The 102,808-nt window shown below is 62.2% G+C and carries 104 protein-coding genes, 2 tRNA genes, 5 pseudogenes and 2 riboswitches (1 of these 113 cut by a window edge); of the genes and pseudogenes, 51 read left to right on the top strand and 60 right to left on the bottom strand.

Annotated features, from left to right (window positions below):
* Window positions 1-154 (bottom strand): annotated as a pseudogene (locus ATY75_RS18700) (helix-turn-helix domain-containing protein); the annotation flags it as partial.
* A gap of 263 nt (window positions 155-417) precedes the next feature.
* Complete coding sequence (locus ATY75_RS18695) at window positions 418-2,568, bottom strand: mechanosensitive ion channel family protein (RefSeq protein ID WP_088938713.1); 2,151 nt, start codon at window positions 2,566-2,568, stop codon at window positions 418-420.
* Window positions 2,569-2,882: 314 nt separating this feature from the next.
* Here ATY75_RS18695 and ATY75_RS18690 point away from each other — a divergent pair, with 314 nt between their 5' ends.
* The gene (locus ATY75_RS18690) at window positions 2,883-3,404 is read left to right on the top strand and encodes a PAS domain-containing protein (RefSeq protein WP_088938712.1); all 522 of its coding nucleotides are present in this window, start codon (window positions 2,883-2,885) and stop codon (window positions 3,402-3,404) included.
* Window positions 3,405-3,477: 73 nt separating this feature from the next.
* On the opposite strand, the gene ATY75_RS18685 is transcribed toward ATY75_RS18690, so the two are convergent.
* Together ATY75_RS18685 and ATY75_RS18680 are read right to left on the bottom strand one after the other, a co-directional pair.
* Complete coding sequence (locus tag ATY75_RS18685; RefSeq protein WP_088938734.1) at window positions 3,478-3,855, bottom strand: hypothetical protein; 378 nt, start codon at window positions 3,853-3,855, stop codon at window positions 3,478-3,480.
* Window positions 3,856-3,932: 77 nt separating this feature from the next.
* Complete coding sequence (locus ATY75_RS18680) at window positions 3,933-4,598, bottom strand: hypothetical protein (protein WP_088938711.1); 666 nt, start codon at window positions 4,596-4,598, stop codon at window positions 3,933-3,935.
* Window positions 4,599-4,884: 286 nt separating this feature from the next.
* Here ATY75_RS18680 and ATY75_RS18675 point away from each other — a divergent pair, with 286 nt between their 5' ends.
* Window positions 4,885-5,490, top strand: a complete 606-nt coding sequence (locus ATY75_RS18675; RefSeq protein WP_088938710.1) for a TerC family protein — start codon at window positions 4,885-4,887, stop codon at window positions 5,488-5,490.
* A gap of 34 nt (window positions 5,491-5,524) precedes the next feature.
* Here the strand turns inward: ATY75_RS18675 and ATY75_RS18670 are convergent, their stop codons facing one another.
* Genes ATY75_RS18670 through metG form a run of 3 tightly spaced genes read right to left on the bottom strand, consistent with a single transcriptional unit; the run spans window position 5,525 to window position 8,691 of the window.
* Window positions 5,525-6,349 carry an MBL fold metallo-hydrolase gene (locus ATY75_RS18670; protein ID WP_088938709.1) on the bottom strand — a complete coding sequence of 275 codons (825 nt, stop codon included), beginning with the start codon at window positions 6,347-6,349 and terminating at the stop codon, window positions 5,525-5,527.
* 4 nt (window positions 6,350-6,353) lie between these two features.
* Entirely contained in the window at window positions 6,354-7,136 is a 783-nt protein-coding gene (locus ATY75_RS18665; RefSeq protein ID WP_064838514.1) for a TatD family hydrolase, read from the bottom strand.
* 4 nt (window positions 7,137-7,140) lie between these two features.
* Window positions 7,141-8,691, bottom strand: a complete 1,551-nt coding sequence (gene metG / locus ATY75_RS18660) for a methionine--tRNA ligase (protein WP_088938708.1) — start codon at window positions 8,689-8,691, stop codon at window positions 7,141-7,143.
* Between the two features lie 234 nt (window positions 8,692-8,925).
* Here metG and ATY75_RS18655 point away from each other — a divergent pair.
* Window positions 8,926-9,713 (top strand): annotated as a pseudogene (locus ATY75_RS18655) (sulfite exporter TauE/SafE family protein).
* Between the two features lie 106 nt (window positions 9,714-9,819).
* On the opposite strand, the gene ATY75_RS18650 reads toward ATY75_RS18655, so the two are convergent.
* The 4 genes from ATY75_RS18650 to ATY75_RS18635 all read right to left on the bottom strand — a co-directional run bounded on the left by ATY75_RS18650 (window position 9,820) and on the right by ATY75_RS18635 (window position 14,146).
* The gene (locus ATY75_RS18650; protein WP_064838517.1) at window positions 9,820-10,845 is read right to left on the bottom strand and encodes a DNA polymerase III subunit delta'; all 1,026 of its coding nucleotides are present in this window, start codon (window positions 10,843-10,845) and stop codon (window positions 9,820-9,822) included.
* An 8-nt stretch (window positions 10,846-10,853) separates the two neighbouring features.
* Entirely contained in the window at window positions 10,854-11,534 is a 681-nt protein-coding gene (gene tmk / locus ATY75_RS18645; protein ID WP_064838518.1) for a dTMP kinase, read from the bottom strand.
* Between the two features lie 132 nt (window positions 11,535-11,666).
* On the bottom strand, window positions 11,667-12,824 hold the full coding sequence (locus ATY75_RS18640; protein WP_280950607.1) for a D-alanyl-D-alanine carboxypeptidase family protein: 1,158 nt from the start codon (window positions 12,822-12,824) through the stop codon (window positions 11,667-11,669).
* 227 nt (window positions 12,825-13,051) lie between these two features.
* Window positions 13,052-14,146 carry a septal ring lytic transglycosylase RlpA family protein gene (locus tag ATY75_RS18635; protein ID WP_088938707.1) on the bottom strand — a complete coding sequence of 365 codons (1,095 nt, stop codon included), beginning with the start codon at window positions 14,144-14,146 and terminating at the stop codon, window positions 13,052-13,054.
* A gap of 452 nt (window positions 14,147-14,598) precedes the next feature.
* Here ATY75_RS18635 and ATY75_RS18630 point away from each other — a divergent pair.
* Window positions 14,599-14,801, top strand: a pseudogene (locus ATY75_RS18630) (hypothetical protein).
* A 33-nt stretch (window positions 14,802-14,834) separates the two neighbouring features.
* Here the strand turns inward: ATY75_RS18630 and ATY75_RS18625 are convergent.
* Complete coding sequence (locus ATY75_RS18625; protein ID WP_190241380.1) at window positions 14,835-15,161, bottom strand: GYD domain-containing protein; 327 nt, start codon at window positions 15,159-15,161, stop codon at window positions 14,835-14,837.
* Between the two features lie 258 nt (window positions 15,162-15,419).
* Between ATY75_RS18625 and ATY75_RS18620 the strand changes: the two genes are divergently transcribed.
* Window positions 15,420-15,509: transfer RNA gene (locus ATY75_RS18620), tRNA-Ser, on the top strand.
* Window positions 15,510-16,005: 496 nt separating this feature from the next.
* Here ATY75_RS18620 and ATY75_RS18615 read toward each other — a convergent pair.
* Entirely contained in the window at window positions 16,006-16,434 is a 429-nt protein-coding gene (locus ATY75_RS18615) for a hypothetical protein (RefSeq protein ID WP_245317596.1), read from the bottom strand.
* A gap of 303 nt (window positions 16,435-16,737) precedes the next feature.
* On the opposite strand from ATY75_RS18615, the gene ATY75_RS18610 reads away from it, so the two are divergent.
* The gene (locus ATY75_RS18610) at window positions 16,738-17,130 is read left to right on the top strand and encodes a hypothetical protein (protein ID WP_245317595.1); all 393 of its coding nucleotides are present in this window, start codon (window positions 16,738-16,740) and stop codon (window positions 17,128-17,130) included.
* A gap of 73 nt (window positions 17,131-17,203) precedes the next feature.
* Here the strand turns inward: ATY75_RS18610 and ATY75_RS18605 are convergent, their stop codons facing one another.
* The gene (locus ATY75_RS18605; protein WP_245317594.1) at window positions 17,204-18,631 is read right to left on the bottom strand and encodes an MFS transporter; all 1,428 of its coding nucleotides are present in this window, start codon (window positions 18,629-18,631) and stop codon (window positions 17,204-17,206) included.
* A 134-nt stretch (window positions 18,632-18,765) separates the two neighbouring features.
* On the opposite strand from ATY75_RS18605, the gene ATY75_RS18600 reads away from it, so the two are divergent.
* Entirely contained in the window at window positions 18,766-19,659 is an 894-nt protein-coding gene (locus ATY75_RS18600) for a LysR family transcriptional regulator (RefSeq protein ID WP_088938731.1), read from the top strand.
* A 117-nt stretch (window positions 19,660-19,776) separates the two neighbouring features.
* A complete protein-coding gene (locus ATY75_RS18595; RefSeq protein WP_088938704.1) occupies window positions 19,777-20,001 on the top strand; it encodes an alkylphosphonate utilization protein in 225 nt (74 codons plus the stop codon).
* Here ATY75_RS18595 and ATY75_RS18590 read toward each other — a convergent pair.
* From ATY75_RS18590 to ATY75_RS18580, 3 genes and pseudogenes are all read right to left on the bottom strand, one after another.
* Window positions 19,988-20,194: pseudogene (locus ATY75_RS18590) on the bottom strand (transglutaminase family protein); the annotation flags it as partial. The gene ATY75_RS18595 and the pseudogene ATY75_RS18590 sit on opposite strands and share 14 nt — an antisense overlap.
* A complete protein-coding gene (locus tag ATY75_RS18585; RefSeq protein WP_348627412.1) occupies window positions 20,122-20,976 on the bottom strand; it encodes a transglutaminase family protein in 855 nt (284 codons plus the stop codon). The pseudogene ATY75_RS18590 and the gene ATY75_RS18585, both read right to left, overlap by 73 nt.
* A 444-nt stretch (window positions 20,977-21,420) precedes the next feature.
* The gene (locus ATY75_RS18580) at window positions 21,421-21,576 is read right to left on the bottom strand and encodes an entericidin (RefSeq protein WP_088938703.1); all 156 of its coding nucleotides are present in this window, start codon (window positions 21,574-21,576) and stop codon (window positions 21,421-21,423) included.
* A gap of 663 nt (window positions 21,577-22,239) precedes the next feature.
* Here ATY75_RS18580 and ATY75_RS18575 point away from each other — a divergent pair.
* Complete coding sequence (locus ATY75_RS18575; protein ID WP_064838524.1) at window positions 22,240-22,494, top strand: GlsB/YeaQ/YmgE family stress response membrane protein; 255 nt, start codon at window positions 22,240-22,242, stop codon at window positions 22,492-22,494.
* Window positions 22,495-22,570: 76 nt separating this feature from the next.
* Here ATY75_RS18575 and ATY75_RS18570 read toward each other — a convergent pair whose 3' ends face one another.
* On the bottom strand, window positions 22,571-22,852 hold the full coding sequence (locus ATY75_RS18570) for a hypothetical protein (protein ID WP_003586381.1): 282 nt from the start codon (window positions 22,850-22,852) through the stop codon (window positions 22,571-22,573).
* 220 nt (window positions 22,853-23,072) lie between these two features.
* Here ATY75_RS18570 and ATY75_RS18565 point away from each other — a divergent pair, with 220 nt between their 5' ends.
* The 5 genes from ATY75_RS18565 to glp are packed head-to-tail and all read left to right on the top strand — an operon-like array spanning window position 23,073 to window position 28,531.
* On the top strand, window positions 23,073-24,965 hold the full coding sequence (locus ATY75_RS18565; RefSeq protein ID WP_088938702.1) for a peptidylprolyl isomerase: 1,893 nt from the start codon (window positions 23,073-23,075) through the stop codon (window positions 24,963-24,965).
* Window positions 24,966-24,973: 8 nt separating this feature from the next.
* Window positions 24,974-25,990 carry an anthranilate phosphoribosyltransferase gene (gene trpD / locus ATY75_RS18560; protein ID WP_088938701.1) on the top strand — a complete coding sequence of 339 codons (1,017 nt, stop codon included), beginning with the start codon at window positions 24,974-24,976 and terminating at the stop codon, window positions 25,988-25,990.
* A gap of 9 nt (window positions 25,991-25,999) precedes the next feature.
* Window positions 26,000-26,812, top strand: coding sequence for an indole-3-glycerol phosphate synthase TrpC (gene trpC, locus ATY75_RS18555; protein ID WP_088938700.1), 813 nt, complete (start codon window positions 26,000-26,002; stop codon window positions 26,810-26,812).
* A gap of 1 nt (window position 26,813) precedes the next feature.
* The gene (gene moaC, locus ATY75_RS18550; protein ID WP_088938699.1) at window positions 26,814-27,311 is read left to right on the top strand and encodes a cyclic pyranopterin monophosphate synthase MoaC; all 498 of its coding nucleotides are present in this window, start codon (window positions 26,814-26,816) and stop codon (window positions 27,309-27,311) included.
* Entirely contained in the window at window positions 27,308-28,531 is a 1,224-nt protein-coding gene (gene glp / locus ATY75_RS18545) for a gephyrin-like molybdotransferase Glp (protein WP_088938698.1), read from the top strand. The genes moaC and glp overlap by 4 nt, the downstream gene beginning before the upstream one ends.
* Window positions 28,532-28,549: 18 nt before the next feature.
* Here glp and ATY75_RS18540 read toward each other — a convergent pair whose 3' ends face one another.
* The 5 genes from ATY75_RS18540 to ATY75_RS18520 form a co-directional block, all read right to left on the bottom strand.
* Entirely contained in the window at window positions 28,550-29,209 is a 660-nt protein-coding gene (locus ATY75_RS18540; RefSeq protein WP_088938730.1) for a 50S ribosomal protein L11 methyltransferase, read from the bottom strand.
* A 333-nt stretch (window positions 29,210-29,542) separates the two neighbouring features.
* Window positions 29,543-31,543: a DEAD/DEAH box helicase gene (locus tag ATY75_RS18535; RefSeq protein ID WP_088938729.1), complete on the bottom strand. Its 2,001-nt coding sequence runs from the start codon at window positions 31,541-31,543 to the stop codon at window positions 29,543-29,545.
* 99 nt (window positions 31,544-31,642) lie between these two features.
* On the bottom strand, window positions 31,643-33,499 hold the full coding sequence (locus ATY75_RS18530) for an adenylate/guanylate cyclase domain-containing protein (RefSeq protein ID WP_088938697.1): 1,857 nt from the start codon (window positions 33,497-33,499) through the stop codon (window positions 31,643-31,645).
* A gap of 4 nt (window positions 33,500-33,503) precedes the next feature.
* A complete protein-coding gene (locus tag ATY75_RS18525) occupies window positions 33,504-34,022 on the bottom strand; it encodes a FecR domain-containing protein (RefSeq protein ID WP_088938728.1) in 519 nt (172 codons plus the stop codon).
* A gap of 124 nt (window positions 34,023-34,146) precedes the next feature.
* Complete coding sequence (locus ATY75_RS18520) at window positions 34,147-35,292, bottom strand: citrate synthase (RefSeq protein ID WP_190241379.1); 1,146 nt, start codon at window positions 35,290-35,292, stop codon at window positions 34,147-34,149.
* A gap of 83 nt (window positions 35,293-35,375) precedes the next feature.
* On the opposite strand from ATY75_RS18520, the gene ATY75_RS18515 reads away from it, so the two are divergent.
* The gene (locus tag ATY75_RS18515; RefSeq protein WP_088938695.1) at window positions 35,376-36,464 is read left to right on the top strand and encodes a citrate synthase/methylcitrate synthase; all 1,089 of its coding nucleotides are present in this window, start codon (window positions 35,376-35,378) and stop codon (window positions 36,462-36,464) included.
* 39 nt (window positions 36,465-36,503) lie between these two features.
* On the opposite strand, the gene ATY75_RS18510 is transcribed toward ATY75_RS18515, so the two are convergent.
* The 5 genes from ATY75_RS18510 to ATY75_RS18490 all read right to left on the bottom strand — a co-directional run bounded on the left by ATY75_RS18510 (window position 36,504) and on the right by ATY75_RS18490 (window position 41,300).
* Window positions 36,504-36,974, bottom strand: coding sequence for an SRPBCC family protein (locus tag ATY75_RS18510; protein WP_088938727.1), 471 nt, complete (start codon window positions 36,972-36,974; stop codon window positions 36,504-36,506).
* A gap of 74 nt (window positions 36,975-37,048) precedes the next feature.
* On the bottom strand, window positions 37,049-38,677 hold the full coding sequence (locus ATY75_RS18505; RefSeq protein ID WP_088938694.1) for a CTP synthase: 1,629 nt from the start codon (window positions 38,675-38,677) through the stop codon (window positions 37,049-37,051).
* A 144-nt stretch (window positions 38,678-38,821) separates the two neighbouring features.
* The gene (gene secG / locus ATY75_RS18500; protein ID WP_088938693.1) at window positions 38,822-39,364 is read right to left on the bottom strand and encodes a preprotein translocase subunit SecG; all 543 of its coding nucleotides are present in this window, start codon (window positions 39,362-39,364) and stop codon (window positions 38,822-38,824) included.
* A 140-nt stretch (window positions 39,365-39,504) separates the two neighbouring features.
* Window positions 39,505-40,275, bottom strand: a complete 771-nt coding sequence (gene tpiA, locus ATY75_RS18495; protein WP_088938692.1) for a triose-phosphate isomerase — start codon at window positions 40,273-40,275, stop codon at window positions 39,505-39,507.
* A gap of 125 nt (window positions 40,276-40,400) precedes the next feature.
* Window positions 40,401-41,300: a phospholipase gene (locus ATY75_RS18490; protein ID WP_088938691.1), complete on the bottom strand. Its 900-nt coding sequence runs from the start codon at window positions 41,298-41,300 to the stop codon at window positions 40,401-40,403.
* Window positions 41,301-41,519: 219 nt separating this feature from the next.
* Here ATY75_RS18490 and parE point away from each other — a divergent pair, with 219 nt between their 5' ends.
* The 3 genes from parE (at window position 41,520) to ATY75_RS18475 (ending at window position 46,286) form a co-directional block, all read left to right on the top strand.
* Window positions 41,520-43,628, top strand: a complete 2,109-nt coding sequence (parE, locus tag ATY75_RS18485; protein ID WP_088938690.1) for a DNA topoisomerase IV subunit B — start codon at window positions 41,520-41,522, stop codon at window positions 43,626-43,628.
* Between the two features lie 185 nt (window positions 43,629-43,813).
* Window positions 43,814-44,953 carry an esterase-like activity of phytase family protein gene (locus tag ATY75_RS18480; protein ID WP_088938689.1) on the top strand — a complete coding sequence of 380 codons (1,140 nt, stop codon included), beginning with the start codon at window positions 43,814-43,816 and terminating at the stop codon, window positions 44,951-44,953.
* A gap of 115 nt (window positions 44,954-45,068) precedes the next feature.
* A complete protein-coding gene (locus tag ATY75_RS18475; RefSeq protein ID WP_088938688.1) occupies window positions 45,069-46,286 on the top strand; it encodes an AI-2E family transporter in 1,218 nt (405 codons plus the stop codon).
* 66 nt (window positions 46,287-46,352) lie between these two features.
* Here the strand turns inward: ATY75_RS18475 and ATY75_RS18470 are convergent, their stop codons facing one another.
* Window positions 46,353-46,811 (bottom strand): GNAT family N-acetyltransferase, encoded by a 459-nt coding sequence (locus ATY75_RS18470; protein ID WP_088938687.1) that lies wholly within the window; start codon window positions 46,809-46,811, stop codon window positions 46,353-46,355.
* A gap of 128 nt (window positions 46,812-46,939) precedes the next feature.
* Between ATY75_RS18470 and ATY75_RS18465 the strand changes: the two genes are divergently transcribed.
* Window positions 46,940-47,350 carry a hypothetical protein gene (locus ATY75_RS18465; protein WP_064838541.1) on the top strand — a complete coding sequence of 137 codons (411 nt, stop codon included), beginning with the start codon at window positions 46,940-46,942 and terminating at the stop codon, window positions 47,348-47,350.
* A gap of 12 nt (window positions 47,351-47,362) precedes the next feature.
* Here the strand turns inward: ATY75_RS18465 and ATY75_RS35100 are convergent.
* The 5 genes and pseudogenes from ATY75_RS35100 to ATY75_RS18440 all read right to left on the bottom strand — a co-directional run bounded on the left by ATY75_RS35100 (window position 47,363) and on the right by ATY75_RS18440 (window position 50,516).
* Window positions 47,363-47,656 (bottom strand): annotated as a pseudogene (locus tag ATY75_RS35100) (type II toxin-antitoxin system RelE/ParE family toxin).
* Window positions 47,653-47,961, bottom strand: coding sequence for a type II toxin-antitoxin system RelB/DinJ family antitoxin (locus tag ATY75_RS18455; RefSeq protein ID WP_088938686.1), 309 nt, complete (start codon window positions 47,959-47,961; stop codon window positions 47,653-47,655). Before ATY75_RS18455 ends, ATY75_RS35100 begins: the two are co-directional and overlap by 4 nt.
* A gap of 107 nt (window positions 47,962-48,068) precedes the next feature.
* A complete protein-coding gene (locus ATY75_RS18450; RefSeq protein ID WP_064838544.1) occupies window positions 48,069-49,214 on the bottom strand; it encodes a DUF2336 domain-containing protein in 1,146 nt (381 codons plus the stop codon).
* 106 nt (window positions 49,215-49,320) lie between these two features.
* The gene (locus ATY75_RS18445; protein ID WP_088938685.1) at window positions 49,321-49,932 is read right to left on the bottom strand and encodes a flavin reductase family protein; all 612 of its coding nucleotides are present in this window, start codon (window positions 49,930-49,932) and stop codon (window positions 49,321-49,323) included.
* Window positions 49,932-50,516, bottom strand: a complete 585-nt coding sequence (locus ATY75_RS18440; protein ID WP_088938684.1) for a nitroreductase — start codon at window positions 50,514-50,516, stop codon at window positions 49,932-49,934. The genes ATY75_RS18445 and ATY75_RS18440 overlap by 1 nt, the downstream gene beginning before the upstream one ends.
* Before the next feature lie 113 nt (window positions 50,517-50,629).
* Between ATY75_RS18440 and ATY75_RS18435 the strand changes: the two genes are divergently transcribed.
* Complete coding sequence (locus ATY75_RS18435; protein WP_088938726.1) at window positions 50,630-51,730, top strand: hypothetical protein; 1,101 nt, start codon at window positions 50,630-50,632, stop codon at window positions 51,728-51,730.
* A gap of 191 nt (window positions 51,731-51,921) precedes the next feature.
* On the opposite strand, the gene thrS is transcribed toward ATY75_RS18435, so the two are convergent.
* The 5 genes from thrS to ATY75_RS18410 all read right to left on the bottom strand — a co-directional run bounded on the left by thrS (window position 51,922) and on the right by ATY75_RS18410 (window position 58,174).
* Window positions 51,922-53,928, bottom strand: coding sequence for a threonine--tRNA ligase (gene thrS / locus ATY75_RS18430; protein ID WP_088938683.1), 2,007 nt, complete (start codon window positions 53,926-53,928; stop codon window positions 51,922-51,924).
* Window positions 53,929-54,068: 140 nt separating this feature from the next.
* Complete coding sequence (locus ATY75_RS18425; protein WP_088938682.1) at window positions 54,069-56,669, bottom strand: SEL1-like repeat protein; 2,601 nt, start codon at window positions 56,667-56,669, stop codon at window positions 54,069-54,071.
* Window positions 56,670-56,784: 115 nt separating this feature from the next.
* A complete protein-coding gene (locus ATY75_RS18420; protein WP_064838550.1) occupies window positions 56,785-57,312 on the bottom strand; it encodes a DUF1697 domain-containing protein in 528 nt (175 codons plus the stop codon).
* Between the two features lie 5 nt (window positions 57,313-57,317).
* On the bottom strand, window positions 57,318-57,722 hold the full coding sequence (gene yidD, locus ATY75_RS18415) for a membrane protein insertion efficiency factor YidD (RefSeq protein ID WP_088938681.1): 405 nt from the start codon (window positions 57,720-57,722) through the stop codon (window positions 57,318-57,320).
* A 5-nt stretch (window positions 57,723-57,727) separates the two neighbouring features.
* A complete protein-coding gene (locus tag ATY75_RS18410) occupies window positions 57,728-58,174 on the bottom strand; it encodes an iron-sulfur cluster assembly scaffold protein (protein ID WP_088938680.1) in 447 nt (148 codons plus the stop codon).
* A 310-nt stretch (window positions 58,175-58,484) separates the two neighbouring features.
* On the opposite strand from ATY75_RS18410, the gene folE reads away from it, so the two are divergent.
* The 3 genes from folE to ATY75_RS18395 all read left to right on the top strand — a co-directional run bounded on the left by folE (window position 58,485) and on the right by ATY75_RS18395 (window position 60,668).
* A complete protein-coding gene (gene folE / locus ATY75_RS18405) occupies window positions 58,485-59,099 on the top strand; it encodes a GTP cyclohydrolase I FolE (protein ID WP_064838553.1) in 615 nt (204 codons plus the stop codon).
* Between the two features lie 25 nt (window positions 59,100-59,124).
* Window positions 59,125-59,577 (top strand): phosphoribosyl-AMP cyclohydrolase, encoded by a 453-nt coding sequence (gene hisI / locus ATY75_RS18400; RefSeq protein ID WP_088938679.1) that lies wholly within the window; start codon window positions 59,125-59,127, stop codon window positions 59,575-59,577.
* A gap of 128 nt (window positions 59,578-59,705) precedes the next feature.
* Window positions 59,706-60,668: a patatin-like phospholipase family protein gene (locus tag ATY75_RS18395; protein ID WP_064838555.1), complete on the top strand. Its 963-nt coding sequence runs from the start codon at window positions 59,706-59,708 to the stop codon at window positions 60,666-60,668.
* Window positions 60,669-60,746: 78 nt separating this feature from the next.
* On the opposite strand, the gene ATY75_RS18390 is transcribed toward ATY75_RS18395, so the two are convergent.
* Window positions 60,747-61,175, bottom strand: coding sequence for a CBS domain-containing protein (locus ATY75_RS18390; RefSeq protein ID WP_007629157.1), 429 nt, complete (start codon window positions 61,173-61,175; stop codon window positions 60,747-60,749).
* Between the two features lie 91 nt (window positions 61,176-61,266).
* Window positions 61,267-62,058, bottom strand: coding sequence for a rhomboid family intramembrane serine protease (locus tag ATY75_RS18385; RefSeq protein ID WP_088938678.1), 792 nt, complete (start codon window positions 62,056-62,058; stop codon window positions 61,267-61,269).
* A 293-nt stretch (window positions 62,059-62,351) separates the two neighbouring features.
* On the opposite strand from ATY75_RS18385, the gene ATY75_RS18380 reads away from it, so the two are divergent.
* From ATY75_RS18380 to ATY75_RS18345, 7 genes are all read left to right on the top strand, one after another.
* Complete coding sequence (locus ATY75_RS18380) at window positions 62,352-62,969, top strand: PAS domain-containing protein (RefSeq protein ID WP_064838557.1); 618 nt, start codon at window positions 62,352-62,354, stop codon at window positions 62,967-62,969.
* Between the two features lie 123 nt (window positions 62,970-63,092).
* Entirely contained in the window at window positions 63,093-63,704 is a 612-nt protein-coding gene (locus tag ATY75_RS18375; RefSeq protein WP_064838558.1) for a PilZ domain-containing protein, read from the top strand.
* Between the two features lie 208 nt (window positions 63,705-63,912).
* A complete protein-coding gene (pip, locus tag ATY75_RS18370) occupies window positions 63,913-64,887 on the top strand; it encodes a prolyl aminopeptidase (RefSeq protein ID WP_088938677.1) in 975 nt (324 codons plus the stop codon).
* 364 nt (window positions 64,888-65,251) lie between these two features.
* Window positions 65,252-65,854, top strand: a complete 603-nt coding sequence (locus ATY75_RS18365) for a transglutaminase-like cysteine peptidase (RefSeq protein ID WP_088938676.1) — start codon at window positions 65,252-65,254, stop codon at window positions 65,852-65,854.
* A 201-nt stretch (window positions 65,855-66,055) separates the two neighbouring features.
* Complete coding sequence (locus tag ATY75_RS18360; RefSeq protein ID WP_088938675.1) at window positions 66,056-66,841, top strand: hypothetical protein; 786 nt, start codon at window positions 66,056-66,058, stop codon at window positions 66,839-66,841.
* Window positions 66,842-66,977: 136 nt separating this feature from the next.
* Window positions 66,978-68,537, top strand: a complete 1,560-nt coding sequence (locus tag ATY75_RS18350; protein ID WP_088938674.1) for a D-alanyl-D-alanine carboxypeptidase — start codon at window positions 66,978-66,980, stop codon at window positions 68,535-68,537.
* A gap of 113 nt (window positions 68,538-68,650) precedes the next feature.
* Window positions 68,651-68,926 (top strand): hypothetical protein, encoded by a 276-nt coding sequence (locus ATY75_RS18345; RefSeq protein WP_003586322.1) that lies wholly within the window; start codon window positions 68,651-68,653, stop codon window positions 68,924-68,926.
* Window positions 68,927-68,973: 47 nt separating this feature from the next.
* Here the strand turns inward: ATY75_RS18345 and ATY75_RS18340 are convergent, their stop codons facing one another.
* Both ATY75_RS18340 and ATY75_RS18335 read right to left on the bottom strand, forming a co-directional pair.
* Window positions 68,974-69,411 (bottom strand): DUF1489 family protein, encoded by a 438-nt coding sequence (locus ATY75_RS18340; protein ID WP_003579422.1) that lies wholly within the window; start codon window positions 69,409-69,411, stop codon window positions 68,974-68,976.
* A 215-nt stretch (window positions 69,412-69,626) separates the two neighbouring features.
* A complete protein-coding gene (locus tag ATY75_RS18335; protein WP_088938673.1) occupies window positions 69,627-69,953 on the bottom strand; it encodes a helix-turn-helix domain-containing protein in 327 nt (108 codons plus the stop codon).
* 135 nt (window positions 69,954-70,088) lie between these two features.
* On the opposite strand from ATY75_RS18335, the gene ATY75_RS18330 reads away from it, so the two are divergent.
* Window positions 70,089-70,946 carry an NAD(P)H-binding protein gene (locus tag ATY75_RS18330; RefSeq protein ID WP_088938672.1) on the top strand — a complete coding sequence of 286 codons (858 nt, stop codon included), beginning with the start codon at window positions 70,089-70,091 and terminating at the stop codon, window positions 70,944-70,946.
* Window positions 70,947-71,110: 164 nt separating this feature from the next.
* Here the strand turns inward: ATY75_RS18330 and ATY75_RS18325 are convergent, their stop codons facing one another.
* Window positions 71,111-72,514 (bottom strand): L-serine ammonia-lyase, encoded by a 1,404-nt coding sequence (locus ATY75_RS18325; protein ID WP_064838563.1) that lies wholly within the window; start codon window positions 72,512-72,514, stop codon window positions 71,111-71,113.
* Window positions 72,515-72,708: 194 nt separating this feature from the next.
* Here ATY75_RS18325 and ATY75_RS18320 point away from each other — a divergent pair, with 194 nt between their 5' ends.
* Together ATY75_RS18320 and ATY75_RS18315 are read left to right on the top strand one after the other, a co-directional pair.
* The gene (locus ATY75_RS18320; RefSeq protein WP_065092341.1) at window positions 72,709-73,473 is read left to right on the top strand and encodes a DUF599 domain-containing protein; all 765 of its coding nucleotides are present in this window, start codon (window positions 72,709-72,711) and stop codon (window positions 73,471-73,473) included.
* Window positions 73,473-74,483, top strand: coding sequence for a DUF1624 domain-containing protein (locus ATY75_RS18315; protein WP_088938671.1), 1,011 nt, complete (start codon window positions 73,473-73,475; stop codon window positions 74,481-74,483). Before ATY75_RS18320 ends, ATY75_RS18315 begins: the two co-directional genes overlap by 1 nt.
* Here ATY75_RS18315 and ATY75_RS18310 read toward each other — a convergent pair whose 3' ends face one another.
* Window positions 74,484-74,876 (bottom strand): MerR family DNA-binding transcriptional regulator, encoded by a 393-nt coding sequence (locus tag ATY75_RS18310; protein WP_064838566.1) that lies wholly within the window; start codon window positions 74,874-74,876, stop codon window positions 74,484-74,486.
* Window positions 74,877-74,940: 64 nt separating this feature from the next.
* Complete coding sequence (gene mgtE / locus ATY75_RS18305; RefSeq protein ID WP_088938670.1) at window positions 74,941-76,356, bottom strand: magnesium transporter; 1,416 nt, start codon at window positions 76,354-76,356, stop codon at window positions 74,941-74,943.
* Window positions 76,357-76,598: 242 nt separating this feature from the next.
* Here mgtE and ATY75_RS18300 point away from each other — a divergent pair, with 242 nt between their 5' ends.
* From ATY75_RS18300 to ATY75_RS18290, 3 genes are all read left to right on the top strand, one after another.
* On the top strand, window positions 76,599-77,093 hold the full coding sequence (locus tag ATY75_RS18300; RefSeq protein ID WP_065092343.1) for a peptide deformylase: 495 nt from the start codon (window positions 76,599-76,601) through the stop codon (window positions 77,091-77,093).
* Window positions 77,094-77,207: 114 nt separating this feature from the next.
* Complete coding sequence (locus ATY75_RS18295) at window positions 77,208-77,738, top strand: BON domain-containing protein (protein ID WP_088938669.1); 531 nt, start codon at window positions 77,208-77,210, stop codon at window positions 77,736-77,738.
* 326 nt (window positions 77,739-78,064) lie between these two features.
* The gene (locus ATY75_RS18290; protein ID WP_065092344.1) at window positions 78,065-78,430 is read left to right on the top strand and encodes a hypothetical protein; all 366 of its coding nucleotides are present in this window, start codon (window positions 78,065-78,067) and stop codon (window positions 78,428-78,430) included.
* A gap of 58 nt (window positions 78,431-78,488) precedes the next feature.
* On the opposite strand, the gene ATY75_RS18285 is transcribed toward ATY75_RS18290, so the two are convergent.
* Both ATY75_RS18285 and lipB read right to left on the bottom strand, forming a co-directional pair.
* Window positions 78,489-79,133 (bottom strand): methyltransferase, encoded by a 645-nt coding sequence (locus ATY75_RS18285; RefSeq protein WP_065092345.1) that lies wholly within the window; start codon window positions 79,131-79,133, stop codon window positions 78,489-78,491.
* 154 nt (window positions 79,134-79,287) lie between these two features.
* Entirely contained in the window at window positions 79,288-80,007 is a 720-nt protein-coding gene (gene lipB, locus ATY75_RS18280; protein WP_088938668.1) for a lipoyl(octanoyl) transferase LipB, read from the bottom strand.
* Window positions 80,008-80,188: 181 nt separating this feature from the next.
* Here lipB and ATY75_RS18275 point away from each other — a divergent pair.
* From ATY75_RS18275 to sugE, 9 genes are all read left to right on the top strand, one after another.
* Window positions 80,189-80,273: transfer RNA gene (locus ATY75_RS18275), tRNA-Leu, on the top strand.
* A gap of 98 nt (window positions 80,274-80,371) precedes the next feature.
* Window positions 80,372-81,328, top strand: coding sequence for a DMT family transporter (locus ATY75_RS18270; RefSeq protein WP_190241378.1), 957 nt, complete (start codon window positions 80,372-80,374; stop codon window positions 81,326-81,328).
* Between the two features lie 97 nt (window positions 81,329-81,425).
* Window positions 81,426-82,130, top strand: coding sequence for a hypothetical protein (locus tag ATY75_RS18265; protein WP_088938666.1), 705 nt, complete (start codon window positions 81,426-81,428; stop codon window positions 82,128-82,130).
* Between the two features lie 122 nt (window positions 82,131-82,252).
* The gene (locus ATY75_RS18260; RefSeq protein ID WP_088938665.1) at window positions 82,253-84,262 is read left to right on the top strand and encodes an acetyl/propionyl/methylcrotonyl-CoA carboxylase subunit alpha; all 2,010 of its coding nucleotides are present in this window, start codon (window positions 82,253-82,255) and stop codon (window positions 84,260-84,262) included.
* Between the two features lie 91 nt (window positions 84,263-84,353).
* Window positions 84,354-85,481 carry an S-(hydroxymethyl)glutathione dehydrogenase/class III alcohol dehydrogenase gene (locus ATY75_RS18255; RefSeq protein WP_088938664.1) on the top strand — a complete coding sequence of 376 codons (1,128 nt, stop codon included), beginning with the start codon at window positions 84,354-84,356 and terminating at the stop codon, window positions 85,479-85,481.
* Window positions 85,482-85,487: 6 nt separating this feature from the next.
* The gene (locus tag ATY75_RS18250) at window positions 85,488-85,808 is read left to right on the top strand and encodes a hypothetical protein (protein ID WP_088938663.1); all 321 of its coding nucleotides are present in this window, start codon (window positions 85,488-85,490) and stop codon (window positions 85,806-85,808) included.
* A gap of 138 nt (window positions 85,809-85,946) precedes the next feature.
* Complete coding sequence (locus ATY75_RS18245) at window positions 85,947-86,417, top strand: GNAT family N-acetyltransferase (protein WP_088938662.1); 471 nt, start codon at window positions 85,947-85,949, stop codon at window positions 86,415-86,417.
* A gap of 10 nt (window positions 86,418-86,427) precedes the next feature.
* Entirely contained in the window at window positions 86,428-86,892 is a 465-nt protein-coding gene (locus ATY75_RS18240) for a YaiI/YqxD family protein (protein WP_088938661.1), read from the top strand.
* A gap of 163 nt (window positions 86,893-87,055) precedes the next feature.
* On the top strand, window positions 87,056-87,370 hold the full coding sequence (sugE, locus tag ATY75_RS18235) for a quaternary ammonium compound efflux SMR transporter SugE (protein WP_064838579.1): 315 nt from the start codon (window positions 87,056-87,058) through the stop codon (window positions 87,368-87,370).
* A 41-nt stretch (window positions 87,371-87,411) separates the two neighbouring features.
* Here sugE and ATY75_RS18230 read toward each other — a convergent pair whose 3' ends face one another.
* From ATY75_RS18230 to crcB, 7 genes are all read right to left on the bottom strand, one after another.
* Entirely contained in the window at window positions 87,412-87,804 is a 393-nt protein-coding gene (locus ATY75_RS18230) for a DoxX family protein (RefSeq protein ID WP_064838580.1), read from the bottom strand.
* 140 nt (window positions 87,805-87,944) lie between these two features.
* On the bottom strand, window positions 87,945-89,477 hold the full coding sequence (locus tag ATY75_RS18225; protein WP_088938660.1) for an acyl-CoA carboxylase subunit beta: 1,533 nt from the start codon (window positions 89,475-89,477) through the stop codon (window positions 87,945-87,947).
* A gap of 51 nt (window positions 89,478-89,528) precedes the next feature.
* The gene (locus ATY75_RS18220; protein WP_088938659.1) at window positions 89,529-89,987 is read right to left on the bottom strand and encodes a hypothetical protein; all 459 of its coding nucleotides are present in this window, start codon (window positions 89,985-89,987) and stop codon (window positions 89,529-89,531) included.
* A 67-nt stretch (window positions 89,988-90,054) separates the two neighbouring features.
* Window positions 90,055-90,840, bottom strand: a complete 786-nt coding sequence (locus tag ATY75_RS18215) for an ATP12 family chaperone protein (protein ID WP_088938658.1) — start codon at window positions 90,838-90,840, stop codon at window positions 90,055-90,057.
* A 9-nt stretch (window positions 90,841-90,849) separates the two neighbouring features.
* Window positions 90,850-91,503 (bottom strand): HAD-IA family hydrolase, encoded by a 654-nt coding sequence (locus ATY75_RS18210; RefSeq protein WP_088938657.1) that lies wholly within the window; start codon window positions 91,501-91,503, stop codon window positions 90,850-90,852.
* Complete coding sequence (locus tag ATY75_RS18205; RefSeq protein ID WP_088938656.1) at window positions 91,500-92,492, bottom strand: RluA family pseudouridine synthase; 993 nt, start codon at window positions 92,490-92,492, stop codon at window positions 91,500-91,502. Before ATY75_RS18205 ends, ATY75_RS18210 begins: the two co-directional genes overlap by 4 nt.
* Window positions 92,493-92,586: 94 nt before the next feature.
* Entirely contained in the window at window positions 92,587-92,964 is a 378-nt protein-coding gene (crcB, locus tag ATY75_RS18200) for a fluoride efflux transporter CrcB (RefSeq protein WP_088938655.1), read from the bottom strand.
* A 121-nt stretch (window positions 92,965-93,085) separates the two neighbouring features.
* Between crcB and ATY75_RS18195 the strand changes: the two genes are divergently transcribed.
* Entirely contained in the window at window positions 93,086-93,352 is a 267-nt protein-coding gene (locus tag ATY75_RS18195) for a hypothetical protein (protein ID WP_088938654.1), read from the top strand.
* 74 nt (window positions 93,353-93,426) lie between these two features.
* Here the strand turns inward: ATY75_RS18195 and ATY75_RS18190 are convergent, their stop codons facing one another.
* Window positions 93,427-94,443, bottom strand: a complete 1,017-nt coding sequence (locus ATY75_RS18190) for a copper chaperone PCu(A)C (RefSeq protein WP_088938653.1) — start codon at window positions 94,441-94,443, stop codon at window positions 93,427-93,429.
* Between the two features lie 71 nt (window positions 94,444-94,514).
* Window positions 94,515-94,895: a hypothetical protein gene (locus ATY75_RS18185; RefSeq protein ID WP_088938652.1), complete on the bottom strand. Its 381-nt coding sequence runs from the start codon at window positions 94,893-94,895 to the stop codon at window positions 94,515-94,517.
* Between the two features lie 158 nt (window positions 94,896-95,053).
* Window positions 95,054-95,143: riboswitch (glycine riboswitch) on the top strand.
* 3 nt (window positions 95,144-95,146) lie between these two features.
* Window positions 95,147-95,228, top strand: a riboswitch (glycine riboswitch).
* Between the two features lie 78 nt (window positions 95,229-95,306).
* Here ATY75_RS18185 and gcvT point away from each other — a divergent pair.
* The 5 genes from gcvT (at window position 95,307) to ATY75_RS18160 (ending at window position 101,511) form a co-directional block, all read left to right on the top strand.
* Complete coding sequence (gene gcvT, locus ATY75_RS18180; protein WP_088938651.1) at window positions 95,307-96,443, top strand: glycine cleavage system aminomethyltransferase GcvT; 1,137 nt, start codon at window positions 95,307-95,309, stop codon at window positions 96,441-96,443.
* Window positions 96,444-96,466: 23 nt separating this feature from the next.
* Window positions 96,467-96,829 (top strand): glycine cleavage system protein GcvH, encoded by a 363-nt coding sequence (gene gcvH / locus ATY75_RS18175; protein ID WP_088938650.1) that lies wholly within the window; start codon window positions 96,467-96,469, stop codon window positions 96,827-96,829.
* Window positions 96,829-99,693, top strand: coding sequence for an aminomethyl-transferring glycine dehydrogenase (gene gcvP / locus ATY75_RS18170; protein ID WP_088938649.1), 2,865 nt, complete (start codon window positions 96,829-96,831; stop codon window positions 99,691-99,693). Before gcvH ends, gcvP begins: the two co-directional genes overlap by 1 nt.
* Window positions 99,694-100,028: 335 nt before the next feature.
* Window positions 100,029-101,066, top strand: coding sequence for a GH25 family lysozyme (locus tag ATY75_RS18165; protein WP_088938648.1), 1,038 nt, complete (start codon window positions 100,029-100,031; stop codon window positions 101,064-101,066).
* 139 nt (window positions 101,067-101,205) lie between these two features.
* The gene (locus ATY75_RS18160; protein WP_088938647.1) at window positions 101,206-101,511 is read left to right on the top strand and encodes a flagellar basal body rod C-terminal domain-containing protein; all 306 of its coding nucleotides are present in this window, start codon (window positions 101,206-101,208) and stop codon (window positions 101,509-101,511) included.
* Window positions 101,512-101,580: 69 nt separating this feature from the next.
* Here ATY75_RS18160 and sufA read toward each other — a convergent pair whose 3' ends face one another.
* The 3 genes from sufA to ATY75_RS18145 form a co-directional block, all read right to left on the bottom strand.
* Entirely contained in the window at window positions 101,581-101,973 is a 393-nt protein-coding gene (gene sufA / locus ATY75_RS18155) for a Fe-S cluster assembly scaffold SufA (RefSeq protein ID WP_003586280.1), read from the bottom strand.
* A gap of 96 nt (window positions 101,974-102,069) precedes the next feature.
* Window positions 102,070-102,450, bottom strand: a complete 381-nt coding sequence (locus ATY75_RS18150; RefSeq protein WP_064838595.1) for an SUF system Fe-S cluster assembly protein — start codon at window positions 102,448-102,450, stop codon at window positions 102,070-102,072.
* 12 nt (window positions 102,451-102,462) lie between these two features.
* Window positions 102,463-102,808 carry the 3' portion of a cysteine desulfurase gene (locus tag ATY75_RS18145; protein ID WP_088938646.1) on the bottom strand. It continues 896 nt past the right edge of the window, so the window shows 346 of its 1,242 coding nt (coding positions 897-1,242); its start codon lies beyond the right edge, outside the window; the stop codon is at window positions 102,463-102,465.

Genomic DNA, 102,808 nt, shown 5'->3' with positions numbered 1-102,808 from the left:
TCCCGGTCATAGGCCTGCAGCAGCCGATGGACCTGACTTCGACTGAGGTCGAGCCGTTCGGCGGCCTGCACAACGCTCAGGCGTTCGTCACGGATCTTCTGGATGAGTTCGAGGCGATGCAATTCTTCTGCGACATAGTGATCATAAAGGACATGACGACTCCGACCGCTCATGGTCTCGACCAGGCTGAAGGTCGTCATCCTTGCTCCCGACATTGGCATTGACCAGTTGTCGAGAGGCGAGATTGTCGCATCTCTAACTGGCCCAACTGTCGCATTACTAAATAGCCTCTACACATAAAGATCACATAATATAGATTATGGAACATAAAGATGTCATTTGATTACAAAGGCATACCGTCGTCCGCCTTATAGCCCACCCTTTTAAAGCGGAAATTTAGCCTGTGGCTCGCCGATGCTATTCCTGAGGTGTCGGGATGACTTTGGATGGCCTTTGTAATTCCGCCGCGGCGGCGGAAGCCGTTGCATCTCCGGTCCCGCTGGAGACATGAACCGTCGGGGTTGCGAACTGGATCCCTTTTTCTGCGAATGTCTTCTTCAGCATGGCAAGAGCCTTCCGGCGAACGCCGAATTGTTCGCCAGGTTTGGCCATGAATTTCAGCCGAATTTGCACACCGTAATCGGCCATCTGCTCAATTCCCTGCATTTTCAAGGGCTCGATGATATTAGGCCCGAGTTCGGCATCCTCCAGAAGCTCGACGCCGATGCGCTTGATGGTCTTGCGGACCTCCTCAAGGTCGCTGTCATAGTTCAGGGTAAGCGTGATGATGTCGATCACCCAGTCGCGGCTGAGGTTCTGCACCGCGCCGAGTTCGCCGAAGGGAACGATGGTGACCGGACCGCGATGGTGTCGCAGGCGGATCGATCGCAGCGAGAAACCTTCGACCGTCCCTTTGTATTTCGCCGCCTGAATGTATTCACCGATGCGAAAGGCATCGTCGAACAGATAAAAAACGCCGGAGATGATGTCCTTGACGAGTGTTTGCGCACCGAAGCCGACGGCGATGCCGACGACGCCGGCGCCCGCCAGCAGCGGTCCGATCTGAATACCGACGGCATCCAGGATCATCAGGAAGCCGACAGCCCCGATCGCCAGAAACAACACATTGCGAAGGATGGGAAGCAGCGTATTCAACCGCTGACGGCGGCGCGCGTCGGGTCCGTCCTCATGCCCCGCCTGCGCACTTCTCGACGCCAGCGCCATCTGACTGTCGATCAGCGTGCTTGCGAGCTTCCAGATGACGTCGGTCACCAGCAGCACGATAACGATGCGGATTCCTGCGCGGATCAACCGTGTGGTCACCGTCTCGGCTGCGGCAAGGTCACTGAGATTGACATTCCACGAACGGGCAATAAGCAGCGCGGCGACCACGATGAGCCCGTTGCGCAACGTCTGCATGATGACGACAGACCATCCGACGATGGCCGGATCTTCGACGGCGTGCTCGCCGCCGGACCGTATAATGCGGCCAATGATATCCCGAGCCACGGAAACGGTCAGCGGCAGAAGCGTCATGACGATCAACGTCCAGAATGCTCCGCGCAGCCCTGACACCCATAACAGCCACGACAGCACGATGCTCGCGCTGAAGCCGACACAGACCAGCCGGTTCACCGACGGCCCATCTGAACGAAAATGCCGCAGCCAGATCATGGCGATCAGCGCGATTGAAACGACACCGAGCCACGCCGCGGTAAAGAGGTCGACCAGGATGGGTGAAGTCCCGATGGTCTGGAACACTTCGATGACGGCCCAGCCAGCCGCCAGCACGGCGACGATTGCAAGCAGCCAGCGGTACCAGAACCAGGCAAGCGAGGTGACAAGCGTCAGAAGCCGCATATGCGGCAGCCGGGCGCCGGGCGCGATGACAATGCGGCCCACAAGCACGCCGAGGCGCACCATCAGCGCCGCGGACAGCAGAATGAGCGCAATATCGCGAAACACGGCAGGCCAGGGAAAGAGGATAAACGCGCCGAGGCTTCCGATCAGGTAGCCGACCAATGCCAGAAGCCCCATTGCAAGCCGGCTCGCATGCAGCTGGATCCGCTGCCGGACGGTGTCGGCAGGCGCATTCAGCACAAAATGAAGAAGCCCTCGCCCGGACCACCAGGCAAGGCGTTGCGCAGCGAATCCGCCTGCGACGAAGAGTGAGACCGCCAAGATCAGGCCGAGAGGGTCGATATGATTATCCGTTTGGACGGTCTGGACAGCCGCCCGGATATGCCCGGGAAGGGTCGGGACTGCATCGACGAGCGTCAGCAACCTCTGGCGCAAATCCTGTAGTGAGGTGGCAATCGACTGCGGCGCCGGCTGTTGAGGGGCAGCCATCGGCTGCGCCGGTTCCTGATTGCCGGGAACGATCCGATTGACCAGCGCCCGTCCAGAATCATCGTTCGGCACTTCGATGATAACCCGGATTGGTGGCGACGGATTCGACGATTCGGCCGCTGCGGTGGAACGCACGCTCCAAACCAGAAGCGCCGAAAATACGGCCGCAAGGAATAGCGAAATTTTGCCGAGGGAATGACGATCGTCGTTGATGCCCATGTACCCGTGGTCCCCGAAAAGCTGCCGTCGCTATTGCCGGCCGATAAAGCGCCGCACTTTGTGAAGGGTCGCACGATCAACGTCAATCGGCGACCGTCTGGGGAACGCAGACAGTGTTTTTGCCCCAACGCTCCCTGCCCGCGCATCGCCTCCGCCCCTCGCCTCACTGGGCGCGAAGATCGGCAACGTCGATATTGCGTCCGTTCGAAACGAGACTAAGATCTGAGGGCGAGATGGTCGATCGCCCTGTCATTCATCGAGAGCCGGGTGACGGGGACAACCGGCGGCTTTGGCGCTCAGACTGGGGATGCAAAATGAACCTTGTCAACGGAGCTTTTGGAGCACCCGACTTTCTGTCCGAGGAGCCCGGTATCTTCACATGGGATTTGGCGACTGACACGGTTTATGCGGATTCGGCGCTGGCAAAGCTTTTTGGTCTTGACCCGGAACAGACCATTGCGGGGCTGCCGATCATAAAATACCTCGACCGGATTCACCCGGACGACAAGCCATCCGTGGCCAAGGCGATTTCAGACTCGGTGATCACCGGAGATCCCTACCGCCATGACTATCGGGTATTTGATGGCAGCGGGCAAGTGGTCGCCGTGGCTGCCTTCGGCCGCTGCTTCCGGGATGAAGCCGGAAACCCGTCGCACTATGCGGGCATTGTATTTCCGACGAACGATCAGAGCCAGCAAGACGAACTGTCTGCCCACTGCAGAGCTGCACTGAAAATCGCGCAGTCATCCGGTCTGCAGACGACGGCCGATGCGCTTGAAGCCATTCTGAAAGAGCTTGCCACGCCGATGCCTTCCGACGTCACGCCGGTTCATTGATTTCGTTGCACGCCGTGGGGTCGATGCCCCTGCTCTTATGCCCTGTGATGGCCCGCGAATCCCGGCGAGCCGGTCATCGCCGTCCCGCCTCTGAGAGATGACCGGCATATCCGGCAAGCATGCCCCCCAGCGGGACATTTTGCACCAGCCTGGCTGCGATGAAGGTTGCGCAGATCGCCGCAGCAAGCTTTGCCCAGGGATAGCTGCCGAATTGGACATGGGCGCTTGCATCGACCGATGTGGCCTTGGCCTTCAGCGCCGCCTCGGCGTCCTCGCGCAGCACGCCTATGCGAGCCCTCAGCAGCCTCAGTTCCTGCTGCAGGGCGTTCATATCCCGGTCGGCTTTTTCACGTGCGGTTTCCAGCGGGGCATCGGCAAAAGGCGGTTCACCCTCACCGATCAGTTCATCGGGGTCGGGAAGGCGGCCGTCGCGATTGATGGATGATTGCATGGACATATCCTCGAATAACAAGCCAGATATATGAAGGCCCGGCAACGCAGCCGGGTTCTCCAATGCGCGTCAGGGGATCAGTGGTCACGCCGGAAACCCTGGCTCTGCTTCGAGCCGCCTTGCGACTGGTTTTGCGATTGGCGATCGGCATCGTTCGATGGCGAAGCAGCGCCGGCGCTATAGGTGTAGGCCCGCACCTTGGCGCTGCCATGCGTGGCATCTCGCGTCGCAACGGGTCGCGTATCGTCAAATGCGCTCTCGGACACAGCGAGATCATCCGATGCTTTGCCGCCGGAGGATTGGCCGGCAAAACCGGTATTGGATGCGCCTTGCTGCCTGTCCTCCAATGACCAGAGGTCTGCCCGTTCATCCATGTCGATGCTGCCCTCGTCGTCCAGAATATCGTGCACGGTTTCATAGAGCGCGTCGTCGATATCGTTGACCTGGACGAGGAAGCCGCCTCGCCGCAGCCCTTCTGCATAGACCGCCCGATCCTCGTCGGGGAAGAAGAAGTCGGCCAGCGCGTCGAAGAAGCCGCTGCGGTCGTCGCTCATCGTGCCGGCGGTTTTTCCATCCGCCTCATATCCCGGCATCAACCGAATTCTCGCAACCGGGACGCCGGCGTCTTCGAGACGGGAGACGGCGGATTCGGCTTCCGATCGGCCGTCGAAAAATGCGGTAAGGCTGCCGCCGCCCGTCGGGCTCGAAAAGGCTGGATTGGTATCGTTGTAAATGCTGCTCATGGGAATCTCCTCTCGATGCATAGGCCCACGCCGTCGATCCGCGGGCTGGTTTCCTGATCAGAAAAACAGGTGGATGAGAGGAATGTTCCAAGCCCATGCGCGGGAGATGTTGGCGGCATCAGCCGCACCGCTCGCCCCGGCATCGGCGGCTCTCCAATATCGAAATAAGGAACGTTTTGGCGTCAAGGATCGTTGTCCGGCGCCACCGCAATTCAAAGCGCCGTAGCGGTTGACGTCAAACCTTCGAGACGCTAGCACGGCTGTTGACGCATTGGGGATATTTCATATGGACATCTTTACGGCAGCCGGCCTGACGGCTTTGCTGCAGGTCATTGCTATCGACCTTGTTCTTGCCGGCGACAACGCCGTGGTTATCGGTCTTGCCGCTGCCGGCCTCGAGGCCACGCAGCGCCGAAAGGCGATCATCGTCGGCATAGCGGCCGCGACCATCCTGCGTATTCTCTTTGCCAGCGTTGCGGTCTATCTGCTCGCGATCGTCGGTCTGCTGCTGGCCGGCGGGCTTCTGCTCCTCTGGGTTTGCTGGAAGATGTGGCGTGAGCTTCGCGCCGGCCACGGCGAAAACCACGAAGCGGTGGGCGCCGAAGGCGCGCCTAAAAAGACCTTTTTCCAGGCGGCGACCCAGATCGTCATCGCCGACGTCTCGATGTCGCTCGATAACGTGCTCGCCGTTGCCGGGGCCGCGCGCGAACATCCGAGCGTGCTGATCATCGGTCTTGCCCTGTCGATCGCGCTGATGGGCATCGCCGCCAACCTGATCGCCCGGTTGCTCAGCAACCATCGCTGGATCGCCTATGTCGGCTTGCTGATCATCCTCTACGTCTCGCTCGACATGATCTATCGCGGCGCCGTCGAGATTATGCCCTACATGTAGTGATTTCAGGCCCGATCATGCTCTGGGTCGGGGCTCAAGCCCCGATCCTGACCTCGGTTTCGAAACTCATCTGATCATAGGCCGGCACCACATGGTCCGGCGTCTCGGCGATCACAGCGTCGTAATCGAGCGGCGTGTGCATATGGGTGAGGATCGCCCGTTTCGGCTTCAGCCGGCCGATCCAGTCGAGCGACTGTTCCAGCGACAGATGGCTCGGATGATAGGTATATTGCAGCGCGTCGATGATCAGCACATCGAGGTTCTGAAGCTTGTCGACGGTCTGCGGCGGGAAGTCGCTGATATCGCTGCAATAAGCCACATCGCCGATCCGAAAGCCGAGCGAGTGGATATCGCCGTGCTGCTGAATATGCGGATGAAACTGTATCTTGCCGCCGGGGCCGCGGATTTCGATGGGGTCGTCAAGGTTTTCGATGACAACAGGCAGCACGATCGGCGGATAATTGCTGCCCGGCGGCGTTTCCAGGCAATAGCCGAAGGCTTCCCGCAGCCTGTCCATCGTATATTGATCGGCAAAGATCGGCACCCGGCGGCGGGTGTTGTGAAAATAGCCGCGCAGATCGTCAATGCCGTGAATATGATCAGCATGCGGATGGCTGTAGAGCACGGCATCGACATGGTCGGCCCCTGCCCTGATCATCTGCTCGCGAAAATCCGGCCCGGTGTCGATGACGACGGTGGTGACGCCGCCATCCGGCGCAAATTGCTGCACCATGAAGGCGGCGCGGGTGCGCCGGTTCTTCGGATTGTCGGGATTGCAGGCGCCCCAGTCGCCGGTAATGCGCGGCACGCCCGGTGACGACGAACAGCCGAGAATGGTGAAGCGCCGCCGGTAGAGCACGCTCTCAGACCCTCGGCATCTTCGTAAACAGGCGCAAAGCGTTCTCCGTCGTGATCCGTGCGACCTCCGCGTAGGAAAGGCCGATCGTCTCGGCGAGCACCTCGGCGGTGTTGACGACATAGGAGGGTTCGTTGCGCTTGCCGCGCCAGCGCTTCGGCGCCAGATACGGCGCGTCCGTTTCCACCAGCAGCCGATCCAGAGGGATCGTCCTGGCGATGTCGCGCAGCTCTTCCGACTTCGGGAAGGTCAGGATTCCCGAAAAGGAGACGTAGCCGCCGAGCTCAACGCCGGTGCGCGCCAGCTCCGGGCCTGCCGAGAAGCAGTGCAGGATGAAGGGGAAGGCCCCCTTCCCCGTCTCCTCGGTCAGGATTGCCGCCATGTCCTCATCGGCACTGCGGCTGTGGATGACGAGCGGCAGCCGGGTCTCGCGCGCCGCCGCGATGTGCCGGCGGAAGCCGGTCTGCTGGTCCTCGGGCTTCTGCGTATCGTAGAAATAATCAAGGCCGGCCTCGCCGATCGCCACCACCTTCTCATGGGCATTGGCAAGGCGCACCAGCTCTTCCGTCTGGATATCCAGCTCTTCGTCGGCATTGTTCGGATGCGTGCCGACCGAGCAGAACACCGAGGGATATTTCTCGGTGATCGCAAGCAGCCCGTCGAGCTTGCGCACCCGCGTCGAGATCGTCACCATCTGCTTGACGCCGGCCTGGTGGGCGCGCGTAACGATCTCGTCGCGCTCCGCCTCGAAGTCGGCGAAATCCAGATGGCAATGCGTATCGATCAGCACAGCCTCAAGCCTCCGGAGCCACGTATCGCGGGAAGACCGGCGTTGGCGGTTCGAGCGGCGTTCCGGCAACAAGACGGCCGGATTCACCCAGAGCGGCGAAGTCGCGCTTGTCGTCGGCTGCTGCGACCAGATCGAGCAGCTTCCCCGATGAATCTGGCATGAAGGGCTGCAGCAGAATGGCGATCTGGCGCACCACTTCGGCCGTGACATAGAGCACCGTGCCCATACGCTCGGGATCGGTCTTCTTCAGCGCCCACGGCGCCTGGCCGGCGAAATAACGGTCCGTCTCGGACACGACCGCGATGATCGAGGCAAGCGCCCGGTGGATCTGCTGCTTGCTCATGTCCTCGCGCGTCGACGCGTGCAGCGCGTCGGCCTGCGCCAGCATCGCCTTGTCCTCGTCGGTCAGCGGCCCGCATTCCGGGATCTTGCCGTCGCAGTTCTTGACGATCATCGACAGCGAGCGGCTGGCGAGATTGCCGATGCCGTTGGCAAGGTCGGAGTTGATGCGCGTACCGATCGCCTCTTCGCTGTAGCTGCCGTCCTGGCCGAAGGATACTTCGCGCAGGAAGAAGTAGCGCACCTGGTCGAGGCCGAAATGGTTCACCAGGTTGACGGGATCGACGACATTGCCGAGCGACTTCGACATCTTCTCGCCCTTGTTGAGCAGGAAGCCGTGGGCAAAGACCCGCTTCGGAAGCGGCAGCTTTGCCGACATCAGGAAGGCCGGCCAGTAGACGGCGTGGAAACGGATGATGTCCTTGCCGATGATGTGCACATCCGCCGGCCAGTATTTCGCCCGCGGGCCGTTCCTGTCCTCGATATAGCCCGTGGCGGTAATGTAGTTGGTCAGTGCGTCGACCCAGACATACATGACGTGGGACGGATCATTGGGCACCTTGATGCCCCAGTCGAAGGTCGTGCGCGAGACCGAAAGGTCTTTCAAGCCCGATTTAACAAAGGAGATCACCTCGTTGCGGCGCTCGGCCGGACCGATGAAATCGGGATTGGCTTCGTAATGGGCCAGCAGCTTCTCCTGGTATTCGGAGAGCTTGAAGAAATAGCTTGCCTCTTCAACCCACTCGACGGGCGTGCCCTGCGGTCCGTAGCGCACGCCGTCGGCGCGCAGCTCCGTCTCGTTTTCCTGGTAATAGGCCTCGTCGCGCACCGAATACCAGCCGGCATAGCTATCCTTGTAGATGTCGCCATTCTCGGCCATCAGGTTCCAGATGTTGCGCGACGTTTCGTGATGGCGTTCCTGCGTGGTGCGGATGAAGTCGTCGTTCGAGGCGTTCAGCAGCTTGGCCATCGCCTGGAATTCGCCGGAGTTGCGGTCGGCGAGCGCCTGGGCGGTAATGCCCTCGGCGCGCGCCGTCTGCTGCATCTTCTGGCCGTGTTCGTCGGTGCCGGTCAGGAAGAACACGTCCCTGCCATCCAGGCGCTGGTAGCGCGCCATCGCATCCGTCGCGATCAGTTCATAGGCATGGCCGATATGCGGCTTGCCGTTCGGATAGGAAATCGCGGTGGTGATGTAGAAGGGTGTCTTGTCTGTCATGGCGGCCAATGTCCGGCTAACTCTATAAAAATGGTCAGCCGCTCTTAGCGCATGTCACCGTCAAGCGAAACATCAAGTTTCGCCACCATCAATGATTTCCGGGACTGAAGGGTCGTGAACTTGACTCGGCTTCTGCCGCAATCTACCCGTCATGGAAAAGAGGGCGGGACAGAACGAAGTGCCAGTTTTCATCTACCGGGATAGTCGTGGCCGCGCGCCGTCGGAGGCGCTTGATTGACATTCGAGCCTCTCTATTCGCTTTCGGGCCTCTTCGTCGGCGCGCTTGTCGGAATCACCGGTGTCGGTGGCGGTTCGCTGATGACGCCGCTGCTGGTGCTGCTCTTCGGCGTCCACCCCGCAACCGCCGTTGGCACCGATCTTCTCTATGCGGCGATCACCAAGACCGCCGGCACCGCCGTCCACGGCATGCACGGGCGCGTCAACTGGAAGATCGTCGGCAGTCTCGCAATCGGCAGCGTGCCGGCCGCTTTGCTGATGCTGTGGCTGCTGGCAGGCGTCGATCGCAAAAGCATCGGGGTCACCAATACGATCACCACGGCGCTCGGCTGGCTACTTGTCATGACCGCGATCATGCTGGTCTTCCGAGGTCCCATCCTCGAGATGGCGCGCCGCGCCATCGGCGACCGCACGCCGCCGCAGCCGAGAACCATTCTTGCCCTCACCGTCATTCTTGGATTCCTGCTCGGGGTCCTCGTCACCCTGACCTCGGTCGGTGCCGGCGCCTTAGGTGTGACGATCCTGCTGATCCTTTATCCCAGGCTCGACGTGCGCGAGATCGTCGGTTCCGATATCGTCCATGCGGTGCCGCTGACCCTGATCGGCGGCACCGGCTACTGGCTGATCGGTGAAATCGACTGGCCGATGCTGTTTGCCCTGCTCATCGGCTCCATCCCCGGCATCATCATCGGCAGCCTGCTGGCGCCGAGGCTACACGAACGCACCATCCGCATCGTCTTGCCGCAACACTTGCCGTCGTTGCAGGCAAGCTCTTGGCCGGCTGAACACAGCATCGGGATTTAAAATTTAATGCATGTCGCCCGGAAGTGTGCAGCGGTTCCGGGATAACGACATGCATAACGCTAAGGATTGAAGCGCGATGCGACGCGCTTAGAGACCCGGCTGCTTGATATCGGCGAGAATGCTGATGATCGTCTGTTTGCGGTCGAGGTTATAGGCATCCGAAATGGTCAGCCGCTCGGTGATCTCGGAATAGAGGCGCGCCAGCCGTTCCGCAGCAGCGATCTGCCCCTCGCCTGCCGCCGCGCGCGCCCGGTTCATGATATCGTCGCCGACATGGCTGACGAAGAAATCGAAGATCGTGTCGCTTTCTTTGCCCGAAAGCGCGTCGGCCAGCCGATGCATGGCCTTGCGGGCCGTCGGTCCTTCGGCCAACAGCATCTCGCCATAGGCGGCGATGATCTCTCCGCCGCCGTAGTTCAAAAGTTTCAGCGCTTCGCCGACGCTGCCCTTGGCAGCCGAAAGCACCGCTCCGCCCTCGCCGGATATACCGAGATGCGCAAGCGCCGCCATCAGCGCATCGTCGGCAAGCGGCGCCAGTTTCAGCGGCAGGCAGCGCGAGCGGATCGTCGGCAGCAATCGTCCCGGCGCATGCGAGAGCACCAGGAACAGCGCCCGCTTCGGCGGTTCCTCCAGGATCTTCAGGATGGCGTTGGCCGCATTGCGGTTCATGTCGTCGGCCGGATCGATGATGACGATCCGCCAATTGCCGGTGCCCGAGGTCTGCGAGAAGAATTTGCCGGCGCGGCGAACCTCGTCGACGGTGATCGCCGACTTCACTTTGCCGGTCTTTTCATCCACCGGACGGGCGAGATGCAGCAGATTGTGCGAGGCGCCTGAAGTGATCTGCCGGCTGACGGAAGAGGCAGGATCCGGATCGCCGATCGTCTCCGGCGCCGTGGCCGGATCGGGATGCGACAGCACGTGATTGGCGAAGCGGAAAGCAAGCGTCGCCTTGCCGATGCCCTCCGGCCCCTCTATCAGGATGGCGTGATGACCCTTGCCGGATCGGTAGGATTGCGCAAGGAAGGCCTCCGCCTCCTCGTGGCCGAACAGCCTGGTATTTTCCCCCGGCCAGATGGCGCCGTCGAGCAGTCCGGGCCTTTCCTCACTCATAACAGGCTTCACTCATGATGGGCGGCTTCCGGCGTGCGGGTGCGGCCTACCCGCGACAGCAGTTGTTGAACGATCGCCTGAATCTCGGCGGCGATCGCCTCTTCGCTCTGCATGGCGTTGATCACGTGACAGCGCTCCGGCTCGCGGGCGGCGATATCGAGAAAGGCTTCGCGCCGCTTCTCATGGGTTTCGAGCCGCTCTTTCTCGAAGCGGTCGGGCGCGTCGGCGGCAGCGCGCTTCTGCGCCCGCTCCAGTCCGATCTTGGCGGGGATGTCGAGGATCACGGTGCAATCCGGCATCACGCCGTTGATGGCGATGCGCTGCAGCGTCTCGATGAAATCGGGCTCGAGATTGCCGGTGACGCCCTGGTAGACGCGGGAGGAATCCATGAAACGGTCGCAGAGCACGATTCTGCCGGCGGCCAGTGCAGGCCGGATCACCTCTTCGACATGGTCGTTGCGTGCCGCCGCAAAAAGGATCGCCTCCATCCGCGTGCCGAAGGCTTCGGCGGCCCCCGACAGCAGCACGTGGCGCACCGCCTCGGCACCCGGCGATCCGCCCGGTTCCCGCGTCACCAGCACATCGTGGCCTTCGCCCTTCAGCGCCTCGGCGAGCCGGCGAATCTGCGTGGATTTCCCAGCGCCCTCCCCGCCTTCAAACGTAACGAACAGTCCCGCACCGGATGACAATGACAACTTCCCGCATTCCAGGCGCCGCACGCGCCTTGCCTCTTCTATCTATCCGAAGACAGCAGGAAGGAAAACCTTTCGCCGCGGCGACATATTCACCTTTCCCGGCAAATTGCATCGCAAAGCCGGCATTCAGCCGGGCGCGGACTTCTCCCAGAGCCAGGAGAAAAGCAGCGATTCCCCAAGTTCCAGCATGGCGTCGACAGCCCGGCTGCTGAGCGAGCCTTCGCCGACCGCCTGCACCGTATAGAGCGGCACCTCCCTGAGCAGCCGGCTTCCCGCGAAAATCCTGAGCGTGCCTGCCTGGGTATCTGGTGTCACCGGCGCCGTCAGCGGCCAGCGATAGATGATGCGCGCCGACAGCCGGTCGGGATTGCTGATTGGGATATAGACGCTGACCGGCGCTTTGGCCACGAGATCGACGGTGCGCGACATGCCGCCATAGACGCTGGCGGCACCGATCACTTCATTTTCGGCGAAGATCTGCCGGTTCTCGAAGGCCGTCAGCCCCCATTCGAGCACGCGCTTGGCCTCCTCCGTCCGCTCCTTGTCGGAAGCGATGCCGGCAAGCGCCAGAAACAGCCGCCTGCCGTCCCGCTCGACCGACGCGACGATCGAGTAGCCCTCGCCCTCGGTAAAGCCGGTGGCCAGCCCGTCCGCGCCGAGATCGAGCCCGAGCAGGGGATTGCGGTTGCGCTGGAAGATCTTGTTCCACTCGAAATCCGGCTGCGCAAAATAGGGATAGAGGTTCGGATAGGACTGCTGCAGGGCGGTGGCCAGCGTCACCATCTCCCGCGCCGTGACTTTGCTCTTTCCGTCGGGAAGGCCGGTGGAATTGCCGAACTCGGCCTTCTCCATGCCGAGCTCACGGGCGCGCCGCGTCATCGACACGGCAAATTGCTGCTCGCTTCCGGCCATGCCTTCGGCAAGGATGATGCAGCTGTCATTGGCACCCTGGATGGCGACGCCTTTGATGAGGTCCTCGACGCGCACGCGCGATTTGAGGCTGGCAAACATCGTTGCCGTCCTCGACGGCGCACCGCCGGTTCTCCAGGCATATTCGGAAACGGGATATTCGGTATCGAAGGTGATCTGGCCCTTCGTCACCGCATCGAAGACGAGATCCATCGTCATCAGCTTGGCGAGCGAAGCCGGCGAAAAGCCCTGATCCTCGTTCTTGGCGAGAAGCACCGTGCCGGTGGCCGCCTCGATCATATAGGCCTGCGCCGCCTTGGTGGCGAAACCGGCGGCCCCGCTATCGGCCGCAAGCGCTCCGGTGGTCAACGGGATGAGGCATGCCAGAGCAATTCCAGCAAAAGTGCGTAGCGCTTTTGCGTCCGGAATTGCGGTGAAAACGAGAGATTGAGCAATTCCAGCAAGAGTGCGCAACGGTTTTGCGTCCGGAATTGCTGTGAAACAAAGGCGAAGCACAGGCTTCAGCATCGGGTGTTTCCATCGATCGAGCGGCGTGTCGTCTGAAGGTTAGAGCGAGAGGAAATCCGATGCAATCGCCGCGCTCAGCGTGCGGCGAATTTGGCCTGATGACGCTTGGCCGAAGCAAGAATCGACTCCTGCGTCAGCCCGTCATTGCGCGCCATCACCGCGTCGAAGGCGAGATCGACGGTCACCGTCTTCACGTCCTCGTTCTGGTAACCGAGCGCAAGCGAGCCCAGGGGCCGTTCGTAGGGCATGGGACCGATCTCCGGCAGCACGACCATCTGATCGAAGGCTTGCGGGGCATTGTTGGCGGACGCTGCCGCCGGCGCCACCAGGATATGGGCGCCCGGAGCAGGAGCGGCTGCAGCATTGTAGCGCGCGCTCGGCGTCGAGCCGGCATAGGAGGTCGCCGACATCGGTACCGGCACGTTGGCCGGCGTTTCGTAATCCTCCGAACTCTGCAACTGGTCGCGGGTGATCTTCCGGCTGTTGGAGGCGACCATCACGCCGGTTGCGATCTGGCCTTCCGGATTGACGCCGGGAATGCGGCTGCCCTTCGGCACATAGGAGGCCATCAGATAGGGCATGTCGTGGCCGTCCATGCGGGCGCGGCCGACATATTGCACACGCACCTTGCCGGTGCCGCTGTGCTGCAGATCCAGCATATCGGCGGTCTTGTTCGAAAGGTCGATGATGCGGCCTTCGTGATAGGGGCCGCGATCGTTGACGCGCACGATGACGGAAGAACCGCTTTCGAGATTGGTGACACGCGCATAGCTCGGCAGCGGGAAGGTCGGATGGGCGGCGGAAAGATGCATTTGATCGTAGACTTCGCCGTTCGCCGTCAGCCGCCCGTGAAAGGCCGAGCCGTACCAGGAGGCGACGCCGACCTTGTTATAGGCAAAGTCTTCCTTCGGATAATACCATTTGCCCTTCACCTCGTAAGGATTGCCGACGATGTAACGGCCGCCGCCCTTGGGAATATTGTTGCCGGTGGCGACCCGCGGGCTCGCCTTCACGCCATATTCGGATTCGGAGAAATATTCTTTGCCGTGGGCTTTCTTCTTCGGCACCGCCTGCGTCGTGCCGCACGCCGCAACCGTAGCACACATCGCCGATACCGCCAGCCACCGTGCTATCGTCGCGAAAGACACCGCCCCGTATCCCAATTTCATATGTCCCACGCCGCTCAAAGATCGTTATGGTTAAGGAACTTTGCCCCATACCGGGCCAATACGCCTTATCCCCGCCCGCCTAACGAGACTTTAATCTTGCGAAGTTCGTGGCAAATTTACGAACGATTTCGCAGCGATAGCGACAATTCTAATGATTATGGTTTATAAATCGCTAACACGGTGCCTGTCGCCCTGCCCTGCCGCTGCCGCAAATGGACCTGAAATTCCCGTGCCGATGCGGGGCAAATGGTAAACATTCGCCGTCTCTGAAGTCCCCGAAAAGCGCCAGATTGAGACACCGCCGGCGGGTCCGTCATAAGCGGCAATACAGCGGCTCGAGCCCCACCTGCCCATCCCTGCGCAACGCAGATCGCTGATTTGACACTGGGTGGGCGCATGGGAACGATATGCCCGCTGCGAGCTTTGAAGATAGAGGCCTTCGGAGGATTACCATGAACGCTGAAACCATGAGGCAGCTCGAAACAGTCAGCCAGCAATTGCATGCGCGATCTCGCGCCCTTTCTCAGCCCGACAGGGACAACGACATCGCGCCCCTGATGTCGGCGCTCGCCGTGACGATGGAGGCGTCCGATCTCTGTGCGAGGATATGAACCAGCTCAACGGTCCGAAGGGCCTCGGATCCGACGGAGGCTAGAACGGGATAATTTATTAAGCCACGTCCGCGCCCTTACGCTGCCGGTGGGCGATACCGAACCGACTTTGCCTTTCCCAAGGCTTCGATCGTATCCTCGACGCTAAGCAGAACGGTGGTTTCCATGGACCTGACTGCCCCACCCGCGCCGATAGCAAGCGCGACAGCTGCCATCGAGACGTTGTCGGGCGCCTCCCACAAATTCCAACCATCATGCTCGCCGAAGGAATACCAGAACCCATGGAGCTTGCCGCCCACCGATTCAATGTAGCGACGGGCCGCCTCCCGGCGATCCTCGGGGTTTTCGATCATGCGCGCCCATGTGTCGGGCGTATAGCTGAAGCGCGTGAGATACATGGCCATGGTTTTTCCTCCGCCAGAACAGCACAGTAAACGCTCAAGCCGGCGACAACGCCAGTCATTTCCAATGTGCGGCACGGGCAAAGACGTATGCGCCGGAACTCCAATCGGCGCAGATGCCGACAAATGCTGCAGGGCAAGTTGACGCTGCTAGCAAAGCTGCTAAAAAGCCAGCCATCGAGTGATTGGGTCGTAACCGGAAACAATAGCCGGTTCGCAGAAATCAACGGAATGTGGATTTCTGAAACCTTTCAATGAGATGGAAGAGTGTCCGAGTGGTTTAAGGAACCGGTCTTGAAAACCGGCGTGCGGGAAACCGTACCGTGGGTTCGAATCCCACCTCTTCCGCCATACTGCCACGGCAGGATTTTGCTTTCTCGCACGGTCTAGGAATGACGGTCGATCCGGGCGAGATCATCCTCTTCAAGGGGCATCGCCCACCAATCTTCATTTATCCTTCGAGCGGTTGCCGACGCCGCTGACGACGCCCAGCCATATAACTGCCTTGATCGGGGTACTGAAAATGCGACACCCGATCACGAGAGCATCGAGTATATCAGCGCACCAACAGAACCCCAGAAAACAACCGGTGTAACTATCATCCCCAAAACGAAAATCTTCGTCACAGCAAACGCTCCGAACTTTATCAATCCCGCAAAACCTATTGCAAGGCGGCAAGGTTGGTATGGGGCACGAAGTCCGGGACGGATCGGACCTTGGTCTGAGTTTCCGAGTGCTGCAGTGTCCGCCGCGCGTCTGAAAAAGACGCGCGGAGAGACCACCGCCATCACTACAATGGCGGGGATTCAGCTCCCGCCATCGACAGGGCTTGCAGCCACGTCTTCGCCTATAATGCGCGGTGCCAACCGAAAGCGTTCAGCCGCTGGATGAAGCGCCCCTTTTGAGCGTGGCGTTCAAAGATCGACTGCAGGCGGCCGCTGAAATCGGCGGTATCGCCGTTTTCAGCGGCGATCGTCTTCAAGTCCAGAAGGAGGCTGGCGGCATTGTCATAGCCGGGAGCCTTGCGGCGTTCGATCTCTGTCTCGATCTTGCGCCAGACGCCCTCGCCCCGCTGTCTGATCGCGTTCAGCCGCTCGCGGCGAGCGCGGGCCTCTTCCGCCTCTTTTCGCTTTCGTTCCGCCGCCAGCCGCTCCTCTTTCTCGCGCTTGCGAGCATCGCGGATCACGCCGGCAGCAGCTTGCAGCTCGGCAACCGTTGGCGCCGAGCTGGCTGAGGAGGCCGCGCTAGCAGAGAGGCTGCGGGCGCGTTCCCGCAACTCGTTTGCCAAATATGGCTCCCCCTCGATCAGGCGGGCGAGACATCGTCAGTTTCGAGGATTCGAAGGGCCCCCGGCAAGCGTCATCCCGGAATGGAGATGCTGGCGAAGGTGGCATGAGTTTCTCGCAGGCCGCGATAGTCGCCGATTTCTCAAGAGCGTCGGTCGCGGTCGAATTCTCGTTCGGGGATAGACTGATCCATTGCTTCTTGCGCGCCATATCCTCGGTCCATATTCTAGGTACCGAATAGTATCCCGCGAACCAGGCGGGATGGAAAAGCGAACTACAAAAAGCGAGCAGCGATGATGAAATTGGGCTGGCAGCCAAGGAAATGGCTCGAAAAAAAGACCAAGCGAGGTGTCCGCAGCTACCCCATCGGTACGATCGCTTATTATGGTCCCCACGCCAGCCGCGCCACCAAGGTGGCCGTCAGCATCATCCCGGCGCCGAATGCGGAGCTGACCGATATGCGCCGATGGTTTGCCGAAACCGGCGATCTGAGAAGAGACGAGGCCGTTATCGCCGAGATCGCGGCATTCCTGCGCGACAACGACGTGAAATCGGTAGCGGCGATGGATGGAATCTTTGGCTGCCCTCACGAAGAGGGAATCGACTATCCGGTCGGCGAGGCTTGTCCGGCTTGCTCCTATTGGAACGGGCGAAACCGCTTCACAGGTAAGCTTGAGGCAGATTGAATTTCCGACGGTTTGTGCTCGATAGATCCGGCCCGGGCGCGGCAGCAGGCTCGCATGTTCTTACCAAGCGGGGTCATGCTCCTTCGGAATTGGTTCGGCGCCGGTAGGTCCCCGCCGCAATGGTAAGCGCGACGGCGATCAATACGGCTGCGACGCCGAAGGTGATCTGCATGCCTGAATGCACGGCCTCGGGACGCGCGGCGGCGATCTCGGATGCTGCCGATCCATAGGCGAACACGGCCCCCATAACGGATGCGCCGGTAATCAGCCCGAGATTGCGCGACAGGTTGAGCACGCCGGAGATGACACCGCGCTGGTCCGGCTGCACATCCGCCATGACGGCTGTGTTATTGGCCGCCTGGAACAGTTGATAGCCGGATGTCAGCATGGTGATGCCGGCGATGTAGCCGGCAATTCCGGGCAGCACGGCGAGAGCGGTGGAGCCGGCGGTCATGGCGACGAGCCCTGTGGCAACCACGAATGGCGCGTCCAGGCGATCGACCAGGCGACCGGCCGGGACACCGCTGAGGATGGAGATCACGGGACCGATCGACATGACGGCTCCAACCAGCGCTTCGCCGAGCCCGAGCGCACGGGAGAGATAGAAGGGCGCGACGACCAGCGTCGCCATCATCACAGTCGAAACGAGCGCGTTCATTGCCAGGCTGGCCGTGAGCACGCGATTGCGGAACACCGGCAACTCGATCAACGGCGATGCGATTCTCGCCTCGGTGAAGACGAAGAGACCGGCGCTGAATGCGGCTGTGAGCAGCAGGGCGAGGTTCAACAGGCCAAGGCGGCCATGCCCGATCGTCATCGCCAGCGCATAGGCCGAAAGCGTCAGGGCAAGCAGCAGCGTGCCCATTGTATCGAAGCCGGCCCGATCCTTCTTCCGTGCGCCGATATCGTTCGGCAGGTAATGATAGGCGAGAACGAAGGTCGTAAGGCCGAGCGGCACGTTGACGAGGAATATCGCCGGCCAACCGAAACAGGCGATCAGCAGACCGCCCAGCGAGGGCCCGAGAGCCGTGCCGATCGCCGACATGGTTCCGAGCAGCCCCATGGCACCGCCGATCGTCGCCTTCGGCACCGTTTCACCGACAAAGGCCATGGTCAGCGCCATCATGATCGCCGCACCCAGACCCTGCAGCGCGCGCGCCGCAATCATCAGCCACAGCGTCGGCGCAAGGCCGCAGAGGACCGAGGCCAGCGTGAACAGCAGGATACCGATGAGCAGCAGCCGTCGCCGGCCGGTGACATCGCCGAGCCGCCCGACGCTGACGATCAGGGTCGTGATGGCAAGGAGATAGGCGAGCACGATCCACTGTACGTCCTGGAAGGCGGCGTCGAAGCTCCGCGCCAGGCTTGGCAGACCGACATTGGCGATGCTGGTGCCGAGCGATGGCAGCAGCATGGAAAGGGAAAGGCTGGCGAGGGCCCTGCGGACGGAATAGGGGCGTTCGGCGACGGCCTCGCCTGGTTCTGCAATGATCGGTTTCACCGTAGACTCCGTTTTTTTGCTCCCGGAAACGGAGCCGCCGGAAAACATAATCCTCCGGCCGACATGGCGGAATGCGCAGCATTTGCATTCTATTCATGCGTTGGACGCCACACGATGTCGTGTTATATCGGATGATGTCGACACCCGATCTCAACCTGCTTGTCACCCTGGATGTGCTGCTTGCCGAAGGCAGCGTTGCCCGCGCCGCCCACAGGCTGCGGCTTAGCCCATCGGCGATGAGCCGGGCGTTGGCGCGGCTGCGCGAGACGACGGGCGATCCGCTGCTGGTGCGCGCCGGCCGCGGCCTCGTCCCCACGCCCCGCGCACTCGAACTGCGCGAGCGGGTCGGCAGGATCGTCGAGGATGCGCAGGCGGTGCTGCGCCCCGCCGAGGCGCTTGATCTCAAACGCTTGGTCCGGACGTTCACGCTGCGCGCCAGCGAGGGCTTCGCCGAGAGCTTCGGACCCGACCTTATCGCCCGCCTCGGTGATGAAGCGCCCGGCGTGCGGCTGCGCTTCGTGCAGAAACCGGATAAGGACAGCGCGCCATTGCGCGACGGAAGCGTCGACCTGGAAACCGGCGTCGTCGGCGAAACGATGGGGCCGGAGCTGCGGGCGCAGGCCTTGTTCCGCGACCGTTTCATCGGCGTCGTGCGCAGCGGACATCCACTCTGCCAGGGCGAGATCACGCCCGCCCGATATGCGGCCGGCCGGCACATCGTCGTCTCGCGGCGCGGGCTCGACAAGGGACCGATCGATGAAGCTCTTGATGCGCTCGGGCTGGAACGGCAGATCGCCACCGTTGTCGGCGGTTTTTCCACGGCGCTGGCGCTCGCCCGCGCCTCGGATCTGATCGCCTGTGTTCCGGAACGGCACACAGGCGCATTGCGCAGGGAAATGCACAGTTTTCCCTTGCCCTTTCCGATCCCCGAGATCACGCTTTCCTTGCTCTGGCACCCGAGAATGGACGCCGATCCGGGCCATCGCTGGCTGCGCGGCTGCGTTCGGGATGCCTGCGCGGCGACGTGATCGATTGGCGACGGAGCACCGCGGGCAGACGATCGATCCGTTCGTGATGGTTGACTATCCCGTGTCGACGTGATTTCCCGCCGAAGATCATCAGGCGAACTATCAGGCGGGAACATCATGGCCGACGACATCATCGTAAAGGACAGCAACGGAAGCCAGCTTCACGACGGCGATTCCGTGATGCTGATCAAGGACCTCAAGGTCAAGGGAACTTCCGAGACGCTGAAGCGTGGAACATTGGTCAAGGGCATTCGCCTGACCGACAATCCCGGCGAAATCGAGTACAACACCAAGCAGGTCAAAGGCCTGGTGTTGAAGACGGAATTCCTCAAGAAGGCATAGGATCGGCCTCATCCGTCCCCGCCTGCGGCACTTCCTCGGTGATCACCTCGAAGCGGGTAAGCGTAGCCGGCCCGAAGGCCGTCGACATTGCGACGTCAGTGGCGTCGCGGCCGGTTCCCATCAGGATTCGGCCGATGCGCGGCGTGTTGTGACGGGCATCGACCGTATGCCAGTGACCGCCGAGAAAGACCTCGGATCGCGGGCGACGGCGACACGAATGAGATCGCGGTTGCCGACGATCCCGTTGGTTGGATCGAATTCCGCCCAGCCGGCGCCGGGAAGGTAAACCTGGCACCATGCATGGGTGGAGCCGCCGCCGAGCACGGTGGAGCCGTCCCGGTCGGGGACATAGACATAGCCCGTGACGAACCGCGCCGCGAGGCCGAGCACGCGTGCCGCCTCCATCATCAAGAGCGCGAAATCCCGGCAGGTGCCGGAGCGAAGCTGCAAAGTCTGCAGCGGTGTCTGCGTGCCGTGCTCCATCCGGCGGGCATAGACGAAACTTTCGCGAATGGCGTAGCACAGCGTCATCAGCATATGCCCGGTCTCCGTCGGACGCCCCTGGCGCACGAACCGGCGCGCCCAGCGTCCGACCTCGTCGCCCGGGTCGGGATAATGGCGCTGCATCGCCGGCGTCAGATCGGCAATCTCGTCCTTGTCGTAGGAGAAGGGATAGGTCAGGGCCTGATCGTCCACCTTGAGATCGAGGGCAACCTGGGGCGTATGATCCAGCGTGATCCAGGTTTCGAAGCGAAGCTCGGACGCCGGCCTCGAAATATCGATGAGCGCCACGCAATTGCCGAAAACATCGTGGATCCAGCGCACATGACTTTCCTCAGGATATATCGTCAACGATGCTTCGATCAGCCGCTGGTCGAAACTGTCGCGCGGCCGGAACATCAAACGATGCTCGCCGAAATCGACATCCCTGACGTAACGATAGGACGTGATGTGGCGGACGGAGAATATCGTCATAGGCCGCCATTCCTCTGCGTGAGGCGCGCCCGTCCCGCTTCCCGCTTATCCCGATTTCTTGTCATATAAGCACATTCGAAAGATTGTTATTCTGCATCAACCGATCGACGGCAGAGCCGTCCAACCTAAGAGGATAAAATGCATATCATCTGGGACGTTCTGACGCTTATGCTGACAATCGGCTCGCTCTATGGCGGTCGCGAATATCGGATTATTCGCGCCCGTGCCCGCGCCCAGAACTGGGGCAACTTCTGATCCGATTCCGAAGCCTGATCGTATAGGCTGCTGCCGGAACGGTGGCGGATACGTCGAATGACGTAAAGCCACACGCTTTAGGAAATGCTTCATTAGCAGAGACGGCGTCTATCCGTCCATTCCTCCTGTTATTGCGAGCCCGCCTCACCCCAGGCGGGCTTTTTTTCGCCGTGAGTCTTCTGACGTTCCTTACTTCTTGGCGCCGGCGGAAAGCACCCGATGTGTCGCATTGTCCATGGCGTGGCTCGCCTCTTGTCCATCCTTCTTCAGCCCGTATGCGGTGTTGCCGCAGCCGGAAAGCGTGAGCAGGCAGATGCAGGCGATGGCGAATGCGGCTTTTGACATCAACGTTCCCCGGATGGATTGGCGATAAGGGAAAGATGATGCATTCCCCGGCAAAATCAATCCACCGGCATTCAGCACGAAGGGCATAGGGAACTCTATGGCGCGACCGGCGTTTATGGAAGCCATCCAACCGAGGTGCCACGACATGGATTATCAGATTGCCTTCGCCGCGACCGTTGCGACAGCGTCCTTCCTCGTCTTCATGCTCGTCGTTCACCGGACATAGGATCCGGCCGCCCGCCACCTCCCGCAAACCGCGATAGGTGCGCGTCCTCGCCCGTGCACTCAGAAATATCAAGCGACAACACTTTCAATTTCTACAAGTATTCCGACATCCTTGAATGTATTAAACTTTAACTAAATGCCATACTTAACTATTTATTAACAATATACTTGCGCGGCGTCCTCTTCAGCTTATGCTTTATGCAAAGGGGGAGAGGGACAATGTTTACAAAAAGCCTGATCATGCCGTTGGGATTCGCAATGCTTGCCATTGCCGGCCTGTTGTTCCAGATTGCTGCCCACGCGTTGCACTCGCCCGTGACCATGTTGCAGCCGTAAGTCACATAAGTTGTTGAACCGGCAGGCAATCTCGTAACTGGGAGTGGAACTTCCTTTCGTTTCGTGCATTCTGTGACTCGTTTTGCCAGGAGGGAGATAACCATGGAAAACGCAGGCGTGGGTTGGATTGCAGCCATCATCATCGGTGGCATCGCCGGATGGCTGGCGGAAAAAGTCATGAGCAGCAACATGGGTTTGCTGATGAACATATTGCTCGGTATCGTCGGCGCCATCGTCGCCAACTGGATCCTGGGTCTGTTGCACATCCAACCGCTGGCTGGTTGGCTGGGTTACCTGATCACCGGTTTCGTCGGTGCTTGCATTCTGATTTTCGTCGGTCGCGCCATCCGACGCTGATTGCCGCGGACAGAGCAGACACAATTCAAAGCCGGGCGCGCCTCGCGTCCGGCTTTTGCCTTTCCCGAATTGTCTTTCAGCGGCGGCTCAGCAGGCCGAAAACATAGGCGATGCCTGCCGTCACCGCGAGCGCCATGAGCGGCTCTTCACGAACCTTGTCACGCAGCTGTTCCGTCATCAGCGACGCCTCGTCGGTCACCGCCGACTTTGCCCCCTGCCCGAGCGCGACCACGCTTTCCGTCAGCCGGGAGAGATCGTTGCGAAGGGCTGCGACCTGCGCCGACAGGTCGTCTGCTGCCATATCAGCCTTGACGCGCGCAGCGGTGGATTCGGCGGAAGCGGTTTTCAAATCAGCCATGGTCTGCTCCTGTTGCATGGGATGCCGCTTCAACGAAATGGCGGCCCGAAAGGTTCCCCCGCAACCGATCTTTTGTTGGCCGCAAAGCCGCCGCGGATAAGCGGCGCGCTTGTGCAGCTTTTCGTGTGACAAACCCTTCATTTCCTGTCGGGTTTGTTTTAAGGAACGTCGAATGTCCGCCCGCGCGCGGCTCTAATGATACTGCGAGGTTTGCGTTTCCATGTTCCATATCCTGAGAAGAGCTGCTCAGACCTGGGTTGCCAAGCTGCTCCTGCTTCTCCTCGTCGTCTCCTTCGGCGCCTGGGGCGTGTCGCATCAGCTCTTGTCGGGTGGCAGCAGCACCACGGTCGTGACCGTCGGCGATCAGCATGTGGACGTCAATGAATTCCACCTCGCCTACCAGCGCCAGGTGGCAAGCCTCGGCCAGCAGTTCGGCATGCGCCTTACCCCGGAACAGGCCCGCGCCTTCGGCGTCGAGCAGCAGGTGCTTGCCCAACTCGTCGCCGGCGCCTCGCTCGACCAGCTCGCCGAAGACATGAACCTCGGCCTGTCCGAAGACCGCCTCGCCCAGCTGATCGCCGACGATCCGGCTTTCAAGGCCGTCAACGGCAAGTTCGACCGCGAACTCTTCGTCTCTCGGCTGCGCAATGCCAATATCCGCCAGGACGATTACATCAAGGAGCGCAGCAAGGTCGCCGTCCGCAGCCAGGTCGTCGATGCCATCTCGAACGGCTTCACCGCCCCGAAGACGCTGGTCGACGCGCTGAAGCTCTATGGCAATGAAAGCCGCAGCATCGATTATCTGCTGCTCACCAACGCCAATATCGAACCGATCAAGGCGCCTGCCGACGACGTGCTGGCGGCTTGGTTCGAGAGCGTCAAGCAGCGCTACCAGGCGCCTGAGTATCGCAAACTCGTCTATCTCTCGCTGCAGCCCGCCGATATCGCCGACGCCGCGACCGTCACCGACGACCAGATCCACGAAGCTTTCGACAAGAGCAAGGATACCTACCGCACGCCGGAAAGCCGCACCATCGAACAGCTGACCTTTGCCAGCAAGGATCTTGCCACCGCTGCCGAAGCGGCGCTGAAGGGCGGCACCAGCTTCGACCAGCTGGTCTCCGACCAGGGCAAGACGGCAAGCGACGTGCTGCTCGGCGAATTCACCAAGGACAAGGTACCCGACCAGGCCGTGGCCGATGCGGCCTTCGCAGTTTCGAAGGATGGCGGCACGACACCTGTCGTCGATGGCTCCTTCGGCTCCGTCATCCTGCGCGTCACCAACATCAAGCCGGAAACCACCAAGAATTTCGACGAGGTGAAAGAGGACATCCGCAAGCAGCTGGCGCTTTCCAATGCCTCGCAGGAAGTGATCAACGTTCATGACCGCATCGAGGATCTGCGCGCCGGCGGCGCCACGCTCGAGGATATCGCCGGCCAGCTGAAGCTGAAGGCCGTGACCGTCGACGCCGTCGATATGACCGGCGCCGACAAGGACGGCAAAGAGGTCAAGGATATTCCCGTCAAGCAGCAGCTGCTTGGCGAAGCCTTCAAGACCGAGGTCGGCGTCGATGCGCCGCCGCTGCCGATCGGCAATGACGGCTATGTCTGGTTCAACGTTCGCGAAATTACCCCGACCCGCGAGCGCCCGGTGGCCGAAGTGCGCGAAAAAGCAGTCGAGGACTGGACGGCGGAACAGCAGAAGGCCGAACTCGCCAAGAAGGCCGACGCATTGAAGGCCGAAGCCGCCAAGGGCACCGCGCTTGCCGATATCGCAGCGCCGCTCGGCATCGCCGTCGAAAGCAAGAGCGGCGTCACCCGCTCCACCGATGACCCGGTGCTTGGCCGCGCCGGCGTCACCGCCGCTTTCTCCGGCCCGATCGACGCGGTCGCGAGCGCTGTCGGCGCCGATCCTTCGACGCAGATCCTGATGAAGGTCACCGAGGTCAACAGCGAGCCGACCAGCGACGCGCTGAACAACCGCGATGCCCAGATTACCGCCATGGCCAATGCCGCCGGCGACGATATTCTCGATCAGATGGTCAACCTGCTGCAGACGCAGTACGGCGCGCAGATCAACCAGACGCTCGCCGAGCAGGCGACGCTTCGTTAGGAGGCCTTATGACCGATCTGAAGCCGTTCCTCGCCAAGGCCGCAAGCCGCGAGCCGCTGACGCGTGACGAGGCCCGCGCCGCCTTCGACATTCTGATGTCGGGCCAGGCGACGCCCTCGCAGATCGGCGGCTTCCTGATGGCGCTGCGCGTGCGCGGCGAAACCGTCGACGAGATCGTCGGCGCGGTCACCGCGATGCGCTCGAAGATGCTGACCGTCGAGGCGCCGGCCGATGCGATCGACATCGTCGGCACCGGCGGCGACGCCAGCGGCACCTACAATATCTCGACGCTGGCGGCGCTGATCGTTGCCGGCGCCGGTGTTCCCGTCGCAAAACACGGCAACCGGGCGCTGAGCTCGAAATCGGGCGCGGCGGACAATCTGGCCGCACTCGGCGTCAAGCTCGATGTCGGTCCCGAGATCATCTCCCGCTGCATCAGCGAGGCCGGCGTCGGCTTCATGTTCGCGCAGCTTCATCATTCGGCTATGCGCCATGTCGGTCCCTCCCGTGTCGAACTCGGCACCCGCACCATCTTCAACCTGTTGGGCCCGCTTTCCAGTCCGGCCGGCGTCCGCCGCCAGCTGCTCGGCGTCTTCTCGCCGCAATGGCTGGTGCCGCTTGCCGAAGTCATGCGCGATCTCGGCTCCGAATGCGTCTGGGTGGTCCATGGCGACGGCCTCGACGAGATCACCACGACAGGCATCACCAAGGTGGCCGCGCTCGAAGACGGCAAGATCCGCACCTTCGAGCTGTCGCCCGCCGATTTCGGCGTCAGCCCCTGCGTGCTCGCCGACATCCGGGGCGGTGACGGCGTCGCCAATGCCGCAGCGCTTCGCGAGGTGCTGGGCGGCGCCAAGAATGCCTATCGCGATATTTCGCTCGCCAATGCTGCCGCCTCGCTTGTGATCGCGGGCAAGGTTGAGACGATTCGCGACGGCATGACGCTGGCGGCGCAGTCGCTCGATAGCGGCGCCACCGCACTCGCTCTCGACAAACTCATCGCCGTGTCCAACGATATCGACTAGGATTGCCCGATGACCGATATCCTGAAGAAGATCGAACTTTACAAGCGTCAGGAGATCGCCGCCGCCAAGGCTGCGGTGTCGCTTGCCGAGCTGAAGGCGATGCAGGCCGGCCAGTCCGCGCCGCGCGGCTTTTACAAAGCGCTGACGGCCAAGCGTGACGCCGGCAATTTCGGCCTGATCGCAGAGATCAAGAAGGCAAGCCCGTCGAAGGGGCTGATCCGTCCGGATTTCGATCCGCCGGCGCTGGCGAAGGCCTACGAGGCCGGTGGCGCGGCCTGCCTTTCGGTGCTGACCGATACGCCGAGCTTTCAGGGTGCGCCGGAATTCCTGACGGCGGCACGGGCTGCCTGCGCCCTGCCCGCCTTGCGCAAGGATTTCATGTTCGACACCTACCAGGTGCATGAGGCGCGCGCCTGGGGGGCTGACTGCATTCTGCTCATCATGGCGTCGCTCACCGATGACGATGCAGAGCGTCTGCAGAACGAGGCTTTCTCGCTCGGCATGGACGTGCTGGTCGAGGTCCACGACGCCGAGGAGATGGAGCGGGCGCTGAAGCTGTCCTCGCCGCTTATCGGCATCAACAACCGCAATCTGCGCACCTTCGAGGTCAGCCTGACGGTCAGCGAGACGCTTGCTTCCATGGTTCCGGCAGACCGCCTCCTCATCGGCGAAAGCGGCATCTTCACCCATGCCGATTGCAAGCGCCTGCAGGCCGTCGATATCAGCACCTTCCTGGTCGGCGAAAGCCTGATGCGAAAGGACGATGTGACGGCCGCCACCCGCGCGCTGCTCTTCGGCGAAGCCGCCATCGCGGCCGAATGACATGAGCGGCGGAAAGCCCGGTCTCACGCATATCGATGCCTCCGGCGAGGCGCATATGGTCGATGTCTCCGACAAGGCCGAGACGGTACGCATCGCCACGGCCGAGGGCCATGTGAAGATGGCGCCGGAAACGCTGGCGCTCATCCGCCAGGGCGATGCCAAGAAAGGCGACGTTATCGGCACGGCGCGCCTTGCCGGCATCATGGCGGCCAAACGCACCGCCGACCTCATCCCGCTCTGCCATCCGCTGATGCTGACGAAGGTGACGGTCGAGATCGCGGAAGATCCTGCCCTGCCAGGCCTGCGCGTCACGGCAACCGCCAAGCTGACCGGCAAGACCGGTGTGGAGATGGAGGCGCTGACCGCCGTCTCGGTCGCCTGCCTCACCATTTACGACATGGCCAAGGCCGCCGACAAGGCAATGGAGATCGGCGGCATCCGGCTGCTGGAAAAATCCGGCGGCAAGTCGGGCGATTTCCGACATCCGGAGGCGAGATGAACCTTCTCCCGGTCACTGAGGCCTTAAGCCGCCTGCTCTCTCGCGCAAGGCCAGTCGCGATATCGGAGACGTTGCCGCTCGCCGAGGCCGAAGGTCGCGTCCTGGCCGTCGATCTCAAGGCCGGGATAACCCAGCCGCCCTTCAACGCCTCGGCCATGGATGGTTATGCGCTACGCCGCGACGACGCGCCGGAGCCGGGCGTCGTACTGAAGGTCATCGGCACATCTTCGGCCGGCCATGCCTTTGAAGGAAGTGTCGGCAAGGGCGAGACCGTCCGCATCTTCACCGGCGCCCCGGTTCCGTCGGGCGCCGACAGCGTCCTGCTGCAGGAGGATGCCGAGAAGATCGAGGGCGGCATCCGAACCAATTTCCCGGTGCGGCAGGGCCAGCACATACGTCCCCGCGGCCAGGACTTTGCCGAAGGCGAAGCGGTGCTGTCGGCCGGCACCGTGCTCGATTTCTCGCGGCTGACGGTCGCTGCCGGCATGAACCGACCCGATGTCGAGATTCTCAAACGCCCGCTGATCGCCATCCTCGCAACCGGCGACGAACTGCTGCCGCCCGGCAGCACGCCCGGCCCGTCGCAGATCATCGCCTCCAATACGTTCGGTATTGCAAGCCTTGCCCGCAAAGCCGGCGCCGAGGTGCTCGATCTCGGCATTGTGCCCGACGATAAGGCCAGGATCACCGCGGCGATCGATATGGCGCGGGCCGCCAAGGCCGATGTCATCGTCACGCTCGGCGGCGCTTCGGTCGGCGACCATGATCTGGTGCAGGCAACGCTGATCGAGGCCGGCATGCAGCTGGATTTCTGGCGCATCGCCATGCGCCCCGGCAAACCGCTGATGGTCGGCAGCTTCGGCGAGACCCATGTGCTCGGCCTGCCCGGCAATCCGGTCTCGAGCTTGGTCTGCGCGCTGTTGTTCCTGGAGCCGCTGATCCGCAAACTGGCCTCCCTGCCGCCGGTGAAACGCGAGGCAATGGTGGAGGCCGCCGCCCCCCTGCGCGCCAACGACCACCGCCAGGACTATATCAGGGCGAAACTGTCGAAATCCGCCGCCGGAGACTGGCTCGCCGAACCCTTCGGCAAACAGGACTCCTCGATGATGAAGGTATTTGCCCAGGCCGATTGCCTCATCATCCGCCCGCCGCATGCGCCGGAGCTACCGGCCGGAGCGGCCTGCCCGGTCCTGCTACTGCGGCCGGATCTTCTGGGATAGTGCAGACTTTCAGCTGCATCAGGAAAGCGAAAAAACGCCTGCCTGCACCGCCCCGCCGCTGGACCCTGCGCCGAAATCCGCAACGGCATGCGTCGCGATACGCTGAAGTGCGCCCTGCGGCAGGTAAGCGCGATGGGGATCGCCGATCAGCACCTCGATGCCGGAGGCCTGGCAACGCCGCAGGAAAGCCATCACCCCCAATGCAAGCGCGGAATCGTAGAACAGATCGCCGACAGCGAGGATATCTGTCTCCTCCGGCGGCGGTGCCTCGATGATATCGGCGGCGACGGCCAGGATGTTCACGCCGTTGATCGCCGCGTTGAGGCCGATTGCGGCAATGGCATTGGCATCGACATCGACCGCCGTGACCGCAGCAGCTCCGGCCTTGGCCGCCGCAATGGCGACGAGCCCGGAGCCGGAGCCGAGATCGACGACGCGACGGCCGGCGACCACTTCAGGACGGTCGAGCAGATGGCGGGCAAGCACGGCGCCGCCGGCCCAGGGATAGGCCCAATAGGGCGCTGGATCGCCTTCTCCGCGGCCGGCAAGCCGCCAGAGCCCGCTCGCGGGACCCGCCGTATGGAGAAGAATTTCGGGAATGACGGGAACGGGTGAAATCGGCAGATGGGCCTGGATGAAGGCGGCCGGATCGGGATGCGGCGTGCCGGAGCGTTTCATCGTCGTCATGCTCCCTGCCTCATTTAGACACAAGTAGAAAATTGTCGTCCTAAGAGATCGCCGTCTGCCCCTCATCCGCCTGCCGGCACCTTCTCCCCGCAAGCGGGGCGAAGGGGATATGCCGCACCCGCCCCCTCAACTTTAACGCTGCGTTTGGCACGTCCCCTCTACCCGTTTACGGGGAGAGGGTCAGGGTGAGGGGCAGCCTTCGCCAACCAGGCAGCAGTGCTGCCCCATTGCGAAATCCGATTCAAAAGACCTCATGCGAATGCCGCGTGCCGTTGTTCTAGGAATAAAGCCCTCCGCCTGGACCGGCGAAGGGCTACGGCGCAATCAGCCGGGATTCTTCTTCGAGAACTTGTTCTTCGGCCCGGCGCCGCCCTTGCCCTCGTATTTCGGGCGTTCGGATTTGGCGCCTTCGGATTTCCCGCCTTCGAATTTTGGCTTGTCGTATTTAGGCTTGTCGAACTTCGGCTTATCTGATCTCGGACCATCGAAGCCGGGCTTGCCGGGTTTCTTGCTCCAGGGTTTGCTATCGCGTCTTTCCTGGCCGCCATTGTCGGCTGCAGCATATCCGCCGCCCGGACCCTTGCCGAACTTGTTTTTCGGGCGTTCGTCGCGGAACGTGTCGCCGGGCCGTTCGTCACGCGACGACTTGCCGGCGTAGGGCTTCGGCGACGGCGCCCGGCTGAAATCCGGCGTGCCGGAAAGCCTGGTCACGCGGATGCCGCGTTCGAGCGCCTTGTTCGGGCCGATCGCCGCCAGGAAGCTTTCGGCACTCGCTGCCGCGATCTCCACGAAGGTTTCCTCGGGCTGCATCTTGATCGCGCCGATCTCGCGCTTCGTCACATTGCCGTTGCGGCAGAGCATCGGGATCAGCCAGCGCGGCTCGGCATTCTGCTTGCGCCCGACCGAGACGGAGAACCAGACGCTGGCGCCGAAATCCTCGCGCGGTCCCTTCTGCGCCGGCTCGTAAGACTCGGCATTGTCGCGGCGCTTGCGGCTGCCCCCATCCTGCACGGTGACCTCGATCAGGTCCTCCGGCGCCGAATGATTGGTGCGGTAGAGACGCAGGAAGGCGGCGGCGAGCTTTTCGGCGCCGTGGCTGGAAAGCAGTTGCTGCACCAGCCCCTGCTCTTCCTCCTGCGCCGCTTCGCTGAAGATCGGATCGGCGAGCAGCCGCTCGTCGTCGCGCTCATTCACCTCTTCGGCCGAAGGCGGGCGAGCCCAGGCGGCCGAAATACCGGCATTCTCGAGCAGGCGCTCGGCCTTGCGCCGTGCATTCAGCGGCACGATCATGGCGCTGATACCCTTGCGCCCGGCCCGGCCGGTACGGCCGCTACGGTGCAGCAGAGTTTCCGGATTGGTCGGCAGGTCGGCATGGATGACCAGATCGAGGCCCGGCAGGTCGATGCCGCGGGCAGCGACGTCGGTCGCAATACAGACGCGGGCGCGGCCGTCGCGCATCGCCTGTAGCGCATGGCTGCGTTCATTCTGCGTCAACTCGCCCGAAAGCGCCACCACGGCGAAATTGCGGTTGTTGAAACGCGACGTGAGATGATTGACGGCAGCGCGCGTCGAACAGAAGACGATGGCGTTGGTCGCCTCGTAATAGCGCAGCACGTTGATGATCGCGTTCTCGCGGTCGCTCGGGGCCACCATCAGCGCGCGATATTCGATGTCGATATGCTGCTTTTCCTCGGCGGCGGTGCTGATGCGCACGGCATTGCGCTGGTAGCTCTTGGCAAGCTTGGCGATCGCGGCCGGCACGGTTGCCGAAAACATCAGCGTCCGGCGTTCGTCCGGCGCCGAATCGAGAATGAATTCCAGATCTTCACGGAATCCGAGATCGAGCATCTCGTCGGCTTCGTCGAGCACGGCGGCCTTCAGTTCCGACATGTCGAGCGCCCGGCGGCGGATATGGTCGCAGAGACGACCGGGCGTGCCGACGACGATATGCGCGCCACGTTCGAGCGCTCGACGCTCGCTGCGGATGTCCATGCCGCCGACGCAGCTGACGATGACGGCGCCGGTCATCTCATAGAGCCATTCGAGCTCCCGCTTCACCTGCAGGGCAAGTTCGCGCGTCGGGGCGATGACAAGCGCGAGCGGCGCGCCGGCATTGCCGAAGCGTTCCCCGCCCTCAAGCAGCGTCGGCGCCAGCGCCAGGCCGAAAGCGACGGTCTTGCCGGAGCCGGTCTGGGCCGAGACCAGCGCGTCGGAAGCGGCGAGGTTGGGATCGAGCATCGCCTTCTGCACCGGGGTGAGTTCGGCGTAACCGCGCTTCTGCAACGCCTTGGCGATCGCCGGAACGACGCCGTTGAATTCTGTCATGGGTTTCGATCTTTCGGAGCTGTCAGGCGCGAAATGCGCCATGGCCGGAGCCAGCCGGCGGGGTATTTGTGCCGTTCCTAGCCGCTCCGGCGGCGATTGTCAAAGCGTGCGGCTGCGCCACAGCCAGGTGTCGATATGGCTCGCCCGGCCGCGCAACGCCGTTTCCAACGGACCCTCCATGCGGCCGGCCCGCAGCAGCACGCTGTCGGGGCCTGCCGCACGGACGATTTCAGCGCTCAGCGCCAGCTCGACGCCATGGAGGGCGGCCACCTCCATCAGCCGGCTGCCGACATTGATGGTGTCGCCCGCCGCCGTGATCTGCTGCCGGTCGCCGGTGCCGAGCCGCGAGGCAACGATCGGCCCGCAATGGGCGCCGACCTTGAAGCCGATTTTCTTCTCGGCAAAGCCCGCATGCGCCTGAAGCCAGGCCCGGGTGCGCTCGCACAGGCTGACGGCGCAGGCGACGGCCCGGGCGGCGTCGTCAGCGGCAGGTTCAGGCAGTCCGAACAGGATCATCGCCCCGTCGCCCATGAAGCTGGTGATGGCGCCGCCGTGAGCGCGCGTCTCCTCGTCGATCAGTTCGAAGAAACCGCTCAGCACCTCGCTGACCTTGACCGGCCCGAGATTTTCACTGAGGCCGGTGAACCCCGAGAGATCGATGAAGATGACGGCGGCGTTCTGGCGCACCGGCTGGGCAAGGAAATTCGGATTGCGCGCCAGCCACTCGCCGAGACCCGGCGCCTCGATGCGCTGCAAGAGCGCGCTCTGCTCGGCGAAATGGCGGGCGCGGCCGCGGTCGAGCCAGAGTTCGGCTGCGCCGAAGATCAGCGCCGGCGGCAGCGCCGCGGCGATCGGCAGCGCCGCGCTCAGCCAGTAGCCGTGCGCAAAGGCCGACAGATTGAGCACCGCCCAGACGATCAGCGTCAGCACGATGATGACATAGCCCGCAGCACTCCGCCGCCAGGCGATCAGCGAAACGAGCACGAGCGGCAGCCCGACGGCGGTGCCGGCGTCGATCAGCCGGATCCTGTGGTCGCGCATCATGCCGTCGCCGCTGACGAGATGGGTGATTGCCGTCGACATAACTTCGACACCAGGCATGACGGGGTCGAATGGCGTCGGGAAGACATCGCCGCCGCCGGTGACCGTCGAACCGATGACGACGATGCGGCCGGCAACGGCATCTCCAGAAAGCTTGCCATCCAGCGCATCGGCGGCGCTCAAGGTGGCGATGCTGCCGCGCCCGCCGTAGAACGTCACCGGCAGGCGCTGGCCGATATCGGTGGGGATACGCAGCTTTCCGAGCATTATGGCATAGGGCTCGATGCTGGGATCGGCGCCGAGCGCCACCGACGCGGCACGCAGCGGAAAGGCCGGATCCAACCGATCCGCACCACGCGAAATCAGCGGGATGAAGCGCGGCGTGCCGGTCTGATCAGTGGCGACATTGACGACGCCGACCGCGGCGGCTTCGGCGAAGCGGGGAAGCGGCAACAGAATCTGGTTTGCCTCGGGGATGGCTGCAAGCGGATCGTTCGCCGCATTGCTGACCTCTTGGCGGCTTCTGGCAAAGGTGGCCGCGGCGGCAATTACGCTCGGCCCCTCGACAAGGGCGGCAGCCAGCGCCGCATCGCCCTCCTCCGGCCCCGGATCGACGAGCAGAATGTCGAGCGCCAGCGCCTTCGGCTTTAAGGCGGTGATTGCGCCGACCAAGCGCGCAAGCGTGGCCCGATCAAGCGGATAGCCGTGGGTGGCAGCGGTGCGGTCGTCGATGGCGACGATCGAGACGACGGGAGGCGGCGTCTTCGCCCCGATGACGACGCTGCGGATATCGGCAAGCGAGGCCTCCATCCGGTCGAGCAGCCCGCTTCCGCCATTGAGATTGGCATAGCCGAGTGCCGCCCCCCAAAGACCGGCGAGCAGCAGCGCGATCACCGTCTGCAGGCGATGGTTCATGGACTTATTGGCCGAGGCGGGCAAGAAGGGCGGCGGCGCGCGGCGCCGGCCAGCGACGCACGACGAGCGGTTCCCTGCCATCGCTGACGTCGACGCCCTCGCCCGGCGACAGCACCACTGGCTCGCCCGCCGGCCGGCGGACGGCCACACTGCCTCTGACGACCAGCACCGAAGTCTTGCCACTGGCGACGTCGACGGCCCATTGCGTGCCGCGCACCGCAGCGATCGCCTGCGGCGTCACCACCTGAAAACCGCCGGCGTGCTGACTGCTGTCGACATCGACGAGGATCGCCTTGCGCCGCAGCGACGCCGAATCGGGACTGCCGTCCCGGTTGCGGTCGGCAAGCCGGAAGGAAGCGCCAGCCTCCGCCGTCACCTTGACGCCGCCCGGGCAAGTGAACACCTGACGGGCGCCGGCATCGCGCGAGATGGTGCAGCCGGCAGACTGCGCAAAGGCCGCTCCATGCGGAATGAAGCCGACAGCGAGTGCGGCGGCAAGCAGGCTGCGAAAGGTCCTATGCATGGAAAGCCCCCATGACCGGGCGGACAGCTTTTTCGAAAGCGCCCGCCAACCGTCTTCTTCCATGTCGGGCATGATAGCCGAATTCGGATATTTCCCTAGGCAAAAAAGCAAACCGGCACTCCCCTTATGCGCCGCGGCTGGTTTCGGGCGCCGGCCCGGCATAACGCGCCCGCGGCCGGATCAAGTCGCCGCTGTCGATCTGCTCCATCGCATGCGCCAGCCAGCCGGCGGAACGGGCAAGCGAAAACAGGATGATCGGCGCTTCCCGCGGCAGATCGAAGCTGGCGGCCATCGCGGCAAGCGCGAAATCGACGTTGACCTTCTCACCGACCATCTCCTCGCCGGTCTGCCGCACCTCGGCAAACGGCTGCGGCAGGGGAAAATGCGAAAGCAGCGCGTGCGCCCTGATATCGCCGTCGGGATAGAGCGGATGGCCGAAGGCCGACAGCCTATGGCCCTGGGCAAGCGTGCGGCGGATCGCCTGCTCCGCTCCAAGGGTGGCAGAGGCCGCGATCAAGCTGTCGACGCCCTGCCAGGCGGCGCCATGCAGCGGCCCCGTCAGCGTCGCCAATCCGGAAAGCACGGCGGCCGAAAGGGCGGCGCCCGCCGACGCCGTGACCCGTGCCGCAAAGGTCGAGGCGTTGAGTTCGTGATCGGCAAGCAGCACCAGCGCCCGGCGCAGGCAATCGGCAGCATCTGGCCGCCGCCAGCTCTCTGCAAGCCGCAAATGCAGCGGCTGGTCTGAAGGCCCCGGCGCCAGCGCATCGGCGACCGTAGAGAGCACCCCGCCCGCGTCCCGGCGAAGCACGGCTTGCGAGCGGCCGAGTGACGGCAGATCGGATGTCACCCGCCGGGCAAGCGCCAGGAATGCAGCCTGGAGCGATGGAGCCGCATGGTCCGCTGCAGTGCCGGAAGCAAGTACTTCCGCACCGTTCCAGAGCAATGCCGCCGTCTGCTCCAGCGTCGCCGCCTCGGAAAAATCGGCCGCGTCTCGTCCGCGATAGAAAAGCCGTCCGGCTGTGATGGTGGAGATCGCCGAGGACAGCACCGGGTCGCCCCAGCGGATCGTCTCGGCGGCAACCGTTTCGGCCTTGCGGCGGCCGGCATGGCGTTCGGCCAGCCGCTTCACGTCCTCAGCCTGATAGAGGCTGCGGCGCGGGTCTGCGGGATCGGGTTTGGCGCGGATGCGCCCGCGGCTGACATTGGCGTAGAGCGTCTGCGGCTTGGTCTTCAGCGCCTGCAGCGCTTCCTCGGCAGTCAGCCACGGCATCACAGCCTCATGTTGATCGATTACATCAAGATTGACGTCAATGAGAGTAGGTCGGATCATCCTTGTCGTAAAGGAGAAACAATATGAAAAATGGCTTGGAAGACGTCATTGCCGCCGAAACGCAGCTCTCGGATGTCGATGGCGAAGGGGGGCGGCTGATCATTCGTGGTGTATCGCTCGATCATCTGGTCGCAGACTGCAGCTATGAGGGTGTCGCCGCATTGCTGCTCGATGGGCTGATGGAGCGAAGCTTCGATGAAGCGCAATTGCGCGAGTGGCTGGCGAAAGCGCGGGCCGGGACATTCCACCATGTCGAGGCCGCTGATGCCTCGATACTGGCGCTGCCGCCGGTCGATGCGATGCGGGCGCTGATCGCCCGGCTGCCCGATGGCGAGGATTTTGATACCGCACTCAGCCTTCTCGCGGCGCCCGCGGTCTTCCTGCCCGCGGTTCTGCGCCTGCAGCGCGGTGAAAAACCGATCGCGCCCGACGTCTCGCTGCCGCAGGCGGCCGATATCCTGCGCATGCTGACCGGACAATTGCCGACCAGGGAGCAGACAGCGGCGCTCGATACTTATCTGGTGACGATCTCCGACCATGGCCTCAATGCCTCGACCTTCGCATCCCGCGTCATCGCCTCGACCCAGGCCGGCCTTACCTCTTCGGTGCTCGCGGCGGTGAGCGCACTGAAGGGACCGTTGCATGGCGGCGCGCCGGGGCCGGTGCTCGACATGCTGGATTCGATCGGAGCCGCCGAGAATGCCGGCCGATGGCTCGGCGAAGCGCTTGATCGCGGCGAACGGCTGATGGGCTTCGGCCACCGCATCTACCGCGTCCGCGATCCGCGCGCCGACGCCTTGAAAGGCGCGCTGAGGCCGCTGATTGCCTCGGAACAGGTGGACAGCACCCGCGGTGCGCTGGCCGAAGCCGTGGAGGCTGCCGCCTTGGCGATCCTCAAAGCGCGCAAGCCGGACCGGCCGCTCGACGTCAATGTCGAATTCTACACCGCGCTGCTGCTCGAAGCGCTGGGCTTCCCGCGGGACGCCTTCACCGGCGTCTTTGCAATTGGCCGCACCGTCGGTTGGCTGGCGCATGCGCGCGAACAGGCACTCGACGGCCGGCTGATCCGTCCGGGCTCGGTCTATATCGGCCCGCTGCCGGCCGCGGCCTGACGATTGGCTTCGGCGGCGGGGCAGCCCTGCCGCCGAGCGTCAGCCGCCGACGAAAGCGGCGAGGTTGCCGAGCGTCGAACGGCAGCCTTCCTCATTGTCTTCAAGGCGGATGCCGGAGGGGACGTTGTCGCAGACCATCGTCACAGCGGTGCCGCCATCCACAGGCGCCAATGTCGTGCTGACCGTCATCTCCCCGGAAAAGCTTTCGTTGTCGGAATCGAAGACCGTGGCCCAGACGATCCGTTCGTCAGGCACGAGCCTTGCGAAACGGCCCTCGAACCTGTCGGTCTTGTCGGAGGTCTTGCCTGGCTGCGACGCCTCCTCATCGGCATAGACCAGCGACATGCTGAACGCGCCGCCTTCCCTGGCCTCGAAGGCATTGACGACGCCCCTCATCGAAACGGGTGGAAGCCAGGTGGCGACTGCCTCTGCATCCAGGAAGGCACGGTAGATGCGCTGGGGCGGCGCGGCGATGAAGCGTGAAACGGTAGTGCTGCGTCGGGTGGCCATGCCGGCAAAATAGAGCGCCGCAAGCACTTGCCCAGATCGCGCTTGAAATCGCGCGATCTGGATCGTCACTGTGGTCAGACGAGGCGGCTCTGTTCCGTCGCCGCTTCGATGAAGCTCGCAAACAACGGATGCGGGTCGAGCGGCCGGCTCTTCAGTTCCGGGTGGTACTGCACGCCGATGAACCACGGATGATCGGGATATTCGATCGTCTCCGGCAGCACGCCATCCGGCGACATGCCCGAGAAGACCAGGCCGCAGCTCTCGAGCCGGTCCTTGTAGTCGACATTGACCTCGTAGCGGTGGCGGTGACGCTCGGAAATATCGGTGGAACCGTAGATATCCGAGATCTTCGTGCCCTTCTTCAACGCCGCCTTATAGGCGCCGAGGCGCATCGTGCCGCCGAGATCGCCGGCTGCCGTGCGCTTCTGCAGCTCGTTGCCCTTGACCCATTCGGTCATCAGGCCGACCACCGGCTCCTTGGTCGGGCCGAATTCGGTCGAGGAAGCGCCGGACACGTCGGCGAGATTGCGCGCCGCCTCGATGACCGCCATCTGCATGCCGAAGCAGATGCCGAAATACGGCACCTTGCGTTCGCGGGCGAAGCGGGCCGCGTGGATCTTGCCTTCCGAACCGCGTTCGCCGAAGCCGCCGGGCACGAGGATGCCGTGCACCTTTTCCAGATAGGGCGCCGGATCTTCCTTTTCGAAGACCTCGGACTCGATCCATTCGAGCTTGACCTTGACGCGATTGGCGATGCCGCCGTGATGCAGCGCCTCGATCAGCGATTTATAGGCATCCTTGAGGCCGGTATATTTGCCGACGATCGCGATCGTCACTTCGCCTTCCGGGGTGCGGATGCGGCTGCAGACCTCTTCCCAGGGGTCGAGACGCGGCTTCGGCGCCGGCTCGATGCCGAAGGCTGCGAGCACTTCGTCATCAAGGCCTTCCTTGTGGTAGGCGATCGGCACGTCGTAGATGTTGGCGACGTCGAGCGCCTGAATGACGGCCGACGGGCGCACATTGCAGAACAGCGACAGCTTGCGCCGCTCGGCTTCCGGAATTTCGCGGTCGGCGCGCACCAGCAGGATATCGGGATGAATGCCGAGCGCCTGCAGTTCCTTGACCGAATGCTGGGTCGGCTTGGTCTTGAGTTCGCCGGCCGCCGGAATGTAGGGCATCAGCGTCAGATGGACGTAGACGGCGGTGCCGCGCGGCAGGTCGTTGCCGAGCTGGCGGATCGCCTCCATGAACGGCATCGCCTCGATATCGCCGACCGTGCCACCGATCTCGCAGATGACGAAGTCGTAATCGTCATTGCCCTCGATAACGAAATCCTTGATTTCGTTGGTAACGTGCGGAATAACCTGCACCGTCGCGCCGAGATAGTCGCCGCGCCGTTCCTTGTCGATGATGTTCTTGTAGATGCGGCCGGTGGTGATGTTGTCGGTCTTGGTCGCCGAACGCCCCGTGAAGCGTTCGTAGTGGCCGAGATCGAGATCGGTTTCCGCGCCGTCGTCGGTGACGAAGACCTCGCCGTGCTGGGTCGGGCTCATCGTGCCCGGGTCCACATTCAGATAGGGGTCGAGCTTGCGAAGCCGCACCCGATATCCACGGGCCTGCAGCAACGCTCCGAGAGCCGCGGCCGCAATTCCTTTTCCGAGGGAGGAAACCACGCCGCCAGTGATGAATACGTATCGCGCCATGGGATTCACCGGATACCTTTTCAAAAACGATTCCACCAGCCCCAAAAATTCTTTTCCGGAACTTTCGAAGCCTGGCGAAGGAATCTGAACAAAAGAAAACCGGCAGACCCGAGGGCCTGCCGGCGGTTTATGTCGAAGACCGGTTTACTGTCCCGTCGGGACGCCGGCGGGCTGAGCCGGTGCCGGCGCGGCCGGAGTTGCGGGCGCGGCCGGAGCAGTCGTTGCCGGAGCCGTCGCTGAAGGTTCGCTGGCAGCCGGAGTCGCCGGAGCGGTCGTTGCCGGAGTCCCAGTTGCCGGAGCTTGAGCGGCGGGGGCCTGCGGTGCGGGCGTGGCAGCACCGCTGCTCGGAACGCCATTGCCGGCCGGCTGGCTGGCTGGAGCCTGCGCGCCGCCGCCGAGCGAATCGAGAATGCCGTTGCCCTGGCCGCCCGTTGCCGGGATGCGGTCGAGGATATCGCTCGGACGGCCCTGGTAACGCGTCAGAACGCCGAGGCCGAGCGAGGTCAGGAAGAACAGGGTCGCCAGGATCGCGGTGGTGCGCGTCAGCGCATTGGCCGTGCCGCGCGCCGACATGAAGCCCGAACCGCCGCCGATGCCGAGGCCGCCGCCTTCCGAGCGCTGGATGAGCACCACGCCGACAAGGGCGAGCACGATCATGAGATGAATGACAATCAATACGGTCTGCATGGGTCCAGTCCTGCCCGCCTGGAGACGGACAAAGTTAAGAATTCTGGCGGCTCTTTACATGAGGCTTTCATCTATTCCAAGCCCTTCGGCCCGGAATAAGCCCCGGGATAAACGAATAACCCGGGAATAAAAACAATGCCTCAGGCGAGCAACGCCTCATAGGCCCGGTAGATGGCGAGGAAGTCAGCCGCTTTCAAGCTCGCCCCGCCGATCAGCGCACCGTCGACATTGGCGATGCCCATCAGCTCGCCGGCATTGGCCGGCTTGACCGAGCCGCCATAGAGAAGACGCATCTTGCGGCCTTCGTCGCCGAAGCGGGCCACGAGCTCGGCACGCATGAAGGCATGCGCCTTTTCGACATCGCCCGCCGTCGGCGTCACACCGGTGCCGATCGCCCAGATCGGCTCATAGGCGATGACGGTGTTCTCGGCGGTGGCGCCGTCCGGAACCGAGGCGGAAAGCTGACGTTTGATGACGTCGAGCGCCTGGCCTGTCCGGCGTTCATCGGCCGTTTCGCCGATGCAGATGATCGCCGTCAGCCCGGCGGCGAAGGCGGCCTCCGCCTTGGCGCGGACCAGGTGATCCGTTTCGGCATGGTCGGTGCGCCGCTCGGAGTGGCCGACGATGACATAAGTGCCGAAACAATCGGCAATCATCTCGGCCGAGATGTCACCGGTATGCGCACCCGACGGGTTCTGATGGCAATCCTGAGCGCCGATCGCCAGCGGGCTGTCGGTGCAGAGCGCCGTTGCCACGTAGAGCAGCGTCGCCGGCGGGCAGATCAGCGCTTCGATCTTGTCGGCAAGCGGCGAGGAAACGCCCTCGGCGATCGCCTTGATCTGATCCAGGGAGGCACGCATGCCATTCATTTTCCAGTTTCCCGCCACGAGCGGGCGCACGTCAGGTGTCATGCCAGCCTTCCAATTTCTGCGTAGGCCTTGGGCCATATCAAAAGCGCGCGGCAAAGAAAAGCATCATGCCCTTGACGTAAGGGGAATCTCGGCGATCCCGCCTATATTTCTGCGGAATTCAATCGCTAACCGGCAAGAATCCAGTTCAAGACCCGGCGCCAGTCGATCATCCGGATCGGCGTCCCGTGATTGCCGGTCTGAAACAGCGTGAAGTGCGTCGGATATTTGGCCTTGTGCAGGCTTTCGAACAGCGCCTGCTGGGTGCTGGCGGCATAGACCGGGTCGCGGCTGCCATGGGCGAACCAGAGCGGCAGCTTCGCCTTGTAGAAGGCGCTCCTGGTGAAATCGGGATCGCTGACGCCGCTCATGACAAGCATGCCCTTCAACCGCTTGACGCTGCCCTCGTCGCGGGCAATGCCCCAGCAGACCTGGCTGCCCATCGAGGCGCAGGACAGGATGATCGGCCGGCCGGCCGATTGGGCGCTGGCGTAGCGGATGAGGCCGGCGATGGCCGCAACGCCATTGCTGTCGAAACTCCTGACCGTCGGCGAATAATAGACGCCGCCATTGCCGGCGACGAGGTTCTTCAGCCTGTTGAAATTGCCGCCGAAGCTGTAGTCGTTGGCGCCCAGCCGGCGGTCGCCATCGCGGCCATGGATGAAAATCACCGTGAATGCGGCATTCTGGGCCTGTCCCACCCTGGTGACATCGAGCCGGATGCCGTCCAGAGACAGCGTCTCGTCGACTTGGGCCTTGCGGATGCCGAGCGCCACATATTTCTGCTGCACCCGCTTTTGCGGGATCTGGTCGCGGCCGTTGATATCGCGAATCTCGTCATAGCCGATGACCTCGAAGGCGCCGTCATCGCCCGTCTGCAAGATGGCCTGCTGCGAAAACAGATCGTCCTTGAACGGCGGCAGCGCATCGCCTGCCCTGACCGGCCCGGCAGCCGACAAAATAGCCGCGGACAGGAAAAAGGCCGCAATTGCAGTGATGATGGTGCAATGACTTGTGGACATTCGCATTCGGATGGTTCCTGAAGCCTGCCGCCGCTTGCCATTCGGCGCCCGGCAACGCAAATCATGGGTGAAAAGCCGCCAAAACTGGCGGTGTCGCGTATAGAGGTGCTTTCTGGCAAAATCTGCCTGATTCGCAAACGTGACATGAAATGCGGTGATTTTGGGTCGGCGGCGGATGCAAGCCCCAAGCCTGACCCAAGACAGGATGAAGATCTGAACGGCTCCATGGACGATAGCAACGACCTCTTTTCCGGAATGCCCCTCTCTGAAAAACGCGAGGAGGCGCAGAAGCCTGCGGCCGAACGGCCGGCGGTGACGGCTGCGCCCGCTGCTGCCCCACCTGCTGCTGGAGCCCCCTCTGCTGCGGGAGCCTCTGCGCGCCCGGCACCTACCGCGTCGAATGCCGATGAATACGGCGCCTCGTCGATCCGCGTCCTCGAAGGCCTCGAGCCGGTGCGCATGCGCCCGGGCATGTATATCGGCGGCACCGACGAAAAGGCGCTGCATCACCTCTTTGCCGAAGTCATCGACAACGCGATGGACGAAGCGGTCGCCGGACACGCCAATTTCATCGAGGTCTATCTTGATCTCGCAGGTTACCTGACGGTCTCCGACAACGGCCGCGGCATCCCGGTCGAGAACCACCCTCAGGTGCCGGGCAAGTCGACGCTCGAAGTGATCATGACCAAGCTGCATGCCGGCGGCAAATTCGACGGCAAGGCTTACGAGACCTCGGGCGGCCTGCATGGCGTCGGCGTCTCGGTCGTCAACGCGCTTTCCGACGACCTCGAAGTGGAAGTGGCGCGCAATCGCAAGCTCTACCGCCAGCGCTTCTCCCGCGGCCTGCCGCAGGGCGGGCTCGAAGAATTGGGCGACGTCCACAATCGCCGCGGTACCCGCGTACGCTTCCACCCCGACCCGCAGATCTTCGGCGATCACATGAAGTTCGACGCCGCCCGGGTGTTCCGGATGGCGCGCTCGAAGGCCTATCTGTTCGGCGGCGTTGAGATCCGCTGGAGCTGCGAGCCGGGCGTCCTGCCCGAAGGTTCCGAGGTGCCCGACAAGGCGGTCTTCCACTTCCCCGGCGGCCTGAAGGACTATCTGCAGGCGACGATGGGCAAGGAGTTCACCGTCACCCGCGAGATTTTCGCCGGCAAGACGGAGAAGACCAGCGGCCACGGCTCGATGGAATGGGCGATCACCTGGTATGGCGGCGATCCGCAGGTGCATTCCTATTGCAACACCATCCCGACCCCTGAAGGCGGCACGCATGAGGCCGGCCTGCGCATCGCGTTGACCAAGGGCCTGAAGGCCTATGCCGAGCTGACGCAGAACAAGCGCGCCGCGCAGATCACCACCGATGACGTGATGATCTCGGCCGTCGGCATGCTGTCGGTCTTCATCCGCGAGCCGGAATTCGTCGGCCAGACCAAGGACAAGCTGGCGACCGTCGAGGCCCAGCGCATCGTCGAGAACGCGCTGCGCGATCCCTTCGACCATTACCTTGCCGACAATCCTAACGAATCGGCCAAGCTGCTCGACTGGGTGATCGAGCGCGCCGAGGAGCGCCTGCGCCGCCGCAAGGAAAAGGAAGTCAACCGCAAGACGGCGGTGCGCAAGCTGCGCCTGCCCGGCAAGCTTGCCGACTGCTCGCAGAACACCGCCGAAGGCGCCGAACTCTTCATCGTCGAAGGGGACTCGGCAGGTGGTTCGGCCAAGCAGGCGCGCAACCGCGCCAACCAGGCAATTCTGCCGCTGCGCGGCAAGATCCTCAACGTCGCCAGCGCCGGCCGCGAAAAACTCGGCGCCAACCAGCAGCTTGCCGATCTCATCCAGGCGCTCGGCTGCGGCACGCGCTCGAAATACCGCGACGAAGACCTGCGCTACGAGCGCATCATCGTCATGACCGATGCCGACGTCGACGGCGCCCATATCGCTTCGCTGCTCATCACCTTCTTCTATCAGGAGATGCCGGAACTGGTGCGCGGCGGCCACCTCTTCCTCGCCGTGCCGCCGCTCTACAAGATCACCCAGGGGTCGAAATCCGCCTATGCCCGCGACGACAATCATCGCGCCGAGCTGATGCAGACGGAGTTCAAGGGCAAGGCGAAGGTCGAGATCAGCCGCTTCAAAGGTCTCGGCGAAATGATGCCCGCCCAGCTCAAGGAAACCACGATGGATCCGTCCAAGCGCACCCTGCTGAAGGTGCTGATCGACGAGGTGGATTTCGAGGGCACCCGCAGTGCCGTCGACGATCTGATGGGCACCAAGCCGGAAGCCCGTTTCCGCTTCATCCAGGAACGCGCCGCTTTCGCCGAAAACCTCGATATTTAAATGATGCCTTCAAGCGCGCCGGCCGGTCGGGCAGGTTCGGCGCGCCGACATTTTAGCATCGACGATTTCACGGAACTGACGAAGAACCGTAACAACTCCGTCAAACAACCGGCGCATGAAACGGTCGACGCACCTTCTCCCGAGGGCGTCTGAACCGTTTTCCAACCCGTTGCCGGATATTTGTCATGACCAAGCGTTTTCTCGCGGCTGCCGCTTTCGTTCTCCTGTCCAGCACCGTCGCCGCCTATGCCACCAATATCGAGGCCACCTTCGAGACCGCCTGCCCCTTCGGCGACTGCGCCGCCGGCATTGCGCTCTCCTATCTCGGTGAATTCGTCATCCCCACCGGCCACATGGAAAAAGGCGCCGAATTCGGCGGCATTTCCGGCCTCGATTTCGATGCCGCCACCGGCCACTATCTCGCCATCAGCGACGATCGCTCGGACAAGGCCCCGGCTCGCTTCTATGAGCTCGATGTGGATGTCGATGCCTCGGGCCTCAAGGGTGTTTCCATCGTCAAGCATGTGACACTGAAAGACAGGAACGGCGAACCTTTCGCGGCAAAGACCGTCGATCCGGAATCGATCCGCCTCGGCAAGGACGGCATCTATTGGGGCAGCGAAGGCGACGCCAAGGTGCTGCTGCCGCCCTTTATCCGCGTCGCTTCGCCGGACGGTTCCTTCCTGCGCGAATTCAAGCTGCCGGAAGGCTTTGCTCCGACAGCCGACAAGTCCACCGGCATCCGCGATAACCTTGCCTTCGAGGATATCGCCGTGACGCCTTCGGGCGACGTTTTCGTCGGCGTCGAAGCCGCGCTCTATCAGGACGGCCCGAACCCCTCGCTGACATCAGGCAGCCTGTCGCGTATCATCCGTTATGACGGCGCAACCGGCGAGCCGAAGGCTCAGTATGTCTATCCGGTCTCGCCGATCCCGCAGGCCGCCACCAAACCCGATGGCGGCAATGACAACGGCATGTCGGAAATGCTTGCGCTTGACGACCACCGCCTGCTCGCCGTCGAGCGCAGCTATGCAGAGGGCTACGGCAACACCATCAAGATCATGATGATGGATCTGGCCGATGCCACCGATGTATCCGCCATCGCATCGCTCGCCAAAACCGACCAGCGCGTCGTCCCTGCCCGCAAGAGCCAAGTCCTTGATCTGAGAGCAATCGGGCTCGTCCCCGACAATATCGAGGCGATGTCGCTCGGCAAGGCCAAGGATGGCACCGACGTTCTCATTCTGGGTTCCGACAACAATTTCTCGACCGCCCAGAAAACGCAATTCTACGCCTTCAAGCTTCTCAAGCGTCCGCAGCAGTAAGACGCGCGGTCTGACGGCCGAATAGCGACGCTTTGTATACGCTTTCGGGGTGCGGACCTTGAAACAGCCGGGGTGATGGCCCATAACCAGAGGACAAGAAAAAGAAGAGGCGCGTGTGGGTGTGTTCGACCGTCAGAAAAGCAATCATGAACCGCGATGGCTCGGCTCGTCGGCGCCGACACGCACACCGCTGATTCCCTCCATCTCGGCGGCACGCTGGCTGCTGGTTCTGATCGTCGCGGCCGGCGTCTACTTCTTCTACGGCTTCCTCGTGCCGGTGTTGGCAGCCTTGGTCATCGGCTTCGCCAGCTGGCCGCTCTACCGCAAGCTTCTTGCCCGCGTCGGCGGCAATACGACGGTCGCCGCGACCATCGCCATCATCATGATCGTCACTTTCCTGGTCATCCCGATCGGGCTTGCGGTCACCTATACCACGGGTGAAGTGCGCACCTGGGTTGCCTGGGCAATCCACGCCAACCGCGCCGGCGCCCCGACACCGGCCTGGATCATCGCGCTGCCTTGGGCGGGCACCTATCTCGATGAGGTCTGGACCAAATATATCGGCAGCCCCGGCGCCTTGGGCGAGGTCATCCAGGCCGTCAGCGGCGCCAATATCGGCAATATCTACCGGGCCGTGCTTGCCGCCGGCGGCGGCGCCTTCCACCTGCTGCTGACGCTGCTCTTCATGCTGATCGCGCTGTTCTTCGTCTATCGCGACGGTTTTTCCTTCTCCAAGCAGATCGACATGCTCGGCGAGCGCATTCTGCCGAACCGCTGGGAGCGCATTTCCCGCGTCGTGCCGGCGACGATTAGCTCCACCGTCATGGGCATGACGCTGATTGCGATCGGCGAAGGCATCGTGCTCGGCCTTGCCTATTGGATTGCCGGCGTGCCGTCACCGGTGACCCTCGGCGTGCTGACCGGCGTGATGGCGCTGATACCGGGCGGCGCGCCGCTCTCCTTCACGCTGGTGTCGATCTATCTGCTGGCCAGCGGCTCGCATGTCGCCGGCATCGGTCTCTTCGTCTGGGGAACGGTCGAACTCTTCATCGTCGACAAGACGCTGCGGCCGAAGCTTGTTGGCGGCCCGATCAAGCTGCCCTTCCTGCCGACCTTCTTCGGCCTCGTCGGCGGCGTCAAGACGATGGGTTTCCTCGGCCTCTTCATCGGCCCGGTGCTGATGGCACTGATCGTCGCCATCTGGCGCGAATGGATCCACGAAGCCCGCAATGCCGATAAGGGAGAAACGGGACCGCAGGTTCTCATCGACGAGCAAGCCCCGCCGGCAATCCCCGGACCGCCGAAAGCAATTCCCCGTGTTGCCGAAGGCTGAAAAGAAGGTGTTGCCGAAGGCTGAAAAGGCGTTATTGCCGACGGCTGAACCGGCCTTGGCTAATCGTCATCCCAGCCGCTTTTCCATGAACAGGCTGAGCGGGTCCGGCAGATAGGTCCAGAAAGGCTCAATGTCCCGGTATCCGTATTTGCGGTAGAGCGCGATCGCCTCGGGCTGGTAGATGCCGGTTTCGAGCCGGATCGCCGACAACCGCTTTTCCCCAGCGATCGCTTCGAGCGCATTCATCAGGCCGCTGGCAATCCTCAGGCCCCTCGCCTCGGGATCGACGAACATGCGCTTGATCTCCGCCGTGCCGTCGCCAGCTTCGACGAGCGCGCAACAGCCGACGATCGTATCGCCGTTGCGCGCGACCAGGAAGCTCACCGACGGCTTTTCCAGCAAGGATAGGTCGACAAGATGGTTGCTCTCCGGGGGATAGAGCGACTGCGCATAGGCATCGGAAAGATCGAGAAGGCGGATGACGCCGTCCTGACGCGGCGGCTCCAGGGCGATGGTGACGGACATGCTGCTTCTTTCTTCCGGGCAGGCACAAGTTTTTCCCGAGATGACCAAGAGTTAATGCTCTCGCCTTCATTCGGTTGGAATTGCGCCCTCTAAGACGATGACATGCTCAATAGCCAAGGAGGCAAAATATGCAAGCGGTGCTGATCGCGATGACCATTCTCGGTTGCGACGATTCCATCAGCCAGTGCAACTATGTCGCGACAGTCGACAAACACTGGGAGAGTGTTGCCGCCTGCGATGCCGAAGCCGAACGCCGGCTGAAAACCTATGCCAATGTCAGCTATCCCTCGGTGATCGCGGTTTGCGAGGCGCCGAAAGCCATCGCCGCCACCGAGCCGCCGAAACCCACGCCCGTACCGCCGGCCGCACCCGAAGCGGTCGAACAGCACCCGCAGGGACTGCGTGGTTTTGCCGACGACATTGCTGGAAAGGTCCGTGACCATCTGCCCTCCGGCCGGAGCGTCAAGGACACGCTGGCCAAACCGGTGCATTTCGTCTCCGCCAGCTATTCCTGGGTGGTGACGCGGCTGGCTGATTAAGTGGCAGCAAACTCATTCAGTTGAAATGTCGTCGGGCCAAACCTGGGCACCGTGGAGGACGCGAAGGATCCGAATTCGGTCTTCTTGCACGATTGTATGCGGCGATATAGGGCGTGCCTGGGATGACCAACTCCCGCGTGCCTGCGATCCTTCCCGGTCTTCCGCTTTCCGGAAATTCGACGAGACGGCGAACAGCAAAAACGATTTTCTGGTCGACATGGACTGCCGCCCTTGGATTCTCGATTCAATGTATGTGAAAATATTGTCTCGGTCGGATACGGCACACCTGGCCCAAACAAGCCTCACGATTCAGCGGCCTTGCTCTTCCGCAATGCGGACGCGCGCCTCTTCTCGAAGCTCGCCTCGACATCGGCATCATCGACATCGGCTCGCGTGTCATTGAGAGCTTCAAGGACCTTTCCACGAAACCATGCGTCATAAGCGTCGCTGTTGCTGATAAGTTCGAGCGGCAGAGCCCCCTCGTTCGCCGTGCGGGTCAATAAAATGCGCACGACATCCGAGACTGTCAGACCCATATCTTCCAAAACAGCCGTAGCGCGATCCTTGACGGCAGCATCTATGCGAGTTTGTACGAGCGCGTTTGATGCCATGCCGGGTCTCCTTGAATATGGTTCAATGAAATGCAATTGAATGACATATGCCAGCCAGGATCAATCTTATCCAGCAGGAGGACGAGCAGTGCGAGCGGCTCTTGAATTTATGCGGCCGCCAGCGCCGCATACACGCGGGCCGATTGCCGCTGTTCGGCGACCCCAAGCTTTTCCACCATATCGAGCAGCTCACCGACCGCGCCATGGGCGCCGTCGTGATGGCGAAATTTTTCCAGAAGTCGGCCGCAGACGGTGCCGAGCACGCTGCCCGGCGCTTTTCTCGCGGCCTCGCGCCACAGCAACGTCGCCTCGACGAAGATCACGCTGATATCCCTCGGCAGACCGGCGGACTCGTAGAGCGCGCGGACGGCATGCATGCGCCCGGTCGCCAGGATCGAGCGCACCCGGCGCTCGCCGCACCCCGTCAGATCGACGATCGCTCCCGCGAAGAAATCCACCTTGCCGGCGCAGAGCGCATGCATCATGAAGGACGGCGTCAGCCGGCCGTTGAGGCGCAGATGTTCGACGAGGTCAGGGATTTCGCGCGGCGCGATATCGCCGGCGATCGAAACGATGGCGGCCTCGGTCGCCTCGCGGCTGATACGCTGCAGCCGCTGCAGGCCGATCGCCGCCTGGGCGAGCGGCAGCCCGACCAGCGCATTGCTGACATGCTGGGTCAGCAGTTGGCGGGCATCGGCGGGAAGATCGCTGCGGTCGAGAAGTAGGTTGCGGATGTCGCAGCCGTCGCCGAGCCGCTCGGCGATACGTTTCAGCGATTGGCTGGAGATCACCGCCCCGTCGTTTTCGAGCAGGCAGAGCAGCTCTTCCTCGTCGCCGACCTCCGCAAGCGCTGCGGAAACCGGGCGCGTCACATGCGCCCTCGCCGCGATCAGCATGCGGGTGGCGCCGTTGCCGCGCGCGGCGAGATCGACAAGATCGGCATCGCTCAAAAGCGGCGAACAGGTCACCGCATGGCAGGCCACCTCGGGCTGGTCTTCGGCGAGCGAAAGGATCAGGCTGCGCGGCGCATCGGGCGACCAGGCGATCGCCTCGGCAAGTGCCAGCCGCACGCGCGGCGACGGATCGTCGAGAAGAAAGGTCATCGCCATCTCGGCTGCCGCCCGCTCCTCCGCCGTCATCTCGGATTGCAGATAGGCCCGCCCGAGCGCGTTTGCAGCCCGGGCCCGGTCTCCGGTCTTGGCCGTTTCGATCCAACGAAGGAAAGCTTCTACGATCACGCGACGCCCCAGCACTTGAACGCGATTCCCTCGCGTTTCATTCAATGCTGCGACGGTAGCGGCAAAAGGTTTAAGATTGGTTCACCATATTTCTTAAGCCTTTATATGCCTTGCGGCCGACCTAAACCTTCGGCAGATGCGGCCGGATCATCTCGAAAACATCGCTGCCTTCGCTGTAGTCCATGTAGCCCATGCGCGCGAGGGGCCGGGCGATCGACATGTCGAGACGACCGTCCCTGACGATCGCCTCGTCTATGCGGATGCCGACCACCTCACCAAAGACAAGGACGTTTTCCGACGGTGTGCCCGACAGCGTCTTCGGCTCGATGATCTCGGTGACCCTGCATTCGAGCACCGCGAAAGCCTCGCCGACATAGGGCGCGTCGATGAGTTCGGCCTGCTTCGGCGTCAGGCCGGCGAAAGCGAATTCGCTTTCGCCATAGGGCAGCGCCGCAGAGGAAAGGTTCATCTTCTCGGCGAGATCGCGACCGACGAAATTGCAGGTGAAGACGCCGGTCTCGGCCGCATTGCGCTGGCTGTCCTTGCGCCCGGCGGACGAAAACATCACCAGCTTCGGCCGGTCGGCAACGGCGTTGAAGAAGGAATAGGGTGCGAGGTTGATCGAGCCGTCCCTGCCCTTGCTGCCGATCCAGCCGATCGGGCGCGGCGACACGATCGCCTTGAACGGATCATGCGCCAACCCATGCCGGTTGCTGTCGGTGGTGTAAAACATCAGCCCTCCCCGCCGACCCATGTCACGGTATCGGCAAGCTCCGGACGCGGCCGCTCGATCGCCGGAAATGTCGTCGAACCGATATGGATGAAGCCCGCCACTTTTTCGCCAGGCTCGACGCCGAGCAGCGGATAGGCGCGCTCATCATAGGCGAACCATTCCGTCAGCCAGTTGGCGACATAGCCGCTGGCATTGGCGGCGAGGATGACATTGAGGCAGAGCGCGCCGGCCGACATCAGCTGCTCCCATTCCGGGATCTTGATATGCGGCCCTGCCTTGCTGACGACGGCAACGACCACGGGTGCACGGGTGAAACGGGCGCGCTCGACCTGGATCATCTCCTCGGAAAGCTCGGGTTTTGTCTGAAGTGCCAAGGTCAGAAGCTCTTCGCCGAGACGGGCGCGCTGATCTCCGCGATAGACGATGAAGCGCCATGGCGCGATCTTGCCGTGATCGGGAACACGCGAGGCAAGACGCAGGATTTCCTCGATTTCGGCCTTCTCCGGGCCTGGTTCGCACATCTGGAACGCGGGGATGGAGCGGCGCACGGCGAGGTAGTCGATCAGCTTGATATCGGATTTCATGCGGGAGAAACTCTCATTTTTATGCTGCTGCAATGGGCGGGTCTTGAATTTGCCATCGCGTTGGTCTTGAAGTGGCCTTTGCGATTTCAGAAGTCAATCGGTTCACGAAACAGATGTTTGGCATTTCGCCTCTTGCACGCATCGGCCTTGCCATTGCCCTGACGATCTTGACGCCTCCAGGCGCCGGCGCTCAGGATGCCTTCAAGGAGTTCAAACAGCTTGAATCGACGTCGAAGATGCCGAAGCTCGATGCTTTCATCGCACCCGGCACGACGGCCGAAGGGGTCAAGCTGCGCGACGTCCCGATGGAAGCCAAGCTGACGGCAGATGGCACGCCCGTTGAGGAAGGCCTCTCCTGGTATGTCTTCAGCCCGATCGCCGGAGCCGACGGCAAGCTGCCGCTGATTGCCAGCGCCAAGGGCGGACCGGCTGCCTTCCAGCTCGCTCCCGGCGATTATTTCGTCAACGTCTCCTTCGGCCGCGCCGGCGTCACCAAGAAACTGACCGTGCCCGCCGACGGCGAGGTCGACAAGCAGGTGATGGTGCTCGATGCCGGCGGCCTGCTGCTCAATGCCGTCTCCGGCACCGACGCCCGCATCCGCCCCGACCAACTGAGCTTCTCGATCTATTCCTCGGAAGTGCGCGACGACGGCGAGCGCGGCCTTGTCGTGGCCGATGTCTCGCCGAATACCGTCGTCCGCCTCAATGCCGGCACCTATCACATCGTTTCCGAATATGGCAGCGTCAATGCCGTCATCCGCGCCGACATCCAGGTCGAAGCCGGCAAGCTGACCGAAGCGACGATCCAGCATCGCGCCGCACAGGTCACCTTCAAACTGGTCTCCGATGCCGGCGGCGAGGCGATCGCCGATACGGCATGGTCGATCCTGACGGCGGCCGGCGACAGCGTCGGCGAAAGCGTCAGCGCCTTCCCGACCATGGTTCTGGCCGAAGGCGGATATTCCGCCGTCGCCCGCAACAAGGACAAGATCTACCAGCGCGATTTCACTGTCGTCGCCGGCAGGAATACCGATGTCGAGGTTCTGATGAAGGACCAGCAGCCGCAGCCGCCGGTGAACGACGCGGCCCGCACGGTGCAGCAAGTGCCTGTGGGCACGCCGCCGCCGCCAGGCGTCCAGCCGGCTCCGGTGGCGCCACTGCCTTCCTACGAACAGCTCGCGCCGCAAGCCGGCGACGACTCCAGTCTCGATTGATTGGAAAAAACGATCCCGGGAAGACGGCGAAAGGTTTTCCGTTCGGGATTGCGTGAAAAAAGGCCAGCGGCTCTACGCACGACCCCGCGCCACCCAAAGGACGGCCTCGTAGCGACAGGCCACGGTTAGCGACAATATCTCCCAATCGGATTTCCGGCAGCACCGGGTGGCGCTGCCGGATAGAGGCGTTATCAGGCCGCCCTGGCTTTTCTTGCTGCGGCCTTGCGACGAACGTCCGGCGGCGTCGCTTCCAGGGCAAGGCTGTCGACGGCGGCGTCGAGCCCGATCGAAACCTGGTCCTGGCTGCCGAGGCGGCGGATATTGACCGTGCGCTCTTCGGCTTCCTTTCTGCCGCAGACGATGATGACGGGCACCTTGGTGACCGAGTGTTCGCGGACCTTGTAGTTGATCTTCTCGTTGCGGAAATCGGTCTCGACGTTGAGACCGGCTTCGCGCAGCGCCTCGGCCACTTCGAGCCCGTAAGCGTCGGCTTCCGAAGTGATCGTCGCGACCACCACCTGCAGCGGCGACACCCAAAGCGGCAGATGGCCGGCGAAGTTTTCGATCAGGATTCCGAGGAATCGTTCCATCGAGCCGCAGATGGCGCGATGGATCATCACCGGCTGCGTCTTTTCGGAGTTGCTGTCGATATAGAAGGCGCCGAAACGTTCCGGCAGGTTGAAATCGACCTGCGTCGTCCCGCACTGCCATTCGCGGCCGATCGCATCCTTCAGCGTATATTCGAACTTCGGCCCGTAGAAGGCGCCCTCGCCCGGCAAAATGCCGGTCTTGATGCGGCCCTCGGACTGCGCCTCGATCGTCTTCAGCACGTCGGTCATCACGGCTTCGGCGCGATCCCAGAGTGCGTCGGAACCGACGCGTTTTTCCGGCCGGGTGGAAAGCTTGACGACGATTTCCTTGAAGCCGAAATCTTCATAGACCGACAGGATGAGGTCGTTGATCTTCAGGCATTCGGCGGCCATCTGCTCATCGGTGCAGAAGATGTGCGCGTCGTCCTGCGTGAAGCCGCGCACACGCATCAGCCCATGCAGCGCGCCCGAAGGCTCGTAGCGATGGACCAGGCCGAATTCGGCGAGACGGATCGGCAGTTCGCGATAGGATTTCAGCCCGTGCTTGAAGATCTGCACGTGGCCGGGGCAGTTCATCGGCTTCAGCGCAAAGACGCGATTATCCGCTTCCTTGTCTTCCGGATGCGTCATCGCATGCGCCGATTTCACGGCGAACATGTTTTCCTGATACCAGCCCCAGTGACCCGAGGTTTCCCAGAGCGCAGTGTCGAGTACCTGCGGTGCGTTGACTTCTTCATAATCGACCGCGAGCCGGCGACGCATATAGGAGACGAGCGCCTGGAAGATGCGCCAGCCCTTGCCATGCCAGAAGACGACGCCCGGGCCTTCTTCCTGGAAATGGAACAGATCCATTTCGCGGCCGAGCTTGCGGTGGTCGCGCTTTTCAGCTTCCGCAAGCATGTGCAGGTAGTTGTCGAGGTCAGCCTGGTCAGCCCATGCCGTGCCGTAGATGCGGGACAACATGGCGTTGTTGCTGTCGCCGCGCCAATAAGCGCCGGCAACCTTCATCAGCTTGAAGGCCGTGCCGATCTGCCCGGTGGAGGCCATATGCGGGCCGCGGCAAAGGTCGAACCATTCGCCCTGATTGTAAATCTTCAGATCCTGGCCAGCCGGGATCGCGTCGACGAGTTCGACCTTGTACTGCTCGCCCTTGGCGGCAAAGACTTCCTTGGCTTTCTCGCGCGACCAGATCTGCTTGGTGAAGGGCGCATTGCGGGCAATGATCTCCTTCATCTTCTTCTCGATCCTCGGCAGATCGTCGGGCGTGAAGGGCTCGTTCTTGGCGAAGTCGTAATAGAAACCGTTTTCGATGACCGGGCCGATCGTCACCTGCGTGCCGGGCCAGAGCTCCTGCACGGCTTCAGCCATGACGTGCGCAGCATCATGCCGGATGAGCTCCAGCGCGCGGCCGTCCTTGCGGGTGATGATCTCGATCCTGCCATCGGTGACGGCATCGGAAAGGTCCTGCACAGTGCCGTCGAGCGCAATGGCGACCGCGCTCTTGGCGAGCGATTTGGAAATGGATTCGGCGACATCCCTGCCGGTTGCGCCAGCTGGAAAGCTGCGCATGGAACCATCGGGAAATGTCAGGGAAATGGTTTCAGACATCGAAATTCTCCTTGTCCAGTCCCGCCAACGAATGCGGGTGGTTGAAACGCAAGCGCCTCCGTTCTTTGGATGCGCCGCCGCCTGATACTCAGATTTGCGGCGCTAGTAAAGGAGAAGCGAGGCGAAACGAAACACAGCGCCTATCCGCCATAGCTTCCCGCATAGCTCTTGAGAGCCGATTTCAAGAGTTGATCGATTTCATCGTCGATAGACCCGTCGTAAAGGCCGCGCCGTGACAGGCTCCTCTTTAGCGCTGTGCGCGTGAAAGGCGAAAACACCTTCAACTCATCGGCAATCTGCCTGTCGCCCTGCTGGATCGCGAGAAGGATGTTCTCGGCCGCATTATCGGAGCTGAAGGTCGCATCGTAAGCATAGGCAAGTCGATAGGCGGCTCTTCGGTACCCCGCGTCGGCGGCTCGGAGATACCATTTGATGGCTTCTTGCCGGTTGACAGCAATTCCGAGGCCATCGTCGTAGAAACGCCCGAGCGCGAACATGCCGCCGGCCGAATTCAGCGCGGCGGATTTCTTGTAATATTGGAATGCGATAGCCTGATCTTGATCCTTGCCGTTCTCGTAATACCACGCAAGATTAAGAGCGCCGGCCGCAGATCCCGCATCGGCCGCCTTCTGAAACCAGTTGCGGGCGATGGTCTGGTCCTCTTTGGTGCCAATGCCGTTCTGGTAGTAATAGCCGACGGCGTTCATCGCTTCAGGATATTGCTTGAAGGCCGCCATCATGAACCAGCTGAGCGCCTTGGAGCGATCAATAGGCACGCCCTGCCCATATTCGTACATATCGCCCAGGGAGTATTGGGCTTTCGCATTTCCATAGGCCCCGGCCTTCGTCAGCCATTCCAGAGCCTTGCCGAAATCCTTCAGGTTTCCATCCGCTCCTCGATAGAGAGTCCCGAGCCTGTACATCGCGTCGGCAGATTTCTTGTTCGCCGCGGCTTCGTACCACTCGATCGCTTTCGCATAGTCGCGAACGACCCCATCGCCATCCTCATATTTGATGCCGAGCAGGATCATCGCCGTGGCGTTATCAGCGGCCGCGCCTTTTTCCAGATAGTCGATCGACTTGCCGTCGTCCCGTGGCAGATTGGCATCATTGGCGTACATTTCGCCAAGCTCGGCGAAGGCCTCGATATATCCGTTCTCCGCAGCGGCCTTGAACCAGTGTACGGCCTCTCTCGAATCCTGAGCAGTACCTTCGCCTCTTTCATACATTAGCCCAACACAATATTGGGCCTTGGCCGAACCACTTTCGGCGGCCTTGAAATACCAGGCAAAGGATTTTTTGGCGTCGACAGTCGTACCCGTACCGTCATAGGAACGGTCCGCAACTTCAAGATATGCGTCCTCATCTCCTTCGTTGGCCGCCTTCTGGAACCATTCGAAAGCTTTCACCGCATCCTTTGGAAGACCGCTGCCGTTTTCATAACCGTAGGCAAGGACCCGCATGGCATAGGTGTCGCCCGAAGCTGCCGACTTCTCGAGCCACTTAACGCCGTTTTCGACGTCGCGAGGACCACCCGTTCCCATATAGAGCGATTGGCCGAAATGTCGGGCGCCGCTTGAATCTCCGAGTTCGGCAGATTTTTCATACCAGATGCGGGCTTCGCCTTCGTCTGCCGGCACACCTTTACCCTGCTCATATATACTGCCCACATCCGCCATGGCCCGGGCATCTCCGCGAGAGGCGGCTTCTTTCATCCAGTACATGGCTTGGTCATAGCGCGGATCGGGCATGTTCAAGAAAAGCCTAGCCTTGCCGCGATAGGCAGCGACTATCTGTTGCGTAATTGCCTGATCCAGCAGGGCCTCTGCCTTCGCGAAGTCTCGCTCCGTTTCCTTGCCCGCGATGTAAACGTCTGCCAGCGTCCTCATCGCGCTGCCGTCGCCAAGGGCCACGGCCTTATCGAGGAGATCGAGCGCCGTCTTTTTCTGCACCTTGTCCCCATCCTTCAGATAAAATCGAGCAAGGGTCCTCATCCCATCGGCGGAGCCTTTCCGCACCAGTTCGTCCAGCATGGTAACAGCGCGTTCGGCGTTCTTTTCCGTTCCAATACCTCTTGTGTAAAGGAATGCGATGTCCGTTATCGCTCTCTCATCGCCCTTTTGTGCTGCGGCAGAAAGCAATTCGAAAGCTCGCGCGGCGTCGACCGAAACACCGACCCCATCCAGATACATCCAGGAAAGCGATCTCTTGGCCGGAACATAGCCCAGCCGTTCTGCAAGTTCGAAATAGGACCGCGCCATGACGAAGTCCTGCGGAACGCCCCATCCCAGCTTATACATCTCTCCGAGATAATCGGCGGAGCGCGGATCGTTTGCTTCTCTTGCCTTTCTCAGCCAGGACAGCGCGGTATTGAAATCGCGCTCACGTCCGAAACCGTAAGCAGATGCCGCCGCCAGATAATCCATGGAGGGAGCGTGCCCCTGGGCTGCCAATTCCTCGAATCCGGCAAGTGCCGGCTCATATTGCTGAAGATTGAACTTGCTGGCGAGCCAGAAATAACGGGCGTCGATGGAGCTTGGCTCTGCCTCCAAATAGGCTTCGCAAGCGGCAAGCGCATCCCGCCAGTAAGCGAGATTGTTGATTTCTACGTCATCACGCGCCAGATGGCGGCACCTGGCGCCGGATGTAAGGTCCCCGCCACTCGCCCAGGTTATGGGAGAAGTGGCGATGGAGACAACGAGAAGAAGTGACGCGGTTGCGAGATAAGTGAAAAACTTCATTTGCACGGATTTTCAAAACCAGGAGAGGAAATACACAAATATCTGCGACTTATTCAACTGCAAGTGCATTTTTCAACTCGCGGTGAAAACTTTCAGAGACGTGCTCTTCGTGCATCTAGAGCAGCATATCCGTCAGGCCGCACACCGTGTTCCAATTGCGCATCGTCCCGATGCCGAGCCGCTTGGTCGTCAGTGCCGAAAGCAATTTGGATTGGCTGGGTTTGCCGGCGAAATCGATCCAGAGATCGCCGCCGACAATGGCGATGCGCTGTCCCTCCGTCATCAGCGGTTTCAGCGCCTCCACCTTCTCAGGATCGACCGGCAGCCGCATCACCCGGACAATGACCTGGTCGCCGCTGCCGTCCCTGAAAGGATTGGTGCCGCACAGCGCCATCCAGGTGCAGTCGCTGCGCACGATGATATCGACATGTTTGCCGAATTTCTCTTCGAACCCTTCTTCCAGCGCGACCTCGAGTTCGTGCGGCCTGACATCGTCGGCCTCGAAAACCAGATTGCCGGTGGAAACAAGCGTGCGCGGCTCGCGATAGCCAAGCTCTTTGGCGAGCGCGCGCAGATCTTCCATGATGACGCGGCGGTCGGGCGTCAGGACGATGCTGTGCAGAAGCGCGACGAACATGCCCATGGCCCTCACTCTCTCTTGCGTCCGACGGAGAAATACCGCCACGGCGTCCACCAGCGGAATTTGTCGTCCAGTCTCTCCGGCACCTGATCGAGGCCGCTGGTGCCGCCGGGGCCGCAGCGGCCGACGCGAAACAGCGTCATCCAGCCGCCGGCCCACAAGCCGTGACGGGCGATCGACTCGTAGCCATATTCGGAGCAGGTCGGGATATGCCGGCAGGAATTGCCGACAAAGCCGGAAAGCATCAGCTGGTAGAGACGGATCAACCCCATGCCGAGCAGGCGGTCGGGGCTCTTGCGGAACGGACCGGTATAATTGCGGGAAGTGCGTGCGGCCTTTTCGCGCGGCTTGTCGGGCCCGGCGGCGCCACCGTCGTCCTCATCGCCTGCCTGCAGGGCGCAGAACTCGCACATCTCAGTTACGCCTCGACAACCTCAGCCCGTTTCGCCTCGATCTGCCCGATCGCATCGACAACCGCATCGAAGGTCAGCATCGTCGAGGCATGGCGGGCCTTGTAGTCCCGCACCGGCAGCAGATAACGCATGTCTTCGAACCGTCCCTCGGGCCCTTCCCCATCCGCCTTCAGCATGGCGAGCATATCCTGGCGCGCCTGGCGCACTTCGCCCGATGTCGCGCCGACGACATGGCGCGCCATGATCGAGGACGAGGCCTGGCCGAGCGCGCAGGCCTTCACGTCATGGGCAAAACCGGTGACGGTATCGCCGTCCATCTTCAGCCAGATCCTCACCTTCGAGCCGCAAAGCTTCGAATAGGCCTGGGCGCTCGCATCGGCATCCGCCAATGTGCCGGTCAACGGAATATTGCCGGCGAATTCGAGGATCTTGCTGTTGTAGATGTCGTCCATGTTGGATTTCCGCTCCAAAATCGCTGCGGATCGGCCTCAATAAGGGCTGTTATTGTTATTGAAACAAAAAATACACCGTGTCATCTGAGGATACTTACATACGATGGCCGTATTCCTATATGTATGTCGTTCGAAGGCCATGAAAATGCAATGGCCTCGTGTAAGTTTGATTGGGAAACCGTGCCGGACGGGTGTTGAATGCACCTCGAAAGCCCCGGAGCCTGCCAAAGGTGCATGAATTCCCGCATGGGATTGACCAGTGGCGATTCCGACAGATCGGTCCGCGGTGCGGACCAGGAGACCATTGTTCATGGACGCCATCGTAAAGAACTTTCCGCAGACGAGCCGCGATTCCGATCGCCCTTCCCAGCAGGAGGCGGAAGAGGCCGTTCGCGTTCTGCTGCGTTGGGCCGGTGAGAACCCGGCCCGCGAAGGGCTCATCGAAACGCCTGCCCGTGTCGTCAAATCGTACCGCGAGCTGTTTTCCGGTTACGACATGGCGCCGGAAGACGTGCTCGGCCGCACCTTCGAGGAGGTCGCCGGTTACGACGACATGGTCCTCGTCAAGGACATTCCGTTCTTCTCGCATTGCGAACACCATATGGTGCCGATCATCGGCAAGGCGCACGTCGCCTATATGCCTGATGGCCGCGTACTCGGCCTGTCGAAGATTGCCCGTGTCGTCGAGATCTATGGCCGCCGCCTCCAGACGCAGGAAACGATGACGGCGCAGATCGCCCGCGCGATCGACGATACGCTCAACCCCCGCGGTGTCGCCGTGATGATCGAGGCCGAACATATGTGCATGGCGATGCGCGGCGTTCAGAAGCAGGGCTCGACCACCTTGACGACGACGTTTACGGGTACGTTCAAGACCGAGCCGGCCGATCAGGCCCGTTTCATGACCATGGTGCGGAGCCGCTGATACCGGCTCCCTCAGGAGGGCCGCGATGAGTCACATGATCTTCAATCAACCATCCGAGGACAAGTCGGCGTTGGAAGACGCCGGCGATTTCACGCCGCGTTTCGACGACCGTGGCCTGATCACCGCGATCGTCACCGACGCCGACGACGGCGAGCTGCTGATGGTGGCGCACATGAACGCCCAGGCGCTGGCGCTGACCATCCAGACCGGCACGGCCCATTATTTCAGCCGGTCGCGCGGCAAGATCTGGAAGAAGGGCGAGACCTCCGGCAATCTTCAGACGGTGAAGGAAATCCGCACCGATTGCGATCAGGACGCCATCTGGCTGAAGGTCGAGGTCGCCGGCCACGATGCCACCTGTCACACCGGCCGCCGCTCCTGCTTCTATCGCACCGTCACGCTTCAGGACGGAAAGCCGATGCTTGATATCGTCGACGACGAACGGCATTTCGATCCGCAGGACGTTTACGGAAAATAGGCTCGGAAACTGAGCCGGAATTTCCCGGCATCTGCTCCTTATTGCGCCAGAAGTCGCCTCTATATACCATTTGGAAACCGATCGGGCACACTATCGGAAACCATGTGTTCTGCTGGGAGGGGAACGCCATGCTGAGCTGGAATTTGCATCGTCAAAGCTCTGAAGGCGAGGGTTCCGGTTCCGGCATGTCGACCACGATCGAGACGATCCCGCCTCCTGCACCCGTCAAGAGAATCAAGATCGCCCTGGCGCTCGGCGGTGGCGCGGCCCGCGGCTGGGCCCATATCGGCGTGCTGCGCGCCCTCGACGAGGCGAAAATCGAGATCGGCATGATTGCCGGCACCTCGATCGGCGCGCTGGTCGGCGGCTGCTATCTCGCCGGCAAACTTGATGAACTCGAAAGTTTCGCCCGCTCGCTGACGATGCGGCGAATCGCCAGTCTGCTCGATCTGACCATCGGCGGCAGTGGCCTGTTCGGCGGCATGCGGCTGACCAAGCGCATGCAGGAACATCTCGAAGGCCTGAATGTCGAGGATCTCGACCGGCCCTTCGTCGCCGTCGCCGCCGAGGTCAATACCGGCCACGAGGTCTGGATCGCCAATGGTTCGCTGATTACGGCGCTGCGCGCTTCCTATGCCCTGCCCGGCATTTTCGAGCCGGTGCGCAGCAATCACCGCACGTTGGTCGACGGCGCGCTGGTCAACCCGGTCCCCGTCTCCGTCTGCCGCGCCTACGAGCAGCCGCTGGTCGTCGCCGTCAATCTCAATTACGATCTCTATGGCCGCTCGGCCGTCGTCCGGCACAATGCCAGCCTCTCGCCGCAGGAGGTGCAGAAGCAGGAAGAGGCGCCCTATGCCCGTCTCGGCATGACCGGCGTCATGGTGCAGGCCTTCAACATCATCCAGGATAGAATCGCCCGCGCCCGCCTGGCCGGCGACCCGCCGGATATTTCGCTGCAGCCGCGCCTAAGCTATATCGGCCTTTCCGAATTCCACCGCGCCGGCGAAGCGATCGAACGCGGCTACGAGGAAGCGAGAGCCAGGCTGCCCGAAATCAAACGCATGCAGGAAATCTACGCCAACCAGCCCTGACGTCCAGCCCCCTCACACATTGTCCAAAGCGCGTCGGCGTTTTGGGACAACGATCAGCCAAACGAGCCGGCGAAAACCTCAGCCGGCGATATAGGCCTTGATCTCCTCGGCCTCGCGCTCGACTTCGGCGATGCGCGATTTCACCACGTCGCCGATCGAGATGATGCCGGCCAGCTTGCCGTTGCTTTCCACCGGCACGTGGCGGAAACGGCGGCTGGTCATCAGCTCCATCAGCTCGTTGACGGTCGTCTCCTCATGGCAGCGGTAGACTTTCGCGGTCATCACCTGACCCAGCGGCTGGTCGAGGCCGTCCTTGCCGTGTTTGGCGATCGCATGCACGAGGTCGCGCTCGGTGAACATGCCGGAAATCCGGTTCTCCATGCCGACGACGACGATAGCGCCGATCTTCTTCTTGCTGAGAATGACGGCCGCCTCGGCGACGGTCGTGTTCGGCCCGGCGGTGACGACGTCCCTGCCCTTCAGGTCGAGGATTGCTTTGACTGACATTCGAACCTCCTATGTCCGTGAAACACTTGTCACAGGCATCCGCGGCGGTTTCTCCCCCCAGCGCGGATAGGTCAATCGTGCACCGCCCGGCTCAGGATTGCAACAGATCCTTCTCCGTTCCCGCAGGTTCCGCAACAGGTGGGCGCGGTACCCGATCGAACAACGAAAACAGCAGGAAACCGAAAACGAAACCGCCGATATGCGCGTCCCAGGCAATGGCCTGGTCGCTGTCGCCGACGAGCGGGATGCCGACGGCGATCAGGGCGTTGCCGACCAGCCAGAGCAGCATGAAAATGACCACGGTGCGGCTCTGCAACGCCTCGACGATGGAAAGCCGGGCATTGAGATGCGCAGGCAGCATCGGCCGCCGTTCAGCCGGAAAGGCAAATCGGCAGGCAGCCCCCATCAGCCCGGAGATGACGCCCGACGCGCCGATCAAAAGCGTTACATCCCCCCAGTTCAACACCGCATGCAGGGCGGCGGAAGCGACGGCTGAGAACAGCCAGAAGAGCACGAATCGCAGCGTCCCGATGCGGCGCACGACCGGCGCGCCGAAGGCCATCAGCCAGAAGCCGTTGAAGACGATATGCTGGACGCTGCCATGCAGCAGCGAATAGGTGACCGGCGTCCAGAACAGCTCCGGCCCCTGCTGCGACAGCGGAATCACATAACGGGCGGGCACGAAACCGAACGTGAAGAACAGCCAGCTCATCGCATCGTCGGAGAGCACGAGTTCCTGCACCGCATAGATGACGATAAGCAGGCAAAGGCTGAAGAACAGCGCCGGCGGAAGGTTGAACACAGGCACGCGCGGCGGCTTTGCCGGCGGCTGGACCTCGGGAGGTTCGGGCGCCTTATGCGGCTCGGCCGTCTGCTCATTCATTTCAATATCGCCTCGTTGAGGCCACAGCCATACAGGAGCACCTGTCAAAAAAAAAGCCGTCCGAAGTGCCGGACGGCATACCGGGAGTTCAAGGAAAGACCTTGGCCCGGGCAGGTTGTGCTGAACTTCGAAAGTCGAAGCGATGGACGGACAGTGTCACAACGGGCGCCGCACCTCAATCGAAACCCTTTCTTAACCTTAACCGCCCGGAGTTGGCATGAAATCCGCAAGGTAGAGCCTGTAGGGGCAATGAGTGCCCGAAAATGATCCGGAATGGGACAGGTTGGTGAAAAATGCGTGTGCAAACGACCATCGAAATTTTTGACTACTGGAACCGTATTCGCGGCGCTGCCGATGCGCCGCTGAAATCGCAGGTCGAACCCTCCGCCGTCCCCCATCTGCTTCAAAGCCTGTTCATCCTCGAGACCCGAGAGGAAGGTGACATCGGCTTCCGGCTCGCCGGCACCCGCATCTGCGACCTGTTCGGGCGGGATCTGCGCGGCGCACGTTTCTCCTCACTCTGGGCAAACGGCCAGCACGCCGACATCGAACGCACGGCGATGGGCGTCATGGACCACGCCATGCCGGCCCTGTTCAACGCCACCGGCTACAGCACCGTCGGACATCAGGCCTCCTTCGAGATCATCATGATGCCGCTGCGCTCGCCGGGCGGCGCCTGTGACCGGCTGCTCGGCGCGATCGCCCCCACGGCGGCCGCGAGCTGGCTGGAGATCGTACCGCTCGAATTCCTGGCGCTCGACCGCAGCCGTCTGCTGCCAGGAAAATTCGGCAATGCTGAAGCCGCTGAGCTGCGCCCGATCAACGAAATCGTCGCCGGCAGAAGCGCCGGTTTCGGCCAGGTCATGCGCCGCATGGTGTCGCAGCTGCTGACGAGTGCGGAGGTGCGCTGACAGTCCCGTTTCAGGACATCGGGCATACTCGTTTTCGGCTATATGAGAATGAGGCAAAACAACCTTCTGTTAATGGATTGCGGGTAATGATCGGTCTCTCCGATTTCATAAAGAAGCCTTTTTATGCACTCGTTCCAGCCAGCTCAGACGCAAAGACCTGCGCCGCGCCCTGAACAGGGCGTTTTTCAGCGTGTGCCCATCAATATGCAGGGCCGGCTGATGCTTGCGAATTACGAGGAGTTCGAATGCATGGTGATCGACATGTCGCCCGGCGACATGTACGTCACCTGCCTCGGCCGGCCGCGCACCAACGAACGTGTCGTCGCCTATATCGACCATCTCGGCCGCGTCGAAGGTTATGTCCAGACCATCGATGGCCGCGGCTTCACCATGTCGATCAATGCCACCGAGCGGAAGCGGGAAAAGCTCGCCGCCCAGCTCACCTGGCTTGCCAACAAACATGAGCTCGGCCTGCCGGAAGATCGTCGCCATGACCGTCTGACGCCACGCGATACGAACACCGAACTGACGCTCGAGGACGGCACGCGTTATTCCTGCCGTATCATGGACCTTTCGTTGTCAGGCGCCGCCGTCGATGTCGAGATGCGCCCGTCGATCGGAACCGCGGTGCGGCTCGGCAACATGCGCGGCCGCGTCGTCCGCCATTTCGTCGAAGGTGTGGCGATCGAATTCCTGTCGATCCAGTCCCGCGAGACGCTGCGCGAATTCCTCTAAGAGACCACCGATTGCGTGACTGCCGCGAAAGCGCTTGCCGGCGCGCACCTGGTCAGGTCGTGTTGAAATGCCTCGCTTTCAGGGCAAGAAATCTGCCGGCGGCAATGAATCCGGCTTGAGAAAACAGGCGCGAAATCCTGTCGCAAGTGGTTCCAACCATCAAGCCATAGAAATTATGAGTCGAACAACCTGCGACAGGGGTAGAACGATGTCGGCTCTCTATCCGGAAATCGAACCCTATGATCATGGCCTGCTCGACACGGGCGACGGTAACCTGATCTATTGGGAGGCCTGCGGCAATCCGGGGGGCCGGCCGGCGCTGGTGCTGCACGGCGGGCCGGGCTCCGGCTGCTCGACGACGGCGCGGCGCCATTTCGATCCCGATGCCTACCGAATCATTCTGTTCGATCAGCGCAATTGCGGCCGCAGCCTGCCGAGCGCTGCCGATCTCAAAACCGATCTCTCCCTCAATACCACCTGGCATCTTGTCGGCGATATCGAGCGGCTGCGGCTGTTCCTCGGCATCGACGCCTGGCTCGTGTTCGGCAATTCCTGGGGCTCGACGCTGGCGCTCGCCTATGCCGAGACCCATCCGCAGCGCGTCGCCGCGATCGTCATATCAGGCGTGACCACCACAAGACGCTCGGAAATCGATTGGCTCTGTCGCGGCATGGCGCCGCTCTTTCCGGAGGAATGGCACCGTTTCCGCCAGGCGGCTTCTGCGGACAGCCAGGAGCGAGATCAGGATATGGTCGCCGCCTATCATCGCCTCCTCAACCATTCCAACTCCGAGACGCGGCTGAAAGCGGCCCGCGACTGGCATGACTGGGAGGCGGCCTCCATCCTGCTCGCCGATCCTCAAGGCCTGCCGCGCCGCTGGGCCGATCCGGCCTATCTGCTGACGCGCGCCCGCGTCATCACTCACTATTTCGTCAACGGCGCCTGGCTGGAGGACGGCCAGCTTTTGAACAATGCTGGTCGGCTGACAGGCATTCCAGCGATCTTGCTGCAGGGACGGCTCGATATCGAGGCGCCGCTGGTGACCGCCTGGGAACTGGCGCGCGCCTGGCCGCAAAGCGAGCTGCAGATCCTTCCGCATGCTGCCCATTCCACCGCAAATCCCGATATGAGCGCCGCGATCGTCGCCGCCACCGATCGATTTCGCGATTTCCAGCAAAAATAATTTTGCCGCTGAAAACTGAAATCCGAGCGATCGTCCGCTTTCGGCCGGCCGAATCGGCCAAATCCGGCTGCATTGCCCGACCAGAGCACGACGCTTGGCCGCGGCCGGCCTTATCCGGCTCAACGAAAATCCCTTAACGCCAGGACGGCAATGCAGGCTTTTCTCAAACGAAAGCCTTGTTGCGGGAATTACAATTTTAATCGAATTCGAGACAAATGCGCGTCGAATTTTACGCGCATTCGAGATTGTTTTTAGCCAGATTTTATCGGCATTTGAATCAACTAAGTCTTTAATTCTATTGCGGAATTTTCCGTGAGATAAAAACGTCCGTGTCATTGTCGCCTCAACTTACGGGGAGACGGCAATGACAACTGCAAACATCTGGAAAGGCGTCCTTCTGGCCGGTGCCCTGATGGCAATGGCGGGTTCGGGACAGGCGATGCCCGCCAGCATGGCCCTGGCGGGCAATGCCAGCCCGCCGATCGGGCATTATGAATTCTGCAAGGCGAATCCGACCGAATGCGCCTTTGCCGGCGGCGATGCCGGGCCGGCCATCCTCACCGAGGATCGCTGGAAGGAAATTCTCAAGGTCAACTACACCGTCAATTCGACGATCCAGCCGGAGACGGATGAACAGATTTACGGCGTCGAAGAACGCTGGGCCTATCCGACAACCGTCGGCGACTGCGAGGATTACGTCCTGCTGAAGCGCAAGATGCTGATCGAAGACGGCTTCTCGCCATCCGACACGCTGATCACCGTCGCGCTGCAGCCGAACGGCGAAGGCCATGCCGTGCTGACTGTTCGCACCGATCACGGCGATTTCATCCTCGACAACATGCGCAACAAGGTGCTGCTGTGGTCGGATACCGAATACACCTATCTGAAGCGCCAGTCCGCCGACAATCCGGCCCGCTGGTCGAAGCTCCAGGACGGCCGCGCTGTCGCGGTTGGTAGCGTCAAGTAAGAATAGCCTGCGGCCCGGTCAGTCCCCGCATCCCGTCCCCGACCGGGCCCCAAGAGCCGTTCCCGCTGTCCCGGGAACGGCTCGCTCTTTTTCGGGGCAGGCTTTCGTCCCAAGACGACCCACACCCCTGACGTCTTAGCGAATTATTAACCGTGCCGGTCTGATCATGCCGATCAGATTCATCATCGGCACCGGCGGCTCATGTTCTTCCTGCGGCGGACCGAAACACGAAGCACCGCCATGAGCCACGCCGCGCACAGCGCACCCGACGAGCAGCCGCTTTTTTCCATGGGCCTTCTCCTCCGCACGATGGCGGTGATCGCCGTTCTTGCGGTCCTGACCGTCGCCATCAGCATCGGCGGCCGGTGGTTCGGCCGGCATATATCGCTTGCCGGCAACACCGACAGCACGGCTGACATCACGCTGGCCATCGGCCGCGACACCGTGAAACTCCCCGAAAACGCCATCCGCTTCCCCAGCCAGCGGCATGACGGTGCGGCCGAGCGTGTCGATCTCTACCTCGCCTGGCCTGAGATGCAGGGCTACGGCAAGGAAAACCACCTTCGATTCGACGATATCGGCCAATCCTCCGGCCTGATCTTCCTGCAGATGACCCAGAGCACCATGTCGCGCGACATGTCCGGGCGGCTGGAGCCGATCTATTCGCACCTGCTCGAAGGCCCGGCCGAGCCCTTCCGCGATAGCCTGACACTGCACCGTCTTCGCGCCGACGCGGGTTACGGCGACGAGGTGCTGCTGACGGCGCCCGTCAAAAACGGGCCGGATTACGTCGTGCGCTGCATCTTGCCTTCTGTCCCGGACACGGCGGCGAGCGGCGATTGTCAGCGCGATATCAAGGTCGGCAGGGATCTCAGCGTTCTCTACCGATTCTCAAGCAGCCATTTGAATGACTGGGAACATATTGATGCCGCTATCCGCACCTTTGTGGAAGCGCGTCTAATGAACCGTTCTGCGACAAGTCCCTAAAATGCTTCCCGGACAGCGAAATAAACGATTCATCATAAACGGATTGGTAACGCCCAATCGGTAAATTCTAAAGACGGGCTGTGCTGCGGGAGGCGTGCCATCCCGGCGCCGAATATCCGAATGCCAAACAACTGAAATGCAAGCGAAGAGTGGAATAGTGTCAAGGTCAGTCTCCTCCGTATCATCGTCCCGATCCGGCAGCTTTTTTGCAAAGCTCATGGCGATTCTTTCGGTGGCCCTCACGGTCGTCCTGGTCGATTCGGTCAATGCCGAAGCGGAAGCGGCGAATTCGAAATATGCGGGCATCGTCGTCGACGCCAAGACCGGCAACGTTCTCTACAGCGAAAATGCCGACCGGCTGCAATACCCCGCCTCCCTGACCAAGATGATGACCATCTACATGACCTTCGAGGCGCTGGAGCAAGGCCGCATCCGCTTGGATACGCCGGTTCCCTTCTCCGCCCATGCGGCAGCCCAGGCGCCGACCAAACTCGGCGTTCGCGCCGGCGGCACGATCACCGTCGAACAGGGCATTCTCGGCCTCGTCACCCTCTCGGCCAATGACGCGGCAACCGCGCTCGGCGAAATGCTCGGCGGCGGCAGCGAGGATCGTTTCGCTCAACTGATGACCGCCAAGGCGCATGCGCTCGGCATGACGCGCACGACCTATCGCAACGCCAACGGCCTGCCGAACACGGCACAGATGACGACGGCGCGCGATCAGGCCCGTCTCGGCATCGCCCTTCGCCAGCATTTTCCGCAATATTACGGCTATTTCTCCACCCGCGCCTTCAAGTTCGGCACCCGCACGATCCGCAGCCACAACCGCCTGGTCGGTTCGGTGCGCGGCGTCGACGGCATCAAGACCGGGTATACCCGCGCTGCCGGCTTCAATCTCGTGAGCTCTGTGCAGGTGGACGGCAAGTCGATCGTCGGCGTTGTGCTCGGCGGCGCCTCGACGCCTGCCCGCGACGCCCAGATGCGCAATCTGATCGCCACCTACCTGCCGAAGGCATCGAGCCGCGGCGGATCGTCGGCGCTGATTGCTGAGGCAGCCCCTGCCCCGGCGATGATCGTGACGCCCGCTCCGGTCATGCCGCAGAAGGCTCAGCCGCAAGTGGCAAAGACGATCACCGCAGCACAGCCGCCGATTTCGGCAGCCGCCGCCGATCTCAGCCTGCCGCACAAAGGCCCGCTGCCGGATGCGCGCTATCAGGTCGCCGAGACCGAGGTCGCCTATACCGAGACCGCTCAGCCGAAATCCGACAATCCGCTGGTAGCCCAGCCGATGCCGGCGCCGACCAAGGTCAAAACCATGACCTTCAAGCAGCAGGCGAAGCCGGCACCCGCTTCCATGCGGCCGGAACAGGCCGATACGGCAGTCGACAACGTTACCACCGCCTCGACCACGCCTACCTCGGCCAGCGCCGCTTCAACCGATAATGGTCCGACCGGCTGGGTCGTGCAGGTCGGCGTCTCGCCGAGCCGGCAGATGGCCATGGATCTGCTGGAAAGCGCCAAGAGCAAGGGCGGCAAGGCGCTGGCCTCGGCAAAGCCTTTCGCCGTCGCCTACGCCGCCGGCGGTGACCAGCTTTACCGCGCCCGCTTCGGCGGTTTCGAAGACCAGCGCGATGCGGTCAATGCCTGCAAGGCCTTGAAGAAGGCGGGAATCAAGTGCTGGGCGGCTGCCCAATGAGCTATTCGATGCTGCCTGCAAGATGGCCGGCGGCGTCGGTAACGGCCGGAATCGGTGTTTGCGTTTCCGGCCACCGTTCTTGAACTCGATCAGTATGGCGTACGGGGAAAACAATGGCGATCAATGAGAATGTTCCGGGAATGCCTTCAGACCGCCGCATGGCGGCCAAGGGGCGTTCGTCGCTGCATCCGTTGCACGAGGCGGCGATGCGGCTGGCCGAGATCGGCCTGCAGCGGCCCAAGGCTAAATCTCCGAAGACCCGCGACCTCATCAACCTGCTGCTTTGCCATGGGGCCCGCGCCTGGCGCTATTCCCAGCCCGAAGCCCGCATCCATCTGCATGTGACCTCGCCTGACGGCAGCGCGCCGGTGCAACTGCGCCTGCGCTGAAATTGGTGCTACCGCGCAGAACCAGGACGCGTTTTGGGCGGCAGAGGTTAGAGTAGACCGAGTTCCGTCAGCTCGCGGCGAAGGTCCGCGGGCATTTCGACAATACCGGCGCCAAGGCTCATCAGGTCGCGCGGCACGTCGTCTTCAGTGTAATAACGCCAGCCCTGGAAGGGACGCTTCGGCTGCACAGCCGTCTCGATGACCTCCGGGCCGAGCATCAGGCGGCAGCGTGAAATGCCTTCGCCGTCGGTGAAGGTCTCGATGCCGAGCAGCTTCTGCCGCGCCTGCACCTGCCCCTTGATTACCCAGTAGAGCGAGCCGCCATCGAGCAGCTCTTCCATGCGTTTCGGCACCATGCGCGTCGTGTGCACCGAATGCGGCTCGAGCCCGGCGGCGATGGCGCTGAGCGAGCGTTCCGCCACCCATTCGCGCAGATCGTCTATCGAGTCGGCGCCGACACAGAGTTTGATGAGATGCAATGCCATGCCGCCGTTGAAATCCTTTTGGCGGCGGGCGTCAAGCACCTTCGTCAATGTTCCTGGCCTTCTTCTCACGGCCGAAGCGATTGCAATGATACAGGCCCGCCCGCCCCTCGGCTGTCGGCAACTGGCTTGCCATCCGGGCGGGTCGGCGCGCTCTGAGCGATCCGCGCGCTGCTCCCCATGCGACAGATATATTCCCGATCTATCGGGATTTGCTCTTACTCGACTGATGCAGGGTCGGGAACGGCGACGGCCCATACCGCCATTGCGTCCAGTATTGCCTTTGCCTCATAGCCCAACGGGGTGAGTTCGTATTCCACCCGGGGCGGAACTTCGGCGTAGATCGTGCGAGTGACAATCCCGTAGGTCTCAAATTTGCGCAGACGACTTGTCAAGGTATGAGGACTGATCCCTGGAAGCGCGCCACGCAGTTCGTTAAAACGCCGCGTGCCGGCAAGCAACTCGCGCACAATCAGCGTTGCCCAGGGCCCTTCCAGGAGAACTAGAAACCGCGCCACGCCGCATTCCGGAAGTTTCGTGCTCACGTGTAAAAATTTCCCGATAGTGCATTTGATGTAACTGATGCATTCCCTGTAGCACGGGGCAGCGTCCGACACAATTTGCCGTTCATAGACGGTACGGGGTCGCGCGCGTCACTCTAAGTACAGGAGATCCACTCTGTGACCTATGTTATCCATGGCGCATCTGGCGCCCAAGGCGGGCCTGTTCTCGCGGCCTTGAAATCCTCCGGAAAACCGGTCGTCGCCGTCGGCCGTCAACCGGGTGCGCTTGGTGACGGTACGCCGGTCATTGGTGCCGACTATCATTCTATCGAGCAGATAACGGGTCTCTACCAGCGGGCGAGCGGTGTCTTCGTCCACCTCCCCATCGGCTCACCCGACGAACAGCGCACATATGCAAGCAATATTGCAGCGGCACTTGCACAGGCGCGTCCGCCCCGCGTGGTCATCTCAACCAGCGGTCATATCATCGACCGGCCAAATTCCGTTCTGCAGCAACCTCGGGATGGCGCGATACCCTCCCTCCTAAGGGAATTGGCGGAGGCAGGGTTGAATCATGTCGCTATAGCGCCCCGGCTGTTTCTGGAAAACCTGTTGCTGATGCTTGGCGGAATTCGTTCAGAGCACAAGTTGCGCTACCCGCTGAGGGCGGATATTCCGGTCTCGTGGGCCTCCCATCTTGATGTCGCGGAGGCGGTCAATAACCTGTTCGATCGCATCGATATAGGCGGCGTTATCGCCATCGGTCAGCATCCGGGGATAACAGGCCACGATCTGGCGCAAGCGTTTTCCGACCATCTGGGAAAGACCGTCGTTTACGACGCGCTTGCGCCTGAACAGTTCGGAGCGTCCATAGCTCAGTACGTGGGTGAAGGTGCCGCAGCCGGCATTGCGGCTTTCTACACCGCGATCAACTCTCAATCCGACCACAGCTTCGAGATCACGCAAAGTGCTCAGCAGCGCCTGGGCCTGACGCCACGCACGACGGCTGAATGGTTGAATAAACTGACCGTGTAAAGATGCTTCACGCGAGGGGTCTGTCTCAACGACACAGCCCCCTCTTTTAGGCCGCACGCCACCGTGTGCCCTGCCGGGAAACGGGGTTGCCGGGCATCACTTCGGATCCTCGACGACGTGCGCGGGCTTCCCCTGTAAGCGCATCCTAAGCAGGCATTACAAGCTCAGCACTCGACGACGTTGACGGCAAGGCCACCCGTCGAGGTTTCCTTGTATTTCTCGCTCATGTCGTGGCCGGTCTGGCGCATCGTCTCGATACAGGCGTCAAGCGGCACGAAATGCTGGCCGTCGCCCTTGACCGCAAGGGAAGCCGCGGTGACCGCCTTGACGGCGCCGAGTGCGTTGCGCTCGATGCAGGGAACCTGCACCAGGCCCGCGACCGGATCGCAGGTCATGCCGAGATGATGTTCGAGCGCGATCTCGGCGGCGTTTTCGATCTGCTCCGGCGTGCCGCCCATAACGGCGGCAAGGCCCGCGGCCGCCATCGCCGCCGCCGAGCCAACTTCGCCCTGACAGCCGACCTCGGCGCCCGAGATCGAGGCATTGTGCTTGATGATGCCGCCGATCGCCGCAGCCGTCAGCAGATAATCGCGGATGCCGTCCTGGTCCCAGTCCTCGTGGAAATGCTCGTAATAGCGGATCGTCGCCGGAATGACCCCGGCCGCACCGTTGGTCGGCGCCGTGACGACGCGCCCGCCGGCTGCATTCTCCTCGTTGACGGCCATCGCATAGACGCTGAGCCAGTCGTTGGCGAGCAGCGGGTTGACCCGGTTGCTGCGCCACTCCTCCTCCAGCTTGTCGTGAATTCTGCGGGCGCGGCGCTTGACGTTGAGGCCGCCCGGCATGATGCCATCGACCTTGAGGCCACGCTCGATGCAGGAGCGCATCGCCTCCCAGATCCGGTCGAGCCCCTGATCGAGTTCCTCGCGCGATCGCTGGCTCTCCTCGTTCGCCCGCTTCATCTGCGCGATCGACAGCCCGGAACGCTCCGCCATCTCGAGCATCTGCTTCGCGGTGGAGAAAGGATAGGGCACGCGCGTGCCGCCGGCCGCGTTCTTCTTCGCCCGCATCTGTTCCAATTCGGTGTCGGTGACGACGAAGCCGCCGCCGACCGAATAATAGACGCGCTTGATGAGCAGCCGGCCGTCCCGGTCAAAGGCGGAAAAGACCATGCCGTTGGCATGGCCGGGCAGCGGCTGCTTCTTGTCGAAGATCAGGTCGGTCTTCGGCTGGAACTGATAGGCGGGATGACCCTCGGGCGTGATGCGGCCGGTGCGCTCGACCGTATCGATGATGCCGTCCATCCTGTCGGGATCGACACTGTCGGGCGCCTCGCCCATCAGGCCGAGAATGACCGCCCTGCCCGTGCCGTGGCCGATGCCGGTATGGGCAAGCGAGCCGTGCAGGCTGACCTTGATCGCGACGACCTGCGCACCCGTGGATGGGCGCGGCCATTCGTCCGACAGAATCAGTGCGAGAAACCGGTTGGCGGCCGACATCGGACCCATCGTATGCGAGCTCGACGGCCCGACACCGATCTTGAAGACATCGAATACCGAGAGAAACATGAATGTGCCTTCTGATTACGAGGATGCAAGCTTAAGCGACGCCGGTTTTCGATCCGCGCGGGCCACCGACATCGCATGCAGCCGGTGCGACATCGGGACTGCACACTAAAACGATGAGGCCCGCCTTACCAGTCATTGCAGCATTTCGATGCATATGTAAGGTGGCCGCACTTCATGCGGAGACTGAATCACCGATGACGACGGCGGACTATATCGCTCTGGCCTTCTTTGCCTGTGTCTGGATGGGCTATTCCTGGCTGCTGAAGGGCCGCACCTTCTTCGGCCGCACCAGCCTGACCCATGCGATGACCGAACGGCGGCGCGAATGGATCTACAATTCGCTGCGCCGCGACCTGAAGATGATCGACACCCAGATCATGGCCGGCCTGCAGAACGGCACCGCCTTCTTCGCTTCGACCTCGATCTTTGCGATCGGCAGCTGCTTCGCCTTGCTCGGGGCGACGGAGAAGGTCGACGCCGTCTTCGCCGACCTGCCCTTCGTCCTCCATGGCGGCCACGCCGCCTTCGAGATGAAGGTCGGCGGGCTGGCGGCACTTTTCGGTTATGCCTTCTTCAAGTTCGGCTGGTCCTACCGGCTGTTCAACTATTGCACCATCCTGTTCGGCTCGATCCCGATGCTGCGCGACGCCGAGGGCGACATAATCGCCGCCGAGCGGGCCGCCGAACGCGTCATCCGCATGAATGTCATTGCCGGCAGCAATTTCAACGAGGGCCTCCGGGCGATCTTCCTGTCGATCGGCTATCTCGGCTGGTTCATCAACCCCTATGTCTTCATGATGACGACGGCGATCGTCATCTTCGTGCTGGCGCGGCGGCAATTCTTCTCGCAGGCGCGACTGGCGATCATGGATGCCGGTCCGCCATCGAATCTCCACCTTTCCGCTCTCCGCCGCGACATGCCGTCGAGCGACGGACGTGATTTGCCCGAGGGACTGTGATGACATTGCCGACAATCGAAGCCGACGCGGCGGCAACACCGCCGCGCATCGGCCTGTTGGACACGGCGCGCGGTGTCGCGCTGATCGCCATGGCGAGCTACCATTTCAGCTGGGATATGGAGTTCATGGGCTATCTCGCGCCTGGCACGGCCGAGACAGGCTGGCTGAAAATCTATGCCCGGGCGATCGCTACGACCTTTCTCTTCATCGTCGGCATCAGCCTGGTGCTGTCGAGCAAGCCGGAGATCCGCTGGCCGTCCTTCTGGAGGCGATTCGGCATGATTGCCGCAGCCGCCGCCGCGATCTCGATCGCGACGCGCATCGCGATGCCGAACGAGTGGATCTATTTCGGCATCCTGCATTGCATCGCGGTGCTGACGCTGATCGGCATCGTCTTTTTGAGGCTGCCGCTCGCCTTTACGCTGATCGCCACGCTGGCGCTCTTTGCCGCCTGGTTGACCGATAATTTCGGCCCGCCCGGGCTGCTGCGGTCATCCTTTTTCGATCCGAGATATCTGGCCTGGATCGGGCTCGCCGCGATGCCGGAACGCTCGAACGATTACGTGCCGCTGTTTCCCTGGGCGACGCCGTTTTTCGCTGGATTGAGTTTTGCCTCGATCGCCATCAGAACCAGGCTGCTGCATCGGCTTGCTGCCATCGGCACCGGTTCCTGGTGGCCGGCAAGGCTCGGCCGCCACAGCCTTGCCTTTTACCTCATTCACCAGCCGGTGCTGATCGGCGTCGCTTACGGGCTGTCCCTTCTCGTCCCGCCGCCGCAGCCGGATCCGGCCGAAACTTACCTAAAGCAATGCAACTCCACTTGCGTCATGCAACAGGGAGAAGCGCTCTGCCGCAGCTTCTGCCAGTGCACGCTGGAGAAATTGCAGGGCCAAAACCTGTTGGCTCAGCTACAGGCCAACGAAATTGACGTCGAGAAGGATGAGCGGGTCCAGACGATCGCCGGCGAATGCAGCGCCGAGGTCGAGCCTGCGCCACCGTCTCCGCAGTGATCAGGTGGTGACGCCGATTTCGGCGAGACGGCCGAGGCAGGCCTCTTCGATATTGTCGAGCTCCACCAGCGTGTCGTCGATATCCTTGCGCTTCTGGCGCAGGTCATCGCGCTTCTCGTCGACGCGCTTCATCAGGAGCTTCAACTGACCGAGTTCGCCCGGCGGCTCCTTGTAGACCTGGATGATCTCGCGGATCTCCGCAATGGTGAAACCGATGCGGCGGCCGCGGAGGATTTCCCCGATAAGCCGTCGGTCGGCCTGCCGGAAGAGACGGGTGCGCCCGCGCCGTTCCGGATGGATCAGTCCCTCGTCCTCGTAGAAGCGAAGCGTGCGCGTCGAGACCCCGAATTCCCGCGTCAGCTCCGTTATGCTATAAAATTTGTTCACCAGCATGTATTCCCCGTCATGAACCGGCAATAATATTGACTTTTACGTAATAGTCAATTTCGTCGGTCGCTCAGATGCCGAACCACCATGTGGCGATGCCGAGGAAGGCGAAGAAGCCGGTACAGTCGGTCACCGTCGTCACGAAGACCGACGAGGCGATCGCCGGATCGGCGCCCACCTTGTCGAGCAAAAGCGGCAGCAGGATGCCGGCAAGGGCCGCCGCCATCAGGTTGATGATCATCGCCGCCGCGATCACCCCGCCGAGCTGATAGTCGTGGAACCAGGTGCCCGCGATCAAGCCCATGATCGTCGCAAAGACGATGCCGTTGAGGATGCCGACACCGGCCTCCCTGCGGATGATGCGGCCGGCATTGTAGATGTCGAGATCTCGGGTGGCGAGCGCCCGCACCGTCACCGTCATCGTCTGCGTGCCGGCATTGCCGCCCATCGAGGCGACGATCGGCATCAGCACCGCAAGCGCGATCATCTTCTCGATCGAGGCGTCGAACAGGCCGATGACGCTGGCCGACAGCATCGCCGTGGCGAGATTGATCAGAAGCCAGAGGAAACGCGAGCGCGCCGTCGACAGCACATTGTCCGACAGCTCCTCGTCGCCGACGCCGCCAAGGCGCTTGATGTCCTCGTCCGCCTCCTCGTGGATGACGTCGACGACATCGTCGATGGTCAGCACGCCGACCAGCCGGCCGTTCTCGTCGACGACGGCGGCCGACAGAAGGTCGTACTGCTCGAAGAGCTGGGCGGCCTCCTCCTGGTCCATCTCGGCCGGCACCGGATGGTTGGTCTCGCGCATGATCTGCTCGATCTTCGTCTGCCGTTTGGTGCGCAGGATCTGGTCGAGATCGACGGCGCCGAGCAGCTTGAAGGTCGGATCGATGACGAAAATCTGCGAGAAGGAATAGGGAAGATCCTCCTCGTCGCGCATGTAGTCGATCGTCTGTCCCACCGTCCAGAACGGCGGCACGGCGACGAATTCCGTCTGCATTCGCCGCCCGGCCGAGCTTTCGGGATAATCGAGTGCCCGGCGCAGCCGGACCCGCTCGGTAAACGGCAGTTGCGCAAGGATCTCTTCCCGGTCTTCCTTGTCGAGATCTTCGAGAATGTAGACGGCATCGTCCGAATCGAGATCGCCGATCGCGGCGGCAATCTGCTCGTTCGGCATCTGGTCGACGATCTCGCGGCGAATCGCCTCGTCGACCTCGGTCAGCGCCGTCATGTCGAAATCTTCGCCGAGCAGACGCACCAGCGCCAGGCGCTGATCCGGCTGGATCGATTCCAGCAGGTCGCCTATTTCGGATTCATGCAGGCGGGCAACATTCTGGCGCAGGAACAGCGTGTCGCGGTCGGCGATCGCGGCGCCGACCAACGCCAGGAAATCGCTGCGGACATTGCCGTCCTCGTCGTAGATATCGGCTCCCTCGTCCTCGGGACGCCTGCGGATGCGCTCTTCCCCATCGGTCGTCGTCATCTGCCGCCCTCGCATCTGGTTCGAATTTCAACGACTACAGCGCCGCATTCGCGAATGTCGGCGGAAAACATATTGTCAACAAGCAGATAAGCAAATCCCCGCGCGAGGTTCCCGCGGTCGGAATTCATGGCTCCTGCTAGCCCAAAGCATCCCTGCCGTAAAGCAGCAAACCTGCCTCTTGATGACAATGCCCGCGGCCGGCGATAGTTTCGCCGCCCATCCGAGCCGAGGAAGATCGCCCCATGCCCATTCGCCCGATCCTGCGCTATCCGCATCCCGGTCTGAAGACCGTCTGCGCGCCGGTGACAGTCTTCGATTCGTCGCTTGCCGGGCTTGCCGACGACCTGCTGACGACGATGCGCGCCGCCCCCGGCGTCGGCATCACAGCCGCTCATATCGGCGTCTTCAGCCGTGTGACGGTGCTGGAGCTCGACAAGACCGACGGCGTGCGCCTCTACGTCAATCCGGAAATCACCTGGTTCTCGAAGGAGACGATGCCCCATGCCGAAGGCAGCGTCTCGATGCCGGGAGCGACGGACGAGGTCACCCGGCCCCGGTCGATCCGCTTCCGCTACCAGGACGCCGCAGGCCGCCCGCACGAGGACGTCGCCGAAGGTTTCCTCGCCATCTGCATTCAGCACGAGGTCGACCAGCTCGACGGCATTTTCTGGCTGCAGCGCCTCTCGCGGCTGAAACGCGACCGTCTCGTGAAAAAATGGGAGAAGGCGCAAACCTGACGACCAGGCCTGACGATCGGGCTGACAAATGGGCTCCCGCGCCGAACCATTCGCCGCCGCTGGCGTTCTCCCGCAAAGAAACCCAGCGATCTCTAGCAAAACGGAGCGACTGCAATGGCAAGGATCGGTGACAAGCCCCCGATTTCACGCGAAGGTCCAAAGCTTTTTGATGAAAAGGCGGAGCTTTCCCGTGAAGAAGATTATCGCGACCTCGAGGAACGCAATCTCGACGACGGCTGGCCCTATGCCGACGGAAGCGGCGCCGACCCGGCCAACCGCCCCTATGGCGAGACGGCGGCAAATTTCGACAGCGACCCCAACAAAGGCTTCCGGATCGACGGCATCGATGCAGACGGCAACGAGAACCGCCTGAAAGACTCACTGCGGGCCGACTCCATCGACCGCGATGAAAGCGACGAACTCGAAGCGCGGGTGAACGATCATCTCGAAACCATTCCCGAGGTCGACATCAACAGCATCGAGGTTCATGCCGACGGGCACGTCATCACCCTGGAAGGCTCGGTGGAGACGATCGGCATCGCCCGCAAGGTCGAACTCAGCGCGCTTTCGGTCGACGGCGTCGGCCATGTCCGCAACAGACTGCAACTCACCGGCGTCGACGCCCATATCCCGAACGAAGACTGATTCACGCGGACGATACGAATAGCGGCGGAGGGTGCCGATGCCCCCCGCCGCCTTTGTCTGCCGCCTGCCCAACATTACCAAAAGTTAACAATTACAGATTGCATCGCAATATGGCTGTTTGCCAGCCATATTTTAGAATTACGCTTAGGCGGCTTCCGTAACGCGAACGTCAATTTCGGTGACAACACTGTGATTTCATTTGGACAAAAGGTCGCGGCTGCGCCGCTATGCCATCACAAAATTGCCTGAATTGGGGCGCGAACTCGGATGCGCCAGGGGTTGGTTTTGTGTTGTGAAATTCAACAGCAGATTGAGGAGATAGACCCATGCGCATCAAATTCGCCCTTGCCGCGTCCCTGTTCGCCGTCAGCCTTGCAGGCGCCGCCTTCGCCCAGCCGACCTATTCGGACGACTACACCAACGATAGCGACGGCTTCTCACCGAGCCCGGTGGCCAAACCTGCTCCAGTTCACTACACGAACCACAAGGCCCCGGCCTATTCCAGCGACTACACCAATGACAGCGACGGATTCGCCCCGAGCGCTATGGCGGCCCCTGCCGTCGACAAGACCGCAACGGCGAGCATCACTCCGCTGCCCCCATGCCACAGCATGATTGGCCCAAAGGGCTCCCACACCAAGGGTGCCGACAGCGGCGCCTCCCGCACCGAAGCGTGCCGCGCCACGCATTGATCCAACAAAAGAAAGGGCCGGTAACCGGCCCTTTCTTTTCAATCTGCTTCTTTTCGCCTCAGAACACGAATGGAACAAGCCGGTAGCGGGTCGTGGTCATGAAGGCCGCGTAAGCAGGATCCTCCTTGAGAAGACGCTCCTCCGCCAGGAGGCGGAAACATTGGGCGGCAAGAGCCGCCGCATAGATGGCGAAATTCAAGAGCGACGGATTGGCCAGGAAAAAGCTGACATGCGTCATCAAATAGCCCGCATACATCGGGTGGCGGACAAACCTGTAGGGACCGCCGATCTTGACGCCACGATTGGCCGGCACCAGACCGAAGCTTCGCCGCAATACCAGCTTCGCCGATATTTGCAGGATGAAGCCGAGGCACATCACTATTCCACAGAGCCAGAGCGGCGCAAGCGGCTCCAACGTCGTTGGAGAGACGAGCAGCGGAAAGAGCGTGCCGATGGCGGTGACAGTCCAGTCATAGACCCGTAGCGACGCATTCCTCGTCGGTCGGCGAGTCAGGATCAGAAAGGCGGCAGCTCCTTCCGAAACGATCAGCAGGCCATCGATGATCGCCCTGTTGCCCTGCATCTGCGGCCAGATACGCATGACGATCGCAACGAATAAATAGCAGATCAGGACCTTTTCGACGATATCCAGAACGAAATGGATATCGAGAAATGACCAGCTTGCCGCTGCCTGTTTTTTCATAGTTTGCAAGACTTCCACATCATAAGATTGCGGCAATCTATATCTGCGTGGTCGCTAATTATAGGTTAAGGCATTCGCTCAGATCTGAAGGAGCGGCGGTTGTTGCTTTGCCGATCCTGACTGCAGAGTGCCGCAGCTTGAGGTCCGATCGCCGTCAGCTTTCGTTCGTCGTTTCGCCGAAAACCGCCTCGAAGGCGGTTCGCAACCGGATATCGACATCGGTCATCATCACCGGCAGACCGAGATCGACCAGGCTGGTCACGCCATAGGCCGAGATCCCGCAGGGCACAATGCCGCCGAAATGATCGAGATCGGGATCGACGTTGAGCGACAGTCCGTGGAAGGTCACCCATTTCCGCAGCCTGATGCCGAGGGCGGCGATCTTGTCCTCGGTCATCGTTCCATCCGCAAGCAACGGCTTGTCCGGCCGCCGCACCCAGACGCCGACGCGATCTTCACGCCGCTCGCCGCGCACATTCATCATGTCGAGCGTCCGGATGATCACATCTTCAAGGGCGGCGACAAAGGCGCGCACGTCCTGGCGCCTGCGCTTCAGGTCGAGCATGACATAGGCGACGCGCTGGCCGGGTCCATGATAGGTATATTCACCGCCGCGCCCCGTCGCAAACACCGGAAAACGGTCCGGCTGGACGAGGTCCCCGGCCTTGGCGCTGGTGCCGGCGGTATAAAGCGGCGGATGCTCGACGAGCCAGACGAGCTCGTCGCCGCCATCCGATATCCTTGCCACCTCGCGCTCCATCGTCTCCACGGCCTCCTCATAGGCAACGAGGCCGTCGGCGATGCGCCAGCGCACCGGGCGGGCGTCGGGATTCGGGAGCATGGAGAATTCGAGATCGGTGCGAAGCATGGCCATTCCTTGCCGCCCTCCCCGAAATGCCTGAAAAAAGGGGCGGCAGGAGACCTATATGGACCCGTTTCAGGGCCAATTCAAATGCTGTGACCGGTTTTGAAAAAAACTGTCATATCGCCCTTGTGCACCCCAAATGCTTTTGCTACATGCTGCCCCGCCGACGCAAATCGGCACCTACCACGATGCGGTCGTGGCGGAATTGGTAGACGCGCAGCGTTGAGGTCGCTGTGGGGCAACCCGTGGAAGTTCGAGTCTTCTCGACCGCACCATTCCCTTTTCAGGGAAACGCTCGCTAGGCGACGATTTCGATTTCACCTCGACGCTATTTGCCCCTGTTCGGCTTGATCGGCCGGCTTTCGCATGATTGATGGCGTCATCCCCTCACGAATCGGCCGCCATGTCAGAGCATCCAGCCCATCAAAACTCCCTGCAGGGTATGGCGATCATGTCCGGCGCCATGCTGATCCTGCCGACCATGGATGCCATCGCCAAATATATGGCGACCTTTGAGGCGATGTCGCCGGGTCAGGTGACCTTTTACCGATTCTTCTTCCAGATCGCCTGCACCCTGCCGATTCTTTTTGGCCTTTTCGGGCTGAAGGCGCTTTCGGCCAAACGTCCGTGGATGAACCTGCTACGCGGCGTGCTGCATGGCGCTGCGAGCCTGCTTTTTTTCGTCGCCGTCAAATACATGCCGCTTGCCGATGTCTTCGCCATCTATTTCGTCGAGCCCTTCATGCTGACGGCCATGTCGGCGCTTTTCCTCGGCGAGAAAGTCGGCTGGCGGCGCTGGATGGCGATCGTCGTCGGTTTCGGCGGCGCGATGATCGTCATTCAGCCGAGCTACGAGATTTTCGGGCTGAAGGCGCTGCTGCCGGTCGCCTGCGCCTTTCTGTTCTCGCTCTATCTCTTTCTCAACCGCGCCATCGGCGAGGCTGATTCGCCGCTGACCATGCAGACGATGGCCGGCATCGGCGGAACGGTCTTCATGGCCGCCGCTCTCCTCGTCGGCAACGGCTCCGGCAGTGCCGATTTCGCCGTCTCCCTGCCCGCCTCTGGTCTTGGTCTGGTGCTGCTTCTCGCGCTGGGTTCGATCTCCGGATATGCGCATATGCTGATCGTCCGGGCTTTCCGGCTGGCACCGCTGTCGCTGCTTGCGCCGTTCCAATATTTCGAGATCATCTCGGCGACCGTTCTCGGCTATGCGCTGTTCAACGATTTCCCGAGCTTTTCCAAATGGATCGGCATCTTCATCATCGTCGCATCGGGCCTGTTCATCATCTGGCGCGAGCGGCTGCAGGCGCGATCGCTAAAATCCTCCTGATCCCGGGAATATCGGATTAACTCCGCTTCTTGAGGGATCGTCAATTCGCAGACGGTAAAACTGTCTCCGGCTTCATGATGAAGCCTGGAGCTAAAACATGAGCGAATTTCGTCTCGCTTTCCCGGCCTGTGTCGTGGCCGGCAAGCATCGGCTGACGGCCGAAGATATAATCCTATTGCGCAAACATGCCTTTCCGGAGGGCATCCGGACATCCGACGATGTCGTGGCGATGTTGGCGCTCAACAATTCCTGCCCTGAAAAATGTGCCGCGTGGAACGCGTTCTTCGTCGAGCAGCTCGCCGGTTTCATCGTCCATTACACCTATCCGCAAGGCTCGCTCGATGAGATCAACGTCGCCTGGATCATGCGCATGTTCACGACCGACGGTGTCGTCAACTCGGCGCTGGAACTCGAGCTCATTCTCCACGTCATGGAGATTTCAGCCGATGTCCCAGGTGAATTGAGAGCGCTGGCGTTGGATCAGCTCCGCCTGGCGATCACCGATAATATCGGTGGCTACAAGCTGTCGCGCGCCGTCGACCGCCGGGGCATTACCCGCCAGGACGTCGATTTCACCATGCGCATCTTCCGCAGCATCGCCGAAGGCGGTGTCATCCCCGTCTCGTCGGTCGAATACGGCGTGCTCCAGCAGATCGATCAGGCAACGCTGCCCGGCGCCAATCATCCGCACTGGGCCGGCATCATGGCTGCCGCCGAGCTGCGCGACTATGCCGAGCCGCGGCGCAGCCGCTGGCTGCGCATCGTCGACGAGGAACCCGTCTCGGAAGCCGCCGTCGCCTGAAGCTCCTCAAACCTGCCATTCCTCAAGCCTGCCACTCCTCAGCCTGCCACTCCTCAAGCCTGATTGTGCGTTCCGGTGTTTTGTGCGTAAAACTCCGGAACGCATTTCTGGGTGGAGTCTCGATGTTCAAGAAAATCCTGATCGCGAATCGCGGCGAAATTGCCTGCCGCGTGATCAAGACTGCGCGCCGCATGGGCATTTCGACCGTCGCGGTCTATTCGGATGCGGATCGGGACGCGCTGCATGTCGAGATGGCCGACGAGGCCGTGCATATCGGCCCGGCCGCCGCCTCCGAGAGTTACCTGGTTGCCGAAAAGATTATCGCCGCCTGCAAGGCGACCGGCGCCGAGGCGGTGCATCCGGGCTACGGCTTCCTGTCCGAGCGCGCCTCCTTCTGCGCTGAGCTGGAAAAGCAGGGCATCGTCTTCATCGGCCCGAAGCCGAAGGCGATCATGGCGATGGGCGACAAGATCGAATCGAAGAAATTCGCCAATGCCGCCGGCGTCTCCACCGTACCAGGCCATCTCGGTGTCATCGAGGATGCCGCCCATGCGGAAGTGATCGCGGGTGGCATCGGTTATCCCGTCATGATCAAGGCATCGGCCGGCGGCGGCGGCAAGGGCATGCGGATCGCCTGGAATGAGGCCGAGGTGCGCGACGGCTTCGAGCGCGCCCGCTCCGAGGCGAAGAGCTCGTTCGGCGACGACCGCGTCTTCATCGAGAAGTTCATCGTCGAGCCGCGCCACATTGAGATCCAGGTGCTGGCCGATGCGCATGGCAACGTCGTCTATCTCGGCGAGCGCGAATGCTCGATCCAGCGGCGGAACCAGAAGGTGGCGGAAGAGGCGCCCTCGCCCTTCCTCGACGAAAAAACCCGCAAGGCGATGGGCGAACAATCGGTGGCGCTGGCGAGAGCAGTCGATTACCAGAGCGCCGGCACCGTCGAATTCATCGTCGACCGCGACCGCAACTTCTATTTCCTCGAAATGAACACCCGCCTGCAGGTCGAACATCCCGTCACCGAACTCGTCACCGGCATCGATCTCGTCGAGCAGATGATCCGTGTCGCCGCGGGCGAGCCGCTTGCCCTGGCCCAGGAAGAAATCAGGCTCGACGGCTGGGCGATCGAAAGCCGGCTCTATGCCGAAGACCCCTACCGCAACTTCCTGCCCTCGATCGGCCGCCTGACGCGCTACCGCCCGCCGGCCGAAGGCCGGACCGGCAATGTCACGGTCCGCAACGATACCGGCGTTTTCGAGGGCGCTGAGATCTCGATGTATTACGATCCGATGATCGCCAAGCTCTGCACCTGGGCGCCGACGCGGCTGGAGGCGATCGAGGCCATGGGCCAGGCGCTCGACGGCTTCGTCGTCGACGGCATCGAACACAATGTCCCCTTCCTGTCGGCGCTGATGAAACATCCGCGCTGGCGCGAGGGCCGGCTGTCCACCGGTTTCATCGCCGAGGAATATCCCGACGGCTTCGCGCCGATGAAACCGGACAGGACGGAAGAGGCTGTGCTGGCCGCCATTGCGTTGTCCGCCTCGCTGATCGAGACGAACCGGCGCGAGCGTTTCGCCGATCGCCTGCGCGCCGCATCGGGCGCATTGCGCGAGCACTGGGTGGTCAAGACAGGCGACAGCCACGTCGCCGTCCAATTGCTCGACGGCCTCGTCACCATCCCCTTCGATATGGAGATGGCGATAGAGGGCGAGAACAACAGCGTTGTCACCGATTGGAGACCCGGCGATCCCGTCTGGAGCGGCAAGGTCGGCGGCCGGGATATCATCGCGCAGATCCGCCCCGTCCTCAACGGGGTGCGCATCGACTGGCAGGGGCTTTCGGTGACCGCCAAAGTCTTTTCTCCGCGTCATGCCGAACTCGACAGGCTGATGCCGGTGAAGCTGCCGCCCGATACCTCCAAGCTGCTGCTCTGCCCGATGCCCGGCCTCGTCGTGTCCATCGCGGTCGCCGAGGGCCAGGAGGTCAAGGCAGGCGAGACGCTGGCGATCGTCGAGGCGATGAAGATGGAAAACGTGCTGCGCGCCGACCGCGATCTCGTCGTCTCCAAGATCAATGCCGCGGCCGGCGAAAGCCTGGCCGTCGATGCCGTGATCATGGAATTCGCCTGAGAGCAAGAGGCCGCCGGGCCGTTTTCGCTTGAGCCCGGCTGACCGGCCATGCCAAGGTCAGCCCAATAAAATTGTCAGGGAGATTGTCAAAATGGACGTTCGCGCCGCCGTAGCCGTTGCCGCCGGAAAACCGCTCGAAGTGATGACCGTGCAGTTGGAGGGGCCGAGGGCCGGCGAAGTGCTGGTCGAGGTCAAGGCGACCGGCATCTGCCACACCGACGACTTCACCCTGTCGGGCGCCGATCCGGAAGGCCTGTTCCCGGCCATCCTCGGCCATGAGGGTGCCGGCATCGTCGTCGATGTCGGCCCCGGGGTTACCTCGGTCAAGAAGGGCGACCACGTCATCCCGCTTTATACACCCGAATGCCGCGAATGTTATTCCTGCCTGTCGCGCAAGACCAATCTCTGCACGGCGATCCGCTCGACCCAGGGCCAGGGTCTGATGCCGGACGGTACCTCGCGCTTCTCGATCGGCAAGGACAAGATCCACCACTATATGGGCTGCTCGACCTTCGCTAATTTCACCGTGCTGCCGGAGATCGCCCTTGCCAAGGTCAATCCCGACGCGCCGTTCGACAAGATCTGCTACATCGGCTGCGGCGTCACCACCGGCATCGGCGCGGTGATCAACACCGCCAAGGTCGAGATCGGCTCGACGGCCATCGTCTTCGGTCTCGGCGGCATCGGTCTCAACGTCTTGCAGGGCCTGCGGCTCGCCGGCGCCGACATGATCATCGGCGTCGACATCAACAATGACCGCAAAGCCTGGGGCGAAAAGTTCGGCATGACGCATTTCGTCAATCCGAAGGAGGTCGGCGACGACATCGTGCCGCATCTCGTCAATCTGACCAAGCGCAATGGCGACTTGATCGGCGGCGCCGATTACACCTTCGACTGCACCGGCAACACCAAGGTGATGCGCCAGGCGCTTGAGGCCTCCCACCGCGGCTGGGGCAAGTCGATCATCATCGGCGTTGCCGGCGCCGGCCAGGAAATCTCCACCCGTCCGTTCCAGCTGGTCACCGGCCGCAACTGGATGGGCACCGCCTTCGGCGGCGCCCGTGGCCGCACCGACGTGCCAAAGATCGTCGACTGGTACATGCAGGGCAAGATCCAGATCGACCCGATGATCACCCACACCATGCCGCTCGAAGACATCAACAAGGGCTTCGACATGATGCACAAGGGCGAAAGCATCCGCGGCGTGGTCGTGTACTGACCACACATGGATTTCCTGAAGAACTGGAGATTGAAGCTACGATACGGAAAGTTGAAAACGGCTTTCCGTCATTTTGCCGTCATTGCGGACGGAGAGGTCGTCACATCCAATGTCGATTTCGGCACGACGGCCGGTTCAGCAGCTTTTTTCTCCATGCAGGCTTGGGCGATCGACAGCGAACAGGCCACTGATATGGTCGTGAGGATTGGCCGGGACGTGGGATTTGAAGCGTCCGGACGGGTCTATGTCTACTCGACCGAGCCACAGCAGCCTCCAGGACAAAATCCCCATGCCTACGGCCTGAATTTTCGTCAATATCTGCGCTAGGGCGAGCCGGTCTGCAGGCAACCGGCCGCATCCGGAAGCAACCATTTCCTTTCTTGAAGTCAGCCGTTCTGTCGTACATATACGGAAAGCTTAACAGCTCCCGCATCCGGCGGGAGGATCCCTGGCGTGGTTTTATCAATGGCTTCGATTCCCTACACGGCCGACCTCAAGGGCCTCGACGAGCTCTCCCCGCGGGAGCTCTACGACCTGCTCAAGATGCGCGTCGACGTCTTCGTGGTCGAGCAGAGCTGCCCCTATCCGGAACTCGATGGCAAGGATGTCGACGCCCTGCATCTGCGGCTGCTCTCCGGCGGGGAACAGCTAGCCTCTGCCCGGCTGCTGAAGCCGCACAATACGCAGGATTCGGTAAAGATCGGTCGAGTCGTCGTCTCGCCGGCCCATCGCGGTAAGCGTCTCGGCGATGCGTTGATGAGCGAAGCGACCATGGCTTGCGAACGGCTTTATCCGGCCAATCCCATCGCCCTGTCGGCGCAGGCCCATCTGCGGCGATTCTACGAAGCCCTCGGCTTTGTCAGGACATCGGAGGAATATCTGGAAGACGGCATTCCCCATATCGATATGGTCAGACAGGCGGCGCGGCCGGCATGAGGATATCGCCATGATCTACGTCGATGCCGATGCCTGCCCGGTGAAGCCGGAAGTGCTGAAGGTGGCAGAGCGCCTCGACCTCGAAGTCACCTTCGTCGCCAATTCCGGCCTGCGCCCCTCGCGCGATCCGATGGTCCACAACGTCATCGTCTCCAACGCCTTCGACGCCGCCGACAACTGGATTGCCGAGCGCGCCGGCCCGGGCGATATCGTCGTCACCGCCGACGTGCCGCTCGCCGTGCGCTGTGTCGCCACCGGCGCCTTCGTCAGCAGCCCGACGGGCCGCGTCTTCGACGAGACCAATATCGGCATGGCGAGCGCCATGCGCGATCTCGGCGCGCATTTGCGCGAAACCGGTGAGAGCAAGGGTTACAACGCCGCCTTCAGCCCGAAAGACCGCTCGCGCTTCCTCGAGACCTTCGACCGCCTCTGCCGCCGCGCCAAGAGCCTTTCCGCCGACGCTGGTGGGAAGTAATCCCGCTCAGGCCGGCAAGAAACGGGTGGCATGGCAGCCATGTCGATTCCTACCTTGAAGTCCGCCGTCTCCTCTCGCATATAGACGTCATCGCAGACGACTGCGGCATCTTCCGGATGCAACCGTCGCGGGGACGGCCTCGCTCTTGAACAAGGAGAGTCGTATGGCCTGGTTTCTGCTTTTTCTCGCTGGTCTTTTCGAATGTGGCTGGGCGATCGGCCTTAAATACACCGATGGCTTCACACGGCCGCTGCCGACAGCGCTGACCGTCATATCCATGGTAGTCAGCATCGTGCTGCTCGGCCTGGCGGTGAAGCACCTGCCGATCGGGACCGCCTATGCGGTCTGGACCGGTATCGGCACGGTCGGCACCGTGCTGCTGGGCATCTGGCTGCTTGGCGATGAGGCAAGTGTCTCCCGTCTTGCCTGCATCATGCTGATCGTCGGCGGCATCGCCGGTCTCAAGCTCACCGCCTGATATAAGGCTGAGGGGCGCCTACAACGCCCCTCGTTTATTGCTCAGGCTGCCTTGCGGTTATCGACGGCAAACGCGCCGGGACCCGAGAAGAACAGGTAGAGGAAGACGAAGCAGAACAGGATCGCGGCATCGCCCTCATTGACAACGGGGAAGAAGCTACGCGGCGCATGCGCCATGAAATAGGCGACCGCCATTTGGCCGGCCAGCACGAAGGCGACGGGACGCGTCAGCAGGCCGACGAGAATAAGGATGCCGCCGACCAGTTCCAGAAGGGCTGCGAAAAGCATCAGCGGCGGCAGCGAGCCCTCCATCGCCGGAATCGGGAAACTGAAAAGCTTCATCGTCCCGTGTTCGATGAACAGCAGCGCGGTGATGATTCTGAGAGCGGCCAACCCGTAGGGGCGATAGGCAGAAAGACGCTCGAAACTTGACATAAAACCTCTCCATTTAAAACAATGCAGCCGAGCGTTAGCCGGTCCCCGACAGGGATTGAACACACGGATCGCTGACGGCCGTTCACTTTTTCGACAGCAGGTAAACAGTTGAACGGATGATTTTATTCACCGGCCAAATCTCAGAGCGGAATGTTGTCGTGTTTCTTCCACGGATTGGCGAGATCCTTGTTGCGCAGCATCTTCAGCCCCCGCGCCAGCCGCCGCCGGGTCGAATGCGGCATGATCACCTCGTCGACATAACCGCGTTCGGCGGCGACGAAGGGCGAAAGGAACCGGTCCTCGTACATTTTCGTATGTTCGGCGATCTTCTCGGGATTGGCGATGTCCTTGCGGAAGATGATCTCGACCGCGCCCTTGGCGCCCATCACGGCGATCTGCGCCGTCGGCCAGGCATAGTTCAAGTCGCCGCGCAGATGCTTCGACGCCATCACGTCGTAGGCGCCGCCGAAGGCCTTGCGGGTGATGACGGTGAGCTTCGGGACCGTCGCCTCGGCATAGGCAAACAGCAGCTTGGCGCCATGCTTGATCAGCCCGCCATATTCCTGCGCGGTGCCCGGCAGAAATCCCGGCACGTCGACGAAGGTGACGATCGGAATGTTGAAGCAGTCGCAGAAGCGCACGAAGCGCGCCGCCTTGCGCGAGGCATCGCTGTCGAGCACGCCGGCCAGCACCATCGGCTGGTTGGCGACGAAACCGACCGTGGAGCCTTCGACGCGGCCGAAGCCGCAGACGATATTGCCGGCAAAGCTTGACTGGATCTCGAAAAAATCTCCCTCGTCCGCCACCTTCCGGATCAGTTCCTTGATATCGTATGGCTTGTTGGCGCTGGCCGGCACCAGCGTATCGAGCGACATGTCGACCTCTGTCACCGACTGGTAACATTCGATTTCGGGTAGCGGCGCCGTGTTCGAAAGCGGCAGGAAATCGATCAGCCGGCGCACCTGCAGCAGCGTTTCAACGTCATTGTCATAGGCGCCGTCGGCAATCGACGAGCGCGTCGTATGCACCTTCGCGCCGCCCAGCTCCTCAGCGGTTACCGTCTCGTTGGTCACCGTTTTCACCACGTCGGGCCCGGTGACGAACATGTAGGAGGTATCGCGCACCATGAAGATGAAATCGGTCATGGCAGGCGAATAGACGTCGCCGCCGGCGCAAGGACCCATGATCACCGAGATCTGCGGGATGACGCCGGAGGCGAGCACATTGCGCTGGAACACTTCGGCGTAGCCGCCGAGAGCGGCCACCCCCTCCTGGATGCGGGCGCCACCAGCATCATAGATGCCGACGATCGGCGCGCGGTTCTTCAGCGCCATGTCCTGCACCTTCATGATCTTCTCGGCATGCGCTTCCGAAAGCGAGCCGCCGAAGACGGTGAAGTCCTTGGCGAAGACGAATACCGTGCGGCCGTTGACCGTGCCCCAGCCGGTGACGACGCCGTCGCCGGCGACACGGCTCTTGTCCATGCCGAAATCGGTGGAACGGTGTTCGACGAACATGTCGAACTCCTCGAAGGAGCCTTCGTCGAGAAAGAGATCGATGCGCTCGCGCGCCGTCAGCTTGCCGCGCTTGTGCTGGGCATCGATGCGCGCCTTGCCGCCGCCGAGGCGGGCGACGCCGCGGCGCCGTTCCAGTTCTTCGAGAATTTCCTTCATGCGATCTCCCTCGCCTTTATTTCTAGCATGTCGTTATCACCGCGACATGCTTTAGAGCCCACGCCCGCTGAGCGAGAAAACCGAGCGTATCCTTGCCGCGACGTCCTCGGCCAGGATCTCATCCGCAAGCTTGGGATCGGCGGCGATGCTGGTCACGTCGAAGGCACTGACGGCGATGACCGAGCCATCCTCGACGGAGGCTGCGTCGATACTGACCTTGGCGATGTTGCGGTCCTTCTGGAAGCCGAGCCCCTTCTCGATGGCGACGACGCGGATCGTCAGCACCACTCGCGGCAGCACCGTGTCGCGCACCGTGGCGTTGATCGCGGCGTTGACGCGGTCGTTGATGCCGGAAAGCAGTTCGGCCGGCATGTTCGGGCCTGAGACGACGACGGCGCTGCGCACATCATAGACCGGCGCCGGTGGCTTCGTGCCCGAGAGGCTGACGCAGGCCGTCAGCGCGACACAGACGAGTGCGGCCTGGCAAAAACACGACCTCAGCCAATTCATTGCAAAATCCCGCACAACCCCGTTGGAGTCGCAGACTTCGTTATAATGGCGGGGAAGGCAATATGTTTCAGGCGCTTAGGGCGAAAAAAACGTCGGTCGCCGCCTTGAACTCGGCAAAGCGCTTGGCCCGCCGCTCCTCGGCTTCCTCGTCGCTGCCCCAATGCTCGATCGTCCAGTCCTCGTCGAGATGCGCAAGCGACCAGGTTTCCTCAGCCGTCACCCGGCCGCAGGCGAAGGCGAGCGCCAGGATCGCCGAACCAGTGAGCGTGGTGACTGTGTGGAGTGCGGCGAGCGCGATCGGGTTATCATATCTGGCGAGCGTGACGGCGAAGGCGGCTGTCGCCTCGCGGGGCTGCTCTCGCGGCATCACGCCTTCAACAAGGATGAAGCGGGCGCCGAGATCGTTCGCCGCCCAGTCGACCACCGGGTCCCAGCGCTCGGCCTGGCGCTCGACCAGCAGTTCCGGCCCATCGGCGCGGTAGCAGATCAGGTCGCTCGAGGAAAAGCGCAGGATATCTTCAAGGATAGCCTGTGTGTTGCCGGTAATGCCGTCGAGCGCGGTGTTGACGAGCCGCGTCATGGGCATCGTCATGGGATCGATTTCCTCACCCTGCCCCCGCCATTCGGCCGCGACAAGCTGCGCCAAGGCCTGCGTTGGAACCGCGAGCACCTGGCGCGCCGGCGTGCGCACCATCTTGCCATCGAGCGTGATGGCAAAACCGCCCTCGTGCTCGGCAACGTCGACAGCGGTGTAGAAACGCTTCGGCAACGGCTTCTTCATCTGGATCTGCGCCCGGCGGATCGGATCGGGATGGCTCAGGCCTTCGGAAAGATCGTTCAGCAGATCACGCATGGCACTACCTCAGGAAAAATGGCGCAATATCTCGTTCGGATGATAGGCGATCGCATCGGCGCCGTTGGCGATCAGCTCGTCCACGCTGGCATAGCCCCAGGCAACGCCGATCGCCTTGGCGCCGGCAGCCTTTGCCATCTGCATATCGTAAATCGCATCGCCGATGACAATGGCATCCGCCGCATTCATGCCGGTTTCGTCGCAGCATTCCGTCACCATCGCCGGATGCGGCTTGGAAGGGCAATCGTCGGCGGTGCGCGCAACGGTGAAATATCGGTCGAAGCCGTGCGTCTCCATCACCAGGTTCAGTCCGCGCCTGGATTTGCCCGTCACCGCGCCGATCAGCAGATCCTCGCGCCCGGTAATCGCGTCGATCATCTCACGAATGCCGGGAAATAGCGGCTCGCGGTAGTCGAGATCCTGGCGCACGACCGAGAACAGCGATTTGTAATGCGCCGTCATCTCGATATCTTCCTGCTCGACATGCGGCCTGCCCTGCATGCGGGCAATCGCGATATCCAGCGACAGGCCGATGATGGCCTTGGTGTCCTCAAATCGCGGTTCCGGCTTGCCGAACTTTTCGAAGGTGCGGCGCATGGTTTCGTGGATTAGGCCGGCGCTGTCGACCAGCGTGCCGTCGCAATCGAAAAGAGCGAGTTTCATTCGCTGTCCCTTTCGGCGCCGGCAAGGTCGAGACCGAGCAGGTTCCAGGTCTGCACCATATGCGGCGGCAGCGGCGCGCTGACGCGCAGGCGGCCGCCCGATGGATGCGGGATGTCAATGTGGCGTGCGTGCAGATGCAGCTTCTTCTGGACGCCGCCCGGAAAATCCCAATTCGGATCGTCGTCGAAATATTTCGGATCGCCGATGATCGGGTGGCCGATATGCAGGGCATGCACACGCAGCTGGTGGGTGCGGCCGGTATAGGGCTCCATCTCAAGCCATGCGAGATTCTGCGCCGCCGTCTCCACCACGCGGTAGAAGGAAATCGCATGGTCGGCGCCGTCCTCGCCGTGCCTGGCGATGCGCATGCGGTCACCATCGGCTGTCGGTTCCTTGACGAGCCAGGTCGAGATCTTGTCCTCGTGCTTGCGCGGCACGCCCTTGACCAGCGCCCAATAGGTTTTCTTGGTGTCGCGCTCGCGGAAGGCGGCGGTCAGCTTCTGTGCGGCGCCGCGGGTGCGGGCGATGACGAGAACACCTGAAGTGTCGCGGTCGAGGCGGTGAACGAGCCGCGGCTTTTCGCCCTTCGGGCTGGTCCAGGCTTCGAGCATCTGGTCGATATGCCGGGCCACGCCGGAGCCGCCCTGCACCGCAATGCCGGGCGGCTTGTTGAGCACGATCACCTTGTCGTCCTCATGCAGCACCATGCGCGACAGGAGCTCGAAATCGGAGGAATGCTTGAGATCCTTGCCGGCGATCGGTCCGGATTTCAGCTTCGCATCGACATCGAGCGGCGGCACCCGTACCGTCTGGCCGGGCTGCACCCGCGCATCCGATTTGACACGGCCGCCGTCGACGCGCACCTGGCCGGAGCGCAGGAGCTTCTGCAACGGGCCGAAGCCGAGCCCGGGAAAATGTAGTTTGAACCAGCGATCGAGCCGCATGCCCGCTTCGTCGGCTTCAACCTTGATATGTTCTATGCCAGCCATAAAAAATCTTTCGGAAATTGCAGCACGGGCCAAGCCGGCGTTCTTGCCGCAGCCTTTAGAGCATTTTCTCGCAAAACGGAAACCGGAAAAGAAATCAGGCCAAAGCGCGCATGACGGCAAGGCCCGCCACGACGGCGGCCATCGACAGCCCGACGCTGGCGACGATATAGAGGCCGCCGGCTACCGCCTGCCCACGCTCGAACAGCGAGATCGCATCCAGCGAGAAGGCCGAGAAGGTGGTGAACCCGCCGAGAAAGCCGGTGATCAGCAACAGGCGCAGCTCCACCGAAGCGTTGAACCGGCGCGCGATCAGCTCGGCGAAGACGCCGATGACGAAGCAGCCGACGACATTGACGGCAAGCGTACCCCAAGGAAAGGCCGGGCCCATGGTCCTGAGGGTCCACTGGCCGACATAATATCTGAGAAGGGAACCGATGGCGCCGCCGACGGCGACGAGAAGAGCCTGGATCATCCGCCGGATCTATCGCAACTCCGCGGGGATTCCAATCATCGCGGAGCGGATTCTTACCATCCGGTAAAATGCCGATGATTTTCTTATGATGGCGCCAAGGTCATGCCGATACGCTGACGGCATGACCCAGCTCCTGTCCATATCGGCCAACACCGCTGCCGTTGCCTTCGAATCGCTGAGGATTCCCCAGCGTGTCGCGACCAGCACCGCCGCCCGCGATGCGCGCCGTATTGCCGACCGGCAATTGAAGGCCGATAGCCCCGACCAGGTCGAGGAGCCCTCCAACATCATACAGTCGACGGAGGTGGCGCTCGACCTGATGGCCAAAGGCAACCGCCAGCCGCAGGCCGGCCTCAAGCAGGCGCTGCAATCCTACGAAGACGTCTGAGGCAACCGCCCCCAAAATGAAAGCCCGCGGCTGCGATCACAGCCGCGGGCTTTGCTGTTTCGATCCGAGCGCGCTTATTTGCCCTGCGCCGACAGCACCTGCAGCACCAGATCGACCTTGCCGGCCTTTTCGAAAGTCAGCGTCACCGGCACCGTATCGCCCTGCTTGAACGGCGTCTTCACCTTCTGGAACATCAGATGCAGGTTGCCCGGCTCGAGCTTGAGCGTCTGGCCGGCAGCGATGGCGATACCGTCCTTCAGCTGGCGCATCCGCATGACATTGTCCTTCGTCACCATCTCGTGGATCTGAACCTCGCCGGCTGCGGGCGATGTCACCGACACCAGCCGATCATCCGTCTGGCCGTTGTTTTTCACCGTGAAGAAGCCGCCGCCGACCGGCTGGCCAGGCAGCATCGCCTTGGCGAAACCGCCGGAGACTTCGAGATCGCCGGCCTTGACCGCTTCGCCGGCCGGCGCCGCGGCACCCATACCGCTCATATCCATGCCGGTTTTGCCGGACATATCCATGCCGGCCATGTCGTCATGACCGTGACCATGGTCTTCGCCGGCAACGACCTTCAACAGCGGCGCCGGGCTTTTCATCCCGTGGGCGTCGCCGCCTTCCTTCGCCACCTGATCCCAGGCCTCGACCGTGTCGCCGCACATCTGCGTTACCGGAAAGGCGAGCGAGGTGCCGGCTTCGACACCCGATACCTTACCCTGGATGACGAAGGTGTCATAGAAATCGTCGGAAAGATTGCCGTTCTTCCAGCGGATCTCGACCGCGCCCGTCTTCACCTTGTCGCCGTGATTGTCGTAGGTCTTCTGGTAGTCGCCCTTGATCACCTCCAACTCCCAGCCGGCCTTCGGCTGCGGCTTGGCGAAGACGAAACCTTCGGGCAGCTTGACCCGCACCTCAGTGGTCGCCTTGCCGTCGCAACCATGCGGCAGCTGCAGCGTGGCGAGAATGGTGCTTTCCTGAGTCGCCTCCTTGTCCAGGAAGGTCACATGCGCCTCGGCGCCGGCAATGGCGGTCGCGGAAAGAAGGGCGGCAAGCGCGAATGTCTTGCCAAATGTCTTGCTAATCTTCATCGGATATCTCCTCGCCGGCCGTAACTCTCTCGGGCGGACCGGCATGCTGCATCATGGGTTGCGAAGGCAGATCAGCCGAGGACGGGCGGCGCGCGGGAATTCGGCCGGCTGACGGCTCGCGCGCCGGTAAAGGTGAACGCCTCGGCGGGCGCGTTGATCAGCGAGGCGAGTTTGCGCTCGAGCCAGGAGCCCGCATCCGGCGCCGGCAGGACGACGGAGGCCGAGAGCCGGCAGGCTTCGCAAGTCGGCTTGAAGGCGACGCTCTTGCCGTCGGCATCCTTGACCGTGATGCAGAGCGAGGCGAAGGTACCGTCAGGCAGCACATAGGCGCTCGCATCGTAACTTTCGGACGCGACAGCCTGCGGCGCCTGATGGGCAAGGCCGAGCAAAGCCAAGCTCAATGCGCAAAACATGCGCAGAAAGAGCGTCGCTTTCAGTCCGGTCGGCCGCATGAGATCCCCTTCGACAGCAAGCCGCGATAGCCGGTTTCGCCCCCGAATGCAAAAGCAGATTTGCCGCAGTTTAGGGCCTGATTGGAATAAGGCGACAAAAATTTGTTCGGCGACGACATTTGCCGCTTGCCAAGTGCCGCGGCCGCCGGATAATTGCGCCAACCTTGTTGGGAGAATCCGGTGCTTGTCGCCACCGGTGCCGAAGGAGCAACCGCCCCGGAAACTCTCAGGCAAAAGGACCAGCAAGGGGCAGACGGAACTCTGGAGAGAAGCGTTCTCGAAACGCTCGCCGAAGGGATAACAATCTCAGGCGTCAAGGACAGAGGGGGCTCAGGAGAGAAGTGCGCAGCCGCGCCTTCAGATTTGAGCCCGCGCCTTTCGTGAAGAAGGCGCAAACCCCGGAGGCGTCTTTTGGACGATACTGCTGCGCTGAAGAAAACCCCGCTGCATGCCCTGCATCTCCAGCTCGGCGCCCGCATGGTGCCGTTTGCGGGTTACGACATGCCGGTGCAATATCCCGCCGGCGTGATGAAGGAGCATCTTCATACCCGCACCGAAGCCGGCCTCTTCGATGTCTCCCATATGGGCCAGGTCATCGTGAAGGCGAAATCCGGCAGCTACGAGGACGCCGCGCTGGCGCTCGAAAGCCTGGTGCCGGTCGATATCCTGGGTCTTGCCGAAGGCCGCCAGCGCTATGGCTTCTTCACCGACGACAGCGGCTGCATCCTCGACGATCTGATGATCACCCATGTCGACGACCATCTTTTCGTCGTCGTCAACGCCTCGTGCAAGGAAGCCGATCTCGCCCATCTGCAGGCCCATATCGGCGACACGTGCGACATCACCCTTCTCAACCGCGCGCTGATCGCGCTGCAGGGACCGCGCGCCGTCGAGGTTCTCGCCGAACTCTGGGCCGATGTCGCGTCGATGAAATTCATGGATGTGCGTCACTGCCGGCTGCACGACGTTTCCTGTCTGGTCTCGCGCTCCGGCTATAGCGGCGAGGATGGTTTCGAAATCTCGGTCCCGGCTGATAAGGCCGAGGATGTCACCATGCGGTTGCTCGAGCATCCCGATGTCCAGGCGATCGGCCTCGGCGCGCGCGATTCGCTGCGCCTGGAAGCCGGCCTCTGCCTCTACGGCAATGATATCGACACCACCACCTCACCGGTCGAGGCGGCGCTGGAATGGGCGATGCAGAAGGCGCGACGCGCGGGCGGCGCACGCGCCGGCGGCTTCCCGGGCTCCGGCCGCATCCTGTCCGAACTCGAAAACGGCGCCGCCCGCCGTCGTGTCGGCCTGAAGCCTGAGGGAAAGGCGCCGGTGCGCGGCCATGCCAAGCTCTATGCCGATGCCCAGGGCAAGCTCGAAATCGGCGAAGTCACCTCGGGTGGCTTCGGCCCCAGCGTCGAAGGCCCCGTTGCCATGGGCTACGTCCCGGTCTCGCATGCTGCGGCCGGCACGCTCGTCTACGCCGAGGTGCGCGGCAAATATCTGCCGATCACCGTCAGCGCACTGCCCTTCGTCACGCCGACCTACAAACGCTAAACCTTTTCCAGAGAGGACGAACAATGCTGAAATTTACCGAAGAACACGAATGGCTGCAGATCGAAGGCGGCGTTGCGACGGTTGGCATCACCAATTATGCCGTCGATCAGCTCGGCGACCTGGTTTTCGTCGAACTGCCGGAAGTCGGCGCGACCTTCTCCAGGAACGGCAATGCCGCGACCGTCGAATCCGTCAAAGCGGCGTCAGATGTCTATTGTCCGCTTGACGGCGAGATCACCGAGGTCAATCCGGCCATCGTTGCCGATCCGTCGCTGGTCAATTCCGATCCTCAAGGGGCCGGCTGGTTCTTCAAGCTGAAGCTTGCCAATCCCGCGGATGCCGACGGCCTGCTCGACGAGGCCGCCTATAAGGAGCTCACCGCGTAATGACGACGCCGACCGAATTCCAGTTCACCGACTATCAGCCCTACGATTTTGCCAATCGCCGTCACATCGGCCCGTCGCCGGCCGAGATGACCGACATGCTGAAGGTGATCGGTTACAACAGCCTCGACGGCTTGATCGACGCGACGCTGCCGCCCGCCATCCGCCAGAAGGCGCCGCTCGTCTGGGGCGCGCCGATGACCGAGCGCGAGGCGCTCGACAAGCTGCGCGAGACCGCCAACAAGAACAAGGTGCTGGTCTCGCTGATCGGCCAGGGCTATTACGGCACGATCACGCCGCCGGTCATCCAGCGCAACATCCTGGAAAACCCCGCCTGGTACACGGCCTATACGCCTTACCAGCCGGAGATCAGCCAGGGCCGCCTGGAAGCGCTCTTGAACTACCAGACGATGGTCTGCGACTTGACCGGCCTCGACGTCGCCAATGCCTCGCTGCTCGATGAGGCGACCGCCGCCGCCGAAGGCATGGCGATGGCCGAGCGCGTCTCCAAATCGAAGGCCAAGGCCTTCTTCGTCGACGCCGACTGCCATCCGCAGACCATTGCCCTGATCCGCACCCGCGCCGAGCCGCTCGGCTGGCAGGTGATCGTCGGCAATCCCTTCACCGATCTCGATCCCGTCGATGTCTTCGGGGCGATCTTCCAATATCCCGGCACCCATGGTCACATCAATGATTTCACCGGCCTGATCGCCCGCCTGCACCAGGCCGGCGCCATAGCGATCGTCGCTGCCGACATCCTGGCGCTGACGCTGCTGAAATCGCCCGGCGAAATGGGCGCCGACATCGCCGTCGGCTCCTCGCAGCGCTTCGGCGTCCCGGTGGGTTACGGCGGCCCGCATGCGGCCTATATGGCGGTCAAGGACGCCGTCAAGCGCTCGATGCCCGGCCGCCTTGTCGGCGTTTCCGTCGATGCCCGCGGCAACCGCGCCTATCGCCTGTCGCTGCAGACCCGCGAACAGCATATCCGCCGCGAGAAGGCGACGTCGAACATCTGCACCGCCCAGGTACTGCTTGCCGTCATGGCCTCGATGTATGCGGTCTTTCACGGGCCCGATGGCATCAAGGCGATCGCCCAGCAGGTGCACCAGAAGGCCGTGCTGATGGCCAAGGGCCTGGAAAAGCTCGGCTATAAGGTTGAACCCGAAAGCTTCTTCGACACGATCACTGTCGATGTCGGCCACATGCAAGGCCTCATCCTGCGCGCCGCCGTCGCCGAAGGCGTCAATCTGCGCAAGGTCGGCGAAACCATGATCGGCATGAGCCTCGACGAGCGCACCCGACCGGCGACCCTCGAAGCCGTCTGGCGCGCCTTCGGCGGCAATTTCACCATCGCCGATTTCGAGCCGTCCTACCGCCTGCCCAAGGGCCTGCTTCGGACCAGCGACTACCTCAGCCATCCGATCTTCCACATGAACCGCGCCGAAAGCGAGATGACGCGTTACATCCGCCGGCTCTCCGACCGGGATCTGGCGCTAGACCGTTCGATGATCCCGCTCGGCTCCTGCACGATGAAGCTGAATGCGACGGCGGAAATGCTGCCGATCACCTGGCCGGAATTTTCCGACATCCATCCCTTCGTGCCATCAGACCAGGCGCTCGGCTACCGCGAGATGATCGACGACCTGATCGAAAAGCTCTGCGTCGTCACCGGCTACGATGCCTTCTCGATGCAGCCGAATTCCGGCGCGCAAGGGGAATATGCCGGCCTGCTGACGATCCGCAACTTTCATATCGCCAATGGCGAGGGCCATCGCGACGTCTGCCTGATCCCGACCTCGGCGCATGGCACCAACCCGGCCTCGGCGCAGATGGTCGGCATGAAGGTGGTGGTCGTCAAGGTGCGCGAGAACGGCGACATCGATCTCGACGATTTCCGCGCCAAGACGGAGGAGCATGCGGCAAACCTCTCCTGCTGCATGATCACCTACCCTTCGACGCACGGCGTCTTCGAGGAGACCGTCAAGGAAATCTGCGATCTGGTGCACGCCAATGGCGGCCAGGTCTATCTCGACGGCGCCAATATGAACGCCATGGTCGGCCTGTCCCGCCCCGGCGACATCGGCTCCGACGTGTCCCATCTCAACCTGCACAAGACCTTCTGCATCCCGCATGGTGGCGGTGGCCCCGGCATGGGCCCGATCGGCGTCAAGGCGCATCTGGCGCCCCACCTGCCCGGCCATCCCGAGACCGACGGCCGTCCCGGCGCAGTGTCGGCCGCAGCCTTCGGCTCCGCTTCGATCCTGCCGATCTCCTGGAGCTACTGCCTGATGATGGGCGGTGAAGGCCTGACGCAGGCGACGAGGGTGGCGATCCTCAACGCCAACTATATCGCCGCCCGGCTGAAGGGCGCCTACGACGTGCTCTACAAGTCGAAGACCGGACGCGTGGCGCATGAATGCATCATCGACACGCGGCCGCTGGTCGACAGTTCAGGCGTTACCGTCGACGACGTCGCCAAGCGGCTGATCGACTGCGGCTTCCATGCGCCCACCATGAGCTGGCCGGTATCAGGCACGCTGATGATCGAGCCGACGGAAAGCGAGACCAAGGCCGAACTCGACCGTTTCTGCGAGGCAATGCTAGCGATCCGCGAGGAAGCCCGCGCCATCGAGGACGGCCGGATGGACAAGGTCAACAACCCGCTGAAGAACGCCCCGCACACGGTGGAAGACCTCGTCGGCGAATGGAACCGGCCCTATAGCAGAGAACAGGCCTGCTTCCCGCCAGGGGCCTTCCGCGTCGACAAATACTGGTCCCCGGTCAACCGCGTCGACAACGTCTACGGCGACCGCAACCTGATCTGCACCTGCCCGCCTGTGGAAAGCTACGCCGAGGCTGCGGAGTAACCCGCTGTCCGGATTGTAACCAGTATCTGCCCCTCACCCTAACCCTCTCCCCGTTTTACGGGGAGAGGGGACATGCCTTGCGAGACCTTAGTGAGGGACGGAGAGATCGCGGCATTCCCCTTCTCCCCGTCAGAACGGGGAGAAGGTGGCGGCAGCCGGATGAGGGGCCGACCTCGCCGATTGGAAGCGTTGCCATCGGCGATCTCAATGCCCGTTTCGAGGCAATAGGTTCAAATTTAACCTTTCTTAGCAAGTCTCTGTTAGCAATTGAAAATGGGCGGTTTTTTCCAGCGGGAATAGAGCCGTCGACCTTTTTGTTTTGCGTGCAGGTTCTCATGCGTCCATCGGCTTTGCCAGCAATCCTCCTTGCCGCCTTGGTCCTGTCGGGATGCGCCGCCAGTTCCGGCGCCGAAGATGTGCTCATGCCTGTGCCGTCGGCGGAAACGACCAATGCGATCACCAAGCCGAACGGCCCGATACCGGCCGCCGCCGTCGGCGACACGGCGCAGACAAGCGCGCCGCAGGAAGCGTTGAGCTGGACCGGGCCGGTTGCCGAACCACAGGCGCTCGTCCCCGCGGACCGGCCGGTCGGTATGCCGATGCCGACGGAACGACCGGTGGCGATGCTGATGCCCGCCGAGCCGGAGACAGATCCAGACGCCGGCCCGAAAGCGCCGACAGGCTCGCGAATCTATGGCCACCGCTTCCGCGACGCCAAACCGATCAATTTTGGTTCCACCTCGCCGAGAAAGCTTGCGGTGCACGGCGTCGACGTATCGCGCTGGCAGGGTGAAATCGACTGGGATACCCTGCGCCGGCAAGGCGCAAACTTCGTCTACATCAAGGCGACGGACGGCGGCGATCATCTGGATCCGATGTTCAGGAAGAACTGGCGCCGGGCCAAGGAAGCCGGCCTGAAACACGGCGCCTATCACTTCTTCTACTGGTGCCGGACGGCGGGCGAACAGGCCGACTGGTTCATCCGCAACGTGCCGAGAGAAGCAAACGCGCTTCCGCCCGTGATCGATGTCGAATGGAACGGCGAATCGAGCTGCAAGCGGCGCATTTCTCCCGCCCGTGTGCGGGAAAAGATGCAGGTCTTCATGGACAAGCTGGAGCGCCATTACGGCCAGCGCCCGATCATCTACACGGCACCGGATTTCTACCGTGACAATTTGAAGGGCCAGATGCTTGACTATCCCTTCTGGCTGCGCTCGGTCGCCGCCCACCCCTCGAAGGTCTATCCGGGCCGCAAGTGGCTCTTCTGGCAATATTCCGGCTCCGGCCTTTCCGACGGCGTCGACGGCAAGATCGACCTCAACGTTTTCAACGGCAATGAAAGCGATTGGCACGACTGGGTGGCGTCGCGATAGCGAAACAGGTTCCGTGCCAATCCGAGACAGGCGGAACGGCAGGACGCACATCCTGTAGGTCTTTGCTAACGCAACGCCTTCAGCATTCTCTAAATCCTTGCGGGTAAAAGACGATCATCCAGTTCTGGGGAAACGGCTGATGAGCATATCGGGCATCACGAGCACCGCCCTTTCGGGCATGCGGGCGCAGACGACGCGGGTCGGCGCGATCGCCAGCAACGTCGCAAACAGCAGCACGTCAGGTTACGCCAGGCTGAACACCAGCCTCGCCTCCGTCGCATCGGGCGGCGTTCAGGCGAGCGTCAGCCCGGCGGCGTCGGATGTCGACCCGGCCACCGAACTGACCGACCTGATCGAAGCCGAACAGGCCTACAAGGCGAACGCAGTGGTCTTCGAGACTGGCGCGGATATGTGGGAAATGCTGATAAGCATCAAGCGCGACTGAGCACTGCCGTAAGATGCTGCGTCGCAGATAATTTAACTCTGCCCGGAAATTTAAAGACAGCCCGCCGGGTCAGGAATGCGCCGGCTCGCTTTGGCGCTGTGCGGCAAGGGCTGCCAGATCGGCGGGTTTCAGCTCAACGGATTCGCCGCAGCCGCAAGCCGATGTCTGGTTCGGATTGGTGAAGGTGAAGCCGGAGCGCAGTGTCGTCTGCTCGAAGCCCATTTCAGTGCCGAGAAGATAGAGAACGGCTGACGGTTCGACCCAGACCCTGGCACCATCGCGCTCGATCAGATCGTCCTTGGCATTGGGCTCGGTCACCAGATCGATGGTGTATTCCATCCCGGCGCAGCCGCCCTTCTTGATGCCGACGCGCACACCCTTGGCCTCCGGGCCGGAATTTTCGACGATCGCCTTGACGCGGGCAGCAGCCCCGTCCGTCATGCTCATCACTGCAAAGCCCATGGGCTCGATCTCCTTCCACAACCGGGGTCAAGATCCGGCGCTTTGTGATTCAAATGTAGTCGTCGCACGTAAACGGATCAATACCACGGTACTGTATCAGTACCAGCCAATAGCGACCTGCGCCTCTTCGGACATGCGATCCGGCGTCCACGGCGGATCGAAGGTCATTTCGACCTCGACGCCGGACACGCCTTCGACGGCGCCGACGGCATTCTCAACCCAGCCCGGCATCTCGCCGGCGACCGGGCAGCCGGGCGCGGTCAGCGTCATCATGATCTTCACCATCCGGTCGTCCTCGATGTCGATCTTGTAGATCAGACCGAGTTCGAAGATGTCGGCCGGAATTTCCGGGTCGTACACCGTTTTCAGCGCGCCGATGACGTCGTCGCTCAACCGCGCCAGCTCATCGGCCGGGATGCTCGAATGCACGATGCCTTCGCGCACGTCGATCTTCTGTTCGCTTTCGTCCAGGCTCATCACGGACACTCCTCAAGCAAAGAACTTGCGCGCATATTCAAGCGCATCGGCCAGGGCATCGACCTCGGCGCGGGTATTGTACATGCCGAAGGATGCACGGCATGTGGAGGTGACGCCGAAGCGTTTCAAGAGCGGCATGGCGCAATGCGTGCCCGCCCGCACCGCAACGCCCTGCCGGTCGATCACCATAGAGACGTCGTGAGCATGGATGCCGGCAAGCTCGAAGGAAAAGATGCTGCCCTTGTCGGGCGCCGTTCCGAACACCCGCAGCGAATTGACCGACTTCAGCCGCTCGACCGCGTAAGCGGCAAGATCGGCCTCATGCCGGGCGATCGCCTCGCGGCCGACCTTCTCCATA

The sequence above is a fragment of the Rhizobium sp. N122 genome (genome assembly GCF_002211295.1).
In the GTDB taxonomy this organism is placed as follows: domain Bacteria; phylum Pseudomonadota; class Alphaproteobacteria; order Rhizobiales; family Rhizobiaceae; genus Rhizobium.
The sequence above is the reverse complement of the archived record's forward strand: the minus strand, read 5'-3'. Positions and strand labels throughout refer to the sequence as shown.

What these genes read in the sequence shown, in the direction of transcription:
- ATY75_RS18695 (WP_088938713.1), bottom strand. Translation starts at nt 2,568, where the DNA reads ATGGGCATCAACGACGATCGTCATTCCCTCGGCAAAATTTCGCTATTC.
- ATY75_RS18690 (WP_088938712.1), top strand. Translation starts at nt 2,883, where the DNA reads ATGAACCTTGTCAACGGAGCTTTTGGAGCACCCGACTTTCTGTCCGAG.
- ATY75_RS18685 (WP_088938734.1), bottom strand. Translation starts at nt 3,855, where the DNA reads ATGCAATCATCCATCAATCGCGACGGCCGCCTTCCCGACCCCGATGAA.
- ATY75_RS18680 (WP_088938711.1), bottom strand. Translation starts at nt 4,598, where the DNA reads ATGAGCAGCATTTACAACGATACCAATCCAGCCTTTTCGAGCCCGACG.
- ATY75_RS18675 (WP_088938710.1), top strand. Translation starts at nt 4,885, where the DNA reads ATGGACATCTTTACGGCAGCCGGCCTGACGGCTTTGCTGCAGGTCATT.
- metG (WP_088938708.1), bottom strand. Translation starts at nt 8,691, where the DNA reads ATGACAGACAAGACACCCTTCTACATCACCACCGCGATTTCCTATCCG.
- ATY75_RS18650 (WP_064838517.1), bottom strand. Translation starts at nt 10,845, where the DNA reads ATGAGTGAGGAAAGGCCCGGACTGCTCGACGGCGCCATCTGGCCGGGG.
- ATY75_RS18635 (WP_088938707.1), bottom strand. Translation starts at nt 14,146, where the DNA reads ATGAAATTGGGATACGGGGCGGTGTCTTTCGCGACGATAGCACGGTGG.
- ATY75_RS18625 (WP_190241380.1), bottom strand. Translation starts at nt 15,161, where the DNA reads ATGGCCATGTATCTCACGCGCTTCAGCTATACGCCCGACACATGGGCG.
- ATY75_RS18610 (WP_245317595.1), top strand. Translation starts at nt 16,738, where the DNA reads ATGATGAAATTGGGCTGGCAGCCAAGGAAATGGCTCGAAAAAAAGACC.
- ATY75_RS18600 (WP_088938731.1), top strand. Translation starts at nt 18,766, where the DNA reads ATGTCGACACCCGATCTCAACCTGCTTGTCACCCTGGATGTGCTGCTT.
- ATY75_RS18595 (WP_088938704.1), top strand. Translation starts at nt 19,777, where the DNA reads ATGGCCGACGACATCATCGTAAAGGACAGCAACGGAAGCCAGCTTCAC.
- ATY75_RS18585 (WP_348627412.1), bottom strand. Translation starts at nt 20,976, where the DNA reads ATGACGATATTCTCCGTCCGCCACATCACGTCCTATCGTTACGTCAGG.
- ATY75_RS18580 (WP_088938703.1), bottom strand. Translation starts at nt 21,576, where the DNA reads ATGTCAAAAGCCGCATTCGCCATCGCCTGCATCTGCCTGCTCACGCTT.
- ATY75_RS18575 (WP_064838524.1), top strand. Translation starts at nt 22,240, where the DNA reads ATGGAAAACGCAGGCGTGGGTTGGATTGCAGCCATCATCATCGGTGGC.
- ATY75_RS18570 (WP_003586381.1), bottom strand. Translation starts at nt 22,852, where the DNA reads ATGGCTGATTTGAAAACCGCTTCCGCCGAATCCACCGCTGCGCGCGTC.
- ATY75_RS18565 (WP_088938702.1), top strand. Translation starts at nt 23,073, where the DNA reads ATGTTCCATATCCTGAGAAGAGCTGCTCAGACCTGGGTTGCCAAGCTG.
- trpD (WP_088938701.1), top strand. Translation starts at nt 24,974, where the DNA reads ATGACCGATCTGAAGCCGTTCCTCGCCAAGGCCGCAAGCCGCGAGCCG.
- trpC (WP_088938700.1), top strand. Translation starts at nt 26,000, where the DNA reads ATGACCGATATCCTGAAGAAGATCGAACTTTACAAGCGTCAGGAGATC.
- moaC (WP_088938699.1), top strand. Translation starts at nt 26,814, where the DNA reads ATGAGCGGCGGAAAGCCCGGTCTCACGCATATCGATGCCTCCGGCGAG.
- glp (WP_088938698.1), top strand. Translation starts at nt 27,308, where the DNA reads ATGAACCTTCTCCCGGTCACTGAGGCCTTAAGCCGCCTGCTCTCTCGC.
- ATY75_RS18540 (WP_088938730.1), bottom strand. Translation starts at nt 29,209, where the DNA reads ATGAAACGCTCCGGCACGCCGCATCCCGATCCGGCCGCCTTCATCCAG.
- ATY75_RS18535 (WP_088938729.1), bottom strand. Translation starts at nt 31,543, where the DNA reads ATGACAGAATTCAACGGCGTCGTTCCGGCGATCGCCAAGGCGTTGCAG.
- ATY75_RS18530 (WP_088938697.1), bottom strand. Translation starts at nt 33,499, where the DNA reads ATGAACCATCGCCTGCAGACGGTGATCGCGCTGCTGCTCGCCGGTCTT.
- ATY75_RS18525 (WP_088938728.1), bottom strand. Translation starts at nt 34,022, where the DNA reads ATGCATAGGACCTTTCGCAGCCTGCTTGCCGCCGCACTCGCTGTCGGC.
- ATY75_RS18520 (WP_190241379.1), bottom strand. Translation starts at nt 35,292, where the DNA reads ATGCCGTGGCTGACTGCCGAGGAAGCGCTGCAGGCGCTGAAGACCAAG.
- ATY75_RS18515 (WP_088938695.1), top strand. Translation starts at nt 35,376, where the DNA reads ATGAAAAATGGCTTGGAAGACGTCATTGCCGCCGAAACGCAGCTCTCG.
- ATY75_RS18510 (WP_088938727.1), bottom strand. Translation starts at nt 36,974, where the DNA reads ATGGCCACCCGACGCAGCACTACCGTTTCACGCTTCATCGCCGCGCCG.
- ATY75_RS18505 (WP_088938694.1), bottom strand. Translation starts at nt 38,677, where the DNA reads ATGGCGCGATACGTATTCATCACTGGCGGCGTGGTTTCCTCCCTCGGA.
- secG (WP_088938693.1), bottom strand. Translation starts at nt 39,364, where the DNA reads ATGCAGACCGTATTGATTGTCATTCATCTCATGATCGTGCTCGCCCTT.
- tpiA (WP_088938692.1), bottom strand. Translation starts at nt 40,275, where the DNA reads ATGACACCTGACGTGCGCCCGCTCGTGGCGGGAAACTGGAAAATGAAT.
- ATY75_RS18490 (WP_088938691.1), bottom strand. Translation starts at nt 41,300, where the DNA reads ATGCGAATGTCCACAAGTCATTGCACCATCATCACTGCAATTGCGGCC.
- parE (WP_088938690.1), top strand. Translation starts at nt 41,520, where the DNA reads ATGGACGATAGCAACGACCTCTTTTCCGGAATGCCCCTCTCTGAAAAA.
- ATY75_RS18480 (WP_088938689.1), top strand. Translation starts at nt 43,814, where the DNA reads ATGACCAAGCGTTTTCTCGCGGCTGCCGCTTTCGTTCTCCTGTCCAGC.
- ATY75_RS18470 (WP_088938687.1), bottom strand. Translation starts at nt 46,811, where the DNA reads ATGTCCGTCACCATCGCCCTGGAGCCGCCGCGTCAGGACGGCGTCATC.
- ATY75_RS18465 (WP_064838541.1), top strand. Translation starts at nt 46,940, where the DNA reads ATGCAAGCGGTGCTGATCGCGATGACCATTCTCGGTTGCGACGATTCC.
- ATY75_RS18455 (WP_088938686.1), bottom strand. Translation starts at nt 47,961, where the DNA reads ATGGCATCAAACGCGCTCGTACAAACTCGCATAGATGCTGCCGTCAAG.
- ATY75_RS18445 (WP_088938685.1), bottom strand. Translation starts at nt 49,932, where the DNA reads ATGTTTTACACCACCGACAGCAACCGGCATGGGTTGGCGCATGATCCG.
- ATY75_RS18440 (WP_088938684.1), bottom strand. Translation starts at nt 50,516, where the DNA reads ATGAAATCCGATATCAAGCTGATCGACTACCTCGCCGTGCGCCGCTCC.
- ATY75_RS18435 (WP_088938726.1), top strand. Translation starts at nt 50,630, where the DNA reads ATGTTTGGCATTTCGCCTCTTGCACGCATCGGCCTTGCCATTGCCCTG.
- thrS (WP_088938683.1), bottom strand. Translation starts at nt 53,928, where the DNA reads ATGTCTGAAACCATTTCCCTGACATTTCCCGATGGTTCCATGCGCAGC.
- ATY75_RS18425 (WP_088938682.1), bottom strand. Translation starts at nt 56,669, where the DNA reads ATGAAGTTTTTCACTTATCTCGCAACCGCGTCACTTCTTCTCGTTGTC.
- ATY75_RS18420 (WP_064838550.1), bottom strand. Translation starts at nt 57,312, where the DNA reads ATGGGCATGTTCGTCGCGCTTCTGCACAGCATCGTCCTGACGCCCGAC.
- yidD (WP_088938681.1), bottom strand. Translation starts at nt 57,722, where the DNA reads ATGTGCGAGTTCTGCGCCCTGCAGGCAGGCGATGAGGACGACGGTGGC.
- ATY75_RS18410 (WP_088938680.1), bottom strand. Translation starts at nt 58,174, where the DNA reads ATGGACGACATCTACAACAGCAAGATCCTCGAATTCGCCGGCAATATT.
- folE (WP_064838553.1), top strand. Translation starts at nt 58,485, where the DNA reads ATGGACGCCATCGTAAAGAACTTTCCGCAGACGAGCCGCGATTCCGAT.
- hisI (WP_088938679.1), top strand. Translation starts at nt 59,125, where the DNA reads ATGAGTCACATGATCTTCAATCAACCATCCGAGGACAAGTCGGCGTTG.
- ATY75_RS18395 (WP_064838555.1), top strand. Translation starts at nt 59,706, where the DNA reads ATGCTGAGCTGGAATTTGCATCGTCAAAGCTCTGAAGGCGAGGGTTCC.
- ATY75_RS18390 (WP_007629157.1), bottom strand. Translation starts at nt 61,175, where the DNA reads ATGTCAGTCAAAGCAATCCTCGACCTGAAGGGCAGGGACGTCGTCACC.
- ATY75_RS18385 (WP_088938678.1), bottom strand. Translation starts at nt 62,058, where the DNA reads ATGAATGAGCAGACGGCCGAGCCGCATAAGGCGCCCGAACCTCCCGAG.
- ATY75_RS18380 (WP_064838557.1), top strand. Translation starts at nt 62,352, where the DNA reads ATGCGTGTGCAAACGACCATCGAAATTTTTGACTACTGGAACCGTATT.
- ATY75_RS18375 (WP_064838558.1), top strand. Translation starts at nt 63,093, where the DNA reads ATGCACTCGTTCCAGCCAGCTCAGACGCAAAGACCTGCGCCGCGCCCT.
- pip (WP_088938677.1), top strand. Translation starts at nt 63,913, where the DNA reads ATGTCGGCTCTCTATCCGGAAATCGAACCCTATGATCATGGCCTGCTC.
- ATY75_RS18365 (WP_088938676.1), top strand. Translation starts at nt 65,252, where the DNA reads ATGACAACTGCAAACATCTGGAAAGGCGTCCTTCTGGCCGGTGCCCTG.
- ATY75_RS18360 (WP_088938675.1), top strand. Translation starts at nt 66,056, where the DNA reads ATGTTCTTCCTGCGGCGGACCGAAACACGAAGCACCGCCATGAGCCAC.
- ATY75_RS18350 (WP_088938674.1), top strand. Translation starts at nt 66,978, where the DNA reads ATGCAAGCGAAGAGTGGAATAGTGTCAAGGTCAGTCTCCTCCGTATCA.
- ATY75_RS18345 (WP_003586322.1), top strand. Translation starts at nt 68,651, where the DNA reads ATGGCGATCAATGAGAATGTTCCGGGAATGCCTTCAGACCGCCGCATG.
- ATY75_RS18340 (WP_003579422.1), bottom strand. Translation starts at nt 69,411, where the DNA reads ATGGCATTGCATCTCATCAAACTCTGTGTCGGCGCCGACTCGATAGAC.
- ATY75_RS18325 (WP_064838563.1), bottom strand. Translation starts at nt 72,514, where the DNA reads ATGTTTCTCTCGGTATTCGATGTCTTCAAGATCGGTGTCGGGCCGTCG.
- ATY75_RS18320 (WP_065092341.1), top strand. Translation starts at nt 72,709, where the DNA reads ATGACGACGGCGGACTATATCGCTCTGGCCTTCTTTGCCTGTGTCTGG.
- ATY75_RS18315 (WP_088938671.1), top strand. Translation starts at nt 73,473, where the DNA reads ATGACATTGCCGACAATCGAAGCCGACGCGGCGGCAACACCGCCGCGC.
- ATY75_RS18310 (WP_064838566.1), bottom strand. Translation starts at nt 74,876, where the DNA reads ATGCTGGTGAACAAATTTTATAGCATAACGGAGCTGACGCGGGAATTC.
- mgtE (WP_088938670.1), bottom strand. Translation starts at nt 76,356, where the DNA reads ATGACGACGACCGATGGGGAAGAGCGCATCCGCAGGCGTCCCGAGGAC.
- ATY75_RS18300 (WP_065092343.1), top strand. Translation starts at nt 76,599, where the DNA reads ATGCCCATTCGCCCGATCCTGCGCTATCCGCATCCCGGTCTGAAGACC.
- ATY75_RS18295 (WP_088938669.1), top strand. Translation starts at nt 77,208, where the DNA reads ATGGCAAGGATCGGTGACAAGCCCCCGATTTCACGCGAAGGTCCAAAG.
- ATY75_RS18290 (WP_065092344.1), top strand. Translation starts at nt 78,065, where the DNA reads ATGCGCATCAAATTCGCCCTTGCCGCGTCCCTGTTCGCCGTCAGCCTT.
- ATY75_RS18285 (WP_065092345.1), bottom strand. Translation starts at nt 79,133, where the DNA reads ATGAAAAAACAGGCAGCGGCAAGCTGGTCATTTCTCGATATCCATTTC.
- lipB (WP_088938668.1), bottom strand. Translation starts at nt 80,007, where the DNA reads ATGGCCATGCTTCGCACCGATCTCGAATTCTCCATGCTCCCGAATCCC.
- ATY75_RS18270 (WP_190241378.1), top strand. Translation starts at nt 80,372, where the DNA reads ATGGCGTCATCCCCTCACGAATCGGCCGCCATGTCAGAGCATCCAGCC.
- ATY75_RS18265 (WP_088938666.1), top strand. Translation starts at nt 81,426, where the DNA reads ATGAGCGAATTTCGTCTCGCTTTCCCGGCCTGTGTCGTGGCCGGCAAG.
- ATY75_RS18260 (WP_088938665.1), top strand. Translation starts at nt 82,253, where the DNA reads ATGTTCAAGAAAATCCTGATCGCGAATCGCGGCGAAATTGCCTGCCGC.
- ATY75_RS18255 (WP_088938664.1), top strand. Translation starts at nt 84,354, where the DNA reads ATGGACGTTCGCGCCGCCGTAGCCGTTGCCGCCGGAAAACCGCTCGAA.
- ATY75_RS18250 (WP_088938663.1), top strand. Translation starts at nt 85,488, where the DNA reads ATGGATTTCCTGAAGAACTGGAGATTGAAGCTACGATACGGAAAGTTG.
- ATY75_RS18245 (WP_088938662.1), top strand. Translation starts at nt 85,947, where the DNA reads ATGGCTTCGATTCCCTACACGGCCGACCTCAAGGGCCTCGACGAGCTC.
- ATY75_RS18240 (WP_088938661.1), top strand. Translation starts at nt 86,428, where the DNA reads ATGATCTACGTCGATGCCGATGCCTGCCCGGTGAAGCCGGAAGTGCTG.
- sugE (WP_064838579.1), top strand. Translation starts at nt 87,056, where the DNA reads ATGGCCTGGTTTCTGCTTTTTCTCGCTGGTCTTTTCGAATGTGGCTGG.
- ATY75_RS18230 (WP_064838580.1), bottom strand. Translation starts at nt 87,804, where the DNA reads ATGTCAAGTTTCGAGCGTCTTTCTGCCTATCGCCCCTACGGGTTGGCC.
- ATY75_RS18225 (WP_088938660.1), bottom strand. Translation starts at nt 89,477, where the DNA reads ATGAAGGAAATTCTCGAAGAACTGGAACGGCGCCGCGGCGTCGCCCGC.
- ATY75_RS18220 (WP_088938659.1), bottom strand. Translation starts at nt 89,987, where the DNA reads ATGAATTGGCTGAGGTCGTGTTTTTGCCAGGCCGCACTCGTCTGTGTC.
- ATY75_RS18215 (WP_088938658.1), bottom strand. Translation starts at nt 90,840, where the DNA reads ATGCGTGATCTGCTGAACGATCTTTCCGAAGGCCTGAGCCATCCCGAT.
- ATY75_RS18210 (WP_088938657.1), bottom strand. Translation starts at nt 91,503, where the DNA reads ATGAAACTCGCTCTTTTCGATTGCGACGGCACGCTGGTCGACAGCGCC.
- ATY75_RS18205 (WP_088938656.1), bottom strand. Translation starts at nt 92,492, where the DNA reads ATGGCTGGCATAGAACATATCAAGGTTGAAGCCGACGAAGCGGGCATG.
- crcB (WP_088938655.1), bottom strand. Translation starts at nt 92,964, where the DNA reads ATGATCCAGGCTCTTCTCGTCGCCGTCGGCGGCGCCATCGGTTCCCTT.
- ATY75_RS18195 (WP_088938654.1), top strand. Translation starts at nt 93,086, where the DNA reads ATGACCCAGCTCCTGTCCATATCGGCCAACACCGCTGCCGTTGCCTTC.
- ATY75_RS18190 (WP_088938653.1), bottom strand. Translation starts at nt 94,443, where the DNA reads ATGAAGATTAGCAAGACATTTGGCAAGACATTCGCGCTTGCCGCCCTT.
- ATY75_RS18185 (WP_088938652.1), bottom strand. Translation starts at nt 94,895, where the DNA reads ATGCGGCCGACCGGACTGAAAGCGACGCTCTTTCTGCGCATGTTTTGC.
- gcvH (WP_088938650.1), top strand. Translation starts at nt 96,467, where the DNA reads ATGCTGAAATTTACCGAAGAACACGAATGGCTGCAGATCGAAGGCGGC.
- gcvP (WP_088938649.1), top strand. Translation starts at nt 96,829, where the DNA reads ATGACGACGCCGACCGAATTCCAGTTCACCGACTATCAGCCCTACGAT.
- ATY75_RS18165 (WP_088938648.1), top strand. Translation starts at nt 100,029, where the DNA reads ATGCGTCCATCGGCTTTGCCAGCAATCCTCCTTGCCGCCTTGGTCCTG.
- ATY75_RS18160 (WP_088938647.1), top strand. Translation starts at nt 101,206, where the DNA reads ATGAGCATATCGGGCATCACGAGCACCGCCCTTTCGGGCATGCGGGCG.
- sufA (WP_003586280.1), bottom strand. Translation starts at nt 101,973, where the DNA reads ATGGGCTTTGCAGTGATGAGCATGACGGACGGGGCTGCTGCCCGCGTC.
- ATY75_RS18150 (WP_064838595.1), bottom strand. Translation starts at nt 102,450, where the DNA reads ATGAGCCTGGACGAAAGCGAACAGAAGATCGACGTGCGCGAAGGCATC.